Raw genomic sequence first — 115,343 nt, 5'->3', positions numbered from 1 at the left:
CAGCAGCGCATACTAAAACAGCTTATGGAAGCAGACGATTATTTAGCCTTACAACAGCTCATTGATGAATACGGCATATCTGACCGTACGGTGCGTCATGATTTGCTCCAACTGGAGGATTGGCTCCGGGATCATCATGTCGTGCTGGAGAGGCATCGCACGAAGGGCGTACGGCTGAATCACGAGCCGGAGCAGCTGCAAATGCTGAAGGACAAAATCCGCCAGAGGCCGGTCTTCATGGATGCGAAGCAGCGGATCACGCTGTTGTTAAAGCTATTGCTGCAAGAAAATCAAATTACGATGAACACGATCATGGAAGATTACAGCATAAGCAAGAGCACGCTGCTCGTTGATCTGCAAGAGATTAAAGAATGGCTTATGCAGCGCAAAATCGAATTTGTCAAACAAAAGGGCAGCTTGTCCGTAGCAGGAAGCGAACAGTCGAAGCGCAGCGCTTACCTAGAGCTGCTTCGAGCGGAAATTACGGAGGACAAGCTGCTGCGTTACATGTTTGATCGCAAAGAGATGCAGGAGCAGCCAGTATCCGCTTTGAATATATGGTTTAAGGTTGATGATGTGAAAGTTATTTTCGACGCGATACAGAAGCTGGAGCAAGCGATGAACATCCAATTTGCTGATGCGGGCTATATAACGGTTACGCTTCATATTTTGATGGCCATGGAGCGCATCAAGCATCATCATTCCATTGACATTGATCAGAAATTGCTGCAGGAGCTTGAAGGGACAGATGTGTTCCGGCTAGTCGAGAAGCATGTCATTCCGCTCATCGAGCAGCAATTTCAAGTCGAGCTGCCTCATTCTGAGATTGGGTACATTACCCAGCATATGCTGGGTGCCCAGAAGCAGCAGCTGTCTACGAAGGACACGGTTTTCGTCAAGCTGGCGAAAGAAATTATCGAGAGGACGGAGAAGGAGTCCGGCTACAGGCTGCAATTAGCTGAGCAGGTCATTCAAGGGCTATCCATTCATCTGAAGCCGGCGGTTTACAGGGCGAAGTTTAATTTGCAGTCGAAAAATCCGCTTCTCGGGCAGCTGCAGCAGCAATACGGTTCTTTGATGAAAATATTGGAGCGCGTAGTGAATGAAGTCATGAGCAGCATATCCATTGCGTTTGACCAAAATGAAATCGGGTATATTATGCTGCACGTGGCGAGCGGCATCGCCCCGCATTTGACCCATTCCAACAAAAGGGTCATTATCGTTTGCGGCTCGGGCATCGGTACATCTGCTATAATAAAGCGGAGACTCTCATATATTTTTCCGCAGTTAGAGGTTGTGAGGACCTGCTCTTACAAGGATTCCGTATTGCTGACTCCCTCCGAAACGGATGCCGTTTTATCGACCATAGATATTGGACATGCGATAGCAGTCCCGTGGCTGAAGGTGTCTCCGTTGCTCGCTGCGAAGGATCAACAAACGATCGCGAATTTTTTTGGGATTACGTACCGTGCGGAAACCGTAACCGCTATGGCCATACAATCCGTTAATGATATTATGAGTATTGTAGAGCGGAATGCGGTTGTCACTAACCGCAACAAGCTGTTGGAGGAGCTGCTATTGCTGCTTCAAGGAGGGGGCATACGCGAGGATTCAGCCAACGTGGCACCCTTATTGACCGAGCTGCTGCCCAAAGCGTCCATCCATTTGCAGCTGGATACGACAAGCTGGGAAACAGCTGTCCGTTTTGGCAGCCGGTTGTTGATGGCTAGAGGGGCATCTGGTCTTCCATACGAGCAGAAGCTGATCGATATGATCCATTTGAATAAACATTCTTTTTTGATTCAACAAGGCATCTATTTTCCGCATGCCTATATGCCGGAGGATGTGTCGCAGACCGCTTTCAGTCTAGTTACGTTTAAAGAGCCTATTTTGTTTGGCCCTTCAGAGCATCCGGTATGGCTAATGATTACGCTAGCTGCGGTTGATAAAGAAAAGCATATCACGGCATTAAGCACCCTTCTGGATTTGCTCAACGATACAAGCTTTATCAGTTACTTAAAGACGGCCGGCGATTCTAGCGATTTATGGGAACGGTTACAAAACGAGGAGGCTCAATGAGACAAATTGTAGTCGCTTGTAATAGCGGGCTTGGGACAAGCTTAATGATACGATTAAATATTGAAGCTATCGTTGCCGTATTGAACGTTAACGTCTCTGTCGTGCATACCGATTTGTCATCCTTAATGACGCATCGACCGCAGCTCATCGTCTGCTCGTCGTTCATTGTTGATTCAATCGAGGATGCCGGGGATATTGAAATTATTGGGCTCGATGATATTATGAATCGTCAGTATGTGAAGCAAGAATTAATGAAGAGCACCGTTTTTCAGCATTGGCTATCTGAAACAGAATAAGGTGAGTGAACATGAACGTCTCACAATGGTTTAATAATGGCTTGTTCGGAGAGCCTGCACTCATGCTTGGATTAATTGCGTTTACCGGGCTTTTCCTGCAAAAGCAGCCGGTTCAAAAGCTGCTCAGCGGAACGATAAAAACGATGATCGGTTTTAAGCTCATGCAGATCGGAGCGAGTGAGACGGGCTCATCCTTGTCCAATCTATCCGCTGTGATCCAAAACAGCTTTCAAATTATCGGCATCATTCCGCACAATGAAACGATAACCGCAATGACGCAAATCAACTATGGCAAAGAGATGGCCGTTATTTTGCTTATCGGCATGATTGTCCATTTGGTAATTGCCAGATTTACGCCGATCAAATATATTTTTCTGTCCGGCCATCATATGTTATTTATGGCTGCGCTGCTTGCAGGCTTATTGGTGTCGAGCGCCATGGATACCTGGCAGACGATGCTTATCGGAGGAATTGTTTTAGCGGGAAGCATGTCTACCGCTCCTTTGCTGTCGCAGCGTTATGTCAGAAGGGTAATAGGCGGGGACCAGTTTGCGATCGGACATTTCAACAGCTTCGGTTATTTAATTGCCGGTTTTGTCGGTTCGCTGCTAAAACCGAAGAAGCAGCAGGAGAAGCCGCTCAAGAAAACGAAGCTGACCGTGCTGTTTCAGGATCATATGGTAGTCATCTTCGGCTTTACTTTCATCCTGTTTGCGATAGCCAGCGTATTCTCTCCGCAGGGCAGCATTGAGAGCATGTTCGCCGGACGGCATTTCATCATCGTATCGATCATACAAGCAACATGGTTTGCGGGCGGCTGCTACATCGTGCTGGCTGGTGTTCGCATGATGCTTGCCGAGATCGTGCCTGCGTTCAAAGGGATTGCTGACCGGATCGTGCCGGGGGCGATTCCTGCACTCGATTGCCCGGTGTTATACAGCTATGCGCCTGTAGCGGCTGTTACTGGCTTCCTCCTTAGCTTTGCTGGCGGGCTCGGCGCCATGACGATGATGATGCAGCTGCAATATACCGTAATAATTCCGGGCATTATACCGAATTTTTTTTCAGGCGGGGCTGCCGGGGTTATCGCTTATCAAATGGGCGGCAAAAGAGGGCTCGTGGTCGCGTCGCTCATACATGGGTTTATTTTAACTTTGCTGCCTGTATTTCTAGTTCCGTTGCTGTCCAATCTCGGTTATTTGAGAACGACGTTTGCCGACAGTGATTTCTCTATCGTGGGCGTTATCGTCAACATCCTGCTAAAATGGTTTTTATAAGGTTAGATACCTGGCGCAAGGGCTCCGAGAGGAGTCCTTTTTTTTATTGTTTTTTTGCCGAACGAAACGGCAAAACGTTGATCTAACGCTATTGTAAGCGGAACCAATATAATCAGACTTGTACAAACAAACAGGGAGGTCGTAACAAATGAAAAAAAGTTGGATCGGCAAATTAGCAATGGTTGCGCTGGCAGCGACAATGTTCGTGGGCTGCAGCTCGAATGGGGATGCAGGCAAGGCAGCCAATAACGGCGGGGAGCCGGCAACGGCTAAGCCGCAAGGAAAGCTGACGGTTTACATCGGATTCCAAGAGGATCATGCCGTTAAAGCGATTGAGCAATTTACGAAGGATACGGGCATTCAAGCAGAGATGATCAGGATGTCGGCTGGCGAGATTCTGGCAAAGGTACGCGCCGAGAAGGATAACCCGCAAGCAAGCGTATGGTACGGCGGCCCTGCGGATACTTTTGTACAAGCTGTAACGGAGGATTTGCTAGAGCCTTACGTTTCACCGGTATCGGAGAAAATCGATGCGAAATATAAAGATGCCAACGGTTATTGGACAGGCGTATATGTGGGGGCGGTAGGCTTCGCGTCCAACAAGGAGTTTTTGGAGAAGAAAGGGCTGAAAGCACCGACAAAATGGTCCGATCTGCTGGAGCCAAAGCTCAAAGGGGAAATCGTAATGGCGTCTCCTGCGTCATCGGGAACAGCTTATACGGCGATTTACAGCATTTTAAAAGTGTTTGGCGATGAAGAGAAGGGCTTCGATTATTTAAAACAGCTTCATCCGCAGGTACAGCAGTATACGACAAGCGGAGCAGCTCCGGGCCGCATGGTCGGAATGGGCGAAGCGGGAGTCGGCATCTTGTTCGCGCATGACATTATTAAGTACCAAGAAGAAGGCTTCGACAATCTCGTATTGTCCTTCCCGGAAGACGGAACAGGCTATGAGACGGGCTCGATCGGCATTATCAAAAACTCGAAAAACCAAGATCTTGCCAAAGCCTTCGTAGACTGGGCGCTTTCGCCTGCTGCGCAAGAGATCGGCAAAACAGTGGGCAGCTTCCAAAACATTACGAACAAAGATGCGGTTGGACCTGAGCAAGCCGTCGACATGAGCAAAATCAATTTGATCGATTATGACATTGCAGAGGCTGGCTCGCAGCGTCAACGCATTATTGATAAATGGAATTCGGATGTCAGCAAATAAGAAGCGGCAATCCATCATCCTGAGAGGAGAGAGCTTGTATGAGCGCAATGTTTAAAAGATTTAAGCGCGAGCCGCTCCTGCCGATTTTAATCGTGTTGGTTTCGCTCAGTTTAATCGTTTTTATCGTATTTCCTTTATTTCAAATACTGAAATCAAGCTTTGCAGGGAACGATGGGCGATTCGGGATGGAGGGCTATGAAAGGGTGTTGTCAGGCGGGGGGCTATTCCGCTCCCTGACCAACTCTTTGTTGTTGGCCGCGATTTCGGCTACTCTGTCTACCGCAATTGCATACATGTTTGCTTATACATTTGCATATGTGAACGTTCCTTTTAAACGGTTATTTAATGCGATTGCGATACTGCCGGTCATCTCACCGCCATTTGTAATCGCGCTTTCCGCCATGCTTTTGCTGGGCAAGCAAGGATTAATAACGAAACATTTGTTAGGGCTTGAAAATGCAAATATTTATGGTCTGCATGGTCTGGTGCTTGTTCAAACGTTATCCTTTTTCCCTATCGCCTTTCTTACGTTATCTGGCTTGCTACGTTCGATCAGCCCTTCGCTTGAAGAAGCGAGTCAAAATATGGGTGCCGGCAAATGGAAAACATTCGTTTCCGTTACGCTGCCGCTCTCCATTCCGGGTATCGCAAACGCGTTTTTGCTCGTATTCGTGCAATCGCTTGCCGATTTCGGAAACCCGATGACGATCGGAGGCAATTATTCGACGGTTGCCCGTGAAATCTATTTGCAGGCAGTCGGCAGCTATAATATGCAGGCTGGCGCAGCATTAGCGATGCTTCTGCTGACGATCACGATTATTATTTATATTTTGCAAAACTTCTGGGTCGGCAAAAAAAGCTATGTGACTGTGACCGGCAAACCAACCGGTGCGCGGCGCATGATCGATTCCGGGCCCATCAAAAATGTACTGTTTATAATCTGCATGATTATTACGGTTGTCGTCATTGCTTTCTATGCCCTTGTGCCGGTCGGATCCTTTATTAAGCTCTGGGGGATCAACAACAGCTTTACGCTTGACCATTACAAATATGTGCTGACACTCGGCGAGAAAGCGATTAAGGACACGCTTAAATTAGCTTTGATCGCGACGCCAATCGCTGGTTTGCTAGGCATGATATTCGCCTATTTAATCGTGCGCAAACGGTTCGCCGGCAAGAAGGCGCTCGAGGCGATAAGCATGTTATCGATCGCAGTTCCGGGTACCGTTATCGGTATTGGCTATATTTTAGCCTTTAACAAGGCACCGCTGGCACTAACGGGAACAGGCATCATCATCGTCGCCGCTTTCGTAGTCCGTGCCATGCCGGTAGGCATTCGATCAGGCGTTGCAGCCTTGCAACAAATTGATCCGAGCATCGAGGAAGCGGCAACCAATTTGGGGGCAGGCCAGACGAAGGTATTTACGAGCATCGTATTGCCGTTAATCAAATCCGCTTTTTTCAGCGGCCTCGTGAACAGCTTCGTCAAAAGCATGACGGCAATGAGCGCGGTCATCTTTCTAATATCGGCAAAATACAACCTGATTACGGCGTCCATCATGGCTCAGGTGGAAGCAGGGCGTATCGGCGCTGCCAGCGCCTACTGTACGATTCTAATCATCATTATGGTAGCGGCGCTGCTTCTGTTGAACTTATTGGTAAATTGGCTCAGCGGCTCGAATAGGAGGAAACAATATGGCAAAAACAGTTAGCCTAAAGGATATTTGCAAAGCATACGGTACGGATCAAGGAAAATCGAAATATGCGGTTGAAAATGTCAATCTTGAAATCGAGGCCGGACAATTCGTTACGCTGCTTGGCCCATCTGGCTGCGGCAAAACGACGACGCTTCGCATGGTCGCAGGCTTTGAGGAAATTTCCGAGGGAGCTATTTATTTTGGCGACGAGAAAGTAAACGATATTCCTCCTAATCAGCGTGACTGCACGATGGTATTCCAATCCTATGCCTTATTCCCTCACATGAACATCTTTGATAATATTGCTTATGGCCTGCGCATCAAAAAGCTGTCCAAGGACATGATTTTATCGAAGGTGAACAGCGTACTGGATATTATGAATCTGGGCGATTATAAAGAGCGCATGCCTTCTCAGTTGTCCGGCGGCCAGCAGCAGCGCGTTGCACTCGCTCGTGCGCTTGTCATGGAGCCGGGGGTGCTCTTGTTCGATGAGCCATTGTCTAATCTGGATGCAAAGCTTAGACTAGTCATGCGAGATGAGATACGGAGAATTCAGCAGCAAATCGGCATCACCGCCATTTATGTCACCCATGACCAGAGCGAAGCGATGAGCATGAGCGATTTAATCATCGTGATGAATAAAGGCAAAATCGAGCAGTACGGCAGTCCAATGGACATTTATCAAAGGCCAAAAACGAAGTTTGTAGCCGATTTTATCGGTACGGCAAACTTTATTGAAGGAACCGTAAAAGCAGCGGAAGCGGATCATATCGTAGTTAGCACAGCTTCAGGCCAGTTAAAGGTGTACCGTACCGGCTTTAAGGAAAATGATAAAGTTACGGTCGTTATTCGTCCCGAGGCCGTATCGTTAACAAGAGGGAAAACGCATGTAGGCACCGTCCAAAAAAGCATATTTATGGGACGTTCCCAGGAATATGAGGTTGAATACGACGGGCAGCTCATTCAAATTTCCGAACATAATCCGGTTCAAGAGGATGTGTTCCGGGAAGGCGAATCGGTGTCGCTTCAATTTGCGGAGCATTCCTTGCATGTCATTTAAATAATGGAGTCAAAAAGAAAGAGGGTGCTGGCAAAATGGTACGAATGATAAGAATCGCTCTTCTGCTTGCCGTCCTCTCCCTCTTTCTTGCTTCTTGCAGCATCAAATCGTCAGGTACGCTCGTTATTTATGCAGGATTGTACGAGGATCATGCGATAAGAGCGATTGAAACCTTCCAGAAGGAAACGGGGATAAAGGTTTCCTACATCAGGCTGTCCGCGGGAGAGGTGCTTGAGCGCATACGCAAGGAGAAGGATCATCCGGCAGCCAGCGTATGGTTCGGCGGGACAGCGGATACGTTCGTGCAAGCGAAGCAGGAAGGGCTGCTAATGCCCTATGAATCGATTAATGCGCGAATGATTGATCCCGAATACAAGGACCCGGAAGGCTACTGGACAGGCATTTATATTGGCTCGATCGCCTTTATTTCAAACAAATCATGGCTGCAGCAGACCGGGCTTAGCGCTCCCCAGTCATGGGAAGATCTGCTGAAGCCCGAATACCGCAGCATGATTGCCATGGGGTCGCCGAATTCATCGGGAACGGGCTATACGGTGCTGGCAACGATCATACAGCTGTTCGGCGAGGAGAAAGGTTTCGAGTACTTTAAGAAGCTGAACGCGTTAAGCCCCATTTACACGAATTCCGGAAGCATATCCGGGCGTGCCGCCGGGATGGGAGATGCGGGAACGGCGATCGCTTTTTCGCATGATGCCATTAAGTTTTACAAGGAAGGCTTTCAAAGCATCGTTATTTCGTTTCCGAAGGAAGGAACAGGGTACGAAATCGGCGGGGTTGGAATCATTAAGAATGGCCCGAACATGGAGGAAGCGCGTAAATTCGTAGATTGGTCGCTGACGAAGCAAGCGCAGGAGATTGGCAAGCAAGTCGGCAATTACCAATTGCTCACGAATAAGGACGCTAAACCTCCCGAGGAAGCGATTTCTCTTCAGTCGATAAACGTCATCTCCTATGACATGAACTGGGCGGGAAGCAACCGGGAACGGCTAATTACGAAGTGGAAGAAAGAAGTCTTGCAGAAGAAATGACGATGGACAAGGAGCGCTCAGCCAGCTGGGTGCTCTTTGTCGTATACGATGCTAAGCCAACAAAAAAAGCACCCGGAAACACGCTCCAGCTGCTAGAATTCGTATCGCTATTTTTATAAAGAACTCATTCAACATCATAACAAACGGCAAAGAAACAGTCTATACTTTTTTTGGTTTTTTTTCTATGATTGGGTAGCCGGCAAAACAATAGAATTGGAGTGCTTACCCATGAAATACAATTGTCATTTGGATTTGTTTGATTTGCAGCAATACGTAAAGCATGCGCTTGGGGCCGGTTATGTTGTGAGTCGCGTGGAAAACAGGTTTGGCGGTGCCCAAAAGGTTGTTTATAAGGTGGCATGCACCAACCATTTTGTTTGCATGCTGTATGTTTGGGATCTGTCCAAAAACTATTTTCAACAAGAAATAGAAGCGGAACTGATCAATAAGCAGTCGTATGGCTGCGATTTATTTGAAAGCAACCAAGCGTTCCTCTCTCGGAACGGGATTCGAACGCCTCAAGTCCTTTATTTGAATAAGGAAAGAGATCGTTATCCATTTGATTTTGCGCTAGTTGAGTATATAGATGGGCTGGATGCCGCACATTACTTGGATGCGGAGACGGCTGTGCAAGAGAAGGTTTTCGGGCGATTAGGGACAATGCTGACAAAGATGCACAGCTTGGAGAGGGATGCGTTCGGAAAAATAAACGACAGCAGCAGAGCCGGGAAATGCCACACGCTGGAGCTGGAAAATGCGAAGGAGCAGCTGGCGTACGCGGTTAACCATATTAGCGCTTTGCAGGTTAATCATGGCAAGCTTATCGATAAACTAAATGAGCTTGAAGCTGCTATCGAGCCTAGAGCGCGGTATAGCTTTATTCATGGAGAGCTGGGTCCTGACCATGTAATTGTGAATGATGAGCTGGAGCCTTATTTAGTTGATCTCGAAGGAAGCATGTACTACGACGTGGAGTATGAGCATAGCTTTCTGGAGTTTCGGTTTGGCGACGCCTATTCCTATTTGGATAACGCCCGCCTTGATCGCAGCCGAATGCTGTTTTACAAGTTTTATCACCATATCTCATGTGCCTCTGGCGGATTGAAGCTGCTTCATCGCGGCTTTCCCAATCGGGGGCTGGCTGAAATGATCGTCGAGCATAATTACAGGAGTGCATTAAAATTTATCGAAATAAGCGAGGGCGACCTGTAAAAAAAAGTCCAAGCCTCTTGAACTAGAGGCTTGGACTTTTTTAGCTTACAGTTGAAGCAATGCTGCGAACTTCTCGCTGCCCAGCAGGTTGCCGACATAAAATTCGCCGAAATCCGCGTAACGCGCGCTCACCTCATCAAAGCGCATTTCATAAATCAGCTTTTTAAATTGAAGCGCATCGTCTGCGAACAGCGTAACGCCCCATTCCCAATTGTCGAAGCCGACAGAGCCGGTAATGATTTGTTTCACTTTGCCCGCGTATTGACGTCCGATCATGCCGTGGCTGCGCATAAGCGTTTTGCGCTCGTCCATGCTGAGCATGTACCAGTTATCTTGGCCGTCGCGGCGTTTATTCATCGGGTAGAAGCAAATGTGATTTGCTTTCGGAAGCGTAGGCTTCAATCTAGCGATGATATCCGGGTTTTGCATCGGATCCGAGCCAGGCTGTGCCATGTAGTTGCTAAGCTCTACTATGCTTACATAGGAATGCACCGGGTAGGTGAAGCTTGCGAACGTCGTTTTGTTGAACGCCGTCTCGATTGCGTTTAGGTCCTCGAGCGTCTCGCGCAAATGCATAAATACGAAGTCAGCCTTTTGGCCAACGATTGAATATACAGCGGTGCTGCCTTGTTTATTTTCCTCTACAGAAGCCCATTGCTTCAAAAAGGATTGCAGCTCGTCGAGCGCGCGGCTGCGCTCGCTCTCGTCCGCTAGGCGCCAAGCGGTCCAATCGATGCTGCGGAAATCATGCAGCGCGTACCAGCCTTCTAATGTTTGTGCTGCTTCACTCATTGAATAATGCCCCTTTCAAGCTCCATAATGATGCTGCAATCATTGTATCGTAATGAGGGCAGGCTGAGCAAATGGCGGTCTTGTGACATTTGTCCGCAGCTAATTGACTTCCACCTAGCCATTAATTAAACTAATAAACGAGAGTCTGAGGGGGGAAGTTTGGATGCTTCAATTGTTTATAGCGACAGTGTTGTTTTTAGTTATGATGTTCGGCATTGGCTTTATTCTGAATATGTTGTTAAAAACAACGTGGTTTCCGATATATTTATTTATTCTCGTTTTGATCCCGCTTGGCATTTGGGCGCCATGGGACAAGTCAGCGACAGCGACGATAGAGAACTTTGCCCATTACACGATTTTTGACTACATACCGGTTATAGGAGCGCTGATTGGCGCTTACGTAAGCGGATGGGCGATTCAAGCGCTGCGCAAGGGCGGCTACAAAATGTTTTAATCCAAAAATCCCTCATTCGGGGGATTTTTCTATTTTTCGACACGTCCGAAGCAGTCTGTTTTATGCTAAAATGATAGGATGAAAGCAAGGGATGGAGCTGATGCTATGCGCATCAATAATATATTGCAGTACACGGAGCATCATCGGTATTACATATTTCGTGATTTTTCGTTGAGCAGCTTGGACTATAAAATGCTTTCGCTTATCTATCAGCCGATGATCGGCGCGTTTGCGATTGCCTTTTACCAGCAGCTTTATCACGGAATCGCGGAAGGTACATCCGGATATTCTTCTATAGAACCACAGCGAAAGCTATTTCTTGGGCTTGGGCTGGAAATGAACGAGCGCAGCCGCAAGCATCTGATCGAGCAGGCATCGAAGCTTGAAGCAGTTGGCCTGCTGCAGACCTCGCGGCTAGGCTTACCCGAAAATGCGGATGTTATTTATGAATACGAGCTGGCGCAGCCGCTGTCGCCGGCAGAGTTTTTTCGCAATATGCATCTAACGATGCTGCTCCGCGACAAAATCGGCAAATATGCCGTTATCTCGCTCCGCGAGTCGTTTGGCGCAAGCGAGCCGGATGAGCTGGCAGGCGCGCAATTAACGAAAGAAAACATATCGGTGCCGTTTTACGAGCTGTTTAAGCTTAATATGCAGTCGGTAGACAACGAGCTTGAGCAAGCGCTGACGGAGGTTGCGCCGTCGCGCCAAGCCGCTGCGAGAGCGCCGCAGGCGACAGCCGGCATTCCCTACGGGGAAATTATTTTGCGATTCCCTCGCAATTCGGCGAACCGCCGTTTTGTGGAACGTCTGCGCAGCGATGAGGAACAGCTGTCGCAGGTGAACTATGTCGCGTACAAATATAGCTTAGAGGTAGTAGATATATGCCGCTTGCTTGATGAGGACGGTATTTTTGGAGAGAGCGGCGAGCTGCAGGTCGATGAGCTTCAGCTGCGCGCCAATCAGCTTTACCGTCAGGACAAGAAGCGTGAGGGCGAGCGCCAGCGCACGCTGTCACGCACCCAAGTGATCGCAGCCGAGGAACCCGCTGATTCGGATGAATTAACGGAGGAATACGAAGTGCAGGAGCAGCATTATTTACAGGTTCCGAACCAGCTGCTTGGCCGCTGCGATGTGCAGCAATACAATATGCTTATGAGAAATGAACCGCATACGCGGTTTTTGCAGCGCTTTTTTCCAGGGGCGGTGCCGGATTGGATCGAGCGGGTATTTGAGCGAATCGACCTTAATTATAAGCTGGCAGGACCGGTTATTAATGTACTCATCCATTATGTTATAGGCGCGAATGACGCCCAGCGCGTCACGAAGACGTTTTTGGACGCAGTCGCTTCGAATATGCTCGTTAAACAAATCGATACGTTCGAGAAGGCTGTATTATATGTACGTGAGCAAGCGCAGGTGGAGCAGGACAAGGAGCGGCGCAAGGAAGCGGCAGCAAGCTTTGCCGGAGGCGGCTACAGCGGCTCCAAGAGCGGCGCGCGCAGCGCAGGCAACAGTCGCGGAACTTCGCGCAAGCCATCGATTCCTATCGTGCAGGAAGGGCAGTCCGCATCGACGGTGTCGGCAGACGAGCTTGAAGAACTGCGCAAGCTGGCGCGGAAGCTGGACGGCAAATCATAGAAACGGGGTGAGCAGATGATGGAGTCAATGGGCGAACTGCTCAAGGCATGGCCGACAGGCCAAGCCCTTACGGAGCAGGCGGAGCATAAGCTGACGGAGCTGCTCGCAGAACCGTTAGTTGAGAAGCTGCGGGCCAAATATCCGGATCTCGATGATCGGACAATTCGGCTTAACTTAAACCGGGTATATCAATATGTAACCGAATATCGCAATTGCAGCAATTGTCCGGGCTTGGATAAATGCCCGAATGATTTTGAAGGCCATTATACGCTGCTTAGCTCGGATACGATTAACGGGCTTACACAGCTGTATGACCGCAAGGTTGCGTGCAAGAAGTTTATCGCGAGGCAGACGGAAGACCAGATCCGCAGCCGTGTCCGCAGCTTCTATATCGATGAGAAGGCGCTGCAGCGCGGATATTCATCCGATGAAATTTTGACCAACGATATGGAGCGGGCGAAGGCAGTGGGCCAGGTGCTCCGTTACATCGACCGTACGAAGGAGCATGGCTTGCAGGAGGAAGGCTTATATTTGGCAGGGCGCTTTGGGACAGGCAAGACGTTTCTGATGTGTTATTTGCTGCATGAGTTGGCGAAGGCGGGATATTCCGGCGTAATCGTCTATATGCCCGATTTCGTCGAGGATTTAAAGTCGCTGATGCATGAGCCGGGCAAGCTGAAGGAAACGGTCGAGATGATGAAGGAAACCGATCTGCTGATCTTTGACGACATGGGTGCGGAAAATTTAAACCCATGGGTTCGCGATCATGTGCTTGGCGCGATTCTGAATTACCGGATGCAGCGGAAACCGACATTCTATACGTCCAATTACGAGCTAGAGGCGCTGGAGCGGCATTTCAGCTTCACGAGCAAGGACGGCGACGAGCTGCACAAGGGGCAGCGGATTATGGACCGTATCCGGCCCTATGTCGAGGTCGTAATGGTAACTGGCGAGAACAAGCGCGGACGGAAATAGATGAACATAGCTTTGGCTGGCTGGCCCTTCATGCAAAGGGACTGCCGGTCAAAGCTTTTTTTAGGTTATAGAACGAGCAAAAAACGGCCGTCTTTATCCCGTGATGGTTGAAAGCGTATACAGATTAGGTGCGGACTTGATTGATTCAGCAGCGGTTCGGGTTTTGTTGCGTTTAACTGCGGTACTTATAAAGCATTTTTATAGGACTTATCAGTTTTTTGAAATTAAGTATTGACAGTAAGAGGGGCTCGCTGGTAAGATTCTTCCATAACCAACTAAACGGGTAGGAATAATGGTTTCCGACCGGACGAACCGGAGTAAACACCTATCACGGAGAAACACCAATGTCCTATTCGAATGACTTATACGTGTTTCTGCAGGCTTGTTAATTTAAAAAAGGGGTGTATGGAATGATGAAGAAATTAACTCATGTTCGTTCGGTTGTAATGCTATTGGCTTTGGCGCTGGTACTTGCTGCTTGCGGCTCTGGAGGCAACAATGCGACAAACAAGGCGTCGAATAAGCCTTCCAATGAGGCTGCGGCAACTAACACGGCTACGGAAGAACCGGCAAAGGAAGAGCCGAAACCGCCTGTTGAGCTTTTAAACGTATCGTATGACCCAACTCGTGAGCTTTACGTTCAATATAACGAGGCATTTTCGAAGCACTGGAAAGCAGAAACAGGCCAAGACGTTACGATTAAACAATCGCATGGCGGTTCAGGCAAACAAGGCCGCGCGGTTATCGACGGTTTGAAAGCAGACGTCGTAACGCTAGCGCTTGGTTATGACATCGACGCAATCGTAGAGCCTGGCTTAATCAAACCGGATTGGCAATCTAAATTCGAGCACAACAGCGCTCCATATACATCCACAATCGTATTCCTTGTTCGCAAAGGAAATCCGAAAGGCATTAAAGATTGGAACGATCTAACTAAAGATAAAGTTGAAGTCATTACGCCAAACCCGAAAACATCAGGCGGCGCCCGTTGGAATTACCTTGCTGCATGGGGCTACGCTCTCAAGCAAAACGGCAATGACGAAGCAAAAGCACAGGAGTTCGTTGCTGAGTTGTTCAAGCACGTGCCTGTACTGGATTCCGGCGCACGCGGATCAACGACAACTTTTGTAGAACGCGGAATTGGCGATGTGCTGCTGGCTTGGGAGAATGAAGCATTCCTATCGATCAATGAGCTTGGTCCAGACAAATTCGAAATCGTATATCCATCGCTGAGCATTTTGGCTGAGCCGCCAGTAGCTGTAGTCGACAAAGTGGTTGACGACCGCGGTACTCGTGAAGTAGCCGAAGCGTACCTGAAATATCTATACTCGGATGAAGGTCAAGAAATTGCCGCTAAAAACTACTACCGTCCGATTTCCGAATCTGTAGCTGCAAAGTACAAAGATCAGTTCAAAGATCTTGAGTTGCTTTCAATCGACAAAGACTTTGGCGGCTGGAAAGAAGCACAAACGAAACACTTTGCGGATGGCGGAATTTTTGACAAAATCTACACGCCAGGCTCATAATGCTCGAATTGAACAAGACTGGAGCTGACTTCACATGAAAGGTTCCAAGCCCCGTAACGTTCTGCCGGGTTTTGGCTTATCGCTTGGTTTCACCTTGTTTTACCTAAGCATCATCGTCTTGATTCCGCTGGCTGCCGTTTTCTTCAAAACGGCAGAGCTCAGCTGGTCCGAATTTTGGAGCACGGTCACGAATGCGCGTGTCGTAGCTTCTTATCGGGTCAGCTTTCTCACCGCTTTTTTCGCTGGACTCGTTAATGCGGTGTTCGGCCTGTTAATCGCTTGGGTACTCGTTCGATACCGGTTTCCAGGCAAAAAGCTGATTGATAGCTTGGTTGACTTACCCTTTGCCCTCCCAACGGCAGTAGCGGGCATTGCGTTAACGGCAATCTATGCGCCGAATGGCTGGATCGGCTCTCTCTTAGAGCCGCTAGGCGTGAAAGTCGCTTATACGCCAATCGGCATTACGATCGCACTTATATTCATTGGGCTTCCGTTTGTTGTCCGTACGGTGCAGCCCGTGCTGCAGGATATGGAGAAAGAGACGGAGGAAGCGGCCGTTATGCTTGGCGCTTACCGGTTGCGGACGTTTTGGAAGGTCATTTTACCAGAGCTATTGCCTGCATTGTTAACAGGGTTCGCGCTCGCATTTGCAAGGGGCATCGGCGAATATGGCTCGGTCGTCTTCATCTCCGGCAATATGCCGCTGAAGACAGAGATCACCCCGCTGCTGATCATGACGAAGCTGGAGCAGTATGATTACGCTGGCGCGACCGCGATTGCTCTCGTTATGCTTGTTGTGTCCTTCCTTATGCTGCTGGTCATTAACCTGCTGCAGTGGCGCATGAATCGCCGCACAGTGTCGGACTAAGAAGGGGGCATATACAAATGGCTGGAGCAATTACCGTTCATACGAATGAAGAGGCTGCAAAGCGCCCGAAGCATATTACTGAGTCCGGCCCCGTCAAATGGCTGCTAATCGGAATCGCCATGCTGTTTCTCGGATTGGTTGTTTTGCTGCCGCTGGTTTCGGTGTTTGTCGAAGCGTTCAAGAAAGGCGTGGGCGTATACTTCGATGCCATAACGGAGCCGGATGCTTTGTCCGCGCTTAAGCTTACGCTGATCGTTGCGTTAATTGCCGTACCCGTCAATACGGTGTTCGGCATAGCGGCGGCGTGGGCGATAAGCAAGTTCCGTTTTCGCGGCAAAAATATTCTTATTACGTTAATCGATTTGCCGTTTGCCGTATCGCCTGTTATTTCCGGTTTAATCTACGTGCTGCTGTTTGGCGCGCAGGGATTTTTTGGACCGTGGCTTGATGAGCGGGGCATCCAAATTATATTTGCGGTACCCGGCATCGTGCTTGCGACCGTGTTCGTGACGGTTCCATTTGTCGCCCGCGAGCTTATCCCGCTTATGCAGGCGCAGGGCGTTCAAGAGGAGGAAGCGGCCGCCAGCCTTGGGGCTAAAGGGTGGCAGATTTTTTGGAAGGTGACCTTGCCTAACATCAAGTGGGGCCTTTTATACGGAATTATCCTATGTAATGCTCGCGCGATGGGCGAGTTTGGCGCGGTGTCCGTCGTATCCGGCCACATCCGCGGCGAAACGAATACGCTGCCGCTGCATATTGAAATTTTGTACAATGAATATCAATTCTCGGCTTCGTTTGCGGTAGCATCCTTGCTTGTTATGCTCGCTGTCATTACCTTGATCGTAAAAAGCATCGTGGAATGGAAATCCGGTCAGCAAAAGCCTGCAGAAAAAACCGAGTAAATCAGTTTAAATGGAGGGGTTTTGAATGGCAAAACCGTTAGAAGTGGATCAACAATGGTTGGAGCGAATCGCGGATCAGGTCAGTGGCCTGAATTATGGACATGTGACGATTACGGTTCATGACGGAAGAATCGTGCAAATTGACCGGACGGAAAGAACACGCTATGACGGCTCCTCGCAAAAGCAGCAAGCACCATCGGAACAGCAATCGAAGCAGCGCGACAACCAGAACACAGGCGAAGTGCTTCGGATCGTCTAATAGCGGCTGGCATCAAATAAGATAACAATCAAATACCCCAATGCCGATCGGTGGCATTGGGGTATTTGATTTCGTACGAAATGCCGCAGCATCGCCTTGGCCAAAAGGGCAACAAAAAAGGAGCAGCACGCTGCTCCTTTCTGTTATGAAATGACGAATTTCACGATTACTGCTACAGCGAAAATGACGGTCATAAGACCGAGCATGCCGCCAAAGCCGAATACGACATCCATCAAGTCATGGCGAGGCTCTTCGTTAAAATGCTCGCGCGGGTCTCTTACGTTTTCCATCGTTGACGTCCTCCTTGAAAAAGACCGATTGCTTCAATCACAACCATATGCGGTCGTCTTTATGTAGTATCGGTTTATTCAACTTATATTAGTATACTCAAACTGCCAAACAGTTGTAAAGCTAATCCCGGTGACAATTGTAAAACAAAATCGACGCTACTTATGCTAAAATGTGTACAGAATCATTAGGCAGTCGGAGGCGAGAGCATGGATCATCAGCAAACGGATCGGAAGCAGGCAGAACAGCAGCTTGCGGAGTCTAAAGAGACGATACGGAACAAACTAGCTTTGCTCCCCGATCAATCAGGCTGTTACCTTATGAAGAACAGCGAAGGCGTCATTATTTATGTAGGCAAAGCGAAGGTGCTCAAAAACCGGGTACGTTCCTATTTTAACGGCAGCCACAATGGAAAGACACAGCGATTGGTATCGGAAATTCGCGATTTCGAATTTATCGTAACCTCAAGCAATATGGAAGCACTTATTTTAGAATGCAACCTAATTAAACAATACCATCCGCGTTATAACGTTCTGCTTAAGGATGACAAAACCTTTCCTTATATTAAAATAACGAATGAGAAACATCCGAAGCTAGAGGTGACCAGACGGATCGTAAAGGACAAAGGCAAATATTTTGGCCCTTACCCTAACGCCTACGCGGCTCAGCAGACGAAGAAGCTGCTGGATAGGCTTTATCCGCTTAGAAAGTGCAAGACGCTGCCGGATAAGGTGTGCTTGTACTATCATCTCGGTCAATGCATTGCGCCGTGTGAATTTGACGTGCAGCAGTCCGAGTATGACCGAATGATCCAAGAAATATCGCGGTTTCTAAACGGCGGGCAGGATGTCGTGAAGATCGAGCTGCAGCGCAAAATGGAGGAAGCGGCGGAGAAGCTCGAATTCGAGCGGGCGAAGGAGTTCCGCGATCAGCTGGTTGCCATTGATGCGGTCATGGAGAAGCAGAAGATTACGATGCAGGATGCGCTTGACCGCGATATTTTCGGCTTTGCCGTTGATAAGGGCTGGATGTGCGTACAGATCTTGTACATGCGCCAAGGCAAGCTTATCGAGCGGCATGGGACGACTTTCCCTTATTACGGGGAAGCTTATGATGACTTCATGACGTTCGTGACGCAGTATTATAGCGATAATCCGGCGCTGCCGAAGCAAATCTTGCTGCCGCTGCCGCCGGAACAGTCGCTTGCAGAAGGCGGAGCGGCAGAAGGAATTGCCGATGCGGATGACGCAGCTTCTACGCATGCGGACGACGTTATCGCGTCGCTCCACAACTGGCTCAAGGTAAAGGTGCTGATGCCGCAGCGCGGGCGCAAGAGCGAGGTTGTAACGATGGCTACGGACAACGCCAAGGTGATGCTCGACGAGAAGTTCCGTTTGATCGAGCGGGATGAGGAGCGCAGCGTCAAAGCATCGGAATCATTGGCTGGCTGGCTTGGTCTTGAGGAAGTGCGGCGGATTGAAGCTTTCGATAACTCGAACATCCAAGGAACGAATCCTGTCTCCGCGATGGTCGTCTTCACCGATGGCAAGCCAGACCGCAAGGAATACCGCAAATACAAGGTGAAAACGGTAAAAGGTCCCGATGACTATGAAACGATGCGGGAGGTCATCCGGCGCCGTTATGAGCGTGTACTCAAGGAGGAGCTGGCGGCTCCGGATTTAATCGTAGTCGATGGCGGCAAGGGACAAATATCGGCGGCGCTTGATGTGCTGGAGAATGAGCTTGGTTTATTCATTCCCGTATGCGGCCTAGTGAAGGATGCGAAGCACAAAACGGCGCAGCTCATGACGGGCGATCCCGCCGAGATCGTGCCTCTGCCGCGCGACAGCCAAGAATTTTATTTGCTGCAGCGCATTCAAGACGAGGTGCATCGATTCGCGATTACGTTCCACCGCGAGCAGCGCGGCAAGTCCATGGTCGAATCGAAGCTTGACTCGATCCCGGGCATCGGAGAGAAACGGCGCAAGCTTCTGCTGAAACATTTTGGCTCGATCAAAAAAATAAAAGAGGCCTCAGTCGAAGACTTTAGGCCCCTATCTATTGGTGATAAATTAGCTTCGCAAATTATAGCTGCTCTAGGGGAGGAGTCGTCGTAACAGACGGCTTCTTCTCTTTTTTGTGGCTCAAATATTTGAGAGCGAAGGCAATCAGCACCGGCAGCACCGAGAAGAAGATCGCCGATATAATATTTGGCGCCGTCCCGATCGTGAGCAGTGACAATCCGACCGCTACGCTGTTGAAGATCGCATGGGTGAACATGGACGTAATCAAGCCGTATCGGACGAAAATAAAGCTGAATACGAGCCCGATAATCATCAGCTCGATCAATCTTGTCGAGGACGGGTAGAACGGATACATCACGTGTCCGAGCGCCCAGAAGAAGGTTGGGAGCAGCGCTGCGGCAAACGTATTTTTGAACCATCTGCGGAATAGTCCGATACCGAAGAAACGGAAGACAGCTTCCTCCGAAATCGCGGCTGCCCAAGCAAGCACCGGCATGAGCCATAAAATGCTCATATTGTAAGGGGACTGGGTAGCATCCGACGTATCCCATGTGCCAATGGTGAGCCTTAAAGCGATGAAGATGACGGATTGCAGCGCGAACAAAATAATCGCGAATAAATAGGCGAGCCCTACGCTGCGCCATACATGGTCGCCATAGCCTTTTTGCCCGAAGCGAGGCCATAATGCGCGGCCCTGGGCCTTCCATAAGCCATCGCCTGCGATTAGCGAAATATAAATCGCGCCTGCCATCGGAATGGTCAGCAGCACCGTTACGATAGCCGTAATCGTGGTTTGCGCTCCGGCCATATCCGCCTCGCCCATCGAAGCCCGAATGCCGTCAAGCACATTCAGATTCATGATGATATAGGTGATAAAGTAAATGATGGTCAATATGATTCCATATTTGAAGGAAGTGAATTTCCGGTACAGAACGGCATAGATGATCGCCAAGATGAACAAGACGAAACTCATGAAGAAGTAACCGAAGCCGGTAAGGAAACCAGCTATTTTGTCTTGATTTTTCACATAGCTGACATAATCATCCGGGGCGGTAAAGGCGGGCTTATATTTGGTTATGACCGTGCGCCCATCAACGGTTCGCGCGTCGATATGGATCGTTAATTTTGCGTCCTTAATGGCATAATCCGTTTTTGGCTGGCCCTGCCAATCTCCGTTGGCCAATATTTGATTGCCTTGAAATTCAACCCCGCTGAAGCTTTGATTCGTTAGGAAAGCGATAGCTTCCTTCGTTTTATCTGCGTCTGACAGCTCCTCGCCATCGATTAGAAAACGCCATGCCACAATTTTTTCGCTTTGCATATGTACGTAAACGAAGCCGCTGCCGCCGCCAATAAATTTCAAATCAACTTGGAACGTATCTGTCGGGAAACTAGAGTCGTATTTGTCAGCATACGTTTTGGTCAGTTTATTTTTGGATAAATAACCGTTCATGATTTTATCGGTTTGGTGGACGGCTTTAGCCGATTTCACCATCAGTCCTGTCTGTTTCTCCGCGAAAGCGGCCGCGCGGCTCTCAGCGGTCGACTTCTCAATTACCTTTGTGTTTAATTCGCCGGATGCGATGGATGCGAACATGGGAGCGATGTCTACGGCTGCATAAATAATAAAGCAAGCAATCGCTGCCCATAAAAAACGTTTCCATTCGTTAGGCTTGATAGAATCAATCATGGATTCACCCCTACTGTCTTTATAATGAGTAGCTTATGACAATACATTAACATATTAATCCCTGAATTATCCAATGGAGATGACCGCTTGCACACAAGAAACAGCGAAATAACGATGTCCAGCAAGCTTGGAGCTTGCTGCTTCATTCCATTGCCCTAATTTGAGCAAATATCGTCCCTTTTGTCATATCTATCACCTTTATATCGGGACTGATTTGGGATTATAATCGTTAACGTCATACTAAATTGAATAGCACAGCCGAATTTCCTAAGGAAAACGGGGGAACCATAAAGTTGTCAAATGAGTGGAACAAGCTGCAAGCAAAAGCGGTTCAAATTTGGCGGCATGGGGTGAATTTTAGCGGAGGAGCATGATCTCTTGCCGCCGAATAGGGCTGCCTGTCCAGGCCCGAATCCGACAGCTAACCTCGTAGGCGTATTGGAACAGGACTCATCGCACAGAGCACTTGAGTTTCCAGTGCTTTTTTTTATGCTTAAAAACAAGCAATTATGATAAAACAAAAGAAGAAGGTAGCGGATGAAGATAGATTGGAATGTGCTCAAGTGGTCGCCGCCGCGCATATTGGTTAGCGGATTTGCGCTTATTATTTTACTAGGTGCCGTATTATTATCCATGCCATTTGCATCGGCAAGCGGCGAGAGGCTGCCGTTCATCGATGCGCTGTTCACGGCGACGTCAGCGACATGCGTAACGGGGCTGGTTGTCGTAGATACGGGTACATATTTCTCCGTCCCCGGACAGGTCATTCTCATGTGTCTATTTCAGCTCGGCGGACTTGGCTTTATGACGATGGCCACGCTGGTTGCGCTTGTGCTGCGCAAAAAAATTTCATTGCGAGAGCGGCTGTTGCTGCAGGAAGCGATGAATCAATCGAGCATGGAAGGCATCGTTCGGCTTATTAGACGGGTCATTGTATATTCGCTTGCGATAGAATTTGTGGGGTTCACGTTATTCTCATCCCGGTTTGCGTTCGATATGCCCATTGGCAAAGCGTTGTTTTTTGGCGCATTCCATGCGGTTTCTATGTTCAACAATGCGGGATTCGATATTTTTGGCGGCTATAGAAGCTTAACGATGTATGTATCGGATCCCATTGTTAATATAGCGGCAATGATGCTTATTATAACCGGCGGATTGGGTTTTGTTGTCATGTCGGATCTGATGGAGTACCGCAAAAACCGCAGGCTGTCGCTGCACAGCAAGGTTGTATTGTCGATGACGGGAGCCTTGATTGCAGTAGGCACTATCGTGATTTTTATATTTGAATTTTCCAATACGAAGACGCTTGGCTCGTTGGATTGGGGAGGCAAAATTTTATCCTCCTTCTTCCAGTCGGTCACGCCGCGGACGGCAGGAGCCAATACGCTTGATTATACGGCTTTGCGGCAAGCGACGATGTTTTTTACGATTATCCTGATGTTTATCGGCGCATCGCCGGGCTCGACAGGCGGCGGCATCAAGACCACAACCTTTACGACGCTGGTCGGAGCGGTTATTGCGATGATTCGCGGTCGCGAGGATATTGTCATGTTCCGGCACCGGCTTGGCAAAGACAGAATTTTCAAGGCGCTGACGATTACATTAATCTCATTAGGTTTAGTTATTATTGTGACGATGACCTTGTCTATGACAGAGGATCAGGCGTTCATTAAATTATTATTTGAAGCAACCTCTGCGTTCGGTACGGTAGGATTGTCGATCGGCGTCACCCCGGAACTCAGCACAGTAGGGAAAATAGTCATTGCATTAACGATGTTTGCCGGACGGCTTGGGCCATTGACGTTAGCTTACGCGCTGGGGCCTCGCACAGAAAAAGAATTGTACCGGCATCCTGAAGGCAAAATTACGATTGGATAGGGGAAGCTGCAAGTGGGTATGAAGAAGAAACAATTTGTCATAATAGGTTTAGGAAGGTTTGGCTCAAGCTTAGGCAGAGAACTCATCGAGCTAGGCAATGAGGTGCTTGGCATCGATAAGGACGAGGAGGCCGTTCAGGAAATGAGCGGCGTTCTGACCTATGCGGTATCTGCGGATTGTACGGACGAGGAAACGCTTCGTTCACTTGGCGTGCGCAACTTTGACTGCGGCGTCGTCGCCATTGGCGATGACATTCAAGCAAGCATTTTAACGACCATCCTGCTTAAGGATTTAGGGGTCAAGAAGGTTGTTGCGAAAGCGATGAGCGAGCTGCATGGCCGCGTGCTTGAGAAGATCGGCGTAGACCGTGTCGTGTATCCGGAGCGGGATATGGGTATCCGTGTTGCGCATCAGCTTGTTTCTCCCAATCTGCTTGACTATATAGAGCTATCCAAAGAATATACGATTGCCGAGCTTGCCGTCCCGCAGTGCTTAAATGGCAAATCGCTGCATGACCTGAACCCGCGCGCCAGGTTTGGCTGCAGCATCGTCGCAATCAACAAGCCATCGGGCATCATTATTGCGCCAACGGCAACCGATGTGCTTGCTGAACGAGACGTTATGGTTATCATCGGGACGAATGAGCAAATTGAAGATTTTGAGGCAACCGTTATTCGTTAGGCTGCTTATAGGAATGGAAGTGATATGCAGATGGAAACCGCTGTAACGCCAATCATTCATCACTTGCTTATTTTGCTTATCCTTATTGTAACGGCTGGCATGCTTGCAGGGCGTGCGGCAGCTAAACTTCGTATACCTGATGTAGCTGCGTTTATATTAGTGGGGCTGCTGCTCGGCCAAGGCCTTCATTGGATCAATGAATCGAGCAGTTCGTTAATTAACCAGCTTATTTTAATAGTAGGATCAACGGTCATTTTATTTGATGGAGGACGCAATATTAGTCTTAGCGGGCTGAGCAAAGTCAAATGGACGGTTGCCTTGCTAAGCGTTCCTGGCGTTCTCATAACGGTAATCGTGGCGGGTACAGCTATCCATTTCGTTTTTGGCTTGGAATGGCTTTATGCGCTGCTTGCCGCGTCGGTAATCGCCTCTACGGACCCGGCTTCTATTATTCCGGTATTTCGGCAGGTTGCGATTAGAGTAAAGGTGCGGGAGACGGTAGAGAGCGAATCCGCATTCAACGACGCGACAGGCTCTATTATTACATTTGCTTTGATTGCGGCGATTACGGGCAAGTCGGCATTAGAAGCGGGGCCGTTGCTGGGTCAGTTCGCTTATACCGCGCTTGGCGGCATTGCTTTGGGCGGAATAATCGGCTTAGCTTCTGTGTATGTCGTCGCCCATTTAAAGCTAGGCATTTTGAGGGACTATACAACGATTGCGATGCTGGTTACCGCGTTATCAGCCTATTTAATTGGCGATCTCTTGCATGTGAGCGGCTTTATGGCGACATTCGCAGCAGGTTTAATATGGGGAAATCCACATCTTATGAGACTTAGGCTGGAAGAGAAGCAGAACGAGATTGTACATTTCTCAGATAATATAACCGTCATGCTTCGGATGCTGATTTTTGTTTTGCTCGGCAGCCAGGCGGATTTGGCGTTATTGCTGCAATACGGGTGGCAAAGCTTCGCTATCGTTATGGTGCTGATGTTTATTGCGCGTCCGATAACGGTGCTCGCCTGCAGCCTGCCTGATCGCAAGGCGGATTGGAAAAAGAAGGAGCTCTTATTCATGATGTGGGTAAGGGAGACAGGGGTTATTCCAGCCGTTTTATCGGGAATGATCACAAGCGCCGGCATCATGCATGCCGAAAAAATTGCTTCTATTACATTAATGACCATTCTCATAACGGTACTGCTCCAAGCGAGCACGACCGCTTTTGTTGCAAAACGGTTAGGGATGGATTCGGAAGCGTAATATTGGAAATGCTGAAAGACAGCAGCTTTTTTAGAAGCCGCTGTCTTTTTTGCTTGGAAATCGCGCAGCCAGCTCATTGATCCAAAGACGAACCGCAGGGCTAAGCGCTGCTGAATCCGCATGAATTAACGAAGTTGTGCGCTTCGTATCCTCTAACTCGCGAATTGGGATGATGATAAGCTCATTGTCCTCTAGCAGCTGCTTGCGCATATAGGATTGAGGAAGCAGCGTAGCGGCGCGGCAGGTATGGAGCAGACGCAATATCGCTTCAAAAGAATCAATTTCCATTCGCACATCCGGCTGCAGATGATATTTGTCGAATAGCTCGTCCGTAAGAATCCGGTACCAAGTCCCTTTGGAGAACAAGATCATCGGCATGCCGGTCAAATCCTGAATGCCAAGCGCGCCTTTATCCGTAATGACTTGATTGCGCGGAAGCACCAGCGACAGATGATCCTCAAACAAAGGGATGCATCTTAATGTCGAATCCTCGATGCTGGATGCCACGATGCCGATATCGGCTTTATGGTCACGAACGAGCGATACGATCTCATGCGTCTTGCCCGTAATGGCTTTAATGTCGATTTCCGGATGGGTCGACGTTAGCCGCTGAATCAAATCAGGCAATGTCGTTTGCAGCGTCGTAAGGCTTGCGCCAATCGTCAGCGTCGTATGTCCCGTAGAGGTGAACTCGGAGACGGTTTGCAAATATTTGCGGTGAAGCTGGCGCAGCTCCAGTGCATATTCGTACGTCATCTGCCCGATTCGCGTGAGCTCAAGCCGTTTGCCGATCCGGCGAAATAAGGGCGAACCTATTTCTTGCTCAAGCTTAGCGATTTTGCGAGAGATAGCGGGCTGGGATAGGTTGAGCAAAGCAGAAGCTTTATTCATGCTGGATTGCTCGACGATTACGGTGAAAACATGCATCTCTTCATTCATGAATAGAGCCCCTTATGTCATTTTGTTATAAGAAATTATAAAAAATAAGCAATTCCATTATAAGCTGAAAAGGAGTAGGATGGGAAGTGTGGCTAATATGTGTCGACTTTTGTTGACGGAGGAACATGCTGGGGTTACAATGTAGAATGATTTGCCAAGCGTAAATAGCTGATGACTGCCTTTGGCGGCTCAGCGTCTTAGTTTGCGCTGAAATATAAGCAATGTATAAGTGTGAAACGGATACATTCTTATATTTTAACAAAAAGCATGCTAGCACTCACAGTATTGAAAGGAGAAGGAATGACATGAAAGGAAACTCGTATTTCTCGCGCAAGCTTCACTCGCTTCTCGGGATCATTCCGCTCGGCGGTTTTATCGTCGTGCATGGTCTGACCAACTATCAGGCGTTTGAACGCGGACCAGAGGGCTTCGGCAAAGGCGTGCATTTGATCAACAGCTTGCCAGTGCTGCCGCTGCTCGAGATTTTCGGTATTTACCTCCCGCTTTTGTTTCACGGTATTTACGGCTTGTACGTGGCATACCAATCGAACACGAACACGGGACGCTTTAAATACGGACGGAACTGGGCGTTTACCGCACAGCGCGTTACAGGGGTAATTACCTTCGTATTCGTATTCTGGCACGTATTCCAAACTCGGATTCAAGTTTATCTCGGCAACATCACGCATGAAGAGCTGGGCTCTACGATGAATCAAATCGCGAGCAGTCCTGCTTATTTCGTACTTTACGTAATCGGCGTACTTGCAGCGGTATTCCACTTCAGCAACGGTCTATGGGCGTTTCTGATCAGCTGGGGCATTACGATCGGCCCGAAAGCGCAACGCATCTCTTCGTACATTTGCATGGGCATTTTTGTAATCGTTTCGGCGTTGTTTATTCTCTCGCTTATCGCGTTTAGCGGCGATGAATTTAAGGAAGCTGCGAGTGCCGCATTGGCACTTACAAATATCGGTTAGTTTGTAGACAAGGAGCGAAGCGTTATGGCTAAAAATAAAATTATCATCGTTGGCGGCGGCCTGGCTGGCTTGATGGCTACCATTAAAGCCGCAGAGGCTGGCGTACACGTTGATCTGTTTTCACTTGTACCGGTCAAACGTTCCCACTCAGTATGCGCGCAGGGCGGCATTAACGGCGCGGTAAATACAAAAGGGGAAGGCGATTCTCCGTGGGAGCATTTTGACGACACCGTATACGGTGGAGATTTCCTAGCAAACCAGCCGCCAGTTAAAGCAATGTGCGACGCCGCACCTGGCATTATCCACCTCATGGACCGGATGGGCGTTATGTTCAGCCGGACGTCTGAGGGCTTGCTCGACTTCCGTCGCTTCGGCGGCACGAAGCATTCCCGCACAGCCTTCGCGGGCGCTACGACAGGACAACAGCTTCTATACGCACTGGACGAGCAAGTTCGCCGGTGGGAAGCAGCAGGTCTAGTCAACAAATTCGAGCACTGGGAATTCCTTGGCGCCGTTGTTGACGATGACGGCATTTGCCGCGGCGTATCGGCGCAAGACTTGCGCACGATGGAAGTGCACACGGTTCGTGCGGATGCGGTTATTCTTGCATCAGGCGGTCCCGGCATTATTTTCGGTAAAACAACGAACTCTGTTATCAACACCGGTACGGCTGCAAGCGCAGTGTATCAGCAGGGCGTTAACTATGCCAATGGCGAATTCATTCAAATTCACCCTACGGCGATTCCGGGCGACGACAAGCTTCGCTTGATGTCCGAATCAGCCCGCGGCGAAGGCGGACGGATCTGGACTTACAAAGACGGCAAGCCTTGGTACTTCCTTGAGGAAAAATATCCGGCTTACGGAAATCTTGTGCCTCGTGATATTGCGACGCGTGAAATTTTCAGCGTTTGCGTCGATCAGAAGCTTGGCATCAATCAAGAGAACATGGTTTACCTTGATCTATCTCATAAAGATCCGAAGGAGCTTGACGTTAAGCTTGGCGGTATCATCGAAATTTATGAGAAGTTCATGGGCGATGACCCGCGCAAAATTCCGATGAAAATCTTCCCTGCGGTTCACTATTCAATGGGCGGCATGTGGGTCGATTACAATCAAATGACGAACATTCCTGGTCTGTTCGCAGCCGGCGAGTGCGAGTATCAATACCATGGCGCGAACCGTCTGGGCGCGAACTCCTTGCTATCCGCTATTTATGGCGGTATGGTTGCTGGACCAAAAGCGGTCGAGTATATCAAAGGCTTGAAGAAATCGGCTGAAGATGTTGCTTCCTCCGTATTTGATCGCGAGAACAAGCGTCAAACGGATAAATACAACAGCATCGTTAACATGAACGGCAATGAGAATGCGTATGTCATTCACAAAGAGCTTGGCGAATGGATGACGAACAACATGACCGTTGTACGCTTTAACGACAAGCTTGAGCAAACGATCCACAAGATCAAAGAGCTTAAGCAGCGTTACGCTAATATCAACATCAACGATACAGCGCAATGGAACAATGCAGGCGTTGCCTTTACTCGTCAGCTTTGGAACATGCTTGAGCTTTCCGAGGCAATGACGCTGGGCGGATTGCTTCGCAACGAGAGCCGCGGCGCCCACTATAAGCCGGACTTCCCGGATCGTGACGACGACCATTTCATGAAATCGACGATTGCGAAGTGGACGAAGGAAGGTCCGCAAATTTCTTACGAGGACATCGACGTAAGCTTGATCAAGCCTCGTAAACGTGATTATTCGAGCGACAAGAAGAAAGGAGAATAATGATGGCTGGAACGACTGTAGCAACAAAAACGGTTAAGTTTATCATCACACGTCAAGATACTCCTGACTCAAAACCTTATACGGAAGAGTTTGAAATTCCTTATCGTGCTAATATGAACGTTATTAGCGGATTGATGGAAATCCAACGTAATCCGAAGAAAGCAGATGGCGCAAGCACAGCACCTGTATGCTGGGATTCCAACTGTTTGGAAGAAGTGTGCGGCGCTTGTTCAATGGTTATCAACGGCAAGCCGCGTCAAGCATGCAGCGCGCTTATCGATAAGCTGGAGCAGCCGGTTCGCCTTGAGCCGATGAGAACTTTCCCGGTTGTCCGTGACCTTGTCATTAACCGTGAGCGCATGTTCGGTGCGTTGAAGAGAGTAAAAGCATGGATTCCGATCGACGGAACCTATGATCTTGGTCCTGGTCCGCGCATGGCGGAAACGAAGCGCCAATGGGCGTATGAGCTTTCCAAATGTATGACTTGCGGCGTATGTCTTGAGGCTTGCCCGAACGTTAACGACCGGAACAGCTTTATCGGCCCTGCAGCGATCTCTCAGGTTCGTTTGTTTAATGCGCATCCAACGGGTGAGATGAACAAAGAAGAGCGTCTGGACGAGCTGATGACCGATGGCGGCATCGAAGGCTGCGGCAACTCGCAAAACTGTGTTCGCGCATGTCCGAAAGGCATTCCGCTCACGACTTCAATTGCGGCAATCAACAAGGATACAACCAAACATCTGTTCAAAAAATGGCTTGGCATGTAGAGCCGTTTGAATATCGGAAGCCCTCGATTGCATCGGGGGTTTCTTTTTTTATATGATATTGATTATTATTATCAATGATAGTGGATTGGGATTCCGTTGTCAATTACGCAGAAGAGGATTTTTGATGAAGCTGCTGAAACGAAGGGCAGGGTGATGGAAGCTGCAAGCTGCTGAAAAATAAAAAAACCGCCTCAGCGGTTTCTCGTCTTACATCCATTGTTCGCCCCATTTTTGAATGGACTCAATGACTGGTTCTAGCTCCCGTCCTTTACCGGTCAGCTCGTACTCAATGCGTACAGGCATTTCAGGATAAACTTGACGTTTAATAATCGTTATTGTTTCAAGCTCTTTCATCCGGTCCGTTAGCATTTTGTCGCTCATTTCGGGAATTTGTTCTTTAATCTCTTTGAACCGTTTAGGTCCTCCGAGCAATACCCGAATAATTCTGCCCGTCCATTTCTTACCTAAAATGTCGGCTGCGGCTTCATACTTTGGGCACATTGTCGAATAATCCAACCGTATCACCCCGCTTTTTGTAATACTATTGTAGCATATGAACAAACTAAAAGTAAGTTCATTTGAGTGGGAATACGTGTATTTTTGAGAAATATATATTTACTATACAAAAGTTAGAATTTGTGTCCATAGGCTTTTTTGCCATTATACTCGAATAATGACTAGCCCTAGAATCATGCAGCCAAAGGCTGCCCACTGCACGATCGAAAGCTTTTCTTTGTAAAATACGATCGCTCCAGCAGCTACGACAAGGCTGTTCGTTGCAAAAATCGGCGCGGCCAGATTCGCCTGGCCTGTAGCGAGAGCCATCGCATACAGCTGCAATCCGCCATATGAGAATAGCCCGGCAACGATCCCATAATAGAGCCCGGTTCGCTTAGCTGCTCGTGCGGCGCCGGCTTTTGCGGGAATAAGGAACCAACAAAGCGAGAGGAAATAGGCGATAAACAAAATCGGCGCGCTTGGCAGCCCAAGCTCGTCCGTTACTTTCAAGCCGCCATTTCGCAGAGCGAACATTACGATTGCTGTCCCGACGAGTATGAACCATCTTTTTTCGGTAATGGTGAGCGGTTCCTTCCGTTTGTGGGCGATAAACAATACAGCGAGCAGAAGCAGCGTAATGCCCATCGCCTGAAAGGCGCTCAGAGGCTCTTTATACCACCATGTGCCCAAAGCGATGACTAAGATGATATTCATATTTGTAAGCGGGGAGGTCAAGCTTGCAGGGCCGTAATGCAAGGCATTCATAAACAGGGCGTTGCCCCATGCCGAGCCAGCTCCGATAATGAGGCCGGCAATCCATACCTTTGGATCGACAAGAAAAGGAAAGGTCCCCTCTACCGCCGAATGTACGCCAAAGCCAATCGTTCCTGATGCATATAGCCCAAGCAGCAGCGTTCTGGTCGAACCTCCGCGCATTTGCGATACTTTCATCCACCAGCCTGCTAGTCCAAACAAGATTGCGCTGCTGATGGCTGTTATGAGCCACATTGGTGTTCAACCCCTCAAATTTGTTACACAAATGAAATAGTTCTGTTATCGTCCCATTACATTAATGGGCTATTATAATAACCAAGACCCCCTTTTTAATATATCCCTTCGGACCTGCAGCGTGCAGGTCCACTTTTTTTGTCTACATTCGCAATTTTACAGCGGTACGATAACCTGCTGGCGCTTGCGATAAAATACCCACTGCTTGAAGCCGATTTCCTTCAGCCTTTTTTGTACAAGCTCCCAATCGTCGCCGACTCTGCTTGGCACATGAGCATCCGAACCAAACGTTACGTTCACCCCAAAGTGAAGCGCACGCTCCAAAATCGCATCCGACGGATACCAGCCGCCCACATCCTTGGTGCTTCCGGACGTATTGATTTCAATGGAAACGCCGCATTCAGAAATCGTCTGAAGCGCTTCGTCAATTTCTGCATTGGCCGGAATATCTGAAAACGCAGGATAATAACCCTTCATGGCATCGATGTGTCCCAAAATATCAAACATTCCGCTGCGCGCGGACTGCTGAATCAAATCATAATAATCTTTTTTTGCTGCAACCTGCTGCTCTTCGTTCAAGCCCTTCCAACGGTTTCGGTTGAAAATGCTGACGCCGCTTACTTGGTGAACGGAGCCGATTAAATAATCGAACGGAACGCCCTCGTACGCTTTCCGGTAGCTATCCGCGTATTCAGGGAAAAAGTCCGATTCCATGCCAAGCAGTACTTCTATTTTCCCCGTATATTTGTCCTTCAAACGCAGCACTTCCTCGACATAGCTTGAGAAGTCGCTTCTAGCCATTGCGATGCCGGGCAAAGGCTGATCCTCTGCATGGAAAAAATACGGCGAGTGGTCGGAGATGCCGATTGCTTGAAGTCCAGCATCTATGCCTGCAAGTATGTAATCTTCAATTGTGCCATTAGCGTGGCCGCATCTCACATGATGGGTGTGCAAGTCAAATTTCATTATAATCTCTCCTTGTTTCTCTGAAGTTGTATGTTTTTATTCACTGCTAATGAATTGATGCTCGGGCATGCCCTTTAAGTCGCTTAAAAATTGCTGCAGCGCCGTATTAATGTAACGCCCCGATTTGTAGACGACACCGACGGGATGACTCGTTTCAAGCTCGTTCACCTTGATCATCTTGAGCGTTCCGAGCCGCACCTCATTGGCAATCGAAAGCTTGGATACGACGGCAGCGCCCAAATTGATCTCCACCATTCGCTTTACTTCCTCGCTGCTTGAGACCTCCATGACGATATTCGGCTGAATGTTGTATTTACGGAATATTTGATCGACGAATCGCCGGCCAAGCGTATCCGGTGCAAGCATGATCATCGGTATGTCCTTCAGCGTATCAACCGTAGTATGCGTCAGCTTGCTCATAGGATGCGTAGGGGACACGATGAACTCAAACGTATCGTAATACAGAACGGAGGAGGTAACGTTCGCGTTTTTTTCGGTCAGGTATGTAATCCCGATATCAACCGAGCCATTTTCGACGCTTGTCATAACTTGAGAAGAAGGCATGGAATGTATAGTGGTTTTGATTAAAGGAAATTGGTTTTGAAAATAAGACAAGACTCGCGGTAAAATTTGGATCGCGATCGAAGAGGTTGTTCCAAGCAGGATATGTCCTTGAGGCGTTAGATTCAAATCGGACAGCTTTTGTTTTAATTCTTCCACAATCGTAAGGATCTGTTCCGCATGCTGCAAAAAAACTTGTCCGTGATCGGTTAGAGTGACTGGTTGATTACGATCGATAAGGACCGTCTTGAACTCATCCTCCAAACTTTTGACTTGCGCCGATACGGCAGGCTGGGTTAAATTCAGCAATTCACCCGCTTTTCGAAAGCTCATCGTCTTGGATATCGTAAGGAGTGTTTCAAGCTGGCTCATGTTCACGTCAATCCCCCCTTTCAAAGATACATAAATGCTTAAAGGCGTATCTTACTATTATAATGGATAGATGAAATTACAGCAAAAAAGGCTGCGTTCGCCTCAGGCATCGTTTGCCAAAAGCGAGTGCAGCCCTTGCTCTTAAATCGAACAGGCGTCATAACCATTCTTTCTTGCGGAAAATGTAAAACATGCTTATGCCGAGCAGCAGCATAATGCCGAGTAAAATATACGAGCCCATTTGAAGATGGAGGCCAGGAATAAAATCAAAGTTCATCCCATAGATGCCGGTTATAAAAGTGAGAGGCATGAATATCGTCGTAATCGCCGTGAACACGCGCATAATTTCATTGGCGCGGTTCGAGACGCTGGACTGGTAAGCCTCGCGCAAGTTGCCCATGAGATCGCGGTACGTATCGAAGGACTCGGCGATTTTTAGCGCATTTTCATAAATATCGCTAAAATACTTTTGCAGTTGGTCGTCAATAAGCTTGAGATCCTTCTTATTAAGCGTTGCGATTACGTCGCGCTGAGGTCCAAGCACCTTCTTGAGCCATAATATTTCGCCGCGCAAACCGATAATCTCGTTCAAATGCGATTTTTTGGTGTGCATCAAAATATCCTCTTCCAGCGTTTCGATACGGGTATCGATACGATCGCCGACGAGGAAATAGTTGTCGACAACCATGTCGACGAGGTGGTACAAGAAATAATCGGGACGGCTGACCTCTTGCTCCCAAAGGACGGGCTTTAAGGAGCGAAGCTCATTAATTTTTTGTTTGGTTACCGTTATAATAAAGTGGCGGCCGAGAAAAATGTTCAGCGCCCTAAGGAAAATTTCTTCATCATCAAATCGAATGCTGTTAATGACGATAAAATAATGGCTTTCGTAAATTTCAATCTTTGGACGCTGCTCCTCTTCGCTGAGGCAATCCTCTACGGCCAAATCATGCATGCTGAACAGCGGCTGCAATATAGCGAGGTCTTCCACATCGGCATCGATCCAGTAAAATCCTTCTTTTGAAGGGATAAGTGTTTCATTAATATCGTCAATAGTCGTGAAAATGCCATTGCTAACGAGACGTATTTTCATCCGGAGTCACTCCTTTTTTCTTAGAGGAAACTGCCGGCTGAAATGGACCTGGCCGGCAGTAACCGTATTCGATCATTTTCAGGCTTTGGTCTGTCGCCCTCCATGTCCGTATGCACCCCTTTATTAATGGAATAAATGAAATAATTCTTGTCTAGTATACTCCCGCATAAGCTTTACATTCAAGCATTAAAACAACGAAATTTCAGCTAATTTTTCAGCTTACGGCAAGGTCCTTCTTGACGCGATTGACAATATGCATTAAAGTGAAATTGAAATGTAACCGCGAATAATTGAATAGACTACTTTCTTATCAAGAGCAGGCGGAGGGACTAGCCCGATGAAGCCCGGCAACCGGCGTTTAAATACGCACGGTGCTAATTCTTGCGGAATTTTTTTTCTGAGAGATGAGAGAGGCGGATGGCTTATTTACTGAGCATACGACCTTTTCTCACAGCAGAAAGGGTCTTTTTCATGTTCAAGCGGTCATACTGCCTAAAGAGGAGTGAACAACATGCCTATTAAAGTACCAGACAACTTACCGGCCAAAGAAATTTTAAACAACGAGAACATTTTCGTGATGGATGAGAGCGTCGCTTTCCAACAAGACATAAGACCGCTTCGCATCGCCATCCTGAACTTAATGCCGACTAAGGAAACGACAGAGACGCAGCTGCTTAGGCTTATTGGGAATACGCCGCTGCAGGTCGAGGTCGTTTTGCTTCACCCTAGGACGCATACTTCAAAAAACACGTCAGCCGAGCATTTGGAATCGTTCTATAAAACGTTCGATGAGATTTCGCATGAATATTATGATGGACTCATCATTACGGGCGCGCCAGTTGAGCAAATGCCTTTTGAGGAAGTCAATTACTGGGAAGAGCTAAAAGAAATTATGGACTGGAGCGCGACTCGCGTCACATCTACCTTCCATATCTGTTGGGCCGCGCAGGCAGGGCTGTACCACCATTTCAACGTGCCGAAATACAACTTGGACAGCAAGATGTTCGGCGTTTACCCGCACACGGTAGAGAAACGTAATGTGAATCTGCTCCGCGGCTTTGATGAAATGTTTTTTGTCCCGCAATCGCGTCATACGGAAGTGCGCCGCGAGGATATCGAGCAGCATGAGACACTCGATATTTTATCTGAATCACCGGATTCTGGCGTATATCTCGTTGCATCCAAGGATGGCAGACAAATTTTTGTAACAGGCCATTCCGAATACGATCCAACTTCCCTCAAGTTTGAATATGACCGCGATAAAGCCAAAGGGCTTACGATAGATGTGCCTAGAAACTATTTCCCGGGCGATAATCCGGCCAACTTGCCGCTGTCCACTTGGCGCGCGCATGCGAATCTGTTATTTTCGAATTGGCTTAACTATTATGTTTACCAGCAAACGCCGTTTGATTTGGGAGCAGGCATTTAACAATAGACGAGGGAGTGCTATTTACAATGAAAATTGAAAGCCATTTAGCTCAGATCGGATCCATTAAAGAGCCTGTAACCGGAGCGATAAGCTTTCCCGTGTATCAGGCGACCGCATTCCGTCACCCGAAGCTTGGCCAAAGCACGGGCTTTGATTACGCGCGCACCAAAAGCCCTACAAGGGCTGTGCTAGAGGAAGCTGCAGCGCAATTGGAAGCGGGAGATGCGGCTTTTGCCTGTAGCTCCGGCATGGCAGCGCTGCAAACGATTTTTGCCTTGTTCAGCCAAGGCGATCACTTGATCGTGTCGCTTGATTTGTATGGAGGCACTTACCGCTTGCTGGAGCGGATTATGTCCAGATTCGGAGTAACGGCTTCGTATGTGGATACGAATGATATCGATGCGATGTCTACGCTTTGGACGCCAAATACGAAAGCGGTCCTTATCGAGACGCCTACTAATCCGCTTATGATGATTACCGATATCGAGCGCGTAGCTGCATGGGCGAAGTCCAAGGGCTTGCTCACCATCGTCGATAACACGCTGCTAACGCCATTCTTCCAACGTCCGATCGAGCTGGGCGCTGATATTATCATCCATAGCGCGACCAAATATTTAGGCGGCCATAACGATGTGCTTGCCGGCCTTATCGTAACGAAAGGCAAGGAGCTCTCCGCCGAAATGGCGTTCCTGCACAATTCCATCGGTGCGGTGCTTGGACCGCAGGACTCTTGGCTTCTAATGAGAGGCATGAAGACGCTGGCGCTTCGGATGGAGCGCCATCAACATAACGCGACAACAATCGCGAATTATTTGCTTGAGCACCCGGCAGTTGAGGATGTCTATTATCCGGCGCTGCCGCATCATCCTGGCCATGAAATCCAGAACAAACAATCATCTGGCAATACCGGTATTTTCTCCTTCCGCTTGAAGGATGCCCGTTACGTAGAGCCGATTTTGCGCCATATTAAGCTCATTGCATTCGCCGAAAGCCTTGGCGGAGTTGAGTCCTTGATGACCTATCCTGCGGTTCAGACGCATGCGGACATCCCGCTCGAAATTCGTCAAGCGATCGGCGTCGACGACCGTCTTCTTCGTTTCTCGGTCGGCATCGAGCATGCCGACGATTTGATCGGTGATTTGGAACAAGCGCTGGCCGCTGCAAAACGCGAAATCGAGGAGGTTCAATAACCGATGGGCAACGACAACAACAAAGTGAAACCTCAGGATCGCCGTTTTGCAACGAAGCTGCTTCATTTTGGAGCGGAAATTGATGAGCATACGGGAGCGTCGAGCGTTCCGATCTATCAGGCATCAACGTTCCATCATCATGATATCTTTAATCCGCCGGACTACGACTACAGCCGTTCCGGCAATCCTACGCGCCAAGCGTTAGAGGATTATATCGCGCTGCTAGAGGGCGGCTCGCGCGGCTTCGCATTCGCATCAGGCATGGCTGCGATCTCGACCACTTTCCTGCTGCTTTCCGCAGGCGACCATGTCATCGTGACCGAGGATGTATACGGCGGAACGTACCGATTGCTTACGACGATTTTGGATCGATTGGGCATCGAGTCTACTTTCGTGGATATGACCGATTTCGAAGCGGTAAAGGCTGCGCTTAAGCCTAATACAAAAGCGGTATTTATGGAGACGCCATCGAATCCAACGCTCAAAATTACGAACATAGCCGAGACATCGGCATGGGCGAAGGAGCATGGCTTGCTCACGATGCTTGATAATACGTTTATGACCCCTTATCATCAGCGCCCGATCGAGCTCGGCGTAGATATCGTGCTGCACAGCGCAACTAAGTTTCTGAGCGGCCACAGCGACGTGCTTGCTGGGCTTGCGGTTACCGCGGACGAAGGTCTCGGCAAACGGTTGAAGCAGCTGCAAAACGGCATGGGAACCGTACTTAGCCCACAGGAGTCATGGCTGTTGATGCGTGGCATGAAGACGCTGAAGGCTCGGATGGAGCACAGCGAGCGGAGTACGCGCAGACTGGCTGAATGGCTGTCTGAGCATAAGGAAGTAACGGCTGTTTATTATCCGGGCCTAGATCATCATCCGGGCAGAGAAATCCATGAGAAGCAGTCGCTTGGCTACGGAGCTGTCGTATCCTTTGATGTCGGCAGCGGCGAACGCGCCAAATCGCTGCTAAGCAAGGTACAGATTCCTTTGGTTGCGGTAAGCCTGGGTGCAGTAGAGAGCATTCTTTCTTACCCGGCGATGATGTCTCATGCGGCAATGCCAAGAGAAGTGCGGCATGCACGCGGCATTACGGATGGTTTGGTTCGTTATTCGGTTGGTTTAGAGGATATCGAGGATCTTATCGAGGATTTGGACCAAGCACTTCGCGCCTAAATAGGACGAAATGGAAGAAAAGCACGGTTGTTCTAACGGACACGCCGTGTTTTTCCGCATTTTAGACTGTGAGGGCATCATATGGCAAGTGACTTGGCATATAGATTTATGTTAGGATTAAGTGATCGGTTGTCTACCTAGAACGGAACTAAGGAGGTCTTGCGGAATGGGAACGTTAGACCATATATTGGATAAAGCATTGCGCGGCGAGCGAATTGAGCTCGAAGAGGGCATGGAGCTGCTTGCTTCAGATCAGATTGAGAAAATGGGACATGTTGCGAATCAGATCATGCTTAAGCATCATCCAGATCCTATAACAACATTTGTTGTAGGTCGAAATGTTAACTATACGAACGTATGCGATGTTTATTGCCGCTTTTGCGCTTTTTATCGCGCTCCAGGCTCTAAGGAAGGTTATGTGCTTCCGGATGAGACGATTTTGAACAAAATTCAAGAGACTGTTAATGTTGGCGGTACCGAAATATTGATGCAGGGCGGCACGAATCCGGATTTGCCGTTTACGTATTATTTGGATCTGCTCCGCAAAATCAAACAGCAATTTCCGGGCATTACGATGCACTCCTTCTCGCCTGCTGAAATTCAGAAGATGAAGGTTGTATCGGATGGTCTTTCCTTGGATGAGGTCATCAGACAGCTTCATGAAGCGGGACTCGATTCCTTGCCTGGCGGCGGCGCCGAGATCTTGGATGACCGCACTCGCCGCAAAATCAGCCGCATGAAAGGCTCTTGGACGGATTGGATGGACGTTATGAAGTCCGCACACCGCCATGGGATGAACACGACTGCGACGATGGTTTATGGACTTGGCGAGACAGTAGAAGAGCGGGCGCTGCATATGCTTCGTATCCGCGACGCTCAAGATGAATGTATTGCGAACAAATATGATTCAACAGGTTTTCTCGCGTTCATATCATGGCCATTCCAGCCGGATAATACGAACCTTAAGCTGGAGAAGGCAAAGCCTGAGGAATATCTTCGCATCGTAGCGGCTAGCCGCATTATGCTCGATAATATTCCTAACTTCCAATCGTCTTGGGTGACGATGGGGCCAGAGATGGGCAAACTTTCGCTTTCTTACGGCTGCAACGATTTCGGCAGCACCATGATTGAAGAAAATGTGGTTTCGGCTGCAGGAACGACTCATAAAGTAAATATCGAACTTATTCTTCAGCTCATTCGCGAATGCGGCAAAATCCCGGCTCAGCGGGATACTAAATATAATATTTTGAAAATGTACAACGAAACAGACAAAGCTGATCTGGATTTTGTCATGCAAAATTAATTTCAGTTTATCCAAATAGCTTCAATAAAAGACGTCTGCTAAACGTTCTTCTCCACGTGAGAGGAATGGTTTGGCAGACGTTTTTTGCTATGTCTTGCTTCTAGGCCAGGCTGCGGCTTGATTCCCTTACATTCCAATGTCTTCATCGTATATCCCCGAACGCCGCACCATATACTGATAAGGAACGAAAGGGGTGAGCCTATGGAGCTATTTACGATTTCTTTGCCTACAAGCCTCCAAAAGTCGGTGGATAAACTTACGAATTTGTTGAAGGAACAAGTGCTCGACGATTTACATATTGGCTCAAAAAAGGAGCGGCAAGCCATCGTTGAATTTTTGCCGATATCCGATCAGGATGTCAGCTGCCAAGCCATATTGCCGCATTTTCAGCTTAAAACGCATGGTCCTGCTGTCTATCATGCGGCAGCGAAGGCGATTGCCGAATTTGTGGTGAGCGAGCTTGAACCAACCATGCTGTCAACTATTATTCGCAGAAAGTATCGAAATAGCCATTCGACCGATGCTGCTGCTATTGAGCGATATTGTCATGATCTTCTGCACGGCAAAGAGTGGGATAGCCTTGGCACTAAATTTCTGGATGCTGACCGATTAAGGCGCAAGGGCAAAGTGACGACTGAGGTTGAGCAATTTTTGCAGGAGAATACGCAGCTTAACGTAACTGGCTTTACAACTTTCCGGTTAAAGCCTTATCGAAAGGAACTAGCCGAGGTTGTTGAATATGCGTTAGACGAATATGTACTCGACAAACAATATCAGGAGTTTATTTCCCTGTTAAAATATTTTGTTTTTCTTCAAGATACGAAGCTGCCGATGGTTCATTTGCTTCACAAGGGCGGGCATGACTTCATGCTCTATGATGAGAGCTTTCAGCTGCTTGACCCGAATCCGCCAACCGACCGTATCGTAGCCGAAATGCTCGAGACCGAGATGAATATCGAGGATATGGTCATCAGCTCCCTGATCGCTGTATCGCCAAACCACATTACGATTCATACGAGGCAGCCGGATATGCAGGTCATTCGAACGATCGAAACGATCTTTGATCAGCGGGTAACCGTGTGCGTGCAATGCGCATCCTGCAGCAGCAGCCTGGATGAGCTCATTCAGCCGTAGGAAAATATTTCAGCTGGTCCTATAGCCTTGACCAATCGCGCAAGTCAAGCTATAATGACAGTCATATACGTTCTAATCGGCAATGATAAAGACATGTATCTGCTCATGATGTTTGGCTCAGAGAGAGGAAACTTGGCTGCAATTTCCTTCCATAATGTCCGCAGATATACCCCTTTTTAGCTGTATGGCCTAACCTATGGCAGCTCTTCAGGAGCTTAGCTGTAGCAGTAAGCTGTACCGGAATTCTCCGTTACCAGATCATACAAGGACTGCATGCCATGAGCTGTTGATGCTGGCACAGTTGAAGTAGGGTGGAACCACGAGCACACAAGCACTCGTCCCTTTTTTAGGGATGCGTGCTTTTTTTGTGCTCTTTTTTGCTTGGAACGGGAACTAAACAATGAAGCGATTTGCTTACAGACAAACTGGAGGATGAACGAAAATGGCCATTCAAGTTACTTTGCCGGACGGCGCGGTAAGAGAGTATGCTGCAGGCACAACAATTGAAGAAGTAGCGGGCTCTATCAGCTCGGGACTAAGAAAAAATGCGATTGCCGGAAAAATCGACGGGAAGGTAGTCGATGTGTATACGCCAATCGAGGCGGATGCGGCAATTGAGATCGTAACCGTTGAATCGGCTGACGGCCTTGAAGTATATCGCCACAGTACGGCGCATTTGCTCGCACAGGCAATCAAGCGCATTTACGGAAATACGAATGTTAAGCTTGGCATCGGTCCCGTGATCGAGGACGGCTTCTACTATGACATAGATATGGAACAGTCTTTGACGCCTGAGGATCTTGTGAAGATCGAGAAGGAAATGGAGAAGATCGTTCAGCAAAACCTTGATATTCGCCGCCGCGTTGTCAGCAGAGACGAAGCACTTGCGATCTTTACCGAGCTGGATGACAATTTGAAGCTGGAGCTCATTCGTGACCTTCCTGCTGATTCCGTCATTACGATGTATGACCAAGGCGAGTTTTTCGACCTTTGCCGCGGACCGCATCTGCCTTCGACAGGCCGTATTAAAGCCTTCAAGCTGCTCAGCGTGGCTGGCGCATACTGGCGCGGCGATTCTAAAAACAAAATGCTGCAGCGGATTTACGGTACGGCGTTCCCGAAAAAAGCGCAGCTCGATGAGCATCTCCACTTCCTTGAGGAAGCGAAGAAGCGCGATCACCGTAAGCTCGGCCGCGAGCTGAAAATGTTCACGTTCTCGCGCGAGGTTGGCCAAGGCTTGCCGCTATGGCTGCCAAACGGTGCGAAGCTTCGCAGAACGATGGAGCGTTATATCGTTGATCTTGAAGAAAGACTAGGCTATGAGCATGTCTATACGCCGGTGCTTGCGAACGTAGAGCTTTACAAAACATCCGGTCACTGGGAGCACTACAGCGAGGATATGTTCCCGAAAATGATTATGGACAACGAGGAGCTTGTTCTGCGTCCGATGAACTGTCCGCATCATATGATGGTGTTCAAAAGCGACATGCGCAGCTACCGCGATCTCCCGGTTCGGATTGCCGAGCTTGGCACGATGCACCGTTATGAGATGTCTGGCGCGCTTACTGGCTTGCACCGCGTACGGGCAATGACGCTGAACGATGCTCACATCTTCTGTCGCCCGGATCAAATTAAAGAGGAATTCGCACGCGTAGTTAATTTGATTCGCAAAGTGTATGAAGATTTTGGCATCAAGGATTACCGTTTCCGGTTGTCCTACCGTGATCCTAAGGATACGGAGAAATATTTCCAAAATGATGAAATGTGGGAAATGTCACAGCGCATGCTTCGCGAGGTAGTGGAAGAGCTTGAGCTTCCGTTCTTCGAGGCAGAAGGCGAGGCGGCATTCTACGGTCCTAAGCTTGACGTACAAATCAAAACAGCGCTAGGCAAAGAAGAAACGCTGTCGACTGCACAGCTTGATTTCTTGCTTCCTGAGCGCTTTGAGCTTGAATATACAGGCGAGGATGGCAAAAAGCATCGTCCGGTCGTTATTCACCGCGGCATCATCAGTACGATGGAGCGAATGACTGCATTCTTGCTCGAGAACTTTGCAGGCGCACTTCCGCTTTGGTTGTCGCCTGTACAAGCAAAGGTTATTCCGGTATCGACTGCTTACGAGGGTTATGCTCGCAAAGTGGCTGAGCAGCTTCAAGCAAGCGGTATACGCGTTGAAAGCGACCTACGCAATGAGAAGCTGGGTTACAAAATCCGCGAGGCGCAGCTTGAAAAAGCGCCTTATATGCTGGTCGTTGGCGAGAATGAAATGCAAGCAGAAGCGGTTTCCGTACGGAAACGCGGCGAAGGCGATCTTGGCTCCATGCCGTTAGCAGAGCTGATTGCGCTGCTGCAGAAGCAAATCGCAGATAAAGAACAATAATAAATAACGCATAAAGCTTGTGCCATCGGGGCATTATTCTTCTGAGGAGGAAGTAACCCAGATGGTCACAAGCTTTTTTTATATCAAAAGAGGATTAACCTTACTGCTGTTTCTGTCAGTTATCGTTATCGGTTTAAATACAGCCAGATGCTCGGCGTCGGCTGAAGCAACGCCGCCAAAGCAAGCAGCCGCAGGTGATAAGCCGGCGAGCAAAAATAATGAGGGAGAAGCCGCAGGGCCCTCTAAAAAGCTAAAGCCGAATACGGTTGAAGTCGTTGCCACAGGCTATACAGCAGGCGTCGAATCGACGGGCAAACGGCCAGGGCACCCCCTATATGGCATAACGTATTCAGGCGTTAAGGTGCGCAGGGATCAGGTGTCGACGATTGCCGCGGATACGAAGCTTTTTCCAATCGGCACCTTGCTTTACATTCCGGGCTATGGCTACGGCGTAGTGGCGGATACCGGGTCGGCTATAAAGGGAAAACGCATCGATCTGTATTTCGAAACGATCAAACAGGTGTACGAGCAATGGGGCAAGCGAACGGTTCACGTAGAGGTGCTGCGGAGAGGCACAGGCAAGCTTTCACAGGCTTGGCTGAACAAAATCAATCTGGCAATCGAAGCCGGAAAACCGATCCCGCAGACGTATTTGGAATCGTGAAAAACTCGTATAATAAGCGGCAGGAATGCCATACTATCAAATGAAACGGGGAGGTGATTACAATGGCTAAAAACAAAAACAACAAAGCCCAAAACAATCAATACAATGCAGAATTCGCGGAAGAGTTTAACCAGAACAACGCTGCCGGCAAACAAGCGGCAAACACAGCTCAACAAAAAGCTGAGAAGTAATATTTTTTGCCATGCAATAACGAGCCATTACAGAGGAACCCTTGCGGTTCCTCTTTTCTTTTGCCTAAGGCTGATATATAATTTAGGGAAATTTTGTATCAGCTTGCGAGAGGAGCAAAAAACCTGACATGAGTGCCACTACAGGTTGGTTTTCACGTAGCCATAAACCGAAAACAACGGACTCATCTGGATCGGAAGAGCAGGCCCGGATGTCACGTCTTTTAAACGAATCTGTCGTTATATCGGACCAATTAAGCGCTGCTGTAGATGAGGTTGACCATTCGGCAAAACAATTGACCGAGGTCGCCGATCAATCGGCACTGCAAGAGCAGCAGCTTCGCACGAACAGCACCAATGCAATGAACCGGATCGAAGAAGCGTTCTCCGCGCTACAGGAGGTTGCCTCGGCGGCTGAAGAAATTAGCGGAGCCTCTGCGCATTTGAATACAAAGAGCAAGGAAACAAAGGAAGTTGTGCTTGATGTCTGCCGTTCGTTAACGAGCACCGATGAGGTCATGAATGAGCTAAGCAGCAATAACCGTTTGATGGAGCAGCATATTCGCCAATTGATTGAACAGACCTCATACATTAATGAAATTAATCAATTCATTCAAGAAATCGTATCGCAAACCTCGCTGCTGGCACTCAATGCCTCCATTGAAGCGGCGCATGCAGGGGAATACGGACGCGGGTTCTCCGTCGTTGCCCAGCAGATCAAGAAGCTTGCGGAGCAAAGCGGCGAAGCTGTAAAACGTTCTTCGTCGCTCGTCGAGCAGATTGAGCAGGGCGTGAAGCAGGTCGTGGAGGCTGTCGATAATGAGAAATTGTCGGTCGAGCGCGGCGTAGCGGAGATGGCGGTCAACAAGAGCCGCATGGATCTGATCTTCTCGCGCATTAATGAGGTGGACGAGCTTGCAGAGCAGACTAGCGCAGCTAGCAAGCAGCAGACCGGCCATATGTCGGAATCGACCGAGATGCTGAAGGATGTCGTAGATTCCGTTAATGAGACGCTGCAAAGCGTGGACAGCACGCTGCGAATGACGCAGCTTCAGCGCGGGCAAATCGGCAATATGAATCGGATCAGCCGTAATCTGCGCAAGTCGTCGCTCGATCTGTCGCATGCAATTGATCAGGTAGGCTTCAAGCGGGCGAAGCAAGCGATTCATGTGAACGTCGCCGCGATCCAAGAGTGGCTGAGGACGGCTGCCGCCGATCCTCAGTTGTTAACGTTGGAGGAAGCAAAGCATGAGCCTAAGCTGAGCTCGCTGCTGAAGGCAAAGCCTGATATTGAAGCCATTTGGTCCAACCGCCTTGATGGTTCGTTCGTATTCTCGCTGCCTGAAGCGGGACTTCTGAATGCAAAAGGGAGAGAATGGTGGAAGCGTGCGATTAGTGGGCAAATATTTCAATCGGAGGCCTACGTATCTGCGATAACGAAGCAGCACTGCATTACGGTGTCTGTTCCGATATACGGTGAGGACGGCAGCGTAGTTGGCGTAATTGGTGCAGATGTTTCCATCGCATAAAAAACAGTTTTCAAATGGCCCTGGTTTGTTGTATGATTATAGATGTAAGAAATAATAACATGACAAGACAGGTGAATTCTCATGACAGATCCGATCATTCATTCAGGCTTTGTAATTGCTGCCCATCATCGTAAAGCGGGCGAGGTTTTTCCTTTTATCGATGCCTACGTAGCTAAGAAAGAGCAGGAAATAGCCGAAATTGAACAGATGGTTGAGCGTTATGAGAAGAGAAGACTGATGGAAGACCGCGCCTACCAATCGATGTCTACCTTAAGAAGAATGCTGTCAGGCAAGAAGCCTGATCATCATTTAGCCGTTGAATATATTCATTTTGTAAGAAAACCGATGGAGAAGGTTCGCGCGCTCCGCTTGGAGATCGAAAGCGCACGCTCCATTAAGAATGTGTCGGCGCCGACTGACATCGTAACCGTCTCTTATGAGCTAGCCAATGAAATGAACGAATAATCGCGCATCGTCGCCATATATAAGAAAGAACCGTCTTGGCCCGCTTTGGGCATAGACGGTTCTTTTGGTTTATTTGCTGTTTCGCAATCGGTCATAATCGAGGAAATCATGCTCCTGGCTGTAAGCCGGAACACCATGAATGCCGACATCAAGGCCGACGAGCTCCTCGTCCTTGGAGACGCGTACAGGCATAATCTTGCGAATAAGCCAAAGTGCTGCCCATGTCAAGAGGAAGCCCCATACGGATACGATTACTAGCCCGAGCGCTTGCACGCCCAGCAAGTTAAAGCCTCCGCCGTAAAACAAGCCGTAATAGCCTTTGCCGACGCCCTCTGTCAATTCCGGAAGCGCGAACAAACCGACTGCAAGCGTACCGATGCTGCCGCTGATGCCGTGAACCGCGAATGCGCCGACTGGATCATCAACTTGTCTGCTCTCCAGCCATTCCGTGACGAGCACCATGGCGATTCCTGATACGGCGCCGATGCCGATAGCTGCGATATCCGACACGAAGGCGCAGCCTGCCGTTATGCCTACGAGACCGGCAAGCGAGCCGTTAATGACCATCGGAGGATCGGCTTTTTTATAGCGGAACATCGTGAACAGGATACAGGTTGCGCCGCCCGCGGCTGCCGATAGCATCGTCGTAATGGCGATATGCCCGATCGAGCCGTTAGTTGCGCTGAGCGTACTGCCGGCATTAAAGCCGAACCAGCCAAACCAAAGAATAAATGCGCCGACGGATGCGAGCGGCAGATTGGAAGGCGGTACGATGTTCACCTTGCCGTCCGCGCTGAACTTGCCGATACGCGGACCAATGAAGATTGCCGCCGCAAGCGCTGAGAAGCCGCCTAAAGCATGGATGACGGCCGAACCGGCAAAGTCGATCATGCCAAGCTTGCCGAGAAAACCGCTGCCGGACCAGACCCAATGTCCCGCGAGTGGATAGATGAAGCCGGTCATTGCGATGGTTAACAAAATATACGCTCTAAAGTTAATGCGTTCCGCAACCGCGCCGGACACGATCGAGATAACGGCGATAACGAACGCGCATTGGAATAGCCAATACGTTTCATGAGTAATATTTAATACGATGTGGGAAAGGTCCCCATTTATCAGAAAGCCAGTCGTTCCGATCAACCCGCCGGCATCCTTTCCGTACATGAGAGCGAATCCGAAAAAGTAAAAAACGAGTGCGCCGAAAGCGATGTCGACGAACACCTTCATAATAATGCTGACGGCATTCTTCTGCCTGACGAATCCTGCTTCGAGCAAAGCGAATCCGCCCTCCATGAGCAAGATCATGGCTGCTGTCAAAACGACCCAGATCGTATCTAGTCCCTTTGACAGTTCGATAACGTCCATTGCTTCATCTCCTGTTCCTCATATTCATACATGGATATCTCTATTCTCCTAATCCGTTCATCATTATAAATAGAAGAAGTAAGCAATGTCAACGCTGTGCGTGATGTTTCATGACGCATGTTAGGTTTAAAATGGATAGAATCAACAAAAGCTCGGTCTAGAGACTGATTGCAATTTCAATCGGCCGTCCCTTTTTCTATTTCGTGCTGTCCGTTATACTAGGGTTATCAAACGACGATGGAATCGTAAGGAGCTGGGGCCGCTTGAACGGAAATTTCGTAAACCGGTTATTCACCGGATTAATCATTATTGCAGTTGGCGTATTGTTTTTGCTCAGGCAAACGGGTCATGTGACCTTTGATTTTGGTGATCTGTTTTCTACCTATTGGCCTGTTATCCTCATTATTGTCGGCATCAGAGGTTTGCTATCCTGCCGGACGCATGGCTCTGGCTCAAGCTGGTGGGGAGCAGTCGTTCTGCTGATTGGATTTATATTTTTAGGACGTAATCTGGAGCTGTTTTCTTGGTCGATCGGCGATATCGTTCCTTATATTTGGCCAGTCGTCGTCATTTTAGTCGGAATCAATTTAATATGGAGACCTAAATCCAGACGTAATGAGCCGCCGAAGGATGACTGGAAATCGTACCGCCCTTATCAAGACCAATCATCGGTTCCGCCGGCACCGCCTTTGCACCCAGATCCACTGCAGGCGCCGCCTGAGCCTGATGGTTTGCACGCTCAGGTAGACAAACGCGCAAGCTCGGGCGACATTCCATTTGAAAGCTATCCTGCAAGCAAGAAGGAATACAGGGAGTGGAAGCATCATCACAAGTCTGAGATGAAAAGAAACGTCCATGAGTGGAAAAGAAATCATAAAGAGCATGTAGAGTGGTGGAGCCATGGCGATTCGAATGTGCAGACGCGTTCCGGGTTTATCGGCGATATTCACATCGGCCATGATTATTGGGACTTGAAGCCGCTTAACATTTCGCATTTCATTGGCGATACGGTGCTTGATTTAACGAAGGCTCAAGTTTCAAACGGTGAGACGAAAATTCATATCTCTTCCTTTATAGGAGATGTAAAGGTATATGTGCCGAACGATTACGAGGTAGGCGTGCAGGTCGTATCCAGCGCTTTCATCGGGGACGTGAAGATTCTTGGGCAGAAAGAGGGCGGCATGTTTACGAATATCAACATCCAATCGCCTTCCTATAAAGAGTCTGACAAAAAAATCAAGCTGATCGTCAGCACATTTATTGGTGATGTCCGCGTTACAAAGGTGGGGTAGCTTGTTATGATGGTTCGGTTTTTGAGGAGCGGAAAGTGGGAGCTCATCGGAATGTTCGTCATTGCAGCTGTCGTATCGCTATTGCTTGGAGCAGTGACGTGGATAGGCTTAGTAGATGAAACGGGAAAGACGGAAGCGCGCCTTGGGGCAGCAGCCGTCTTCCTGCTTGTGAGCACAGCCTTCGGTTATTGGGCCGCACAGCGCATCGGTCGGCGCATCGATACGCTCCATTTGTCGTTGAAGCAAGCCTCCAACGGCAACTTCGGCGTGCGGATTACGGAAGGCGGACATAATTCCTTTATCGAAGTATACCGCGAGTTCAATGAACTGGCCGAGCAAATGGAAGACAAAATGAAATGGCTGCAAATGCGCGGCGAGGAATATGTGATGACCGAATCGGCTTCTAACGAAGCAGCGGTTCTTGAAGAGCGCAAACGGCTTGCGCGTGATTTGCACGATACGGTAAGCCAGCAACTGTTCGCGATTCATATGTGCGCCTCGTCGCTGCCGAAGCTGCAGCAGGTCGACCGGGAACGTGCCGACTCCGTGATGGAGCAGCTTGTGAACATGTCCAACCTCGCCCAAAAGCAAATGCGAAACTTCATCGCGCAGCTGCGGCCGATGGAGCTTGAAGGACGGACTTTATATGAAGCGTTAGACAAATGGTTTCCTGATTATTGCCGGCAAAACAATTTGCAGGGCGAGCTGGAATGGCGATTGAAGGAGCATTTATCCGAGGCTAAGGAGCTTCAATTGTTTCTTATCGCGCAGGAAGCGATGGCTAACATCGTGAAGCATGCCGGAGCAACGGGCTGTACGCTTGCGCTGTCGGATAATGAACGGCAGGTCGTCATGATTTTGCAGGATGACGGGGCAGGGTTCAAGGCAGATGAAGTGAAGCGGGGTTCCTATGGGCTATCGACGATGCAGGAGCGGGCGCAAAAGCTTGGCGGAGCGGCGGAGATTTGGAGCAAGCCCGGAGGCGGTACGAGAGTTAAGGTCACGATACCTAAAATGTTGCGGGGAGAGCAGGAATCATGAGCGGAACTGAGCTAATAAAAATTATGATCGTTGATGACCATGATATGGTAAGAACGGGTCTTCGGACATACTTGATGCTGGAGCCGAAATTTCAGGTCATTGCCGAAGCGAGCAACGGACAGGCTGCTATTGATATGCTTGCAGCGAGTACGGAGGAGAAGCGGCCTCAAATTATTTTGATGGATCTAATGATGCCGGGCATGGACGGGATCGAAGCAACAAGAGCGATTGTGTCCAAATTTCCGGATATGAAAATCGTGATGCTGACAAGCTTCCTTGAGGATGATAAGGTATATGGCGCGATTGAAGCCGGCGCTGTAAGCTATGTACTCAAGACGGTATCCGCAGAGGAGCTTATTTACGCAATAAGCGGTGCATTCAAAGGAATGCCGGTCATGACTGCCGATGTATCCCAAGCATTAACGAGAGGCTTGCGCCAACGCACGGCTCAATCTGGCGATGAGGGCTTAACGGAGCGAGAGAAAGAAGTGCTTCTGCTCATTGCCGACGGCCAGTCTAACAAAGAGATTGCCGAAGAGCTGCATATTAGCGTGAAAACGGTCAAAACGCATGTCAGCAACTTGCTTATGAAATGCGAGCTTGATGACCGGACGCAGCTTGCTGTGCTCGCGCATCGCAAAGGCTGGGCTAATCGCACATAAAGGAAGAAATGGACGGGTATACTACCTACTAGCCAAAATAGAAAAAAGCTAGTGTAAAGGAGCAGCCGTCATGATCCCCATTTCATCCGTGCTGGAATCACGGGAGCAACATTTTCTTGAGACGAAGGAGCTGCTGGAATCGCAGCAGTTTACGCTTGGCGGCAATTGGGAATATGACAGCGGGTCCTTTGACCGTTCGCTGGATGAAGACCATAAAGTATGGCTTCGAATCCCTTTTGAGGTGCTGGTCGGAAATATCGATAGCATAGAAGTAGATAATGAGGCGAAAATAAAGCTAGGCACTCCTTATGTGCTTAAGCATCTGTACCGGGAGGGGAATGATCCCGAAGCATCCGTACGCGTAGTAGGTGCGCTGTTTGATCAGTTCCAATCGCCGTCTAATCCCGATGCTGATGTGGAGCCGCAGTGGATCGACCGAGCCAAGCAAGCGCTCCAAGAGGTTGAGCAGCTTTTTTAGGCTAAAGATTTAAATGAGTAATGATCAAAAAAACGTTCCCAAAATCAATTTGGAGCGTTTTTTTTATTTCTGTTTAAATTCCTTTTAAGTTTGTTTTAAGGTAGAATGTGCATGATAGAACTATATCAAATGAACATGTATCCAAACGTTGAAGCTTTGGGCATGATGGAATAAAGATTCAAGGAGGAGAACGTACATGGACGATCAAAACAACAAAAAGGGCTTTGACGATTTTTTTCGCAAAAATGACGATGAGCAAGGCACAGCAGGCCATAACGAAAGCGCAATAAACGCTGAGCCGGAAAGCTCGAGAGAGACGCAGGAGCAAGCCCCGAAGCCCTCTTACTACTATTCTTACGGTCCATTTAAAGCGAACTCGCAGGAGGATAGCAGCGAGCCGCGTTCTGGCTACGAGACTGACAAGCCTAAGCTGATCCAAGATCAGCCTTATGGAAATATAAGCAGCCCGGCTGCGGATTCAGCATATGCGCAGCCATCTGAGAATCAGCCGGAATCGCTAACGGAGATGGAGCAAGCTGCGCCGAGAGCGCCTCAGCAGTCGCAAATTCGTTCCTTTACGCCTTCGCCGCAGTCCTCCAAGGGACCATGGCAGGTACGGGAGCCGCGCCGCACTTCCTTTAAAGCGATATTTGCATCGTTTCTCGCCGGTGTTATTTTAGTTGGCGGATTGATGTATACGTCGGACGTAAACAATTGGTTTACGAAAGAGCAGGCTTTAGCGTCAAATATACAATCGAGCGGTTCTGGCTCCAAGGCTGCTGCGGGTACAACGAACAATGGCGGCGCATCGACAGTAGCTGCTAGACCGGACAACATTGCAAAATTGTTCGAAACGGCAAGCCCGGCTGTCGTGAAAATCGAGACATACGTAAACACGGCAAAACGCAGCAACAGCGGCAGCATGCTGGATGATTCGTTCTTCCGCCAATTTTTTGGAGATGACTATCCAGGCACAACGGCGCCTGATGCCGGCAAGCAAAATGATGAAGGCCAAATGCAGCAATCCGGCATTGGAACAGGATTCTTCTTCGATTCAACCGGCTATATTTTGACCAATCAGCATGTGGTTGGCGAGTCGGATCAAATCAAGGTCATCGTTCAAGGGTATGATAAGCCGTTTACGGCTGAGCTGCTCGGTTCCAGCTATGATTTGGATTTAGCGGTGCTTAAAGTGACTGGCGACAAAGAGTTTCCAACGCTACCGCTTGGCAACTCCGACAATATTAATATTGGCGACTGGGTCGTTGCAATCGGCAACCCATACGGCTTCGATCACACGGTAACCGTTGGCGTACTTAGCGCGAAAGAGCGTCCAATCGATATCCAAGATACACAGGGCGAGCGCAAATACGAGCATTTGCTGCAAACGGACGCTTCGATCAACCCTGGTAATTCCGGCGGTCCGCTGCTGAACGTAAACGGCGAGGTTGTAGGGATCAATACCGCAGTCAGCTCGCAAGCGCAGGGCATCGGCTTTGCGATTCCGACAAGCACGATCCAGGAAGTGCTCGATAATTTGAAAAATAACAAATCGATTCCTAAGCCGGCAGCGCCTTACATTGGTGCAGAGCTTCAAGACGTGACGGCTGATATTGCAAAACAGCTTGGCATGGACAAAGTGAAAGGCTCTATCGTTCGCAATGTATACTACAATTCTCCAGCTTACCTTGCGGAGCTTCAGCAGTTCGACGTAATCGTGGGCATTGACGGCAAGGAATATGCGAATACGCAGGCTCTTATAGCTGAGATTCAAAAACGAAAAGTCGGCGATAAAATCGAGCTGAACATCGTGCGCAAAGGCAGCGATATGAAGCTTCAGGTTGAGATTGGCGACAAAAATACGCTTGGCGCTCAATAAAGGTTAAGCAATGGATGGAAACAAAAGGCGCAGAGAGACAGCATGCTCTGCGTTTTTTGCTGCAAATAGAGGGGGACAAGCAGATGAGACAACATATAGTAGTAGTAGATGACGATGATAAAATTATTTCTTTGCTTCGCAGAAGTTTAGCCTTCGAAGGGTATGAGGTAACTACGGCGTCAAACGGGATGGAAGGGCTTAAGGTACTCCTTAAGACAGAGCCCGATTTGCTTATACTTGATGTCATGATGCCGCAGGTGGATGGCTGGGAGGTTTGCCGCCGCGTGCGCGAGAGCGGAAGCACGGTGCCGATTATGATGCTAACGGCGAAGGATGACGTGATCGATCGCGTGAAGGGTCTAGATCTTGGCGCTGACGACTATTTGGTCAAGCCCTTTGCGCTTGAGGAGCTGCTGGCGCGTGCGCGGGCGCTGCTGCGGCGCAAATCCGATAAGATCGAGAAATCTAGCAATCAGCTGCTCTATGAGGATTTAATTTTGGACATGGATGCTAGGGAAGCGGTCCGCTCCGGACGGCGGATTGAGCTCACGTCCAAGGAATACGATTTGCTTCTTTTGTTCATGCAGAATCCGCGCCGCGTCCTTACGCGTGATGCGATTATGGAGAAAATATGGGGTTATGACTTCAGCGGAGAATCGAATGTTCTGGAGGTGTACATCGCGATGCTGCGCCAGAAGGTAGAGGACGGAGGCAAGAACCGTCTTATTCAGACGGTTCGCGGCACCGGCTATGTGCTACGCGGAGAGGCAGGTTAAGCATATGTCTATCAGGCTTCGGCTGACGCTTTGGATTTCAGGCCTGCTCGCGGTAACGATGATCGTCATTGGCATCTGTATTTACTTCTTCGTAAACTGGAACACCTATGCGGAAATAAAGCAGCAGATCCGGGTTCAAGACAGCAAAATTGAAGTTTTAGGCTCGACGAATTTTTTGGATAAAAAGCTTGATTTGTTTGTGGGGCCGCAGTTCCAAATCGATCAGAAGGACATGTATATCCAATTAGTAAACTATAAGGAACGCGCGATTACGCAGTCTAATAACTTCCCATATGAATTTGTTATTCCCTATGCGGATGCAAAGAGCAAACCTAAGGAAGGTTTTGTGAAGGTAAAGGTTACGATTAACGATAAAAAATATGATATGCTCACGTTTCAGCGGCCTATTTATTTGAAGAAAGACAATAGTCTAGTAGGTTTGGTGCAAACGGGCGTGTTTTCCTATAATGAGGAAAGGTTTTTGAGCGGCCTTCGTACGATATTAATTTTCTCTTCATTAGTTGTTGTATTTATCGCCTTCACGGTCGGTTTATTTATAGCTCGCCAAGCGCTTCGTCCGATCGAACGTGTCATTCGCGCGACGGAGCAAATTGAGAACGGCTCCGATCTTAGCGTGCGAATTCCGGCACTCGGGCCAAATGATGAGATCGGAAGGCTGGTAAGCACGCTGAACGTGATGCTTGCCCGTCTGGAAATGGCCTATAATGAGCTTGACGAAGCCTATATGGCGCAGCGCAGATTCGTATCGGATGCTTCGCATGAGCTGCGAACGCCGCTTACGACGATTCGCGGAAATATTGAGCTCTTGGAGCGGATGTGGACGAAGGTGAAGGAGACGAACCGGGATGGCGATACGGGCGAGTGGCTGCCGCTAGATTCCGATCGTTATGAGCTTTCCAAGGAAGCGATGAGCGACATTTCGGCTGAGGCGATCCGCATGAGCACGCTCGTAAATGATCTGCTCGCGTTAGCTAGAGCCGATGCGGGCTATACGATGGAGAAAACGCCGCTTGACCTGCTGCCGCTTACGGAGGAGGTTGTGCGAAGAGCGCAGCTGCTTCCGCGTTCAGCTGAATGGCGAGTGGGAGATCTGTCCGCATTAGAAGGCGTGCGAGTCAATGCGAATCATAACTATTTGCAGCAGCTGCTGTTTATTTTTATCGAGAATGCATTCAAATATACGCCGGAGGGCTCCATCGAGCTTAGCGCGATACGGAATGATCAACAAATCGGTTTTGTGGTACAAGACACAGGCATCGGCATGAATCCGGAGGAAATCCCAAATATTTTCAATCGGTTCTATCGGGCGGATGAATCAAGGGGCGTTACGGTCGGAACGGGGCTTGGCTTATCGATCGCAAAATGGATTATTGACGAGCACCAAGGGTCTGTGGAAGTGACGACTAGGGAGGGAGATGGAACGAAGTTTACAATCTGGCTTCCTATAACCTTTTCTGACACGTCTCATTCGTCTATAATAGTAGCAACGGATGAAATATAGGAAATATGATAATGACGCATATCCGGTCAGAAAGCAGGTGCAAGGAATGGAAATCGTAAGAATATCACCGCGTGGCTATTGCTATGGCGTCGTCGATGCGATGGTGCTGGCTTTGCAGACGGCCAAAAATTTAGAGCTTCCGCGGCCTATTTATATATTAGGCATGATCGTTCATAATGCGCATGTAACCGAGGCTTTCGAGCAGGAAGGCGTCATTACGCTTGATGGCGCGAACCGCCTCGATATTTTGGATCAAATCGAACAAGGCACCGTCATTTTCACCGCGCATGGCGTGTCTCCAGAAGTTCGTCAGCGCGCCCGCGACAAAGGTCTGTCCGTCGTTGACGCGACATGCCCGGACGTAACGAGAACGCATGATTTAATTCGCGCGAAGTCGGCAGAGGGTTATCATATTATTTATATCGGCAAAAAAGGCCACCCTGAGCCGGAAGGCGCGATCGGCGTTGCGCCTGATCAGGTACACCTCATTGAGCGCGAAGAGGAGATCGATGCGCTGAACGTGCCGGAAGGACGCATCATCATTACGAACCAAACGACGATGTCGCAGTGGGATATACGCCATATTATTAGCCGTCTTAGCGAGCGCTATCCGACAGCTGAGGTCCATAATGAGATTTGTTTAGCTACACAGGTTCGCCAGGAAGCGGTTGCCGAGCAAGCGGGCGAAGCGCAGCTATGCATCGTTGTTGGCGATCCAAGAAGCAACAACTCGAACCGTCTCGCTCAGGTGTCGGAGGAAATTGCCGGCGTCAAAGCTTACCGGGTATCCGATGTGTCTGAGATCGAGCAGGAGTGGCTCAAAGGAGTTGACCGGGTAGCGGTTACATCCGGCGCATCCACTCCGACGCCGCTGACCAAAGAGGTTATCACCTATTTGGAGCAGTATGACCACAATAATCCGGATACTTGGGAAATCCGCCGTACGGTTAACATGAATAAGCTGCTCCCGAACGTGCGAGTGAAGTCGGCACCTACGCCTTCCGCTACGGCAACAGCAGAGAAATCCGAATAAATAATCGTTTCAACCGATGAGGAATGATGAGCTTTCCGTGAGATTTTTGGCATGGGAAGTTTGTTTTCCTCTTTTTTTGAGGGAGATGGGTTGACGGAAAGCAGCTTATCTTGTATATTTACTTTAGTGATTAAAAGCGTAGAAGCTACGAAGCATAAAAGCTATAAAGCGTATAAGCGTTGAAGTGCGAATACAAATCCAAGCAAATGCTTACGAAGTAAGTTAAACATCACAAAACTAAGCGTATGCTTTCGTATTAATGGTTTTACAAAACTTTTAAGGAGTGGTCCCTATGATCGTGATTACAAATGCAAACATTGCAGAAGACCGTATTTCAGAAATTGTTGCCCATATTGAAAGAGCAGGTGTGCAGGCGCATGTATCAAGAGGGACGGATCGGACGGTTATCGGAATTATCGGTAAAGCCGAGCCAACGCTAGCGGAGCATTTGCGTCAAATGAAAGGTGTAGAGAACGTGATTAAAATTTCAAAATCTTACAAGCTAGCGAGCCGTGACTTTCATCCGGACGACACGGTTATTGATATTAAAGGGGTAAAGATCGGCGGAAGCAACCTCGTTATTATGGGCGGTCCATGTGCGGTTGAGACTCCGGAGCAAATCGATGAGATCGCTCGCCTGGTTAAGGCTGCTGGAGGTCAGGTACTGCGAGGCGGCGCCTTCAAGCCGCGTACAGGGCCTTACAGCTTCCAAGGCGTAGGCGTAGAAGGACTTGTCATGATGGCGGAAGCAGGCAAGAAGCATGGGCTTCTAACGATCACGGAGGTTATGACGCCTGAGTATGTAGATGTCTGCGCAGAGTACGCCGACATCCTTCAAGTGGGAACGCGCAACATGCAAAACTTTGATTTGCTTCGCAAGCTTGGCACGATTCAAACGCCAGTGCTGCTTAAGCGTGGTTTCAGTTCAACCTATGATGAGTTCTTAAATGCCGCTGAATACATTTTGGCAGGCGGAAATCCAAACGTTATGCTCTGCGAGCGCGGAATCCGAACGTTCGAGACTTACACGCGCAATACATTAGATTTGTCGGCTATTCCAGTGCTTCAATCTCTCAGCCATTTGCCGGTTATATCAGATCCAAGCCATGGCACGGGCCGCCGCGAGCTGGTAGAGCCGATGTCCAAAGCTTCGGTAGCGGCAGGAGCAAACGGTCTTATCGTTGAAATGCATACCGATCCTGACAACTCGATGACTGGCGATGGCGTACAATCGTTATTCCCAGATCAATTCGCCAACCTGCTGAAGGATCTTGAGCAGCTGGCTCCGATTGTCGGCAAGCAATTCGATACCCCTAAAGCGCCAGCAGAAGCGTTCAAGGAATGGAAAATCTAATCTAGTTGATGAATAAGCTTTGCCGTCCGAGGATGGCATGGCTTTTTCATGTTTGCCGATCTAAGTAAGAGCTTACATTGACAAAAAGCCGTTAAGCCTATATCAATCAAGGGCTGCGCGGCTTTTTGATTGCCTATTAAGGAGGAATTGTGAACAACTGTTCAAACTTGTAAGTATAGCTGACATAGCTACAAAAAATACCTTACATAGCTATTGACGGAGATTGAAGGCTAGTTTTATAATAACGACATGGATTTGGAGCAATAATTGAACAATACCTGTTCAACACTACGCTAATGTTCGGAAATGGAGGAAATATTAATGTCAGTTCAAAATGTTTTGGACAATATTAAAGAAAACAGCATTCAGTTTGTAGATTTCCGCTTCGTGGATCTTCTAGGTCATGCACACCACATTACACTACCGGCAGCAGAGGTTGACGCTGATACTTTCGTAAATGGGGTAGCATTCGACGGTTCTTCCATTCACGGTTTCCGCGGTATTGAGAATTCCGATATGGTTATGATCCCAGATACAGAATCCGTATTTATCGATCCTTTCACTGATCACCCTACACTAAACATTATGTGTAATATTCATACGCCTGAAGGCGAACGTTATGACCGCGATCCGCGCAGCATCGCTCAAAAGGCTGAAGAGTATCTTCAAACAACTGGCGTTGGTACGACAGCATTTTTCGCGCCTGAGCCTGAATTTTTCATCTTCGACGAAGTTCGCTATGAAAGCTCAATGAATTCTTCCTCTTACATGGTTGAATCCGAGGAAGCTGGCTGGAACACGAACCGCAAAGAAGAAGGCGGCAACCTTGGTTCCAAAATTCCGGTTAAAGGCGGCTACGTTCCGGTAGCTCCAGTTGACTCCCAACAAGATATCCGCAGCGAAATGGTTCGCCTTTTGCAAGAATCGGGTCTTCGCGTAGAACGTCATCACCATGAAGTTGCAACAGCTGGCCAAGCCGAAATTAACTTCCGTTTCGATACGCTTACTAAAACAGCTGACAACCTAATGAAATTCAAATACATCATTCATAATACAGCTCGCCAATACGGCAAAACGGCTACTTTCATGCCGAAGCCGCTATTCGGTGACAACGGTAGCGGTATGCACGTTCATACTTCTATCTTCAACGGCGATGCTCCTTTGTTCTACGATAAAGGCGCATACGCAAACCTTAGCGAACTAGCTATGCACTATATCGGAGGCGTACTTTACCACGCGCCTGCATTGATCGCGATCACTAACCCGAGCACGAACTCGTTCAAACGCCTTGTGCCTGGTTACGAAGCGCCGGTTAACCTTGTATTCTCGAAAGGTAACCGTTCTGCAGCGATTCGTATTCCGATTGCAGCTGTAACGCCTAAAGGCTGTCGTATCGAATTCCGTACGCCGGATAACACGGCTAACCCTTACCTTGCATTTGCAGCTATGCTGCTTGCTGGTTTGGACGGCATCAAGCGCAAGCTTGATCCGGTAGCTCTTGGTTACGGTCCTTTCGACAAAAACATCTACGAATTGCCAGAAGAAGAGAAAAAAGAAATTCGCAGCGTTCCTGGAACGCTTGACGAAGCGCTTAACGCTCTTGAGGCTGATTCCGAGTTCTTGACAGAAGGCGGCGTATTTACGCAAGAATTCATCGAGAACTATGTAGCAATCAAACGCCAAGAAGCTAAAGCTGTGGCAATCCGCATTCATCCGCATGAGTTCAGCCTTTACTACGATTGCTAATCCGATCGTTTAAGAATTATAAGAAACGGGTCCTTCTAGGGCCCGTTTTTTTATGCATTGTAAAGAAATGATGAACGAAAACCGAATATTCTTTGTCAGTAATTCGACATACGTTCGACTTTTTATTATTTTAATATGCGGAATATACTTGATGCGGACCTTCAAAATTGCTATCATAGCCATATCATAAATAAAGAAACAGAGGTGGGTATCCGAAGATGACACGAGCATTTAATTTTAATGCAGGACCAGCCGCAATACCACTCGAGGTACTGAAGCAAGCACAGGAGCAATTTGTTGATTATCAAGGCGCTGGGATGTCCATTATGGAAATGTCTCACCGCAGCAAATTGTATGAAGCAGTGAACAACGACTCGCAAGCTTTGCTTCGTGAATTGTTTGGCGTTCCGGAAAATTATGAAGTGCTGCTGCTGCAAGGCGGCGCTAGCACGCAGTTCGCGATGCTTCCGCTTAACCTCCTGCAGCCTGGCAAGCCAGGCGCGTATGTGATGACTGGTGCTTGGGCAGACAAAGCGCTTAAAGAAGCGAAGCTTGTCGGAGAAACCGTTATTTCAGCTTCGACAGAAGCTGACAAATTTATGCGTATGCCAACCTTGTCGGAAATTGAAGTACCTAGCAATGCTTCCTACGTTCATCTTACTTCGAATGAAACGATCGGCGGAACGCAGTTCCAGGAGTTCCCGGACACAGGAGACGTGCCGCTTATCGCGGACATGTCCAGCGATATTTTGAGCAGACCAATCGATGTGAGCAAATTTGGCGTTATTTATGCCGGCGCACAGAAAAATCTAGGGCCATCTGGCGTAACCGTCGTTATCATTCGTAAAGATCTTGTTGAAAATGGCTCTAAAACGATTCCAACCATGTTCCGTTACAGCACGCATGCGAAGAGCGGCTCGCTCTACAATACGCCGCCGTCTTTCTCGGTCTACATGGTGAAGCTTGTTCTGGAGTGGATTAAAGGCCAAGGCGGAGTTGCTCAGCTTGAGCAGTACAACCGCGATAAAACGAAGCTGATCTATGAAACAATCGATCAAAGCAGCGGCTTCTACATCGGCTGTGCGCAGCCGCAAAGCCGTTCGCTTATGAATATTACGTTCCGCATTCAAAACGAAGAGCTGGAGAATCTGTTCGTTAAAGAATCGGAGAAGGAAGGTTTTGTAGGTCTGAAGGGACACCGCGATGTTGGCGGTCTTAGAGCTTCGACTTATAATGCCGTACCTTTGGAGAGCTGCCAAGCGCTCCAACAGTTCATGGTTGATTTCCAGAAGCGCAACGGTTAATTAACCGCTTCGTCTTTTATAATGGTATAGCTAGGGGACAAAAAAACCGCCCTCTCCTTCTGAAAAGAAGTGCAGGGCGGTTTTTCGGTTGCTGTCGTTTAGCTATCCTTTTGGTGATGTGATGCTGCTATTACGCCTGTGCGGCTGAATTTTCGGCAATATGAGGGCCATTCAGCTTATAGCCAACATTGCGTACGGTCATAATGTATTCAGGCGTACGGGCGTTTTTCTCGATCTTGTCGCGCAAATGGCTGATGTGCACGTCGACGATACGAGTATCGCCGAGGAAATGGTAGTCCCACACGCCGTGCAGCAGCTGCTGGCGGCTGAGTACTTTGCCTTTGTGGCGGCAGAGGAACAATAACAGCTCAAATTCCTTAGGCGTCAGCTCAACGGGCTTGCCGTCGATGAAAACTTCACGCTGCTCGACCCGGACGTTCAATCTCCCAATGTCGAAGGCTGTGTCATCTGCTATGCCTGGCAGCGATTGAACGCGGCGGAAAATGGCTTGAATACGGGAAACAAGCTCTTGCGGGCTAAACGGCTTCGTCATATAGTCATCGGCGCCGTTATCAAGTCCGGCTATTTTATCGGTAACATCCTGCAGGGCGGTGAGCATTACGATAGGTACTGCATTGCTTTGCTTGCGCAGCTCGCGGCAAACTTGAATTCCGTCCATTTTTGGCAGCATGAGGTCCAGTACGATCAAGTCGGGACGAAAAGGCTTTAGCATATCAAATACGGCTTCACCGTCACCAACGCAGCGTACATCATAGCCTGCCAGCTTTAAATTAAATTCAATCAACATCGAAATGGATGGCTCGTCATCCACGACCAAAATCTTTTTTCGCATGGTTCAGCTCTCCTTCATGTGTTACGCCTATTATGTTACCTATTATGAAGGTGGAAATTATGCTTGAGATTAACGGTACGTAAAGTGGGTGTAAAAATATAGTGCATTTTCGAGAATTGTTGGCAAATTGAGAGGAGAGAAAGTTAACATGGCATTCCATATTGTATTGGTAGAACCGGAAATTCCGGCGAACACAGGCAACATTTCACGTACTTGTGCCGCAACAGGCACTATTTTGCATTTAGTAAGGCCGCTTGGCTTTGATACGGATGACCGCACCTTGAAGAGGGCGGGGCTTGATTACTGGCATTCGGTTCATATTGAATATCATGATTCCTTCGATGAGGTGCTTGCAAGCTACCCGCAGGGCCGTTTTTTCTACGCAAGCACAAAAGCGAACAAGCTGTATTCGCAATTCGAGTTTCAGGACGGGGATTTCTTCGTGTTCGGCAAAGAGACAAAAGGGCTGCCGAGGGAGCTCATTGACGCCAATATGGACACCTGCATGAAGATGCCGATGACGGATACGGTGCGTTCACTAAATTTGTCCAATTCTGCTGCAATTATTATATATGAGGCGCTTAGGCAAAATCATTTTCCCGGACTCGAGTAAAATAATAGACAAAAATATCAATATATGGATTTCATTTGCTTTAAAAATGAGATTATTTGCAGGATGTTAAGGAATTATTGATTTAGGAAGGAAATGCTGATGGTCCATCGAAAAACTATAACGCAGAGGTTTCTCAGACATAGCTTGCGAAACCAGACACAGAAGAGGTGAAAGTGATGAAACCAGCAGGTGTAGTTAGAAAAGTGGACCAACTCGGACGTATTGTACTTCCTAAATCATTGCGCAAACGTTATTTGATGAACGAGGGCGATCCCGTTGAAATTTTTGTCCAAGGTGACCATATCATTTTGGAGCGGTACCGTCCTAAATGTGTGTTCTGCGGATCTATGGTTGAGGTTCGCGATTTCAAGGACCGCTACGTGTGTGGCGTATGTATGGAGGAAATGGCAGAGATACAACGCTAATCTGCGTGATATCCTGCTATTTTAACGAAATGAAGCTTCCCGTCAGGAGCGCAGGCGCTCAAAGGGAAGCTTCATTTTTTTGTTTAAAATATAAGGGAGTATAAGCAATGTGCTTATACTCCCTTATATTTTGCTGCGAAACGATCGTTCCCGGCCCATATAGGCTGGCTTCCGTTCGGTGACGCTAGGCATAAGCTGTTACAAGATCGCTTATAGGCCTTTTGTTTTGTCTTCGTTGTAGGAGCTGGTCAGCATCGCCGTAATGAACAATGCGAACACAGTCATGACAATAATAAAGTTCATCTGTGGGACACCTCCAAGTATGCTGTCCTTATTATAACCAACGTCAGCAAAAAAGAAAACTTTAAAAGTTGTGAACACATTGTTAACATAGAGAGTATGAGCATAGCGAGCATTAAGCTTGCGAGGAGGAGCATGATCTATGAATTATCGATTTTCATCCAGAGTATCGCAGTTAAAATCGTCAGCGGTAAGAGATATTTTGAAGCTGACACAAGGCAAGGATATGATCTCGTTTGCCGGAGGCCTCCCAGCGGAGGAGCTATTCCCGGTACAAGCGGTGCGTGAAGCGGCTGACCGTGTATTTGCGGCAGGGCCAAGCGCTTTGCAATACGGCTTAACGGAAGGGTATTTGCCGCTAAGAGAGCAGCTTTGCGAGCGTATGGCGGCGAAGCAGATGAACGTAAGCCCGGAGCAAATGATTTTGACAACAGGCTCGCAGCAAGCGATTGATCTGCTGGTCGGCGTATTGACTGAGCCTGGCGATGCCATATTGGTCGAGAAGCCTACTTACCTGGCGAGCCTGCAAGTGTTTGCGCTGCATGGCTTAAAGGTGATCGCGGCCGAGAGCGATGAGGATGGCATTATTCCAGAGGATGCCGAGCGGCTCATTCGCGAGCATCGTCCAAGGCTGCTATATGCGGTTCCGACGTTCGGAAACCCGACGGGACGCGTCTGGAGCTTAGAGAGAAGACGGAAGCTGCTCGCCCTGTGCAAGCAATATCAAATGCCTATTATTGAAGATGATCCATATGGGGATATTAAATTTGATGAAAGCGAGCAGTTCCCGACGCTGCTTTCACTTGAAGGGCAAGTAGAGCGTGGAACGGTATTTTACACGAGCACGTTCTCCAAAACGGTGGCGCCTGCCCTTCGAACAGGCTGGGCAATCGGGGATAGCAGCGTGATCGGCATGGTGGCTAAAGCGAAGCAAGCGGCTGACCTTCATTCAAGCACGATGGACCAGCAAATTTTGAGCCAGCTGCTTAGAGGGTTTAAGCTTGATGATCACATTAGAACGATTTCTAAATCCTATGGAGAGCGGATGCTGGAAATGCATGAGCTTCTCAAACGTCAAGGGTTGAAGGATGTTGCTTGGGTGAAGCCTAAAGGTGGCATGTTCCTGTGGCTTGAGCTGCCGGACGGCCTTGATGCGGAGGCGCTCCTGCGCTGCGCGGTCCAGAAGGGGGTTGCGTTCGTGCCCGGCAGCTCGTTCTATGCCGAGAATCCGCAGCGCAACACCGCCAGACTGAACTACACGTACAATACAGGCGCACGGACGGCGCAAGGGGTTGAGCGCTTTGTTGAGGCGCTTGGCGAGTTTACGGCGCGGAGTTAGCAGCTTCGATAGAGGCTGCCCATTCCGCGATCACATTGCCGTATTCGGATAATGCAGCCGCGCCTTCCGGGCGCAGGCTGTATTTGCCTCGGCCGATGCGATCAAACCAGCCGTAATAATTGCTGCGCAGCGTTTGGCCGCTGAGGCTGTAGCCCGTAATAGCCGCCACTTCCCGCGGCGCTAGCGGGCCTGAGATATGAAGCGCGTAAGCGCACCGCAGCGCCTTCTCGCGGTAAGCCGTCACGAGCTTGCGTCCCGTGCTGCCGCCGACGTTATAGTCGCCGCTGCGCTCCCTAAACTCCGTAAGCAGCTGTGCCTGCTTCTTGCGTCTTGCGCCGCGCTGCGGCGGATCGCCAGGCTGGCATAGCAGCTCGATGACGGGCGGCTTTGTTTTGTAAAAGGTGACGGTCATAAATCCTAAACCAAGCATACGGCAGAGCTCGGTCAAATCACCGAAGCGCTGATTGTGGGCACCGCTTTTTTTGCGGTTCCTCTCTACGGCAAGCACGACATGGCCATTCAAACGAAGACGTTCAACCCCTTGCAGCAGCAAGGCGAGGTTGAACGTTTTTTTCATTTCGACAATTATCGTATCTTCGCTCTCCGGATGAATGGCGACCAAATCGCAATGGAGCACCTCGCTTTTGACCGTGTAGCCAAGCCGCTCATAGTACTTTTTTATAGGATTGTAGAGCTCTTCTTCGCGTGATACTGCCACGTTTTGTTTCTCCTCTCCACGGGTTCCAAACGATGCATATGCCTCCATTATAACAAAGGATTCTGCGAGCTTGTCGGATTTTGATGGATGAAGGACAAAAATAGTGTGCAATTATCTCCCCGAATAAGCATAGGAATGTAATACCTCAATAAAAGTTGGCACCACTCGATAGAGCGTCTAGAGACAAATCCCGGGCGTAGAACGAATAGTGGAATGCGGAAGCGATGGGAGGAGGCACGGTATGGACATTTTCAAGCGAATATCGGAGTATCAGGCTGAGAGCGAGAAGCTTGCATGGACAGGAACATTCAAGGATTACATTGAACTGCTCGGGAAGGACCCGTCCCCGGCCATGACTGCACATGCACGCGTTTATGAAATGATTGAATCTCATGGGGTGGAAGACGTTGGGGGCAACAAGCAGTATAAGTTTTTTGATCAAGAAATCTTTGGGCTGGATCGTGCGGTGGAAAAGCTGGTTGAGGAGTATTTCCATTCATCGGCTCGCAGGCTTGAGGTGCGCAAACGGATATTGTTATTGATGGGACCCGTCAGCGGAGGCAAATCAACCATTGTTACAATGCTCAAAAAAGGGCTTGAGCGGTTCTCTAGAACCGAGCGCGGCGCCGTTTATGCGATTAAAGGCTGCCCGATGCATGAGGACCCGCTGCACTTGATCCCCCATGAGCTTCGACCTGATATCGAGAAAGAGCTCGGTGTTCGAATTGAAGGCAACCTATGCCCTTCGTGCCAAATGAGGCTGCAGACGGAATACGGCGGCGATATTGAAAATGTGCTCGTTGAGCGTGTGTTTATATCCGAGGATAACCGCGTCGGTATCGGCACATTCAGTCCATCCGATCCCAAATCGCAGGATATTGCCGATCTAACGGGAAGCATCGATTTCTCGACTATAACGGAGTACGGATCCGAATCCGATCCGCGTGCCTATCGGTTTGACGGTGAGCTTAACAAAGCCAATCGCGGACTGATGGAGTTCCAAGAGATGCTGAAATGCGACGAGAAGTTTCTATGGAATTTGCTCTCGCTGACGCAGGAGGGGAACTTCAAGGCTGGACGCTTCGCTTTGATAAGCGCCGATGAGCTCATTATTGCGCATACGAATGAATCCGAGTACAAATCGTTCATAAGCAATAAGAAAAACGAGGCGCTGCATTCCAGGATGATCGTCATGCCGGTTCCTTACAATTTAAGGGTATCGGATGAAGAGAAGATTTATAAGAAGCTCATCGCGCAAAGCGATATGCGCCATATCCATATTGCTCCTCACGCGCTGCGTGCGGCTGCTATCTTCTCCATCCTGACAAGGCTCAAGGAAACGAAGAAGCAGGGCATGGACTTGGTGAAGAAGATGAGGATGTACGACGGCGAGGAAGTAGAAGGCTTTAAAGAGGCCGATCTGAAGGAAATGCAAAATGAGTACCTGGAGGAGGGCATGACGGGCATCGATCCGCGTTATGTCATTAACCGCATCTCCAGCGCGCTCATCAAGCAGGATACACAATGCATCAATGCGCTTGACGTGCTGCGTGCGCTTAAGGAAGGGCTGGATCACCATCCTTCTATCACGAAGGAAGAACGCGAGCGATACTTAAATTTCATTTCGGTGGCGCGCAAGGAATATGACCTGCTGGCGAAGAAGGAAATCCAAAAGGCGTTTGTATACTCCTATGAGGAATCGGCCCGCACCTTGTTTGAAAACTATTTGGATAACATTGAGTCCTACTGCAACTGGGCGAAAATCAAGGACCCGCTGACAGGGGAAGAGATGGATCCAGACGAGCGGCTCATGCGTTCCATCGAAGAGCAAATCGGCGTTTCCGAAAATGCGAAAAAAGCGTTCCGAGAGGAGATTCTCATTCGCATATCGTCCTATTCGCGCAAAGGGAAAAAGTTCGATTTTACAAGTCATGAACGTCTGCGCGAGGCCGTGGAGAAAAAGCTGTTCGCGGATTTGAAGGATATCGTCAAAATTACGACCTCTACGAAAACGCCGGATGAGAGCCAGTTGAAGCGCATTAATGAAGTAACCAAGCGGCTTATGGATGAGCATGGGTATTGCCCGGTTTGCTCGAACGAACTGCTGCGTTACGTGGGCAGCTTGCTGAATCGATAATTCGGTTTGGCAGCGGAGAAGTCGATGGACAATTGTCTATCGGCTTTTCTGCAATGCTTCCATGTTTGAAAAGATTTTCAAATGTTAATACTGATTCTTGGAAGTTTTCCGATATAATAGGTGATAGTGGTTGGTTACTATACACCGAAGGAGTCGGACTAATTGATCAAAGTAACGGAAGAACGCAGGAAGCAGCTTGAGTACACAGGCATTTCAGAAAAGGATTTAAATCTTTTAGCGGGGTGCAAGCCTATTTTCGAGAAGATCGTCGATGAAGTAGTAGACCGTTTTTATGATAGCGTCGGCCAGCAGCCGGAATTGCTTGCGATTATTACAAAAGTAAGCACGATCGAGCGGCTGAAGGGAACGCAGCGCTGGTACTATATGTCGCTTACCGATGGGGTAATCGACCAATCGTATATTGAAAACCGGATAAAGATCGGAGCCGTCCACTCCCGAATCGGATTGACGACGGACTGGTATTTGGGTACATATATGACTTACCTCGATATATCGATGGATGTCCTTAAGCGGGTTATTCCTGAGCGCTGGAAGGAAGTTGTACATGCTCTGACGAAATTGTTTAATCTGGACTCGCAATTTGTGCTGGAGGCATACAATCAGCATGAACAGCACAAAATTCAGGAGCTTGCGGACAACCGTTCCTTGATGCTGACGACAGTGACTAGCGCGGTGCAGGAGCTTGCTTCGCTCATGTTGGAATTGGACGAGGGCGCGCAATCCATTGCGGCTACCGCAATTTCCACCTCGCAATCTCAGGATAAGACGCATACATTATTAGGAGAGCTTCGTGAGGAGCTTGAGGGCATTAACGAAATGGGTACTTTAATTCGCGGATTATCCGATCAGACTCACCTGCTTGGGCTTAATGCCGCGATCGAGGCGGCTCGAGCCGGAGAGCATGGCCGAGGCTTTGAGGTTGTCGCGAATGAGGTGCGCAAGCTTGCCGCCTCATCACGAAATGCGCTCGAGGGGATACAGTCGAAGCTTGAAGAAATTGACAAGAAGTTGTCTGCCGTTCGTCATGAATCTGAAGTCACGTCGGTCGAAGCGCGAAACCAAGCAGCCCGCTCGCAGGAGCTTGCTTCGTTCGTTCAAATGGTCGATAAAGTAACGAAGGATCTTCAGCAATTAAATCAAAGCAATTAATACAATCTTAGAATAAACGCAGCTTAGAAAAAGCAGGAATTCTCTCCATCCGAGGGTTCCTGCTTTCGCGTTATATAAGTTGACACAATTTTCAGATTTTAGTATGATAATCCTAACATTAAGAGGCGATAACGTTATGAATGTTAAGTTTTGTGACATAAATATAACGAAATTGTTCCGATGTTCACGCAGCTAGTACCAAATTGGTGCAGCGCCCATCATGGAGGAGGCGGTTGTCATGTCGACGGCCAAACAGTCGCAATCGCAATTTTACGATTCACAAAGCTTTTACGATGAAATGTTCGACAAGGACCTTTCCGTTCGCGCTCACTATGACAGCGTTCATCGTTTATTTGGAAGGATGAAGCCGGCTGAGCTGGCTGTACGTCAAAATGCGATCAATCAAAGGATGATGGAGGAAGGCATTACGTTTACGCTGTACAACGGCTCGCAAAATGAACCCCTTGAGCGAACGATCCCTTTCGATTACATTCCCCGCGTCATTCCGAAGCATGAATGGGAAGTTGTTGACCGCGGCGTCAAGCAGCGGATCCGTGCTTTGAACGCTTTTGTCCATGATGTGTATCACGGGCAGCGTATTGTGGCAGACGGTATCATCCCTCGGAAAATGATTGTTTCGAATACTTATTTTAGGCCGGAAATGGCTGGTCTACATGTTCCCGGCGGTGTATATATTACAGCATCAGGCATTGATTTGATTCGTGACGAGAAAGGCCGCTATTATGTGCTTGAAGATAATTTGCGGTCGCCGTCGGGCTTTTCTTACCTCTTCAAGGGCAGAACATTAATGAGCGAGCTGTTTCATGATTTGTATTTATCCAGCTCGGTACAAAGCATAGATCGCAGCTTAAATTGTTTCTTAAGTTCTCTCCGCGCCCTTTCTCCGAACGGCAAGCGTGACCCGCTTATCGTATTGCTTACGCCAGGCGCTTACAACTCCGCGTATTACGAACACACCTTTCTAGCGCAGCAAATGGGCATTCACCTCGTCGAAGGCAGGGATCTCGTATACAAGGACCACAAAATATATTTGCGTGATTTGCGGGGGCTTCGCCAGGTGGATGTCATTTATCGCCGCATTGACGATGACTTTCTAGACCCGCTGGCCTTCCAGCCGGATTCCTTTCTTGGCGTTCCGGGATTAATGAATGCGTATCGCGCAGGCAATGTTGCGATCGCGAATGCGCCCGGAACGGGGGTAGCGGACGATAAGGCGGTTTATGCATACGTACCGGACATGATCCGTTACTATTTGGGAGAAGAGCCTCAATTGCACAACGTTCCAACGTACATTCTATCGCGCAAGGAAGAGCGGGATTATGTGCTTGACCACTTGGATCAGCTCGTCGTGAAGGAGACGTCGCTCTCGGGCGGATACGGCATGCTGATTGGGCCTAGCGCCACGACAAAGGAGATTCAAGCGTTTGCTGAAGCCATCAAGCGCGAGCCAGGACGCTATATCGCCCAAACGACGATGAAGCTCTCGCGTGCGCCGGTAATGGTTGATGGCGGCATGACGCCTCGCCATATTGATTTGCGAGCTTTTGCATTAATGGGAGAGGAGACGCACGTCATTCCGGGTGGTTTAACGCGTGTTGCAATGACAGAAGGTTCGCTGGTAGTCAACTCTTCACAGGGCGGCGGAGTCAAGGATACGTGGGTCCTTAATCGATAATTATTGGAGGGATTGCGGGTGCTGAACCGGAATGCAGAGGCATTGTTTTGGATTGGCCGTTACATGGAGCGCGCTGAAAATCATGCTAGGCTGATTGATGTGCATTATCATCTTCAAGTAGAAGAGGATTTGAGCGCCGAGGAAGGCAAGCAAGAAGGCGAAGCGATTGAGCCTTACTCGAAATGGGCTAGAATCGTGGATGCCTTAGGCAGCCGCGATGCGTATGAGCAGCAGTATGGCAGCTATAATGAACGCGATGTGCTTTTCTACACGACGCTGGATCGCGATAATGCCAATTCACTCGTCTCTTGCGTCAGCCATGCTCGCAGTAATCTGCGAACGCTGCGGGAAAAGGTGCCAAGCGAAATGTGGGATGCGACTAATGCCTTCTATTTGTGGCTGCGGGAGAAGCAGCCTGATGACTTGCTGCGCGAGTCGCCGCATCTGTTCTTCGGTCGCATAAAGGAATGGACGGCACTTTTTTTAGGAGTCAGCCAATCCGTCATGCCGCGGGAAAATGAGTGGCATTTCATTGAATGCGGCAGGTATCTGGAACGCTCGGAAAATACGCTGCGCATCATAAAAGCGGTAGGCAACGCGGCAAGCGGCGATGGCTGGAATAGCTCAAGCGCTTATCCTTACTTGCAGGCTGTGCTGCGTTCTGTAAGCGGCTATCAGGCATTCCGCCGTTATTATGCGGACGGTATCTCCGTTGAATCCATCGTCGAATTCGTTGTGCTCAATAGCGCATTCCCGCGGTCTCTTCATTTTGCGCTTCATACACTCGATGACCATATGAGGCATATCGAGCTGCAGGATAAGCAGCTGCGGACAGCCCATGAGCGAGTGATTCGCCAAGTAGGAAAGGTAAAAGCGGATTTGGCATGCTTGGAGCGGGAGGATATGATCATTGATCGGAACGGAACGATCGTTGCTCATCTGCTTGATGCCTGTCAGCAGCTAGGGATGGCGTTCGCCAAAACCTTTTTTCGAATGGGGGAGGCAAGCGCATGAAGCTGAGTATTTCACATGTGACGAGGTACGAATACGCGGAGGCCGTAACGGACAGTGTCAATGAAATTCGTCTAACGCCGAGTACGAATGAGCGGCAATCCTGTTACCAGCAAGCGATATCCATCGAGCCTAACGCGTCACTATTTACCTACGAGGATTACTTCGGCAACCGGGTGCATGCCTTCTCGGTTAATGGGCCGCATAAACGGCTTACGATCCGAACTTCGATGACTGTCGTAACGAAGGAGGCGCCCTCCTCTGAGGAGCGAGCGCAATACTTAAGCAGGCGTCCGCCTGAGCAGGCATGGAACTGGCTGAGAACAGAGGATGCGGCTAATCGCTTCACGGAATTTCTGCTTACGTCAGAATATACAGCCATTACAAGCGAGGTCGAGCAGTTTGCCGGCGAAATTCCGGATGCCAATGAGAATGGTCAAGCTAGCGTGCTGGACTGGCTGAGCTCGTTATCCACCAAAATCCGGACGGAATTTATTTATGATCCGGAAGCAACTGACGTCAAAACGAGAACTTCTGATATGTTTTTGAGCAAGCGCGGCGTTTGTCAGGATTTTGCCCATCTGATGATCGCAAGCTGCAGGGCGTACGGCATTCCTGCGCGTTATGTGAGCGGCTATCACTTTGTTGGAGATTTGCAAGGCGGCAGCGCGGATTTCGAGCAAGCCTCGCATGCTTGGGTTGAAGCTTTCGTTCCGGGCCTTGGCTGGTGCAGCTTTGATCCAACGAATGTCGACCCTGTTGGCGAACGTTATGTGAAGCTGGGTCATGGCCGTGATTATAAGGATATCGTACCGGTTAAAGGCGTGTACAGAGGGACAGGCGAGCAAGTGCTGCATGTATCGGTTGACGTAAGAAATGTTGAGGATTAATCAATGAATAGACAGCGATATAAAAAACAATGAAACGCTTGTGCACCTCGCGGATCGTTGTTTTTTTGTTGTCTGGCATTAGGTTTTTATGGGATATAAGCTTACTTTTACCAGATTTGAATTCCGCGCCTTTACAAACCTTAAGCTAATGAGCCTGATGGTCATTTATCATTGATGTTGGCCAAGTCAGAAAGGAGCATACATGAAAATGAAAATGAAAATAGGGTTCATCATTTGGTTATCTTTTCTTTTATGCATTAGCTCCTCTTCCCTATCTGCATCATTGGCATCGTCTTCTTCGGGTAATTACAAAGATAAAGTGGCTGTTCTGATGTATCACCACGTTCATGATAAAGACACCAGCTCATCAACCATATCCACGATGCAATTTCGGGATCAGCTTATTTATTTGAAAAGCAAGGGCTACCACTTTATCCGGCTACATGAATTCCGACGGTTTATGGAAGGCGGCCAAGTGCCGGCAAATGCAGTGCTTGTCACTTTTGACGATGGCTACCAGAGCTTCTATACATTTGCGTACCCGATTTTGAAGGAATTGTCTGTTCCGGCGGTAAATTTTTCGATTACTAATTATTTTGAGCAAGATTCACCACAAATCCCGCATTTATCTTATTTTCAAATCAATAAAATGATGAACCATTCACCGACCATTGATATTCAATGCCATACCCATAATTTGCACCAAAAAATTGGGGAGAAAAGCGCAATGACATATATTGACAAGAACCTTGGCAGGCAGGCAAGCCAGATCCATCAAACAAGGATCGTCGAAGATACTTCCGCTTGCATGAACATATTGAAAAAGTCTGGCGTGGATGAGGCTGACAGCATTAGCTATCCGTTTGGCATCTATTCGAAATCACTGTTTCCTTTGTTGAATAAAGCAGGGATTAAATATGGGTTTACGACGAAGCCCGGCTTAGTAACTCGTAAGCAAAACAAGCTCGAGCTGCCGCGAATCAATGCTGGCAGTCCGGGAATTACACCGCAAGTGCTCCATTCGCTTCTGAAAAAGCGGGCGTAGCGCAGCCACCAAAGTGCATTGTTTTTTCCATGCATGATTGTGAGCTTATAGCACACCTTATAAGCATCAAACAGGAGGTGTCATGCAGTGAAAAAACAGTTCAAACCCGTTGTTACCTCAGTGATGGTTCTTGCATTGGGATTCTCGTTAGCGGCATGTAGTCAAAACAGTACGATGAAGGAAAAATCAATGCGTGTCAAAAATGATATGACCCGCGTTGAAGATAAGATCATTCCTTATGGTACTACTCATAACGGGACAACCCCTTATGGCACAAACCGCAATGGCATTGCGCCATATGGCGTTAACAATGATGGGATGACTCGATATGGCACGACCGATGATGGGATTACTCCCTATGCCACAAACCATAGCGGCCTGAATGGTACGGGAACGCGAATGAATAGCGTGGACCCTTTAAAAGCAGCCAGCCACTTGGCAAATCGCGCTGAGATGGTGACCGGCGTCAAAAAGGCTACAGTCGTAGTCCACAATCATGATGCAATCGTAGGGCTCGATATCGATAATCCCGGCAAAAAAGCAATTATAGAAAAACAAGTACACGCCGCATTAAAAGGACAATATCCGGCTTATAACATTCATGTCACCTCCGATCAGAACATGCATCAAAAAATTAAATCGATGAGCGGAAACTTAACAAGTGGGCATCCTATAAAAACGTTGGCGAATGACGTGGCTATTATGATTCGAGATATCGGCAATGCTATAACCGCACCGCTTCGTTAATCGTTTAGCCGGCAGCTTCTTTGCGGGAGCTGCCGGATTATTTTTATGTGTTACATATCGATTTGCTGCTAGGAGGAATACCGTTGTTAAACCGAAGGCACAGCCTGCTATTGCTGTTAATGACCGTTTTATTGCTTGGCTTCTCTGTCCCTGAAAAGCGGGATCGGTATTTTTATGAGAAAAGGGGAGAAATCGTATGGGAGGTGCCATCCGAAGACAAGAAGATTGCTTTGACCTTCGATGATGGGCCGTATCCGGCTACGACCGATATCATCCTCGATTTGCTGAAAAAATACGATGCGAAAGCTACTTTTTTTGTGCTCGGCAATAAGGTTGAACGTTTTCCGGAAACGATCAAACGTGAGATTGCAGAGGGCCATGAGGTCGCTAATCATACGTTTAACCACGTGTATTTCATGCGGTCAATTAGCGATGAGACGATTCGCGACGAAATTGTCAAAACCGAGAAGGCATTAGAAACGTTGACGGGCAAGAAGCCGTTATTATTCAGGCCGCCAGGCGGCTATTACAATGAGCATTCGATTCAGATTGCCAAGACGTTAGGCTATACGACAATCATGTGGTCATGGCATCAGGATACGAATGATTGGAAGAGCCCTGGCGTGAATCGTATCGTGAGCAAAGTGCTGAATAATGCCCGAAACGGAGATATTGTTCTCATGCATGACTTTACCCCCGGCTCGACGCAAACCGTCAGAGCTTTAGAGACCATATTGTATGAGCTGGATCAGAGGGGCTTTGAGTTTGTTACCGTAACCGAGCTAATGAAGGGCATGTCGAGCATACCGATCAATAAATAACTGCTGCATCAGACCCGTTTCTTATTGCTAAGAAGCGGGTTTTTGCTGATGGTTCGCGCTTACATTTTGACTATTGACAATTTTAGAGGCGAGATTTAAAATGAGGAAACGATGTGTAACCGATTACACATAAAAATTTCACATCCGATTCATATAAAGAGGTGCAGTGATGGCGAAGCCCAAAATTACGGTTATAGGAAGCATGAATATAGATATGGTTACCGAAACAGAGATCATGCCAAATCAAGGCGAGACGATTTTTGGCAGCGTTTTCTCCAGCTTTACAGGCGGGAAAGGCGCGAATCAAGCAGTAGCTTGCGCACGTCTTGGCGCAGAGGTGACGATGATTGGCTGTGTGGGCGAAGATCATTTCGGCAAGCAGCTTTTGGACGCACTGGAAGCAGAAGGAATCGATATTGTAAATGTGAAAACGGTTCCTCATAATTCGACCGGCATCGCGACGATCACCGTTTGCGACAACGACAACCGCATCATTGTCATTCCCGGCGCCAACCATAACCTGTATCCGGAAGATATTATGTCCTTGAAGGAAATTATTGCTGAATCGGACATGGTGCTTCTCCAACAGGAAATACCGTTCGTTACGGTACAGGTTGCCATTAAGTTGGCAAATGAGCTGAGCGTTCCGGTTATTTTAAATCCGGCACCGGCAATCAAGCTGCCAAGGGAACTTCTGGACCAAGTTTATATCATGACACCTAATGAATACGAGCTTGCCATTTTGCTGGGTCTTGACGAGAAGCAGGAACGCACCTATGAACAGCTGATTGAGCTGTATCCGCAGCGTATCGTTATGACGGGCGGCAGCAAAGGCGCATTTTACAAATCGTTGGACGGTGAAATGAAGCATGAGCCTGGCAAAAAGGTTGAGGCGGTCGATACAACCGGCGCGGGCGATACTTTTAACGGGGCGTTAGCCGTTAAGCTGAGCGAGGGTTCGACGCTTGCCGAGGCGGTAAAGTTCGCGGTTGCCGCCAGCGCATTGTCGGTTACCAAGCTTGGCGCTCAGAGCGGTATGCCTTCGCGAGCCGACGTTGTTCGGTTTATGGAGGCACAAGCTTAACATTTTACTTCGAGAGGACTTGCAGATGAGAAAAAACGGCATATTAAACAGTGATATAGCAGCAGTAATTGCACGAATGGGCCACACCGACTATATCGTCATCGGGGATTGCGGGCTGCCTATTCCTGACACAGTGAAGCGAATCGATTTGGCTGTTAAGCCAGGGCTTCCTTCTTACTTAGATACATTAGAAGCGGTGCTTGCCGATATGGAGATTGAGTCAGCCGTTATCGCAAGTGAAATGACGGAGCAGAACGTTCCGGTCTATGACAGAACAAAGGCTCTGCTGAACGGCATTCCGATCAAGCAGGTATCGCATGAAGCGTTTAAAGGATTGACCTTGCAAGCGAAAGCGGTAATTCGCACGGGCGAAGCGACGCCATACGCGAACATCATTTTGCAATCGGGCGTATTTTTCAAATAAGGCTGCTGTTCAGCAAAAGGGGTGGCACAGATGGAATATTTAATTGAAATGACTGGCATTCATAAATCGTTTTCCTCCGTTCAAGTATTGAAGGACGCCGCATTTCAGCTGAAGCCAGGCGAGATTCACGCTCTGATGGGCGAGAACGGCGCAGGCAAGTCAACGCTTATGAAAATTTTGACAGGCGTATACAAGGCTGACGCCGGCTCGGTTAAGGTCAAGGGGCAGGAAGTCATGTTCACGGATCCGATGCAGGCGGAGGAAATGGGCGTTGCGATCATACATCAGGAGCTGAACATTATTCCGAAGCTGTCCGTATCCGAGAATATGTTTCTAGGCAGGCAGCTTACCTATGGCAAGATGGGTATTGTTCGCGACAAGGAAATGAAACGAAGAACGAAGGAATATTTGCAGCGGCTAGGTGTAGAGCTTGATCCAGATGCGGCAGCGGAAACCTTGTCCATCGGACAGCAGCAAATGATTGAGATCGCAAAGGCACTCTCGAAAAAAGCTGAGGTTCTCATTATGGACGAGCCGACTGCGGCGCTGACGGATCGAGAAATTGAAGCGTTATTTAAAATAATGGATCAGCTGCGGCGCGAAGGCGTAGGCATCGTCTACATTTCGCACCGAATGGAGGAAATCTTCCATATGTGCGACCGTATTTCGGTGCTGCGCGACGGAGCGTTTCTCGGAACGGAGAAAATAGCCGAAACGACGGTTGAGCATATTGTCCGATTGATGGTTGGCCGCGAGATTGGCGAGCGGTATCCAGAGCGCAGCAGCAAAATAGGGGCGGAACGGCTCCGTGTCGAAAACTTGAGCGACGGCAGAAAGCTCAGCGGCATCAGCTTCTCGGCAGCGGCTGGTGAAATCGTCGGAATCGCCGGTCTGATGGGCGCAGGACGAACGGAAATCGTTCGGATGCTGTTTGGAGCCGACAAGAAAAAGCACGGCAAAATTTATATCGATGGCCGTGAGGTGACGATTAACAGCCCGGCGCGGGCTATCGAAGCGGGAATCGTCTTCGTAACGGAAGACCGCAAGCATCAGGGCTTGGTGCTTGGCATGTCCGTTCGCGAAAATTTATCGTTGACTAATTATAAGCATATTGCAAGCTCAGGCGTTATTTCCGCGAAGAAGGACAACGAGCTGTCAGATAAAATGATTAAGCGATTTAATATTAGAACGCGTGATGCCGAGCAGACGGTTAAATCGTTAAGCGGCGGCAATCAGCAAAAGGTTGCCATCGGCAAATGGCTGGGCGAGCTGCCCAAGGTGTTTATTTTGGACGAGCCGACTAGAGGGGTAGACGTCGGAGCGAAGAAGGAAATTTACAACATGATGAACGAGCTCAGCGAGCAAGGCGTTACGATTATTATGGTATCATCCGATCTGCCAGAGGTGTTAGGAGTTAGCGACCGCGTTATTGTCGTTCATGAGGGACGCATTTCTACTATTTTGGATAAGGCACAAATGAATCAGGAAGCAATTATGTTTGCGGCGACAGGGGGAAGCAGCAATGGCCTTTAACAATAAACAACTTTCATCAACCTTGCAAAAGCTGGGTCCGCTCATCGGACTTCTCATTATTATCGTTATTTTAATAATCGCAAGTCCAAATTTCTTGACGGTCAACAATATTCTGAACGTATTCCGCCAAGTTTCCATTAACGCTTTGATCGCATTCGGGATGACCTTCGTTATATTGACCGGGGGCATCGATTTATCAGTAGGAGCGACGCTTGCGTTGTCAGGTGCATTAACCGCAGGCCTTCTGAACGGCGGGATGGACCCGCTCACCGCGATCATTATTGGCTTGTTTGCCGGCGGCGCAATGGGAGCGATCAATGGACTTCTTGTTACGAAAGCGAAAATCGCTCCGTTTATCGCAACGCTGGCGACGATGACGATATACCGCGGTTTCGCGCTTGTCTATACCGATGGCAGGCCGATTACTGGATTTGAAAGCGAATTATTCACATTAGTTGGCGGCGGCTACTTTTTTGGAGTTCCTGTCCCGGTTATCATCACGCTAATTATTTTCTTCGTCTTATTTTTTATTTTGCGCAAAACGACGTTTGGTCGAAATATATACGCGATCGGCGGAAATGAAGAGGCATCGCTGCTCTCCGGTATTAAGACAGGCCGCTTTAAGGTTTATGTCTATACGTTGACTGGTATGCTGTCAGCGCTTGCAGGCATTATCCTCACGTCCCGTCTTAATTCCGCGCAGGCAAATGCCGGCACCGGTTATGAGCTTGATGCCATTGCGGCTGTCGTACTAGGCGGCACAAGCTTATCCGGCGGTAAGGGCTGGATCGTAGGAACGCTCGTAGGGGCGCTTATCATTGGCGTACTGAATAACGGTTTGAATCTGCTTGGCGTTTCCTCGTTCTATCAGCAGGTTGTTAAAGGGATGGTTATTCTATTGGCTGTATTGCTGGACCGCAAAAAAGCCAATAGCTAAATCATAAAAATTAAACAAAGAAAAGGTGGTTGCAACATGAAAAAGACAACGAAGCTAGCAAGTATAGGTATTATTACAGCACTGCTCCTCGCAGGCTGCTCCACAACGGCTCCCGGCTCAGGAAACAAAGAAGCTGAATCAGGCGGCGCCAAAACGGAAGGCATCAAGATCGGACTTGCCGTATCCACGCAAAGCAATCCTTTTTTCGTTACATTAAAAGAAGGCGCTCAAACCGCAGCTACAGCGGGAGAAGCGGAGCTCATCACCGTTGACGCGCAGGACGATGCTGCTAAGCAAGCTTCCTCCATCGAGGATTTGATTCAACAAAAGGTTGATGTCATCATTATTAATCCTACAGATTCCGCAGCCATCGTTCCTGCTGTAGAATCCGCTAACGCAGCAGGCATTCCGGTTATTACGGTTGATCGGACAGCTGACGGAGGAAAAGTAGTGTCGCATATCGCTTCCGATAACAAAGCGGGCGGCGCGCTTGCAGCGAAGTTTATTGCAGAGCAGCTTGGCGGGACTGGCAAGGTTGTTGAGCTTGAAGGCATTCCGGGCTCTTCCGCAGCGCGCGAGCGCGGAGCGGGCTTTAATGAAGAAATCGCCAAATCAAGCGGCATTCAAATCGCGGCTAAGCAGCCTGCTGATTTTGACCGTGCTAAAGGGTTGACGGTTATGGAAAACATTTTGCAAGGAAACAAGGATATCAAAGCGGTCTTCGCTCATAATGACGAGATGGCGCTTGGCGCAATTAAAGCGATTGAAGCAGCGGGGGCAACCGGCATTCTAGTCGTTGGTTTCGATGCGACCGAGGATGCGGTGAAGGAAGTATTCACTGGCAAATTGAGTGCAACGGTAGCGCAGAAGCCCGATATGATGGGTATGCTGGCTGTACAAACGGCAATCAAGATTGCTAAAGGCGAAGAGGTTCAGGCATCGATTCCGGTTGAGCTTGATCTCATTACCAAAGATACCGCTAAGCAATAATAGCAGCCTTAGGCCAAACAAGTGTGTTTACGTTCTAACGAGCGTATACACACTTGTTTTTTAAATCGATAATTCCGTATACTTTATACCAAAGGCCAGGCTGCTACGTGAAAGGATTTTGTTACGATATGACAACAATAAGAGATGTTAGCAAGCTGGCTGGCGTATCTGTCGCTACGATATCCCGCCTGCTTAATCAGAGCGGCTATGTCAGCAAGGAAGCTGAAATCGCCGTTATGGCAGCGATCCAGAAGCTTAATTATAAGCCTAACAACATTGCAAGAAGCTTGGCAGGCAAAAAAACCGCAGCCGTCGCTTTAATGGTACCCGATATTTTAAATCCGTTTTTTCCCGAAATCGCCCGCGCAGCCGAGGATGCCGCAGCGGCGCATGGGTACACGCTTGTGCTGTGCAATACGGACAATAATCCGGACAAAGAGAAGAAATATATCGAAACGTTAATCAACAAGCAAATTGACGGTATTATCATTTCTTCCTATACCGTACTTCCAGAGCAAATTATCGCCTTGCAGGACCGTTCCATACCGATCGTTGCGATCGACAAATCTTTTTCGGACTATCCGATCCTATCGATTACGGCTGCGAACCGTCATGGCGGCGAAATGGCGGTAGAGCATCTCCTGTCCGCAGGCTGCCGCAAAATCGCCCATATATCCGGCCCTACACATGTGCATGCCTCAAGGGAGAGGACGCTTGCATACGAGCAGGCTTGCAGAGATTTGCCGTGGTTTATGCCAAGCTTGATTGGTTATGGCAACTTTAACGTTGCCGGCGGCTATCAAGCGATGAAGGACATTTTTAAGCAGCATCCTGATGTAGACGGCGTGTTTGCAGGCAATGATCTGATGGCAGCCGGCGCATTAAAGGCATTAATTGAACTGGGCGTTAAAGTACCGGAGCAAGTGAAGCTAATCGGCTTCGACGGCATTCGGATGGACATGGTATACCCTGAAATTACGACGATCTCTCAGCAAATCTATTCGACGGGCAAAACCGCTATGGATTATTTGATCCGTTTAATCAACAATGAGCCCATTGAGCGCAAAAACTATGAGCTTGAGGTAGAGCTTTTGCAAAAAGCAACGACCTAGGCGACTGCTTATAGCTCGGAACGCCGTTTTTTATTTCGTAATCTTGCGGTTATATTCGTCTTTGCCATACAAATGAAAACAAGTGAAGTATATTACTTAATAGGTGATTAAACTTATGGCAGTGATAACAAAGTATTTTGAGTACGGGCAAGCCGAAATCGACTATCTCAAAAGCGTGGATGAAACGCTTGGGGCTGCTATGACGCGAATGGGCAAGGTTGAGCGCGTCATCATTCCCGACCTGTTCACGGCGCTTGTTCATGCGATAGTAGGGCAGCTTATTTCCGTTAAGGCCGTGCACACGATTTGGGAACGAATGCAGCTTCAATTTGGCGAGATTACGCCAGGCCATATTGCCAAGCAGTCCGCTGATGATATTCAACGCTGCGGGATAACGATGAAAAAGGCGGTTTGTATCAAGCATATTGCCGATTTGATTGTTGAAGATGCTTTGAAGCTTGATGAGCTGTATGGCTTATCCGACGCGGAGGTCATTAAGAAGCTGTCAGCCTTGAATGGAATAGGCAAATGGACGGCAGAGATGATGCTGATAAACGCGATGGAGCGCCGTGATGTTGTCAGCTGGGGTGATATTGCCATTCGCCGCGGAATGATGAAGCTCTATCGGCTGGATTCCATTACCAAAGAAGAGTTTGATCGCTATCGCAAGCGTTATTCGCCTATGGGTTCCGTCGCTTCGATTTACTTGTGGCAAATTTCATTTGAGTAAAGAGGGATAAAAAATGGCAGGGAAAACGATTAAGGAGCAGCTATTGGAATTGTCCGAGCCTGCTTATCAAAAATTTTCTGCGGCGCTAATCCCAACGATTAATAATGTAATGGGGGTTCGGCTGCCTGAGCTGCGCAAGCTCGCAAAGCAATTAGTGAAGGATGATTGGCGCAGCTACCTGCAGCATGCGGAGAGCGAATATTTTGAAGAGGTCATGCTTCAGGGCATGGTCATCGGTTATTTGCAAACGGACGTGGAAGAAATACTGCGTTATGTCGCTGATTTTGTGCCCAAGATCGATAATTGGTCGGTATGCGATAGTTTTTGTATCGGGCTAAAATTTACGAAGGCGAATAAGGAGCGGGTATGGGATTTTTTACAGCCGTATCTAACGTCTAATCAGCCTTATGATATCCGGTTTGGTGTCGTGATGCTGCTTGATTTTTACATAGAGGATGAATATATCGATAGGGTGTTATCCTTACTCGACCGTGTAAAGCGTGATGACTATTATGTCAAAATGGCGGTCGCATGGGCGATATCCATTTGTTTTATTAAGCTGCCAGCGCCTACCCTGAGCTATTTGGAACGCAATTCCCTGGATGTGTTCACCTACAATAAAGCTCTGCAAAAAATAACAGAGTCCTACCGTGTGGATCAGGATACCAAAAAAATGATCCGCAGCATGAAGCGGAAATAAAAGCAGCCTGCGCATTTGTTTTATTACAAATGACAGGCTGCTTTGTTGTATTTTAAATAAATTCAGTCATTCCGTTTTGCTTGAGCAGCTCAACGATTTCTTTGACGGACTGCGCCTTATCCTTCGGGCAGATCAAAAGGGCATCCGGGGTGTCCGCAATGATAAAGCCGTCTACGCCTATCGTCGTAATTAACCTGCCGTTTCCGTAGATGATCGAATGGCGTGTATCGATTCCCATATGGTTCGCTTTTATAATATTGCCTGATTCATCAGGAGGGAAGATGGCGCCAAGCGCATCCCAGCTGCCGATGTCATTCCAGCCAAATTGACCGGATAAAACAATGACGTCATCGGAGCGCTCAAGAATGCCGTAATCAATCGAAATGCTTTGAAGCGTCGGATATATGCGGTTAATCATTTCCTCTTCCTGCTCCGTGCCTAGGTAGTCGCGAAGAGGAAGCATCGTTTTATACAGCCGAGGCAGGTAACGCTTGAAATTGTCGATGATAACGGATGTTTTCCAAATGAACATGCCGCTATTCCACAAATAATTGCCTGATGAAAGGTAGCTCTGCGCTTTCTGGAAGCTCGGCTTCTCTACAAATTCGGCTACTTCATAGATAGCGACAGGATTCGAAGATATAGGCTCCTTATCGTAGGCGATATAACCGTAGCCGGTAGATGGGAAGGTTGGCTTAATGCCGATCGTTACGATTTTGTCAGTTTCGATCGCGGCCGTACATGCCTCGTCCAGCGTAAGCCGGAATTGATCTTCATCCGTTATATAAGAATCGGAAGGCAAGACGACCATTAAAGAATCACCGTAGCTCTTTTCAATGGCTAGCGCTGCAAACAGTATGCTTGCGGCTGTATTCCGGGCAACGGGCTCGATCAAGATATTGCGGCTGAGCACACTGCTGTGCATGATGCTCTCAAGCAATACGGCTTGTGAGCGGTTCGTCACGATGATGGTGTTCTCCTGCGGAATAATGCCTTTGAAGCGTTCGATCGTATCGTTTAGCATGATATCATTTCCGCTTATATTGAGCAGCTGCTTCGGAATCTCTTGCCTAGACAATGGCCAGAAGCGGGTTCCGCCCCCGCCTGCCAGTATGGTAGCAAATTTATTCATGATGCATCACCGAATGGGCGATGGAGAAGGAAATGATGCTCTCCGAGCCTTGGTTCAGGTTTAATCCCGTACGATGGATGCCGTCATAACAAGCCCCGGTTTGAGGATCAATGAGTGAGGTTTTTAATGAGTTATGCCCCAAATACCACTCATAGCATAATGCGGCATGCTTCAAATAAGCGGGATCTTGGAGAATGATCGCTGCCTCCTTGCATGCAAGGAGCATTTCGCATGCTTCAATCGGCTGCTCATCGTAGGGAGCGGACTCCCCGCCGCGCAGCAGCCAGCCGTGGCTGCCAATCGGTTTGTAATACCCTTCTTTGGAGAAAGTTCTGGAGGCTAGAAAATCCAAGCTTTCCTTGGCTGCTTCCTTCATGTTGCCATTGCTTGAAATACGGGATGCTTTTAATAGCGCCCAAGGCAGCATCGAATTTCCATAGGTCAGGCTGTCTTCAAACCAGTTCCAACCGTTTCCTTTGTTGCGGTTATATTGATCATGCAGCCTTGCTGCCATATTTTCGATAAGTTCGAGTATGAATGCTCTTGGCAGAAAAGCTGCCTCTTCCTCGGTAGTTGGGGTATGGGGATAGGGGAAGGAGTAAGTCAATGCATTAGGGGTTTCAATCAGGCAGCTTAGCCCGATAATGGCATAGGCACTAGCGCGGGGAGAACCGAGCGCTTCGATATGCGGCAATGCCTGATTAATCAAATAACGACAGGTGTTTAATAGATTATCTGGCAAGGAGGCGGAGTGGGCTAACGTAAATCCAAGAGCCCAAAGCGTTCGTCCCTGGCAATCCTCCGAACCGCTTTCCTCTACGAATGAACGGCTATAGTCCATAAAATTTCTAAAGTTTCCGTCGGCATTTTGCGCATGATGGATGAAGGAGACATAAGTATGGATGAGGTCAAGAACAGCTGCCTCTCTTTTGCTGTTGTACAATAAGACGGCTGCAATTAAGGCCCGTGCGTTGTCATCGGTCGTATAACCCTTTGAACGATCGGGCACCCCAAATTTGGTATGCTGGAAAATCCCCGTATCATCTGTTATTCTGCGCATGTATTCAGATTTGAACTGCAGTATCGTTTGTACTTCCATTAAATCACACTCCTATTGTCTAACTTTGAAATCGATATTTGTTCTTGAAAGAGTTCGGCATAGGTTTTGGCGATTTCCTTCCAGAGCATCGTCTTTCCAAGCTCGGCAGTGCGATTCTCCATCTCTTTAACCAGCTCGGGATTATCTAGCAATTGAAGGATACAAGCTTCCAAAGAGGCGGCATCGCGGAAATTTGCAAGCAGTCCTCGGCCGTCAGCCAGCATTTCCGTGGCATATCGATAGGGGGTGGAAACGATGACTCTGCCATATCCGACCCCGTAAGCCAAAGTGCCGCTTACCGCCTGATCTTTGCCCAAATAAGGAGTCATATAAATATCTGACATAACGAGCGATTCTATGACTTCCTCCTGCGTCAACAGCTTGTCGACGAAGAGAACGTTATGCTGGAGACCAAGCTTGTTCACTAGCTCCATCAGCTTTTGCCTGTAAACCTCGCCCGTTTCTTGTTTGACTACCGGATGCGTTTTGCCAAATACGATATAAAGGGAATCCGGATGCTGCTTGACTACACCGCGCATGGCTTCAATGCTATATTCAATTCCTTTGCCAGGGCTTAGAAAGCCGAAGGTGGATAAAATCTTTCGGTCCGCGAAGCCGTATTGCTCTTTCAGCTTGGCGCGCGATTCGGTTTTTACATAGGGTACGCCATGGTGGATGAAAGAGACTTTAGAGGCATCAATGCCATAGATCTTGCTCAAATCGTTGACGGTTGACTGCGCCATCGTTACGACTTTGACGCTGAGCTCTGCAACCCGGTTCATGATATGGCGCTGCTTGGCAGAAGGGTTTGTTAGCACGGTATGAAAGATGACGATATACGGAATGCTAAGTTTCTCTACAAAAGGAATCAATAGCTCCCCGCTTTCTCCGCCATAAATGCCGAATTCATGCTGGATCACGAGAAGGTCAACGTCCGAGAAGTTAAGATAGTCTGCTGCTTCCGAATAATCAGATTGGTTGTGCTGGTTAATTTCCTTGATCACTTGCTCGTCGTATTGGTAAGTTTCGTTGTTGTTGACAGCTATTATATGAGGTTTATCGAAGCCGGGAATATGCTCGAACTGGTCTAATAAATCTTGTGAAAATGTAGCGATGCCGCATTCTCTCGGCAAGCTTGTTCCTAGAAAAACGATGTTTCGTTTGCTGCTTTTATTTTTTATCATACAGAGCCTCCATACTGAACTGCGATTTTTTGAATAAAAAAAAGAAATAAAGAGGTCTTTATTTCCAGCGGGAAGGTTTTTTATTATTTTCAGAAAATTGAAAATTATTTCCTGTTCAAACTATAACATGACCATTTTTTCTTGTCAATTTATTGACTCTCCACTATTCTCCATATATATTTATGTAGGAGGTGTATGTGTGCCAGTCATACGCAGTAATTTAAAAGAAGTTATGGAAAATCATGATCCAAAATTATCGATACGCAAGCTTGCCAAAGATGTAAATTACCATTTTGATTCCATACGCAGAATGTATAAGGATGAGATGGTGCAGTATCCAAGGGATTTGCTGCTAAAGCTTTGTCTATACTTTAATGTCCAGCCGGGACAGCTCATTAGAATCGACCAGGATGAAGATCGACATGGAGCGCAAGATGAATCGATTGATCATCAGGAGGACGGCAATGACAAAGGAAATGACGAAAACGTGTAAACAGCTCCTGGATACATTTTATGCCAGTCCCCGCACGACGAACGTAGAGAAGCTTGTTTTCTCTGGGGTTGGCAGCCGAGATGTGTATAATATAACGGCCCCTTTTCCATATGACGGGGAGGAAGTGATCTTAGGAAGAGTTGAGGAACGGAACAGCGAGTTCTCTCAAGTCTTCTTTTTTACATGCCAAAATGAGGTTTGGAGTCCGCGCATACATACGCATACGTACAATTTGCAGGACCCATGCGTGTCGATTATCAAAGGTGAATTGATCATTGGCGGGGTTGAAGTGATCACGGCAGCCGATAATCCGCTAAACATCGTATCATGGGTCACTCAATTTTACCGCGGGTTTCAAATAGATTCATTGTGCCACTTCTCCTCCGGCCCGGGTACGATGAAGGATATTCGTCTGATCGAGCTGACAGATGGCAGAGTAGGCATATTTACAAGGCCGCAAGGGACAAGAGGTGGAAGAGGGCAAATCGGATTTACGGTCATTGATTCGCTTGATGAGCTTGATGAGCAAACATTCATGGATGCCGAGGTGCTGCGTGACCAATTTGTTCCCGAGGAATGGGGAGGCGCTAACGAAGCGCATTTATTGAAAAATGGGCATGTTGGCGTTCTGGGGCATATCGCTTGCTTTGATGAGTTAGGCAGCAAGCATTATTATTCGATGGTTTTCTCGATCAATCCAGATACCTGCGAGAAAACACCGATTAAAATCATTGCGGTAAGAGGCGATTTTCCAAGAGGACCCGGCAAACGGCCGGACCTTGAGGATGTTATTTTTAGCGGCGGGATTATCAGATGCAGCAATGGCAGAGCGATACTTTCTGTAGGCGTAAGTGATGCGGAGGCTTACCAGATTGAGATTCCTGATCCGTTTATCGAGTATGAATGGTGAGCAGGGGCTGGTTTGACTAGATTCTATGGTCATGTTATACTTATGACTGACAAGAATTTATGGTCAAAAGAGAGCGGGAACAAACAAATGAGTAAATTTATTCAATTAAGCAAACGCACTGGTGAAACAAAGTCTCACATGAATCAAGCAAGAAAACAGGGACGCATCCCAGCTGTATTGTATGGAATTGGTAAAGATACGATGTCGCTAGAAGTGAACGAAAAGGAAATGCTGGATATTTTGAAAAAAAATCCACGCGCTATTTTGCAGGGCAAGACAGCGGATGAGAAAGTCATTCCAATCGTCGTTCAACATATTCAAAAGGAAATCATGTCCGGCAAATTGCTGCATATTGACTTCCATCATGTGAATATGACAAAAATGATGGATAGCAAAGTAACGATCCATTTCTCTGGCGACGCTATCGGTTTGAAATCCGGCGGCACATTGCAAGTGGACATCTATGAAGTGGAAGTCCGCTGCATGCCAGACGTTCTCCCGACTTCAATGGAAGTGGACATTAGCGGCCTTGCAGCAGGCGATCAGTTTCTCGTTTCGGATTTGATCTTCATGGACGGAATCGAAGTGTTAACTGATCCGGCTACGGTCATGATCCAAATCAAAGCGGTACATGCGGAAGTCGAAGAAACAGCATAATCACTCACATTTAAATAGATGTAAATGGTATCCCCTTCGGGCAGCTTGCGTAAGATTCATCGGTTATGAATCTAATCGCAGCTGCTGGAAGGGGATATTTTCATAGCTACTTGGCGTCATGAAAAATAATGCCTAGACTGTACCTGGTTCCCGCTGTTATCGTGCCAACCCCGTGTCTTAGCGTCGTTTTATAGTAGCCGCGCGTTCCTGCTGTAGGACGATGATTGGTGGGGAAGATCAGTCCTTCGCCTTGCTCAAGCGTAATGACATGGCCCCGGCTTTGCGCCCGCGGCCGCTGCTCCACCAGCAGAAACTCACCGCCAGAGTAATCGACCTCTCTCTGATTAAGTGCGAATACGACTTGGAAGGGGAAATAGATTTTTCCATACAAATCCTGATGTAGGCAGTTGTAGCCTCCAGCTTCGTATTTTAATATAAGCGGTGTGGAGCGGGCTTGCTCTTCGCTGTGGCATTGATCCAGAAATTCGGATAGCGCAGCTGGGTATGAGGAGTCATGCCCCAATTGTTCAAGCCAGCGATTAGCTGTTTTTGCAAGCTCTGGATACAAACGCTCACGCAGCTGCTGCACCAAGGGCGGGAGAGGCGCTTCGTAATATTTGTATTCCCCTATACCAAAGCGGTATCTGGCCATGTTAATCGTGTTTCGAAAATGGTCCGGATTCTCATAGGTATCGATGATTTCCTTGCATTCCGCTTTGTTTAACAAAGAGGGGAGCTTCGAGAATCCGCTCTCGTCTATTTGCTGCTGAATCAAATGCCAATTCAGCTGAGCTATTTTCTCAAGCAGATGATCAGGCATGTTGAAAACCTCCTCCACGATAGATTGGCAAGTCGATGTTATTTACGAACAGTATACCCTCTAACGCAGCCAGCTGTACGGCATTTCGAATGTAAGCGCAAGATCACAAAATGATGGACGATTAATGGAACATTTCGGTATCGCCGTTGTCTAATTAAATGAGGTGGTCGGCTTGGAGTACTTGAAGAGTATCACGATAACAAGTGATAACATGGATTCGATATTTGCGGATTTGATGGCTGCTTATGGAGATGATGTATGGCATTATGTTTTCCTATTAGTCAAGAGCAAGGACGCTGCGGATGACATCACGCAGGATGTTTTTTTAAACGCGTATCGTTTGCTGCATCGTTTTGAAGGCAGAAGCTCACCCAAAACCTGGCTGCTGACGATAGCGAGGAACAAGTCGATCAATTGGCTCAAATCCTCCTTTATTAAGCGGGTCTTGTTAATGGGTTCCGTTTCACATACGTCTAGTCAAAGATCGGCTGAACTGGAAGCTTTGGATCAAATGGGCGTGAGCGCGATCTGGCAATCGGTATTAAAGCTGCCAGCCAAGCAGAGAGAAGTGTTGATTCTCGATGCCCACTACCAGCTTTCGTATTCGGAGATGGCTGGAATGCTGCAAATATCAGAAGGAACGGTCAAATCCCGCTTGCACAGAGCCCGCGCCCGAATGGAGCTTATGCTGAAGGAGGAGGGTGGGAAGCTATGAAAACGAATCATGATTCGAAGCCAAGCTGGTATGAGGCTTTGTTAAGACCTCCGGTTGAGGGCCAAAAATGGACTGCGGCGAAAAGCGAGAGGCTGCTGCAGGAAATAAGCATGCGGAGGCGGAAGAAAGAGCCTTTTGGCAAACGATCCCTTAAGCTTGGATGGTTTGTGCCTATTATTGCAATCCTTGCTGCTGCAATGGTGTTTATTTCGACTGATGGGTTTAATCGGACCTTCTTTGTCGGAGAGAACAATAGAAATGCAGGAACAGTTGATGGTGCGAAGTGGGAGATGCTCCCAGGCGGAGAGATGATTGCGGGGACACCGGCAGGTGCGATGTGGATGATCCATAAACAGCTTAAGGAGCTGATGGGCCACAAAGTACAAATAATCGCAACCCATCAGCAATTGGGAATGAGCATAGTGGAGCTTCCCGAAATGACGATTAACGATACTAATGCGCAGGAAATAGACAAACGGCTGCTTTCCTCCGTAGATGCCGTTACCAAAACACGTATCGCTTCCGATATGGCTATTCCTTTAGGCGGGAAATGGCGCTTTGAATTGTTCATTGACGGGTTAAGTAGCGGCAGCAAGGAATGGACCGTTCCAGACGGCGGCTGGGAGCTTAGTCCTTCATTTGTATCGGGATCTTATTCGATGACAGGAACCCAGGGGAAGTTAGGATTTATTGATCCGGGTTTCATTGCAGGCAAAGGAAATAAGTATATGTGGCATTTTTGGGGAACGAAAGAGGAGCTTACGGGCGGGTTGCAAATTTATGCTGTTCGGGAGTCGACAAATGAGCTGTTGACGGTATTTGAGAGCAGGGTTAGCCCAGGAGAACATAATGGAGCTGATGCTGTTCTGCCGTCTGGGATGACGCTGCCGCATGCAGGGAAATGGAAGCTAATCGTCATGATTAACAAGCAGTGGTTCGGAAATGTCGTTGTTCAGGTGGAGAAGGGGGAGTAGTTGGGAGAGGAAGGGCGGTGCGCCCTTCCTGCTGGATATTGAACTTTAAGGATTCCAAGTATGAAGCGGAGTATAACCATCGGCCACATGATCTTCATCAAACGTGACAGGAATGACATAATACCCGATAACCTTATAATTTGCATCGTATAAGTAAATATAGAAGAAAATATCGTCTACATTTTTTGGAGCCTGTGGATCAGTGGTTTGATGGTAGTAAAATTTAACAAGCGAGTATTCTTTGCCGTCATCCGCATTGATCGCTCTCGCTGACAATCCGATATTTCGGAAGTTGAATTCAAACGGAGCTGTATTTAACTTAAGGTTATCTTTCCCCGGAGCTTCAGGATAGCTGCTCGTCTTTAGTAGTATGGATTCGTATGAGTATCCAATATATTTGGCGTTAGGCTGTTCTTGCGTAATTTTTTGTGGGTCAAGATAAATGGTGTAAGCATTTCTAAAAGGCGTTTGGAAATATGGCTCTTCTTTAAAAGCGTCAATTAACTCTTGCTTGCTTAGTGTTACGGCCCTAACTCCAAAATTTTCGGTAATTCTCGTTACAGGAGTCATATCATAATGATAGGTTCCGCTGTACAAAAGCTCTTGATCACGAATGACTTTAACATCAAACGAACCGGTTGCTGAAGCAATAGAATCAGCTTTTAACATGCAATAATCAGAGGTACAGGTTTTAAATGGCGTTAATTCACCTGATTTGTAAAGTTCAATAGAATCAGTTGAGAGCAGCCTTTTTCCTTCAACCATACTGAGTTCAAATAAATACGTATATTCAAGAGATTGATTGCCTTGAGCATCGGTTTTATAAGTACTTTGCCGTTTAATCATCGAAGCCTCTTGAATGGTTCTTGGATAATGAATGTTAATCGTATATTCCTTTATATGCAATTTGTCGCCGCTAATTACGCTGAGCACTACGGTATTGTCGCTCAGTGGAGCAATGTTTACGTTAAAAGTGCTCGTATCTGTTTGCAGCTCTTTATTTTCAATCGTGTTTCCATGGCCGCTAATGACTCTGTAAAAAACTTTCTCATAAGTGGATTTAGTTACAGTGACAGGAACAGTCAGGGCTTGAATGTTGCGATCAACAATGACGCTGTAAGAGAATACGTCTGGCTTAAAGCCAATTTCCTTTTCGTAATAGTTCGTATCAAGCTGAGTAAGAGACAATCCTTTAAGCGATACATCCATTAAAGAAGCATCCTTACATTCTATCGGCGGGTTTGCACCTTCACATCCGTTGCTGCTGCCACCGCCATTAGATCCGCCATCGGACCCACCGTTATTACCGCCATTGGATCCGCCTCCAATTGCGCCACCGCTGCTAGGGGGAGTCGTGTTGGATGCTCCATCTCCACTGACCTCAGAAGGCTTGGTCTCGAAGCTGGACCCTTTTGCGCCGTTATTGACAATCGCCTTCTCTACTTTTCCTTGTCCTATCAACTTGGCAACCGCATCGAGTACGAGCTGCAAGACTTTAGCATCCTTGCCTAGGTTCACTTCCGCGTTTGATCCAGCAGAATCGATATTCAATTTGTTAATCGTTCCACTCGGTATGCTCACTTTGATGTTTGAAGCAAGAACATTAACATTTTCGAATACTCCAGTAAGCTGTACTTGCGAGTTGGCAGGCAGCACATTCGATAATTCGACATCTTTAAAACCGCTGTCCGTAACGAATGACTCTTCCAATTTGACAGGCGTTTGCACCAAAACATGTTGTACGGAAGTGGCTCCAGCAACGACAACGCGTACTGACCCATCTTTCTTGTCAACTGTAATCCGTACGAGTACCGAGTCCTCGAAATGAATGGAATTCGCTCCGCCGCCTTGAATGGACGTTGTCCCTTTGACGGATACTTTCTTAAAGATGGCATCGCCCTCACCAACCGTTGCGGCAATCGTTAGATTACCCTCAATAATGGTATTTTGAAGCGTAACGCCAGCAGAGGAGACGATAACGTTTCCTTTTAACGTTTGCGTACCGCTCTCAGGGCCATATACGCCTGCTTTATCATAATTAGTGTCAGGTATGTAGACTGCAAGGGCATTTACAAGCAAGGTTACAGCTTGCGCTCTCGTAAGTTTATCCTGCGGTCCGAAGTTGCCGTTTGTATAGCCGCTAATTACCTTTTTATTCACCAGTGCGGCTACCGAAGGTTTACTCCATGCCGCAATTTTAGACTCATCTTTAAATTGCTCAGTGCCTTCATCGCCGCCAAGCTCAAGCTTGAGCAGGCTTGCAACCATGCGAGAAGCTTCCTCGCGCGTAACCTGTCTGTTGGGACGAATGGTTCCATCCTCATAGCCTTTTACGTATTCAGCATTTACTGCGGCAGCTACTTGCGCATAAGCCCAGTTCGTGCTTGTCAGATCAGTAAAAGAAATTTTTGCTTGCTCAGTCAGCTTGAATGAGCGATTAATTAAGGCTATCAATTCAGCTCGGGTAATAGCTTGATTAGGCTGATAGGAGCCGTCGTCATATCCTTGAAGCAATCCTTGCTCAATCCATTTGCGCATATTGGTTTCCGCCCAATGATTCTTAAGATCATCAGAAGCAGGCTTCTCAGCTGCCCACACGTTACTAAATAGCGATAGGGACATCGCAAGCACAACTAAAAAACTTACAGATTTTTTCATTCTTTTAAACATTGACAAGTTAATTCTCCTCTGCATGATAAGTTTATTGATAAAAATGGATGAATAGTGAGTTATTCCATTATATCCAGCATCCTCCATAGTGTCGATAGAAAAGGAATGAGAAAAGAGACCTAGGCCCGAAATCGGCCTTAAGTCTCTTTTCATTCGAAAGAAGATAATCGTTTTTGGACAATTGCATACCGTCTATTTTTAAATCAAGCTAGATGGCGGCTTAGGTGAACCGTCAACTATTGCGCGTATTCGCTTCAAATCCTTGTTATCTACGGTACATACCTCGGCATGCAAATGCGCGGGCACATCAAAAAACGTCCGGTTCATCTTGAGCGGTTGAATGATATTTTCGATAACATAGCTTTCGTATGCCATGCCGGATACACGGGAGATCATCTCTCCGAGCAGGGCAAAGCCGACTGTGGAATAGTTGTAGGCTGCCCCCGGCTCGCAAACAAGAGGACCTTGCAGCACTTTGCTAATCCAATTATCCATGCAGCCTGCGCCCCACCACTCACGCGGATAAGGTTCATTATAGTAAACTGTCACTGGCATAATGCGGATGTATGCGTCAGCAAATGAAACAAGGTGATCTTTATGAACGGGATTATTGAACTCTTCCAATATAGGAGCTACGGGGAAATCGATGTACAGCTTGCCGTCCTCGATTAATTTCATGATGGATACGCTAGTGAACGTCTTCGTGATCGAAGATAGTTAGCGCAAGGAATCCGGCTGCTTGAATTTTTTGATGCGCAAATAAATTTTGGAAGTGACTATCCAGCTTGCTTAGCTGCCTAGAGTCAAGCTCTACATCCTCAGGCGACGCATCCAAGGCTCCCTCTGTAATATTCCAATGGCCCAGCAACTCCTTCATCGGCATCCAACACCTTCCTTAAATTAGCAGGAGCGGCAGCAGCTTGCTTCATTTATTTGTATAATAGAAGAAAGTAAACGAGTGTTAGAGGGGAGTATTCCATTGACGCTACAACAATTAAAGTACGTGATCGAGGTCGCTACTCGGGGCTCCATTAACGAAGCGGCGAAGCGGTTGTTTATTTCTCAGCCCAGTCTTTCAAATGCGATTAAGGACTTGGAAGAGGAAATGCAGGTTGCGATTTTTGATCGATCAAATAAAGGGATATCGCTCTCTAAGGAGGGTGTTGAGTTTTTAAGCTATGCCCGGCAAGTAGTCGAGCAGGCGGAGCTACTTGAGAGCCGATACTTGAATGCCAAACCTTCCCCGCAGCATTTTTCAGTGTCTACTCAGCATTATGCTTTCGCTGTAAATGCATTTGTGAGCTTGGTTCGGGAATACGGCCAGGATGAATATGAGTTAACTTTGCGCGAGACCAAAACCTATGAAATTATCGAGGATGTCAAAAATTTGCGCAGCGAGATTGGCATTTTGTATCTTAACGAGTTCAATGGAAATGTCATCAACAAGCTGCTCAAAACCGCGAATTTGCAATTCGTCAGCTTGTTCACAGCTAAGCCGCATATTTTCATCAGCATCAAAAATCCGCTCGCCAACCAGTCCATCGTGTCTATGGACCAGCTTCAAAATTACCCGTATTTGTCCTTTGACCAGGGCGAATATAATTCGTTTCATTTTTCAGAAGAGATCCTTAGTACGATGTCGCATAAAAAAAGCATTCGTGTAAACGATCGCGCGACGCTGTTCAATTTATTGATTGGCTTGAACGGATATACGATATCGACAGGGGTTCTGAGCGCCGATTTAAACGGCAATGAAATTATTCCCGTACCTTTGGATATTGAGGAAACGATTAATGTCGGTTGGATTTCCCATAAAAACGCCTCGTTATCCAAGCTTGGAGCGGCATATGTGGAGGCCCTTATACAAGCGACAGCACAATAATATTTTGGTATAGCCTTAGGCTATAACTAGATATAGTTTAATCCAGTTACACTATACCTGCGAATACGTGATATCTTTCTTGTAACAATTTGTTTAGGGAGTGTTGCAAGATGGTGAAGAGTAGTGTTTTGGGTTATCCGCGTATTGGTGCTGATCGTGAATGGAAGAAGGCGCTCGAAGCATTTTGGTCCGGCAAGCTCGAAGAATCGGACTTTCATAATAAACTGAAGGAAATCCGTTTGAACCATTTGCGTAAGCAGAAGGAAAAAGGCATCGACTTTATCGCTGTTAATGACTTTAGCTATTATGATCACATTCTTGACACTGCCGCTATGTTCGGCATCATTCCAAAACGGTTTGCCTATGAGGGCGGCGCTGTTCCCTTGTCCGTTTATTATGGCATTGCCCGTGGTACGAAGGATGCAACAGCAAGCGAAATGACGAAGTGGTTTAATACGAACTATCACTATATCGTGCCTGAGCTGGATGGCGCTGCACCGGCTCTCACCGAGAACAAGCCGCTGCAGGCTTACCGCGAAGCGAAAGAAGAGCTTGGTATCGAGGGCAAGCCGGTTATCGTAGGACCGCTCACTTTCCTGAAGCTGTCCAAAGGGTACAGCGCATCGGAGACGGATGCTTGGCTTGAGCGCTTGCTTCCGCTTTATGTACAGATTTTGCAAGAGCTGGCGAGTGAAGGGGTTCAATGGGTACAAATTGACGAGCCGATTCTGGTAACGAAATTAAACGCGGCTGATCTAGAGCGGTTGAAAACAATCTATGAGACGTTTGCATCAGCAGTACCTACCCTGAACATCATGCTGCAAACTTACTTTGAATCGGTAGAGAACTATAGTGACATCGTCGCGCTTCCGGTTAACGGTGTGGGACTGGACTTCGTTCATGGAATCACGGGCAACATTTCGTCTATTAAAGCGTTAGGCTTCCCGGCGGATAAGGTACTAGGCGCAGGCGTTATTGACGGCCGCGGCATCTGGAAAGCTTCACTTCGCGAGAAGCTGACCTTGCTGGAAGAGCTTGCGGCAATCGTGACGACTGATCGGCTAATCGTGCAGTCCTCATGCAGCTTGCTGCATGTCCCGGTTACGGTGCAAAACGAGGCGAAGCTGCTGCCTGAGCTGAAAAATGCGCTTGCATTTGCTGATGAGAAGCTGGATGAGCTTGTCCTTCTTGCAAAAGCAGTTTCTTCAAGCGGAGCAGAAATTACGGCTGAATTGGAAAAATGCGATGCAGCTCTACAGGCGCTTAAGCAGTCGGGTGAACGCAATCGTAACGACATTCAGCAGGCAGTTGCAGCTATCAGCGTTCAGAATCCGGAGCGCAGCTTGCCTTTCGCAAAGCGCCATGTTGCTCAGCAGCAGAAATGGCAATTGCCGATTTTTCCGACGACGACTATTGGCAGCTTCCCGCAATCAGCAGAGGTGCGCAAGGCGCGTCAGCAGTGGCGCAAAGGCGAGTGGAACAATGAGCAGTATGCTGGCTTCATTAGGGAGCAGATCGATATTTGGATCAAGCTGCAGGAAGAGATTGGGCTGGACGTTCTTGTGCACGGCGAATTTGAAAGAACGGATATGGTTGAATTTTTCGGCGAGAAGCTTGCAGGCTTCGCGTTCACACAGTTCGGCTGGGTACAATCTTACGGTTCCCGCTGCGTGAAGCCGCCTATTATTTTTGGAGATGTGGCGTTCGAGGAAGCGATGACCGTCGAGGAAACCAAGTACGCTCAGACCAAAACCGAGCGTCCGGTTAAAGGAATGCTGACAGGTCCGATTACGATCATGAACTGGTCGTTCGTCCGTGATGATATTACGCGTGAACAAATCGCTTACCAGCTGGCATATGCGCTTAGACAAGAAGTTGAAGCGCTTGAGCAAGCGGGCATCGGCATGATTCAAGTGGATGAGCCAGCCGTTCGCGAAGGGCTGCCGCTTAAGGAAGAAGACCAAGCGGAGTACCTGGCATGGGCGGTCAAAGCGTTCCGCATGACTACTTGCACGGTTCAAGACACGACGCAAATTCACACGCATATGTGTTATTGCGAGTTCCATGACATGATCGATTCGATTGAAGCGATGGATGCCGATGTCATTTCGATCGAAACATCCCGCAGCCATGGTGAGCTGATTCATAGCTTCGAGCTGAACACTTACAAGCTGGGCATTGGTTTAGGCGTTTACGATATCCACAGCCCGCGTATTCCGCGAGTGGAAGAGATGACTAGCATGATCGAACGCGCTTTGCGTGTGCTTGATCCTAAGCTTTTCTGGATCAATCCGGATTGCGGACTTAAAACGCGTGGATTCGAAGAAACGGTCGATTCCTTGCGCAACATGGTTGAAGCTACGCAGCTCGCTCGCGCGAAACATTCTGTACAGGTGTAATTGCTGGTCATAAATCGATAGCTGAATAACGAAGCTGAAAGAGCAGGCCGCGGCGCCTGCTCTTTTTATTTTACAAATGAATACAAACAAAACCGAGATTAAGTGCAAAGATTCATAGATTTTCAGGTGCGATATTTGCTATTATAGGATAATAATCCCAGTTTCTCTTTGATTCCTTTTAATAGACGGATATAGGAAGGTGAACATGATTCAGGATAACGGATACGTTGTAGGATGGGGAACATTGGCCTTCGCCGAGCGATGGCACAAAGCTAAATATCCTGGTCAATAATAACAATAGCTCAGGAACGGTCATTTTAAAAATCGACCACGGAACAAAATCGCGATCTAAACTACCGCTTCTTCGATCGTTTTCTTCGGGAGCGCCTTCGCATTAAATCTACGAAATTAATGTCGTTTGCTGTATTCAGGGACGATTGTTCATTATCGGCAGAAGCCGATTCTCTGGATTCACGGTCATTGCCTTCGGTGGCAACAGAGGTCGTATTCATATTTATCGTCCCGACATTCCCAAATATAATCGTACCATTGTTGTTTTCGATAATAATCCGTCCAATCTGGCATCCCATAGCAGCTCAGCATTCCTTTCTTTCGTTACGATTTGATGCGGCCCCCAAAGTGTCTGCTTCTTACTCTCACACTCTATTCTATGAACGATTGGGTTAATAGGTATTGGCTTTTTGCAGCGTTACAGCAGCCCTTTTTAAAGGATAGAATCGTTACTGACTGTTAGGGGAGGTGGCCGTGATGCAGGAACTTGTGGGCATCTGCACGGCATGTAAGAAACCTATTTATTGCAACGACGGATTTATTAACGGAAACGTGCTTGAGGATAAAACCTTGCTATGTTTCGAGTGTTTCGATAAGGAGCATGAACAATCGCCAGAAGGAAATAATTAGAATGACTTAGCCGATTCTATCGCATTTCATTCGGGTACATCTACAGAAATAGGGATGTGGCGGATAGGAGCGATTCGAATGGGATGGTTGTTTATAGTGATCTATGGCGCAGTTATTTTAATGGTAGTAGAAATAGCTGCATCGCTGCTCGTTGTGACAGGGCTTGATCAGAAGATCGCACGGTTTCAAGCGGTTTCTATGCTGACGGCTACCGGTTTTACAACAAAAGAGTCAGAGCTTGTCATCAGGCATCCAATCCGCAGGCGTATTGCCGTTTTTTTGATTGCTTTCGGCGTATTTTCGCTAGCGGTGATCATTTCGTCACTCAGCCAACTTTTATCGCAAAATTTCGGCATTCATCAGTTGGTTTGGGCAATTACGGCTTTAGGAGCAATTTTGATTATTGTGAAAAACAAACGGATCGCGGCTTTTTTAACGGAGAAAACGGAGCATCATCTGGAGAAGGAGTTCGCATTGCACGAGCTGCCGATCCAGGAAGTGCTGTATATAGACGAGAAAACTGATTTTTTCACAAAAATAAAAATAAGCGGCCGGTCCGATTGGCTGGGCAAAAAAGTAAACGAGATCAATCATTGCGCGGACGGTTTTACCGTTCTACTCACGGTGCGGGACGGCAAGAAGGCCCGTCTTTTTGACATGAAGATCGATGAAGGGGATCAGCTCTTTGTGTATGGGGATAGAAGCGCAATTGAAAAAGCTTTTAGAACGGAGCTCAAGCATGCGAAGACTGAACGGGTGAATGAGCACGATGTTACGGCTATATAACGGAAGTGATCTTTAAAGCAAAAGAGCAGATAAATCGCTTCTTTGGCAAAGTGATGTTAAAATACGGTATACTAATCGTTGCCGAGAAGTTAAAGGTTTGAAAACAACCGTCATAAGGGAGAACATCATGGAAAACACAAACACATTGAAGGTGCAGGAATTAATAAACTTGCTTTTGGCTATGAATCCCCGTGCTGAGGTATACTATGGAAGCAACAATGAATATCGGCCGCTTGTGGCGGATGATGTTCAAGAAATTTATGCTCCTGAGCAGATGGCGAAGACTGTCGCGATTATCGGCGAGCAGCAACCGAGTGAGCCGGACGAAAAGCAAGCGGGGACTTCGAAATGAAAAAAGCATCCATCACGTTAGCAAAAGGACAAGTTGTAGATATCGAGCTATTTGACCAAGATGCCCCGGGCACGGTGGCCAACTTCGAGAAGCTGGCTAATCAGGGCTTCTATAACGGACTGACCTTTCATCGCGTCGTTCGAGGATTTGTAGCGCAGGGAGGCTGCCCTGATGGCACGGGCCGCGGAGGTACGGAGAAGATTTTGTGCGAGACAGCCAACAATCCTCATCTTCACGAGCGCGGGGTGTTATCGATGGCGCATTTCGGAACCGATACGGGAAGCTGCCAATTTTTCATCTCCTACGATAAGCATGACTACCTTGACGGCCGTCACACGGTTTTCGGGAAAGTTACGTCCGGGATAGAGCATGTTGATGCTCTCAAACGAGGCGATATGATGCAGAACGTAAAAGTATGGGATGAATAACAAACAAATATTCATTTGCATCATTGCAATTCCGAGTAATCCGATATACAATGAATTTCATTAACATAAAAAACATCTTGAGAGAGACATGGAGGATGGAACAATGCGCAAGGTTTTGTCAGGATTCATTTCATTGGTTTTATTGACGGTAGTGATTAGTGCGTGCTCCGGGGGGAATAACGGATCTTCGCCGTCTAATAACGGACAAGCCAACACACCTGAAAATACGGCAAGCGAGCAGCCAAAAGACGGCGGCAGCTTGATTATAGGGGTAGCCTCGGATCCGGTTATTTTGAACCCGAACTACGCAGGCGACCGCGTTAGCTTAACAATCGACCAAGCGCTTTACGCGCCTTTGTATCAAGTTAATGACGGCAAGAAGACGTTTTATCTGGCGGATAGCCTGACGCTATCGGATGATAACCTTACTTACACGTTGAAGCTGAAGAGCGGCCTGACTTGGCATGACGGACAGCCGCTAACTGCCGATGATGTCGTGTTCACGATCGATAAGATTTTGGATGAGAAACAAAACAGCTTCCTAAGAGGCAACTTGATCATCGGGGGCAAGCCCGTGCAAGCGGTAAAAGTGGACGATACGACTGTTGAGTTCAAGCTTCCGCAAGTCAGCCCGGCTTTCGAAGCGACGCTGCTGCAAGTTTTCCCGATTCCTAAGCATATTTTCGAGAGCGAAGCTAATATTGAGAAAAGTCCTAAGAACAACACGCCTGTTGGTTCGGGAGCGTTCAAATTCAAAGAGTACAAGACTGGCGAGTATGTAACGCTTGAGCGCTTTGATAACTACTTCGGCGGCAAACCGCATCTGGATTCGATAACATACCGGATTGCGAAGGATACGAATGCAGCAAATCTTGCCCTTCAAAACGGCGAAATTAACGTTAAATATTTGGATCCACAAGATGTAGCGACGATTCAAGCGACAAATAACTTCGAAATTTCGCCTTATAGCGAAGGCCGCTTGGCATACTTGATGTTTAACCAAAACAGCGACACCGGTGTACTAGGCAAGAAGGAAGTGCGTCAAGCGCTCGCTTATGCTTTGAACCGTGATGAAATTATTAAAGTCGCATACAGCTCCGGCGAATATGCCGATCCGGCAAAATCGTTCGTCACGCCGGATGGCCTGTTTCACACAAATGACGTAACAACTTTTGACAACGATGCAGCGAAAGCGAAGGAGCTGCTCCAAGCTGCTGGAGTAAACGGCCTGAAGCTGCGCTTCATCGTACAGAGCGGCAACAAGGCGCAAGAAGCGGTTTCCTTGTACGTACAGCAGAAGCTTAAAGAAATCGGAGTTGAGGTTGAGCTGCAAAGCATGGACTCCTCAGCTTGGGTGAAAAAATTTATCGACCAGAAGGCAAAGGATTATGAAATTGCCATGACGGGTTACATTATGGGTTACGATCCTGACGCTTACTCGATCCTGTTCAAATCAACGGGCAGCTCCAACTATTCCCATTATGTGAACAAGGAAGTAGACACTCTCTTCGAGCAAGGGACGGGAGAGGCAGACGCAACGAAACGTGATGCGATTTACAAACAGCTTCAAGAGATCATTGCGAGCGACGCGGCTATCTATCCTATCGCTTACACGAAAACGATCGTAGCTGTCGATAAAAAATACGGCGGACTCGACCAAGCCGTACTGAAGCCGGTCGTTATTTTTGAAGACTTGTCTAAACTTTATTTGAAATAAGAGCGCGGCAAAAATAAGCTGGAACGTTCAGCTTATTTTTTTGCGAATAAAAGCAGGGAGAAAAACGTATGAGACAACTCATCGCAAAAAGATTGCTGCAAACGATACCGATGCTGTTCTTCGTTTCGATCGTCTGCTTTGGCATGATTAAGCTGGCGCCGGGAGATCCAGTCCTCTCCTTCGTAACGCCTAACATGCATCCGGAGGATATCGAGCGAATGCGGGCAAGCCTTGGCCTTGATAAGCCAGCGTACGTCCAGTATTTTCTCTGGATTAAAGAATGCCTGTCTGGAAATCTTGGATATTCATTAATTAATCATCAGCCTGTATTGGATCAGATTTTGGAGCGCCTGCCTGCTACGGCAGGCTTGATGGGCATATCGATCGCACTAGCCGTATTGCTGGCGATCCCTCTTGGCCTAATTGCGGGAGCGAACCGGAACCGCTTCGTTGATAAGCTGATCAATCTCGTTTCCTATATTGGTATCTCGATACCGCTGTTTTGGCTGGCTATTTTACTTATGTACTTTTTTGCAATAAAGCTGCACTGGCTCCCGAGTATGGGGATGCGTACGATTGGGACGGATTCCGCTTGGGATGTTATTAAACACGGCATACTGCCTTGCATCGTGCTTGCCTTCGGGTTTCTGGCCGTCTATGTGCGGTATATTCGCTCTAGTACGATTGGACAGCTTAAGGAAGATTACGTGCAAATCCAATATGCCTTTGGATCAAACAAGTCGACCATTCTGTTCCGGCATGTGCTAAAGCATGTGCTGCTTCCGGTCATCACTTTGCTGGGGATGTCCATGGGCGATCTGGTGGCAGGGGCTATCGTCACGGAGACGGTATTCTCGTGGCCGGGCATCGGGACTCTCGGCATGACAGCAGTCAAGGGGATGGACTATCCCGTTATTATGGGCATTACGCTATTCTCGTCTGTGATGCTGATCTTAGGCAATCTGGCTGCAGATATATTGTACGGCATCGCTGATCCGAGAATTCAAATAAAGAGGTGATCTCATGAATCGCAGTAAATGGCGAAGCGTTCGCAACGAGCTGTTCACGAACGGCCTCGGGATCGCATCCATCATCATATTAATTGTGTTTTCGTTAGCTGCAATTTTCGCTTTTCTTTCATCGAAGGATCCGAACGCTCTGAACGTCATGGAACGGTTGCAGCCCCCAGGGGCGCAGCATTGGTTCGGAACGGACGATTACGGGAGAGATTATTTCGCAAGGGCGCTGTACGGCGGACGAATCTCGCTCATGGTCGGGTTTGCCTCGATGATTATAGCAACAGGCATCGGCGTCGCAGTCGGGGTTATCAGCGGTTATTTCGGCGGCAGGATCGACAACCTTCTAATGAGGATGTTGGAAATCATCCTGTCGATTCCTTCATTTCTAATCTTGTTGCTGCTTAGCGTTTATTTGAAGCCTAGCGTTGGCAACATTATCGTCATTATCGCTTTGTTAATGTGGATGAACATTGCCCGGGTTGTCCGTGCGGAGACGATGTCCGTGAAGGAACGCGAATATGTGCTGTATGCAAAAGCATCCGGCCAAAGCGCCTTCGGCATCATTGGCAGGCATATCCTTCCTAACCTGGTCCCCGTCATTATCGTTGGCGCGACCAATAATGTCGCATCGGCGATTATGATGGAATCTTCCCTAAGCTTTCTTGGATTTGGGGTCCAGGCTCCGAGCGCGACATGGGGCAGCATGCTGAATAACGCGCAAGGCTATATTGCGCAAGCGCCATACCTTGCTTTATTTCCGGGTTTGCTCATCTTGTTGACCGTACTTAGCTTTAACATCCTGGGCGATATTTTGCGCGTCGGTTTCGAACCTAAATTAATCCGAAGATAAGCCGGCGGAGAGATAAAATGCACAAAGGAGTGTAGCGTACCATGACAGAATGGCTGCTATCCGTCGAGGATTTAAGAGTGTCTTTCTATTCAAGGGAAGGCGAGAATCAGGCCGTGCGCGGCGTAAGCTTCCATATTGAAGCCGGCGAAGCAATCGGCATTGTCGGCGAATCAGGAAGCGGCAAGAGCGTCACCGCCAAAGCGATTTTATCGCTGATTCAGCCTCCGGGCAAAGTAACCGGCGGGGATATCCGATTCCGCGGAGAGAGCTTGACCAAATTGCCGGAGAAAAAAATGAGAAAGCTTCGCGGCAATCGAATAGCGATGGTGTTTCAAGATCCGATGACCTCACTAAACCCGGTTAAGCGGATTGGGGAGCAGATGACAGAGGTCATCCGCAGGCATCTTGGCATGAGCAAAGACGAGGCGCTTAAGGAAGCGATCTCGATTCTAAATAAAGTCGGCATTACGGAGCCGGAACGGCGCATTCATCAATATCCTCATGAGTTCAGCGGCGGGATGCGCCAACGGGTCATGATTGCGATGGCGCTTTCCTGCAAGCCGGAGCTGCTTATTGCAGACGAGCCGACAACAGCGCTGGATGTAACCATCCAAGCGCAGATTCTTGATTTATTTAAGGAGCTGAAGGACAACTCCGATACGGCCGTGGCGCTCATCACCCATGACCTCGGCGTCGTGGCGCAGGTATGTACACGCGTAATCGTGATGTACGGCGGCATGATTATGGAAGAGGGCAAGGTGGAGGATATTTTCTACCGTTCCCGGCATCCTTATACGCAAGGTTTGCTTCGATCAGTGCCTAAGCGAGGCGGCGGAACTAGGGAGCGGCTAGTCCCAATTGAGGGGACGCCGCCGGACTTGCTCAATCCGCCTCCAGGTTGCCCGTTTATGGAGCGCTGTCCTCATGCCATGGACAAATGTAAAGAACTGCCCCCTATGTTCGATGTCGGGCCTAGCCACCGTTCCTTGTGTTGGCTGGCGGACCGTGATTTCAAGCAGGATCAGGCGGCGAACAAGTCAGAGGGGAGCGGTTCCGGTGAGTGAGCGCAGCATACTGGTTGATGTGCAAAATTTGAAAAAACATTTTGTCAAAGGCAAAGATGTATGGGGACGGCCCACAGAAGTGCTAAAAGCTGTCGATGGTGTCAGCTTTCAGATCCGCCAAGGCGAAACCTTCGGGCTTGTCGGGGAATCGGGAAGCGGCAAATCGACGGTTGGCCGTTGTCTTCTTCGGTTATATGATTACACGGATGGGGAAGTCCGTTTCGACGGGCAAAGCCTCACGAAGCTTGGCGAGCAGCAGCTGAAGCCGTTCCGCAGACGCATTCAATCTATTTTTCAGGACCCGTATTCCTCTTTAAATCCCGGCATGAACGTGCTTGAGCTAATCGGCGAGCCGATGGATATCCATGGGCTATACAAGGGTGAGGAGAGGAAGGAGGCCGTTGCTGTCCTGCTCGAGAAGGTCGGCCTGAAGCGTGAGCATCTATACCGCTATCCCCACGAGTTCAGCGGCGGTCAACGCCAGCGTATCTCGATTGCTAGAGCGTTGTCTGTTCGGCCGGATTTTGTCGTATGTGACGAGCCGATCTCCGCGCTGGATGTTTCCGTGCAGGCGCAGGTCGTTAATATGCTTGAAGATTTGCAAGCGGAGTTTGGTTTAACATATCTCTTTATCGCACATGATTTGTCTATGGTTCGGCATATTTCCGATCGGATCGGGGTTATGTACCAAGGACGCCTCGTGGAAGTCGCGGATAGCGACGAGCTCTATGAGAATCCGCTGCATCCTTACACGCAGGCGCTGCTGTCTTCCATTCCTGTGCCGGACCCGAACGCGGTTGTCGAGAGGATTACGTGGAAAGAGAGCGCGGCGGCATCGGAAGAAGTGCCCGAATTACGGGAAGTAAGCCCAGGGCATTTTGTAGCACTTCATAAGTAGTAGATCCAATTATTCTACCAGGAAGGAGCTGTTTTATAATGACAAATCCAACACAAGAAGAGGCTAAGCTATCCCAATGGGATGCTTTGCTGCTTGAATCGCTGCGGGCGCTCGGTTGGTCAAATGATGAGCTGATTCGCAGAGTCCGCTCTCGCGAGCTGCCGGAGGATGACAGTATATATCATTTTAATTATCAGGATCTATCCAGCTATGCGGATCAGGAACCGGAAGTATTCGAAGCGGCAGTGAAGCATGGTTACCGCATCAAATACAATACGGTTCGCGGTATCCGGAGCTGGATCTCGATCACATTCGGCAAAGAGCCGGTACTGGAGCTGGAAGAGGGCCGCGAGGCGGTTACAGCGTCGTTAACGCAGGCCGAGCGTGACCAATTGGCTTCCGTTTTATCTTTTGGTTGGTCGATACAAGGCGAGGCAAGTGGATCGGCGGATGAGGCAAGCTCTTACGTGATCGAACCGATTCAACGTTAAGCATAGAGGTATTGAATAGCATGAGGGCATCCATACAAGGATGCCCTTTATTTTTGCCGTGAACAGTGGAAACTACGTTTCATGTACCTCTGAATGATGCGCTCGAACCCGTTGATCCAAGCGGCGCTGGCTTCGTTCATCCTCCGTTCCGGCAGTTTTAAGGTGAAGCAGCATCTTGGACGCAACCCTAAAATCGGATTCATATTTTGCAAATGCCAGCCTAAAATTGTTGTGCCACACTTACAACGATTCTAGGCTGGCATTTGTTGTGTGCAGAACGAAAGAGAGAAGAGCATTGACTTAAAAGCTGTGGATGATGATATTATGTAGATTGCTATTGATGGAAGAAAATTGTAGCTTTTTCCCGCTTTAAACGGCCAATTTAAATTAAATAAGGAGTGATTGTGATGACTTTTTCGAATACGAGAGATATTCCTAAAGAGAAATTTAAAATGGCTAAGCAATATCCGATCTATGTAGCGGACACGGAAGGGGTTAACTCCTTTTATCAAAAGCTTCATTGGCATGATGTGCTGGAGATCAATCTTATTAAGTCAGGTAGAGGCTATTACATCATCAATGGGCAGCGATTCGAATTCCAGCAAGACGATATTTTATTAATCAACTCCAATGACCTTCACTGCGCTTACGAGACGAAGGATTTGGTCATCTTGGTCATTACGTTTGACGCGTCATGGTTTCTCGGCAATTTGCGTTACGATCCAGAGATTCTGTCGCCGTTTAAGGAGATGGGCACTTATTTCACCAATTTGCTCGACCGGAAACAGCCTATGATGGACGAGCTTCGCTCCATCCTATTTGCTTTGCAAGAGGAGCATATCACGGAGAGGCAGTCATACAGCTCCATGGTGTATTCCCATTTGCTTCGTTTTTTGGCTTCCGTGAACCGTCACTTCCGGATGGAAGGGCTGGTTAGAGCAAAAGAAAAGCTGAATACCGTCCAATTGGAAAAAGTACGCACGGTGATATATGCCATGGAAGAGCGGTATGCGCATGCTTGGACGCTTGAAGAGCTGTCAGGGCTCGTGTTTTTAAGTCCCTCCAGGTTTAACGATATTTTCCGTTTGGTGGTCGGAATGGCGCCACTGGCCTATTTAATTCACATTCGACTAGAGCATGCGGTGATGCTGCTAGAGACGACAACCATGAAGGTAACGGAGGTAGCCCATGAATGCGGCTTCCATACGTTATCCAATTTCAATCGATTATTTAAGAAGCACCTCGGTGTTTCACCTCGCGTCTTCAAAAGCTGGAATGTTAAATAACAGTTGGATAGTGTCACTTTTTAAGCGGTAAAGCGGAGATGTGCCCGGTTTTTAAGGGTACTATGTAAGAAGAAAGAGGATATTTAATCCGAGCTGCTTAGAGTGAACATTTTAGGAACGGGGGGTTAGCCATGCAGCAATCTAGTATCGAAATCAAACGGAAATCCTATGCGAAGACAAGCGGATTCGGACGATTCCTCCGGCAATGGGACATTCAGTTAATGGCGTTGCCGGCCATGCTCTTTATTTTTGTTTTTAGCTACATTCCGATGTACGGCGTATTGACCGCATTTCAGGACTACAGCATTTTCAAAGGGTTTTTAGGCAGCCCTTGGGTCGGCTTTAAGCATTTCGAAATGTTCTTTCATGCTCCTGTTTTCTGGGACGTCATGCGCAATACGATTGTCATCAGCCTGCTTAAGCTCATCATTGGCTTCCCGGCACCGATCATTTTGGCATTGATGCTGAACGAGGTTAGAAACCGGACCTACAAGCGAGTGATTCAAACGATTAGTTATTTGCCTCACTTTTTATCTTGGGTTATCGTGTCAGGCTTCGCTCTTTCTCTGCTCTCCACGGACAACGGAAGCCTAAACATTTTACTGCAAAAGTTGCATTTCATCGACGAACCGATTAATTTTCTGTCCATGCCGGAGTACTTCTGGGGAATTTTAGTGACAACGGGCGTTTGGAAAGAGATCGGCTTCGCTTCTATCGTCTATCTTGCAGCTATTGCTGGAGTTGATCCGCATTTATATGAAGCCGCTTCCATGGATGGCGCAAGCCGGTTTAGGCAAATATTTACGATTACGCTTCCTTCCATTATGCCGGTCATTACGGTGTTTTCCATTCTAGCGATAGGAAATTTGCTAAGCGCGGGGTTTGAGGATATTCTCTTGCTCGGCTCTAATCCGGTACTGAGAGATGTAAGCGATGTCATTGATACGTATGTGTACCGGATAGGTATCGAAAACTCGCGGTTCTCTTACGCAACGGCAGCAGGCACCTTCAAAGCGGTGATCAGTGTGGGACTGCTCGCGGGAGCAAACTATTTGGCTAGAAAATCGGGCAACAGCTTGTGGTAACGGGGAAGGAGAGGGATAGGCCATGAAACTTTCATACGGTGATAAAGCTTTATCCATTGTCATCTATATCGCGCTTGCTGTACTTGGATTCACCGCTTTTTATCCGTTCTGGAACGCGGGAGTCATCTCCTTAAATGCGGGAACGGATACGATGCAAGGCGGAATTACTTTCTGGCCACGCGTGTTCTCGCTGGAAAATTACGAGGTCGTATTTAAAGATAAGCGACTGATTGACGGATTCATTATATCGATTTTGCGTACGGTCGTAGGAACGATCGGCACGATATTGGCTACGTCGATTTTTGCCTACAGCATGACCAAGCGGGAATTAATGGGCCGCAAGTTTTATATGATCGCTTGCATTATTACGATGTATTTTAGCGGTGGGCTGATTCCAAGTTATTTATTGATTAGGGAACTTGGGCTTATGAATACGTTCTGGGTCATGGTTATTCCCGGTTTAATCAGCATTTGGAACATGATTATATTTCGGGCCTTTTTCTTAGGCATGCCAGCTGGGCTTGAGGAATCCGCGAAAATAGACGGCTGCACGAACTGGGGAGTCTTTTTCCGAATCATATTCCCGTTGTCCGGTCCGGTTCTCGCCACGTTATCGCTATTTACCGCCGTTTATCACTGGAACGACTGGTTTGCTCCTAGCATCTACATCTCCAACGCCGATTTGCTGCCGATTCAGACCAAGCTGCAGCAAATTTTGAACTCCAACATCATGAACGAGCAGATGTCCCAAATCGATTCGTCGGCAAGCAGCCATTTGAACAAAATGAAGTCGGTTACGACAAAATCGTTGGCGATGGCCACGATGATGGTCGCGACGGTGCCGATCCTTTGTGTCTATCCCTTTGTTCAGAAGTACTTCGTTAAAGGGGTATTGATCGGATCGCTCAAGGAATAGGGTTCAGAGCATTTGCTTTAACCATAGATGACCAAATAGAAGGGAGTCAGATCAATGAAATTTTACAAAAAAAGCTTTAATACCGTATTGGTAGCTGCGCTTATCGCCGTATCGGTGCTGTCGGGCTGTGCCAAAAACAATGATTCATCGGAAGCGGTAAACACGCCAGGCGGTGAAAAGTCAGGCGAGGGCAAGCAGGAGAGCGCCGGATTTGTTCTCGGCGAGCAGCCGCTGGAGTTCACTTTCTACGGGGACTATGACTGGTATACGATGCCGCCATGGGGCGACGATTTGGCAACAAAGTGGATTAAAGAAAATAAAAAAGTAAACGTCATTCCAATCAGCTCAGGCGGCAACGCGAAGCAAAAAAGAAATACGATGATTGTTTCGAACGAGCTGCCGGATGTCATTTGGATGGAACGTGGAGCGGAAGTGGAGAGGCTTCGTTCGGAAGGCATGCTTGTTCCGTTCGACGATTATTTGGATAAATATCCGAACCTCAAGAAATGGGCGGGAGAGAAGACGCTGGATATGCTTCGTTCCCCCGACGGCAAGCTGTATCAGTTCCCGAACTGGTATACGACGCAGCCAAACGGCAACTCCGGTTATTTGGTGAACAAGAAGATCTATGAGGAGCTGGGCTCTCCGAGCCTGGAGACAACAGATGATCTCTACGCTTATCTTCAGCAGGTAAAAGCAAAATATTCGGATGTTGTGCCTCTCGAGGTAGGCCAAGGCGCGGAGGGCATCCAAATCCTTACATCCGCTTTCGCGGAGAACCGCCCTTATTTGTACAGCAGTCAAAACATGATGGCGATCCCTTCAGGCAATGAGCTGACCTCCGTATTCGTAGATCCGGTCTACCGCGAGACGCTGCAGTATGCGAACAAGCTGTACCGGGAGCGGTTGATCTCTCAGGACGCGTTCACGCAGAAGCTGGAGCAGGTTGAGCAGAAAATCGTAACAGGCAAAATCGCGGTTTATGCCGCTTCTAGCCCAACGGAGTTTGGCGCAAAGGGCAACACGGCATTAAAAGCGAAAGATTCAACCGCCGGTTATATTATGGTCTGGCCTATTCATAAGCCGGGACTTGATAAAAACAAGATTTTCCCCGGCGATTACAAGCAGTTAGGCTGGAACGTCAGCGTTATTACCAAATCAGCCAAAGATCCCGAAGCGATTTTCGCCTTCTTGGACTGGTTTACAGGTCCTGAAGGACAAAGAACGATTATGTGGGGACCAGAAGGCCTTTACTGGGATGGAACCGATGCCAATGAAGCGCCGCTATTTACCGACAAGTTCACCAGCGACCAAAAAGGCCGCGATGATTTGATGAATGCAACCGTCAACTTCCAATGGAACGGAAATACCGTCTACGTAGATAATTCGAAGTCTAAATTCGAATCCACGCTGCCTGCTGACAAGCGCAGCTGGGAGACGTATTGGCAGTCGGAAATTACATGGAAGACGCAGCTTAATACGACGGAGTTCGTAAACCTGGCGCCTGCCAGAGATTCGGATGAAGGCATAATCGCCCAAGCTGTTTCCGAAATCTATGAGAAAGCGAACGCAAAAGCGGTGATTAGCGCGAAATCCGATGCGGAAGTGCTTGCGATTCTAGATCAGGCGGAGAAAGACGCACAGAAGGCAGGTTATGAACAACTGCTTAAATACAATACCGAAAGATGGCAAGAGAACCTAAGCAAGCTGAAATAATACAATCGTTTCGCAAGGAGGGTTAACCGTGAAGCATAAGCTCAGAGCAACGCTGCTGACATCGATTGCTGCTGTAATGTTTGCCGCATCGCCATTTACGGCCATGGCTGAGGAAGCCGCGCAGCCGGAGGCGCTTGGCACGACATTCGAAGACTCGCTCGACCAGAAGGATACGGATCGCTGGTATGCCTCGAACGGCTGGTCCAATGGCGGCACTTTTCTTAGCGGCTGGAGAGATGACCATGTCGTCTTTCAAGACGGCAAGCTGAAATTGCTGATTGACGACAAACCATGTGCGGAGGATAAGGCGCTTTGCTCCGATAAGCCTTATGCTTCGGGGGAATATTCAACGACGCAGCGTTACGGATACGGGAAGTTCGAGGTTCGGATGAAGGCGGTCAAAGGGGACGGAGTCGTAACCGGCTTTTTCACCTATGGAGCGGATTCGGATGGCAAGGCGGATGAGATTGACATCGAGATTCTTGGCAAAAACACGACCCAATTCGAAACCAACTATTTTACTAAGGGCGTTGGCATGCATTCGACGATCATTCCGCTTGGCTTCGATGCGGCCGATGATTTCCATGATTACGCATTTGAATGGGCTCCGGATTCGATCAAATGGTATGTGGACGGCAAGCTTGTTCATACGGAAGATGGCTCAAGGGGGGCGCTTCCCTCTGCTCCCGGTTATATTTTAGCGAATATGTGGCCGGCTACGAAGACCAATGGCTGGGCTAACGAGTATGTGTATCCGGGCACGACCCAGATTGCTGAGGTTGACCGGATCGCTTATACGCTGCCGAAGCGGCAACCAGGGACTAGCGTGGATCCAACCCTTCCTAAGGGGCAATCCGTTAGCCTCATGATCCGGGATGAGCGAGAGCCTGCAGTGTTCAAGCTAGGCCAGACGGAAATGGCGCCTCTTCGTTTTCTAATGGAAGGTGTGAATGCAACCGTGCAATGGGACGCGGCAAAGCATCAAATCGTGGTGCGGGACGCGGTTTCCAAATCGGAAATGATTTTTAAGGCGGGCTCGAATGTTGCTTACGTTAACGGCAAGAAGCTGGTCATTAAAAGCGCTGTTTGGTTGGAAAATGGTGTTGCCTACGTTCCGCTGCTCGTTCTGACGGAAACGATCGGAGCCAAGCTGACCCGGGATGAAGCGACTCATCAAGTAAAGATCAGCAGATGAAAATGAAGTTAAGATTTAACGGCAGTTGGCAGCTAAAATAACAAAAATAAAACATAACGAGTTGGAAGCCGGGAATATCAGAATTGTGCGAGCTGCTCGATTCGCCGCGAAGAGACATCCGGCTCTCCAAACTCGGAAATGGATATGGGAGCGAGTGGCTTGAACTATTATTTAGGAGTAGACGGCGGAGGGAGCAAAACGCTCGCAGTCGTTTCTGATGCTGCAGGCACTATTCTCGGTCGAGGCGTGAGCGGATGCGGCAACCACCAATTAGGAGTCGAGCTCGCCAGCCGCAATATTCGAGAAGCAGTCACGATGGCGTTGCTCGAAGCAAAAATCGAGCAATCCGAAATTGCGTTCGCGATGTTTGGTTTGGCAGGCGCGGACCGTGAAGCAGACTTTATCATCCTGCGTCCGATGATTGCGAAACTAGGCTTCGATAACCATGCAATCGTATGCGATACGGTCATTGGCCTGAGAGCGGGAACAAGGCAAAAGGACGGGGTCGTGATCATATGCGGCAGCGGAACGAATTGTTATGGCATGAATAAGCAAGGAGACGTTATGCAATGCGGCGGTTTTGGCTACGCCTTTGGCGACTTTGGCGGAGGCTCTGATCTGGCGGTGGAAGTGTTTCGATCCGTTATTCGCTCATGGGAGGGAAGAGAGGCGGAAACGCTGCTAACGCAGGCTGCTTTGCGAATGCTCCAATTTGCGTCCGTTGAACAAATGTACAGCCGTTATCTGGATGAAGGATTAAGAGTACCGTACCATTTGGCGAAAATCCTGTTTGAAGTGGCTGGAGAAGATGAGGTTGCACGCGGCATCTTGCGCCGGCAAGGAACTGAGCTTGGGCTAGCCGCGAGTGCGGTCATCCGTAAGCTAGGCATGCAAAATGATAGATTTGATTTGGTGATGGTTGGCAGCATTTTGACACGAGGGGATAGTCAATATGTAACGCCGTACATTGAGAAGGAAATAAGAGAGGCAGCTCCGGCATGCACGCTGAGAATGCTTGCGATGGAGCCGGTTGCGGGAGCCGTTCTGCTTGCCATGGAATATTCAAATTGCGATATCGCGGCTAATGTCTATGAACAATTGGAAGCAAAATTATCGGTGAAGGAGATTCGAACAGCATGAGTAATCGACTGAAAATTGCCGTCATAGGCGGAGGTTCATCCTATACGCCTGAACTTATAGAAGGATTTATCAACAATTACGCTACCTTCCCGGTAACGGAGATTGTGTTGGTTGATATCCCGGAAGGATCACGAAAGCTATCTATCGTCGGGCAGCTTGCCCAGCGGATGGTTGCAAAATCCGGCCTTCCGATTGAGGTCAAGCTGACGCTTGATCGGCGGTCGGCATTAGAAGGCGCCGATTACGTGTCGACCCAAATGCGGGTCGGTCTGCTGGAAGCTCGCCGCTGGGATGAGACGATCCCTTTGAAGTATGGCATGATCGGGCAGGAAACGACCGGCCCGGGCGGCATGATGAAGGGTCTTCGTACAATTCCTGTCCTTCTTGATATATGCCGAGATATGGAAGAGCTGTGCCCCGACGCTTGGCTGCTTAATTTCACCAATCCTGCCGGGATGGTGACGGAGGCCATTAATAAACATTCGAGCATCCGTTCGGTAGGTTTATGCAATTCGCCGATAGCAGCTTACAAATGGCTGTCTTCGTTGTATTCCGTCCCTGTTGATCGCATTCATTGTGATTTCGTCGGTCTTAATCATCTGCATTGGATCAATCATATTACAGTAAATGGCGAGCCTAAGCTATCCGAGCTGCTCGGCAACCGCGATGGCTATTCTGCTAAAAACGTCCCGCAATATGATTGGAATGCCACTCTGCTTCGCTCTCTCGGGGCTATTCCGTCTTATTATTTAAAATACTTCTATCTTCATCGCGAAATTCTCGCCGAGCAGCAGGCAGCCGCGCTTCGTGGCGAGACACGCGCCGAAACGGTGAAGCGGCTTGAGGATGAGTTGTTTGAAATTTATCTCAATCCGGAGCTCTCCGAGAAGCCGAAGCAGCTTGAGCAGCGCGGAGGCGCGTACTACTCGGAGGCGGCCGTGAAGCTAATGAATTCCCTTCATAATGATTCGGGGGATATTCAGACCTTGAATGTATCCAACCAAGGCATTCTTGATTTTCTGCCTGATGACGCCTGTATCGAAGTGAACTGCCGAGTAACGAAGCAAGGCCCCATTCCTCAGCCGGTATCCGCGGTACCTTCTTCTGTAAAGGGACTGATCCACGCGGTGAAAACATATGAACAGTTGACGATCGAAGCGGCAATTACCGGAGACAGGGGGGTGGCCTTACTGGCACTTGCGCATCATCCGCTTGTTTCTTCCGCAAATGATGCGGAGCGGATGCTTGAGGAGATGCTGGAGAAAAACAAAACGTATTTACCACTGTTTTTTTAGTAATTCCACTCTGAGAAAGAGGTGTGTATTCATGAACATGGTAATTAGCGGCAAGAAACGAATGATAGCATTTATGGCGGCTTGTACGCTGCTTCTCACTCTTATGCTGCCTAAACAAGCTTTTGCAGCAGACGCAGCGTTTGATGAACCGCTAAATGCGCTTAATTCCAATTTATTCTACACTTCGGACGGCTGGGGCAACGGCGTGGATTTTGGCGTAGGCTGGCGGGCGGCTAACCAAGAATTTAATAATGGCATTATGGCTTTGCGATTGGATAATACAGGCTGCCCTGCGAGCTGTTCAGGCAAAAACTATGCTTCGGGCGAATATTCGACGAATGTAAGATACGGTTACGGGCGGGTTGAGGCGCGGATTAAAGCGGCTAAGGGCACGGGACTTGTTACTGGCCTCTTCACTTATTCGGGCCAAGCGGCAGGCACGTCAAACGATGAAATCGACATTGAAATATTGGGCAAAGACACAACGAAGCTTGAAGCCAACTACTTTACGAATGGTGTCGGCCAGCATAGCACGATTATCGATCTTGGATTCGACTCTTCCTTGGCTTTTCACAATTATGCTTTCGAATGGTCCCCTACTTACATCAAATGGTACGTAGACGGTAATTTGGTGCATACGGAGAACGGATCGCGAGGCGCGCTCCCTACAAGCCCCGGTTATATTATGGCGAACCTGTGGTCAGGTGCGGGACCGGCTGAAATATGGACTGGACCATTCGTATACTCGGGCACGCCAAGCCGGGCTTACTACGATTGGATCAAATTCACGCCAGCAAGCGACCTTCCTACAGGAGAAGTGGAAGGAACGGGGCTTACGGCGAACTACTACAACAACATGGATTTTACTTCGCTAAAAGCTACAAGGACCGATGCGACTGTAAACTTCGACTGGGGCCTTGGCGCTCCGATGCCATCTATGGATGCAGATACCTTCTCGGTAAGATGGACGGGCAAAGTGAAGCCTCAATATTCGGGGACTTACACCTTTTATACGAGCTCCGATGATGGCGTCAAGGTATGGGTGAATAATCAGCTCATCATCAATAAATGGGTGGATCAAGCCACGACGGAATGGTCCGGAACGATTCAACTGACAGCGGGGCAGAAGTACGATATTAAGGTTGAATATTACGATAATACGGAAGATGCAGTAGCTAAGCTATCTTGGTCTAGTGCGTCTCAAGCGAAACAAATCATTCCGCAAAATAGGCTTTATTTGAATTAACGATTGGATGATCCTCCGTAACAACAAGTGTTGCGGAGGATCATTTTTCGAAAATAACCCCTTAAATTCACATTTCAACATTTTTTAATACGCTGGCCATCCTGGTTCTCCTTTTATGGAGCGCGGCTGTTCTTTATCCGCTTCTATGGACATTATTTGGCGCGCTTGAGGATAATCCGCAATTTCTAACGAACAAACCGTGGTCTCTGCCCGAAATGCCTCTGCACTGGAACCATTTTTCTTATGTGTGGAAAACCTACCATTTCGGCGATTATTTCTTGAATTCCGTGTACGTAACTTTAATTAGCTCCGTCATGTCCATTTTTTTATCCACAACAACCGCATATGTCATTGCCCGTTTTGACTTCCTTCCAAATACACGCTGCCAGTAGGGATTGCGATCATGCAAGGGGAGATGCAGTACAGGACCGAGTGGGGGCCTCTATTCGCCGGATTGTTAATTTCGATGGTGCCCGTTGTTCTCCTCTATCTGTTTTTTCAGCGATACATCGTGACAGGAATAACCGCGGGGGCGGTCAAATAATGGGGTCAAATGCACGGTTAGCTCATCGTTAAGCTGACCGTGCATTTTTTACTCTAATCCGCGTTGGTGCGTTTGCGAAGCTCGGACGGAGGGATACCGAAATACGCCGAAAATTGCTTCGAGAAATAATGGATGCCCGAATAACCGAGCTGTTCGGCGATGGAGGTTATAGAGCTGTCGCTTTCATGGA

Annotated in this window: 108 protein-coding genes, 1 pseudogene and 2 riboswitches (2 of these 111 running past the window's edge); of the genes and pseudogenes, 88 read left to right on the top strand and 21 right to left on the bottom strand. The window is 48.2% G+C overall.

Translation table 11 applies throughout. The features are described 5' to 3' along the window. The 8 genes from A7975_RS28215 to A7975_RS28180 all read left to right on the top strand — a co-directional run. On the top strand, positions 1-2,079 hold the 3' portion of the coding sequence (locus A7975_RS28215; protein ID WP_065387350.1) for a BglG family transcription antiterminator. Its footprint begins 15 nt before the window's first position; 2,079 of the gene's 2,094 nt are visible here — the last part of the coding sequence; its start codon lies off the left edge, out of view; it ends in the stop codon at positions 2,077-2,079. Further along, a complete protein-coding gene (locus A7975_RS28210; protein WP_065387349.1) occupies positions 2,076-2,375 on the top strand; it encodes a PTS sugar transporter subunit IIB in 300 nt (99 codons plus the stop codon). The genes A7975_RS28215 and A7975_RS28210 overlap by 4 nt, the downstream gene beginning before the upstream one ends. A gap of 11 nt (positions 2,376-2,386) precedes the next feature. Further along, positions 2,387-3,652, top strand: a complete 1,266-nt coding sequence (locus A7975_RS28205) for a PTS ascorbate transporter subunit IIC (RefSeq protein WP_065387348.1) — start codon at positions 2,387-2,389, stop codon at positions 3,650-3,652. 148 nt (positions 3,653-3,800) lie between these two features. Then, positions 3,801-4,865 (top strand): ABC transporter substrate-binding protein, encoded by a 1,065-nt coding sequence (locus A7975_RS28200; RefSeq protein ID WP_053372012.1) that lies wholly within the window; start codon positions 3,801-3,803, stop codon positions 4,863-4,865. 38 nt (positions 4,866-4,903) lie between these two features. Beyond that, complete coding sequence (locus A7975_RS28195; RefSeq protein ID WP_053372011.1) at positions 4,904-6,577, top strand: ABC transporter permease; 1,674 nt, start codon at positions 4,904-4,906, stop codon at positions 6,575-6,577. Continuing rightward, a complete protein-coding gene (locus A7975_RS28190) occupies positions 6,561-7,622 on the top strand; it encodes an ABC transporter ATP-binding protein (protein WP_065387347.1) in 1,062 nt (353 codons plus the stop codon). The genes A7975_RS28195 and A7975_RS28190 overlap by 17 nt, the downstream gene beginning before the upstream one ends. 35 nt (positions 7,623-7,657) lie before the next feature. After that, positions 7,658-8,671 (top strand): ABC transporter substrate-binding protein, encoded by a 1,014-nt coding sequence (locus A7975_RS28185; RefSeq protein ID WP_063845922.1) that lies wholly within the window; start codon positions 7,658-7,660, stop codon positions 8,669-8,671. 228 nt (positions 8,672-8,899) lie between these two features. Next, positions 8,900-9,883 (top strand): aminoglycoside phosphotransferase family protein, encoded by a 984-nt coding sequence (locus tag A7975_RS28180; RefSeq protein WP_082198505.1) that lies wholly within the window; start codon positions 8,900-8,902, stop codon positions 9,881-9,883. Between the two features lie 45 nt (positions 9,884-9,928). On the opposite strand, the gene hemQ is transcribed toward A7975_RS28180, so the two are convergent. Continuing rightward, entirely contained in the window at positions 9,929-10,675 is a 747-nt protein-coding gene (hemQ, locus tag A7975_RS28175) for a hydrogen peroxide-dependent heme synthase (RefSeq protein ID WP_053372009.1), read from the bottom strand. Between the two features lie 163 nt (positions 10,676-10,838). Here hemQ and A7975_RS28170 point away from each other — a divergent pair, with 163 nt between their 5' ends. The 7 genes from A7975_RS28170 (at position 10,839) to A7975_RS28140 (ending at position 17,300) form a co-directional block, all read left to right on the top strand. Then, positions 10,839-11,129, top strand: a complete 291-nt coding sequence (locus A7975_RS28170; RefSeq protein WP_053372008.1) for a YuiB family protein — start codon at positions 10,839-10,841, stop codon at positions 11,127-11,129. A 105-nt stretch (positions 11,130-11,234) separates the two neighbouring features. Then, complete coding sequence (locus A7975_RS28165) at positions 11,235-12,770, top strand: replication initiation and membrane attachment family protein (protein WP_053372007.1); 1,536 nt, start codon at positions 11,235-11,237, stop codon at positions 12,768-12,770. A gap of 18 nt (positions 12,771-12,788) precedes the next feature. Further along, positions 12,789-13,745, top strand: coding sequence for a primosomal protein DnaI (gene dnaI, locus A7975_RS28160; RefSeq protein ID WP_053377400.1), 957 nt, complete (start codon positions 12,789-12,791; stop codon positions 13,743-13,745). Between the two features lie 410 nt (positions 13,746-14,155). Then, entirely contained in the window at positions 14,156-15,271 is a 1,116-nt protein-coding gene (locus A7975_RS28155; protein WP_483295935.1) for a sulfate ABC transporter substrate-binding protein, read from the top strand. Between the two features lie 34 nt (positions 15,272-15,305). Further along, positions 15,306-16,139, top strand: a complete 834-nt coding sequence (gene cysT, locus A7975_RS28150; RefSeq protein WP_065387346.1) for a sulfate ABC transporter permease subunit CysT — start codon at positions 15,306-15,308, stop codon at positions 16,137-16,139. 17 nt (positions 16,140-16,156) lie between these two features. After that, the gene (gene cysW / locus A7975_RS28145; RefSeq protein WP_065387345.1) at positions 16,157-17,041 is read left to right on the top strand and encodes a sulfate ABC transporter permease subunit CysW; all 885 of its coding nucleotides are present in this window, start codon (positions 16,157-16,159) and stop codon (positions 17,039-17,041) included. A 25-nt stretch (positions 17,042-17,066) separates the two neighbouring features. Further along, positions 17,067-17,300, top strand: coding sequence for a YezD family protein (locus tag A7975_RS28140; protein ID WP_065387344.1), 234 nt, complete (start codon positions 17,067-17,069; stop codon positions 17,298-17,300). Positions 17,301-17,443: 143 nt separating this feature from the next. On the opposite strand, the gene A7975_RS33840 is transcribed toward A7975_RS28140, so the two are convergent. Next, entirely contained in the window at positions 17,444-17,590 is a 147-nt protein-coding gene (locus tag A7975_RS33840; RefSeq protein WP_141680441.1) for a YqzM family protein, read from the bottom strand. A gap of 207 nt (positions 17,591-17,797) precedes the next feature. On the opposite strand from A7975_RS33840, the gene uvrC reads away from it, so the two are divergent. After that, positions 17,798-19,705, top strand: a complete 1,908-nt coding sequence (uvrC, locus tag A7975_RS28135; RefSeq protein ID WP_065387343.1) for an excinuclease ABC subunit UvrC — start codon at positions 17,798-17,800, stop codon at positions 19,703-19,705. On the opposite strand, the gene A7975_RS28130 is transcribed toward uvrC, so the two are convergent. Then, the gene (locus tag A7975_RS28130) at positions 19,674-21,302 is read right to left on the bottom strand and encodes a CPBP family intramembrane glutamic endopeptidase (protein WP_065387342.1); all 1,629 of its coding nucleotides are present in this window, start codon (positions 21,300-21,302) and stop codon (positions 19,674-19,676) included. The genes uvrC and A7975_RS28130 overlap by 32 nt on opposite strands. A gap of 246 nt (positions 21,303-21,548) precedes the next feature. Further along, positions 21,549-21,753: riboswitch (cyclic di-AMP (ydaO/yuaA leader) on the top strand. A gap of 86 nt (positions 21,754-21,839) precedes the next feature. Here A7975_RS28130 and A7975_RS28125 point away from each other — a divergent pair. Genes A7975_RS28125 through A7975_RS28115 form a run of 3 tightly spaced genes read left to right on the top strand, consistent with a single transcriptional unit; the run spans position 21,840 to position 25,121 of the window. After that, positions 21,840-23,180, top strand: a complete 1,341-nt coding sequence (locus A7975_RS28125) for a TrkH family potassium uptake protein (RefSeq protein WP_065387341.1) — start codon at positions 21,840-21,842, stop codon at positions 23,178-23,180. Positions 23,181-23,198: 18 nt separating this feature from the next. Next, complete coding sequence (locus tag A7975_RS28120) at positions 23,199-23,861, top strand: potassium channel family protein (protein ID WP_053377398.1); 663 nt, start codon at positions 23,199-23,201, stop codon at positions 23,859-23,861. A gap of 30 nt (positions 23,862-23,891) precedes the next feature. Then, complete coding sequence (locus tag A7975_RS28115) at positions 23,892-25,121, top strand: cation:proton antiporter (RefSeq protein WP_065387340.1); 1,230 nt, start codon at positions 23,892-23,894, stop codon at positions 25,119-25,121. 30 nt (positions 25,122-25,151) lie between these two features. Here the strand turns inward: A7975_RS28115 and A7975_RS28110 are convergent, their stop codons facing one another. After that, positions 25,152-26,060 carry a LysR family transcriptional regulator gene (locus tag A7975_RS28110; protein ID WP_053372000.1) on the bottom strand — a complete coding sequence of 303 codons (909 nt, stop codon included), beginning with the start codon at positions 26,058-26,060 and terminating at the stop codon, positions 25,152-25,154. A gap of 305 nt (positions 26,061-26,365) precedes the next feature. Between A7975_RS28110 and A7975_RS28105 the strand changes: the two genes are divergently transcribed. From A7975_RS28105 to sdhB, 3 genes are read left to right on the top strand one after another with little or no spacing between them, the layout of a single operon-like run. Beyond that, entirely contained in the window at positions 26,366-27,037 is a 672-nt protein-coding gene (locus A7975_RS28105) for a succinate dehydrogenase cytochrome b558 subunit (RefSeq protein ID WP_053371999.1), read from the top strand. A 24-nt stretch (positions 27,038-27,061) separates the two neighbouring features. Next, positions 27,062-28,819: a succinate dehydrogenase flavoprotein subunit gene (gene sdhA / locus A7975_RS28100; protein ID WP_053371998.1), complete on the top strand. Its 1,758-nt coding sequence runs from the start codon at positions 27,062-27,064 to the stop codon at positions 28,817-28,819. Between the two features lie 2 nt (positions 28,820-28,821). Beyond that, complete coding sequence (sdhB, locus tag A7975_RS28095; protein WP_053371997.1) at positions 28,822-29,586, top strand: succinate dehydrogenase iron-sulfur subunit; 765 nt, start codon at positions 28,822-28,824, stop codon at positions 29,584-29,586. A gap of 207 nt (positions 29,587-29,793) precedes the next feature. Here the strand turns inward: sdhB and A7975_RS28090 are convergent, their stop codons facing one another. The 5 genes from A7975_RS28090 to corA form a co-directional block, all read right to left on the bottom strand. After that, a complete protein-coding gene (locus A7975_RS28090) occupies positions 29,794-30,102 on the bottom strand; it encodes a winged helix-turn-helix transcriptional regulator (protein WP_053371996.1) in 309 nt (102 codons plus the stop codon). 144 nt (positions 30,103-30,246) lie between these two features. Continuing rightward, the gene (locus A7975_RS28085; protein ID WP_065387339.1) at positions 30,247-31,092 is read right to left on the bottom strand and encodes a DMT family transporter; all 846 of its coding nucleotides are present in this window, start codon (positions 31,090-31,092) and stop codon (positions 30,247-30,249) included. A 156-nt stretch (positions 31,093-31,248) separates the two neighbouring features. Next, complete coding sequence (locus A7975_RS28080) at positions 31,249-32,058, bottom strand: histidinol-phosphatase (protein WP_065387338.1); 810 nt, start codon at positions 32,056-32,058, stop codon at positions 31,249-31,251. A 36-nt stretch (positions 32,059-32,094) separates the two neighbouring features. Then, positions 32,095-32,997, bottom strand: a complete 903-nt coding sequence (locus tag A7975_RS28075) for a LysR family transcriptional regulator (RefSeq protein WP_053371993.1) — start codon at positions 32,995-32,997, stop codon at positions 32,095-32,097. A 151-nt stretch (positions 32,998-33,148) separates the two neighbouring features. Continuing rightward, positions 33,149-34,084, bottom strand: coding sequence for a magnesium/cobalt transporter CorA (gene corA, locus A7975_RS28070; protein WP_053371992.1), 936 nt, complete (start codon positions 34,082-34,084; stop codon positions 33,149-33,151). A gap of 304 nt (positions 34,085-34,388) precedes the next feature. Further along, positions 34,389-34,495: riboswitch (SAM riboswitch) on the top strand. Positions 34,496-34,595: 100 nt separating this feature from the next. Between corA and metA the strand changes: the two genes are divergently transcribed. The 10 genes from metA (at position 34,596) to A7975_RS28025 (ending at position 45,542) form a co-directional block, all read left to right on the top strand. Continuing rightward, a complete protein-coding gene (gene metA, locus A7975_RS28065) occupies positions 34,596-35,513 on the top strand; it encodes a homoserine O-acetyltransferase MetA (protein WP_053371991.1) in 918 nt (305 codons plus the stop codon). A 26-nt stretch (positions 35,514-35,539) separates the two neighbouring features. Continuing rightward, the gene (locus A7975_RS28060) at positions 35,540-36,703 is read left to right on the top strand and encodes an aminotransferase class I/II-fold pyridoxal phosphate-dependent enzyme (protein WP_053371990.1); all 1,164 of its coding nucleotides are present in this window, start codon (positions 35,540-35,542) and stop codon (positions 36,701-36,703) included. 3 nt (positions 36,704-36,706) lie between these two features. Then, complete coding sequence (locus tag A7975_RS28055; protein WP_053371989.1) at positions 36,707-37,879, top strand: trans-sulfuration enzyme family protein; 1,173 nt, start codon at positions 36,707-36,709, stop codon at positions 37,877-37,879. A 166-nt stretch (positions 37,880-38,045) separates the two neighbouring features. Next, positions 38,046-39,182, top strand: a complete 1,137-nt coding sequence (mqnC, locus tag A7975_RS28050; RefSeq protein ID WP_065387337.1) for a cyclic dehypoxanthinyl futalosine synthase — start codon at positions 38,046-38,048, stop codon at positions 39,180-39,182. 201 nt (positions 39,183-39,383) lie between these two features. Further along, positions 39,384-40,316: a putative sporulation protein YtxC gene (locus tag A7975_RS28045; protein WP_053371987.1), complete on the top strand. Its 933-nt coding sequence runs from the start codon at positions 39,384-39,386 to the stop codon at positions 40,314-40,316. Positions 40,317-40,758: 442 nt separating this feature from the next. Beyond that, positions 40,759-42,696, top strand: coding sequence for a threonine--tRNA ligase (gene thrS, locus A7975_RS28040; RefSeq protein ID WP_053371986.1), 1,938 nt, complete (start codon positions 40,759-40,761; stop codon positions 42,694-42,696). A gap of 61 nt (positions 42,697-42,757) precedes the next feature. Continuing rightward, on the top strand, positions 42,758-43,360 hold the full coding sequence (locus A7975_RS28035; protein ID WP_065387336.1) for a 3D domain-containing protein: 603 nt from the start codon (positions 42,758-42,760) through the stop codon (positions 43,358-43,360). A 62-nt stretch (positions 43,361-43,422) separates the two neighbouring features. Further along, complete coding sequence (locus tag A7975_RS35165) at positions 43,423-43,551, top strand: hypothetical protein (RefSeq protein ID WP_255314595.1); 129 nt, start codon at positions 43,423-43,425, stop codon at positions 43,549-43,551. A 209-nt stretch (positions 43,552-43,760) separates the two neighbouring features. Further along, positions 43,761-45,077, top strand: coding sequence for a methyl-accepting chemotaxis protein (locus tag A7975_RS28030; protein WP_255314594.1), 1,317 nt, complete (start codon positions 43,761-43,763; stop codon positions 45,075-45,077). A gap of 81 nt (positions 45,078-45,158) precedes the next feature. Further along, a complete protein-coding gene (locus tag A7975_RS28025; protein WP_053371983.1) occupies positions 45,159-45,542 on the top strand; it encodes a hypothetical protein in 384 nt (127 codons plus the stop codon). Positions 45,543-45,611: 69 nt separating this feature from the next. Here the strand turns inward: A7975_RS28025 and A7975_RS28020 are convergent, their stop codons facing one another. Further along, entirely contained in the window at positions 45,612-46,907 is a 1,296-nt protein-coding gene (locus A7975_RS28020; protein ID WP_065387334.1) for an ammonium transporter, read from the bottom strand. A gap of 263 nt (positions 46,908-47,170) precedes the next feature. On the opposite strand from A7975_RS28020, the gene liaF reads away from it, so the two are divergent. From liaF to serC, 11 genes are all read left to right on the top strand, one after another. Then, positions 47,171-48,199: a cell wall-active antibiotics response protein LiaF gene (gene liaF / locus A7975_RS28015; protein WP_065387333.1), complete on the top strand. Its 1,029-nt coding sequence runs from the start codon at positions 47,171-47,173 to the stop codon at positions 48,197-48,199. A 6-nt stretch (positions 48,200-48,205) separates the two neighbouring features. Continuing rightward, positions 48,206-49,240, top strand: coding sequence for a sensor histidine kinase (locus A7975_RS28010; RefSeq protein WP_065387332.1), 1,035 nt, complete (start codon positions 48,206-48,208; stop codon positions 49,238-49,240). Beyond that, positions 49,237-49,902, top strand: coding sequence for a response regulator (locus A7975_RS28005; protein ID WP_065387331.1), 666 nt, complete (start codon positions 49,237-49,239; stop codon positions 49,900-49,902). Before A7975_RS28010 ends, A7975_RS28005 begins: the two co-directional genes overlap by 4 nt. 70 nt (positions 49,903-49,972) lie before the next feature. Further along, positions 49,973-50,380, top strand: a complete 408-nt coding sequence (locus A7975_RS28000) for a YugN family protein (protein WP_065387330.1) — start codon at positions 49,973-49,975, stop codon at positions 50,378-50,380. 196 nt (positions 50,381-50,576) lie between these two features. After that, positions 50,577-52,259 carry a S1C family serine protease gene (locus A7975_RS27995; RefSeq protein ID WP_065387329.1) on the top strand — a complete coding sequence of 561 codons (1,683 nt, stop codon included), beginning with the start codon at positions 50,577-50,579 and terminating at the stop codon, positions 52,257-52,259. Between the two features lie 83 nt (positions 52,260-52,342). After that, positions 52,343-53,035 carry a response regulator transcription factor gene (locus A7975_RS27990; protein WP_053377396.1) on the top strand — a complete coding sequence of 231 codons (693 nt, stop codon included), beginning with the start codon at positions 52,343-52,345 and terminating at the stop codon, positions 53,033-53,035. Between the two features lie 4 nt (positions 53,036-53,039). Then, the gene (locus A7975_RS27985; protein WP_053371976.1) at positions 53,040-54,557 is read left to right on the top strand and encodes a sensor histidine kinase; all 1,518 of its coding nucleotides are present in this window, start codon (positions 53,040-53,042) and stop codon (positions 54,555-54,557) included. 46 nt (positions 54,558-54,603) lie between these two features. Then, a complete protein-coding gene (locus A7975_RS27980; protein WP_053371975.1) occupies positions 54,604-55,590 on the top strand; it encodes a 4-hydroxy-3-methylbut-2-enyl diphosphate reductase in 987 nt (328 codons plus the stop codon). Between the two features lie 292 nt (positions 55,591-55,882). After that, entirely contained in the window at positions 55,883-56,944 is a 1,062-nt protein-coding gene (gene aroF / locus A7975_RS27975) for a 3-deoxy-7-phosphoheptulonate synthase (protein WP_053371974.1), read from the top strand. Between the two features lie 321 nt (positions 56,945-57,265). Next, on the top strand, positions 57,266-58,690 hold the full coding sequence (glnA, locus tag A7975_RS27970) for a type I glutamate--ammonia ligase (protein ID WP_053371973.1): 1,425 nt from the start codon (positions 57,266-57,268) through the stop codon (positions 58,688-58,690). Between the two features lie 218 nt (positions 58,691-58,908). Then, entirely contained in the window at positions 58,909-59,994 is a 1,086-nt protein-coding gene (serC, locus tag A7975_RS27965) for a 3-phosphoserine/phosphohydroxythreonine transaminase (RefSeq protein WP_053371972.1), read from the top strand. 130 nt (positions 59,995-60,124) lie between these two features. On the opposite strand, the gene A7975_RS27960 is transcribed toward serC, so the two are convergent. Next, positions 60,125-60,847, bottom strand: a complete 723-nt coding sequence (locus tag A7975_RS27960) for a response regulator transcription factor (RefSeq protein WP_053371971.1) — start codon at positions 60,845-60,847, stop codon at positions 60,125-60,127. A gap of 148 nt (positions 60,848-60,995) precedes the next feature. Between A7975_RS27960 and trmL the strand changes: the two genes are divergently transcribed. From trmL to A7975_RS27945, 3 genes are all read left to right on the top strand, one after another. After that, the gene (gene trmL, locus A7975_RS27955; protein ID WP_053371970.1) at positions 60,996-61,460 is read left to right on the top strand and encodes a tRNA (uridine(34)/cytosine(34)/5-carboxymethylaminomethyluridine(34)-2'-O)-methyltransferase TrmL; all 465 of its coding nucleotides are present in this window, start codon (positions 60,996-60,998) and stop codon (positions 61,458-61,460) included. 176 nt (positions 61,461-61,636) lie between these two features. After that, positions 61,637-61,885, top strand: a complete 249-nt coding sequence (locus A7975_RS27950) for an AbrB/MazE/SpoVT family DNA-binding domain-containing protein (protein WP_053371969.1) — start codon at positions 61,637-61,639, stop codon at positions 61,883-61,885. 442 nt (positions 61,886-62,327) lie between these two features. Further along, positions 62,328-63,524 (top strand): aminotransferase-like domain-containing protein, encoded by a 1,197-nt coding sequence (locus A7975_RS27945; protein WP_065387328.1) that lies wholly within the window; start codon positions 62,328-62,330, stop codon positions 63,522-63,524. On the opposite strand, the gene A7975_RS27940 is transcribed toward A7975_RS27945, so the two are convergent. Beyond that, positions 63,508-64,242 carry a DUF2161 family putative PD-(D/E)XK-type phosphodiesterase gene (locus A7975_RS27940; protein ID WP_053371967.1) on the bottom strand — a complete coding sequence of 245 codons (735 nt, stop codon included), beginning with the start codon at positions 64,240-64,242 and terminating at the stop codon, positions 63,508-63,510. The genes A7975_RS27945 and A7975_RS27940 overlap by 17 nt on opposite strands. A gap of 241 nt (positions 64,243-64,483) precedes the next feature. Here A7975_RS27940 and A7975_RS27935 point away from each other — a divergent pair, with 241 nt between their 5' ends. The 17 genes and pseudogenes from A7975_RS27935 to A7975_RS27860 all read left to right on the top strand — a co-directional run bounded on the left by A7975_RS27935 (position 64,484) and on the right by A7975_RS27860 (position 81,269). Beyond that, positions 64,484-66,379, top strand: coding sequence for a PrkA family serine protein kinase (locus tag A7975_RS27935; RefSeq protein ID WP_065387327.1), 1,896 nt, complete (start codon positions 64,484-64,486; stop codon positions 66,377-66,379). A 162-nt stretch (positions 66,380-66,541) separates the two neighbouring features. Next, a pseudogene (locus tag A7975_RS35710) lies at positions 66,542-66,997 on the top strand (protoglobin domain-containing protein); the annotation flags it as partial. 51 nt (positions 66,998-67,048) lie between these two features. Continuing rightward, entirely contained in the window at positions 67,049-67,549 is a 501-nt protein-coding gene (locus A7975_RS35705) for a methyl-accepting chemotaxis protein (protein WP_483295937.1), read from the top strand. 238 nt (positions 67,550-67,787) lie between these two features. Further along, entirely contained in the window at positions 67,788-69,245 is a 1,458-nt protein-coding gene (locus A7975_RS27925) for a circularly permuted type 2 ATP-grasp protein (RefSeq protein WP_053371964.1), read from the top strand. An 18-nt stretch (positions 69,246-69,263) separates the two neighbouring features. Further along, complete coding sequence (locus A7975_RS27920; RefSeq protein WP_065387325.1) at positions 69,264-70,259, top strand: alpha-E domain-containing protein; 996 nt, start codon at positions 69,264-69,266, stop codon at positions 70,257-70,259. Continuing rightward, positions 70,256-71,146, top strand: a complete 891-nt coding sequence (locus tag A7975_RS27915) for a transglutaminase family protein (protein WP_053371962.1) — start codon at positions 70,256-70,258, stop codon at positions 71,144-71,146. Before A7975_RS27920 ends, A7975_RS27915 begins: the two co-directional genes overlap by 4 nt. A gap of 208 nt (positions 71,147-71,354) precedes the next feature. After that, positions 71,355-72,191, top strand: a complete 837-nt coding sequence (locus tag A7975_RS27910; protein WP_176707832.1) for a polysaccharide deacetylase family protein — start codon at positions 71,355-71,357, stop codon at positions 72,189-72,191. 87 nt (positions 72,192-72,278) lie between these two features. After that, positions 72,279-72,938, top strand: a complete 660-nt coding sequence (locus A7975_RS27905) for a YhcN/YlaJ family sporulation lipoprotein (protein ID WP_065387323.1) — start codon at positions 72,279-72,281, stop codon at positions 72,936-72,938. Positions 72,939-73,021: 83 nt separating this feature from the next. Then, positions 73,022-73,759, top strand: a complete 738-nt coding sequence (locus tag A7975_RS27900; RefSeq protein ID WP_483295934.1) for a polysaccharide deacetylase family protein — start codon at positions 73,022-73,024, stop codon at positions 73,757-73,759. Positions 73,760-73,928: 169 nt separating this feature from the next. Further along, a complete protein-coding gene (gene rbsK, locus A7975_RS27895) occupies positions 73,929-74,843 on the top strand; it encodes a ribokinase (protein WP_065387322.1) in 915 nt (304 codons plus the stop codon). A gap of 25 nt (positions 74,844-74,868) precedes the next feature. Beyond that, positions 74,869-75,267: a D-ribose pyranase gene (rbsD, locus tag A7975_RS27890; RefSeq protein ID WP_065387321.1), complete on the top strand. Its 399-nt coding sequence runs from the start codon at positions 74,869-74,871 to the stop codon at positions 75,265-75,267. Between the two features lie 30 nt (positions 75,268-75,297). Further along, a complete protein-coding gene (locus A7975_RS27885) occupies positions 75,298-76,800 on the top strand; it encodes a sugar ABC transporter ATP-binding protein (protein ID WP_065387320.1) in 1,503 nt (500 codons plus the stop codon). Then, positions 76,790-77,737 carry an ABC transporter permease subunit gene (locus A7975_RS27880; RefSeq protein WP_053371956.1) on the top strand — a complete coding sequence of 316 codons (948 nt, stop codon included), beginning with the start codon at positions 76,790-76,792 and terminating at the stop codon, positions 77,735-77,737. Before A7975_RS27885 ends, A7975_RS27880 begins: the two co-directional genes overlap by 11 nt. 36 nt (positions 77,738-77,773) lie before the next feature. Next, entirely contained in the window at positions 77,774-78,727 is a 954-nt protein-coding gene (rbsB, locus tag A7975_RS27875) for a ribose ABC transporter substrate-binding protein RbsB (protein WP_053371955.1), read from the top strand. 128 nt (positions 78,728-78,855) lie between these two features. After that, positions 78,856-79,839, top strand: a complete 984-nt coding sequence (locus tag A7975_RS27870; protein ID WP_053371954.1) for a LacI family DNA-binding transcriptional regulator — start codon at positions 78,856-78,858, stop codon at positions 79,837-79,839. 115 nt (positions 79,840-79,954) lie between these two features. Further along, on the top strand, positions 79,955-80,569 hold the full coding sequence (locus A7975_RS27865) for a DNA-3-methyladenine glycosylase family protein (RefSeq protein WP_065387319.1): 615 nt from the start codon (positions 79,955-79,957) through the stop codon (positions 80,567-80,569). A gap of 13 nt (positions 80,570-80,582) precedes the next feature. Then, positions 80,583-81,269, top strand: a complete 687-nt coding sequence (locus A7975_RS27860) for a DNA alkylation repair protein (RefSeq protein ID WP_053371952.1) — start codon at positions 80,583-80,585, stop codon at positions 81,267-81,269. A gap of 52 nt (positions 81,270-81,321) precedes the next feature. On the opposite strand, the gene A7975_RS27855 is transcribed toward A7975_RS27860, so the two are convergent. From A7975_RS27855 to A7975_RS27845, 3 genes are read right to left on the bottom strand one after another with little or no spacing between them, the layout of a single operon-like run. Continuing rightward, a complete protein-coding gene (locus A7975_RS27855) occupies positions 81,322-82,401 on the bottom strand; it encodes a mannose-1-phosphate guanylyltransferase (RefSeq protein ID WP_053371951.1) in 1,080 nt (359 codons plus the stop codon). Further along, the gene (locus A7975_RS27850; RefSeq protein WP_065387318.1) at positions 82,394-83,500 is read right to left on the bottom strand and encodes a glycoside hydrolase family protein; all 1,107 of its coding nucleotides are present in this window, start codon (positions 83,498-83,500) and stop codon (positions 82,394-82,396) included. The genes A7975_RS27855 and A7975_RS27850 overlap by 8 nt, the downstream gene beginning before the upstream one ends. Beyond that, the gene (locus A7975_RS27845) at positions 83,500-84,684 is read right to left on the bottom strand and encodes a glycosyltransferase family 4 protein (RefSeq protein WP_065387317.1); all 1,185 of its coding nucleotides are present in this window, start codon (positions 84,682-84,684) and stop codon (positions 83,500-83,502) included. The genes A7975_RS27850 and A7975_RS27845 overlap by 1 nt, the downstream gene beginning before the upstream one ends. A 199-nt stretch (positions 84,685-84,883) precedes the next feature. On the opposite strand from A7975_RS27845, the gene A7975_RS27840 reads away from it, so the two are divergent. The 3 genes from A7975_RS27840 (at position 84,884) to A7975_RS27830 (ending at position 86,744) form a co-directional block, all read left to right on the top strand. Next, positions 84,884-85,177, top strand: a complete 294-nt coding sequence (locus tag A7975_RS27840) for a helix-turn-helix domain-containing protein (protein WP_053371948.1) — start codon at positions 84,884-84,886, stop codon at positions 85,175-85,177. Continuing rightward, positions 85,149-86,087 (top strand): DUF1861 family protein, encoded by a 939-nt coding sequence (locus tag A7975_RS27835; protein WP_065387316.1) that lies wholly within the window; start codon positions 85,149-85,151, stop codon positions 86,085-86,087. Before A7975_RS27840 ends, A7975_RS27835 begins: the two co-directional genes overlap by 29 nt. A gap of 87 nt (positions 86,088-86,174) precedes the next feature. Beyond that, positions 86,175-86,744 (top strand): 50S ribosomal protein L25, encoded by a 570-nt coding sequence (locus A7975_RS27830; RefSeq protein ID WP_176707831.1) that lies wholly within the window; start codon positions 86,175-86,177, stop codon positions 86,742-86,744. A 106-nt stretch (positions 86,745-86,850) separates the two neighbouring features. Here A7975_RS27830 and A7975_RS27825 read toward each other — a convergent pair whose 3' ends face one another. Further along, positions 86,851-87,564 carry a 2OG-Fe(II) oxygenase gene (locus A7975_RS27825; RefSeq protein ID WP_065387314.1) on the bottom strand — a complete coding sequence of 238 codons (714 nt, stop codon included), beginning with the start codon at positions 87,562-87,564 and terminating at the stop codon, positions 86,851-86,853. Positions 87,565-87,736: 172 nt separating this feature from the next. Here A7975_RS27825 and A7975_RS27820 point away from each other — a divergent pair, with 172 nt between their 5' ends. Both A7975_RS27820 and A7975_RS27815 read left to right on the top strand, forming a co-directional pair. Then, a complete protein-coding gene (locus tag A7975_RS27820; protein ID WP_255314592.1) occupies positions 87,737-88,279 on the top strand; it encodes an RNA polymerase sigma factor in 543 nt (180 codons plus the stop codon). Beyond that, positions 88,276-89,253 (top strand): DUF4871 domain-containing protein, encoded by a 978-nt coding sequence (locus A7975_RS27815; protein WP_065387313.1) that lies wholly within the window; start codon positions 88,276-88,278, stop codon positions 89,251-89,253. Before A7975_RS27820 ends, A7975_RS27815 begins: the two co-directional genes overlap by 4 nt. A gap of 45 nt (positions 89,254-89,298) precedes the next feature. Here A7975_RS27815 and A7975_RS27810 read toward each other — a convergent pair whose 3' ends face one another. The 3 genes from A7975_RS27810 to A7975_RS27800 all read right to left on the bottom strand — a co-directional run bounded on the left by A7975_RS27810 (position 89,299) and on the right by A7975_RS27800 (position 92,800). Beyond that, positions 89,299-91,923, bottom strand: coding sequence for an S-layer homology domain-containing protein (locus A7975_RS27810; RefSeq protein WP_176707830.1), 2,625 nt, complete (start codon positions 91,921-91,923; stop codon positions 89,299-89,301). 198 nt (positions 91,924-92,121) lie between these two features. Beyond that, the gene (locus A7975_RS27805; protein ID WP_065387311.1) at positions 92,122-92,601 is read right to left on the bottom strand and encodes a serine hydrolase domain-containing protein; all 480 of its coding nucleotides are present in this window, start codon (positions 92,599-92,601) and stop codon (positions 92,122-92,124) included. A gap of 10 nt (positions 92,602-92,611) precedes the next feature. Continuing rightward, positions 92,612-92,800: a hypothetical protein gene (locus A7975_RS27800; RefSeq protein WP_141680437.1), complete on the bottom strand. Its 189-nt coding sequence runs from the start codon at positions 92,798-92,800 to the stop codon at positions 92,612-92,614. A 102-nt stretch (positions 92,801-92,902) separates the two neighbouring features. Here A7975_RS27800 and A7975_RS27795 point away from each other — a divergent pair, with 102 nt between their 5' ends. Both A7975_RS27795 and metE read left to right on the top strand, forming a co-directional pair. Continuing rightward, a complete protein-coding gene (locus tag A7975_RS27795) occupies positions 92,903-93,805 on the top strand; it encodes a LysR family transcriptional regulator (RefSeq protein WP_053371938.1) in 903 nt (300 codons plus the stop codon). A gap of 110 nt (positions 93,806-93,915) precedes the next feature. Then, the gene (gene metE, locus A7975_RS27790) at positions 93,916-96,204 is read left to right on the top strand and encodes a 5-methyltetrahydropteroyltriglutamate--homocysteine S-methyltransferase (protein ID WP_065387309.1); all 2,289 of its coding nucleotides are present in this window, start codon (positions 93,916-93,918) and stop codon (positions 96,202-96,204) included. Positions 96,205-96,557: 353 nt separating this feature from the next. Here metE and A7975_RS27785 read toward each other — a convergent pair whose 3' ends face one another. Then, complete coding sequence (locus A7975_RS27785) at positions 96,558-96,794, bottom strand: hypothetical protein (protein WP_053371936.1); 237 nt, start codon at positions 96,792-96,794, stop codon at positions 96,558-96,560. A 178-nt stretch (positions 96,795-96,972) separates the two neighbouring features. Between A7975_RS27785 and A7975_RS34385 the strand changes: the two genes are divergently transcribed. From A7975_RS34385 to bglS, 18 genes are all read left to right on the top strand, one after another. Beyond that, positions 96,973-97,125, top strand: a complete 153-nt coding sequence (locus A7975_RS34385) for a hypothetical protein (RefSeq protein WP_176707829.1) — start codon at positions 96,973-96,975, stop codon at positions 97,123-97,125. Positions 97,126-97,203: 78 nt separating this feature from the next. Next, positions 97,204-97,911 carry a TrkA C-terminal domain-containing protein gene (locus A7975_RS27780; protein WP_065387308.1) on the top strand — a complete coding sequence of 236 codons (708 nt, stop codon included), beginning with the start codon at positions 97,204-97,206 and terminating at the stop codon, positions 97,909-97,911. A gap of 127 nt (positions 97,912-98,038) precedes the next feature. Continuing rightward, positions 98,039-98,263: a hypothetical protein gene (locus A7975_RS27775; protein ID WP_065387307.1), complete on the top strand. Its 225-nt coding sequence runs from the start codon at positions 98,039-98,041 to the stop codon at positions 98,261-98,263. Then, positions 98,260-98,691, top strand: coding sequence for a peptidylprolyl isomerase (locus A7975_RS27770; protein ID WP_065387306.1), 432 nt, complete (start codon positions 98,260-98,262; stop codon positions 98,689-98,691). Before A7975_RS27775 ends, A7975_RS27770 begins: the two co-directional genes overlap by 4 nt. 103 nt (positions 98,692-98,794) lie before the next feature. Continuing rightward, positions 98,795-100,408 (top strand): ABC transporter substrate-binding protein, encoded by a 1,614-nt coding sequence (locus tag A7975_RS27765; protein ID WP_053371932.1) that lies wholly within the window; start codon positions 98,795-98,797, stop codon positions 100,406-100,408. A 68-nt stretch (positions 100,409-100,476) separates the two neighbouring features. Continuing rightward, positions 100,477-101,427, top strand: a complete 951-nt coding sequence (locus A7975_RS27760; protein ID WP_065387305.1) for an ABC transporter permease — start codon at positions 100,477-100,479, stop codon at positions 101,425-101,427. 4 nt (positions 101,428-101,431) lie between these two features. Continuing rightward, positions 101,432-102,277 (top strand): ABC transporter permease, encoded by an 846-nt coding sequence (locus tag A7975_RS27755; protein WP_065387304.1) that lies wholly within the window; start codon positions 101,432-101,434, stop codon positions 102,275-102,277. A 41-nt stretch (positions 102,278-102,318) separates the two neighbouring features. Continuing rightward, positions 102,319-103,341, top strand: coding sequence for an ABC transporter ATP-binding protein (locus A7975_RS27750; protein WP_053371929.1), 1,023 nt, complete (start codon positions 102,319-102,321; stop codon positions 103,339-103,341). Beyond that, positions 103,334-104,239, top strand: a complete 906-nt coding sequence (locus tag A7975_RS27745; protein ID WP_053371928.1) for an ABC transporter ATP-binding protein — start codon at positions 103,334-103,336, stop codon at positions 104,237-104,239. Before A7975_RS27750 ends, A7975_RS27745 begins: the two co-directional genes overlap by 8 nt. 38 nt (positions 104,240-104,277) lie before the next feature. Continuing rightward, positions 104,278-104,730 carry a hypothetical protein gene (locus tag A7975_RS27740; RefSeq protein WP_053371927.1) on the top strand — a complete coding sequence of 151 codons (453 nt, stop codon included), beginning with the start codon at positions 104,278-104,280 and terminating at the stop codon, positions 104,728-104,730. Positions 104,731-105,137: 407 nt separating this feature from the next. Then, the gene (locus tag A7975_RS27735; RefSeq protein WP_065387303.1) at positions 105,138-106,016 is read left to right on the top strand and encodes an AraC family transcriptional regulator; all 879 of its coding nucleotides are present in this window, start codon (positions 105,138-105,140) and stop codon (positions 106,014-106,016) included. A 131-nt stretch (positions 106,017-106,147) separates the two neighbouring features. Then, a complete protein-coding gene (locus tag A7975_RS27730) occupies positions 106,148-107,101 on the top strand; it encodes an ABC transporter permease (protein WP_053371925.1) in 954 nt (317 codons plus the stop codon). Between the two features lie 22 nt (positions 107,102-107,123). Beyond that, positions 107,124-108,017: a carbohydrate ABC transporter permease gene (locus tag A7975_RS27725; protein ID WP_065387302.1), complete on the top strand. Its 894-nt coding sequence runs from the start codon at positions 107,124-107,126 to the stop codon at positions 108,015-108,017. A gap of 54 nt (positions 108,018-108,071) precedes the next feature. Then, complete coding sequence (locus A7975_RS27720; RefSeq protein ID WP_065387301.1) at positions 108,072-109,733, top strand: extracellular solute-binding protein; 1,662 nt, start codon at positions 108,072-108,074, stop codon at positions 109,731-109,733. 28 nt (positions 109,734-109,761) lie between these two features. Continuing rightward, positions 109,762-110,928 carry a family 16 glycosylhydrolase gene (locus A7975_RS27715; protein WP_065387300.1) on the top strand — a complete coding sequence of 389 codons (1,167 nt, stop codon included), beginning with the start codon at positions 109,762-109,764 and terminating at the stop codon, positions 110,926-110,928. A gap of 159 nt (positions 110,929-111,087) precedes the next feature. Continuing rightward, positions 111,088-112,068, top strand: a complete 981-nt coding sequence (locus tag A7975_RS27710) for an N-acetylglucosamine kinase (RefSeq protein ID WP_065387299.1) — start codon at positions 111,088-111,090, stop codon at positions 112,066-112,068. After that, a complete protein-coding gene (locus tag A7975_RS27705) occupies positions 112,065-113,363 on the top strand; it encodes a 6-phospho-beta-glucosidase (RefSeq protein ID WP_065387298.1) in 1,299 nt (432 codons plus the stop codon). Before A7975_RS27710 ends, A7975_RS27705 begins: the two co-directional genes overlap by 4 nt. A 31-nt stretch (positions 113,364-113,394) precedes the next feature. Continuing rightward, positions 113,395-114,609 (top strand): beta-glucanase, encoded by a 1,215-nt coding sequence (gene bglS / locus A7975_RS33375; RefSeq protein WP_082198500.1) that lies wholly within the window; start codon positions 113,395-113,397, stop codon positions 114,607-114,609. A 597-nt stretch (positions 114,610-115,206) separates the two neighbouring features. Here bglS and A7975_RS27695 read toward each other — a convergent pair. Then, positions 115,207-115,343 carry the 3' end of an AraC family transcriptional regulator gene (locus tag A7975_RS27695; protein ID WP_065387297.1) on the bottom strand. It continues 727 nt past the right edge of the window, so 137 of the gene's 864 nt are visible here — the last part of the coding sequence; its start codon lies off the right edge, out of view — the gene reads right to left on this strand; the stop codon is at positions 115,207-115,209.

The sequence above is a fragment of the Bacillus sp. FJAT-26390 genome (assembly GCF_001682865.1).
In the GTDB taxonomy this organism is placed as follows: Bacteria; Bacillota; Bacilli; order Paenibacillales; family Paenibacillaceae; genus Pristimantibacillus.
The sequence above is the reverse complement of the archived record's forward strand: the minus strand, read 5'-3'. Positions and strand labels throughout refer to the sequence as shown.

Coding starts and splice junctions, on each gene's coding strand:
- A7975_RS27925 (WP_053371964.1), top strand. CDS start 67,788: ATGTCGACGGCCAAACAGTCGCAATCGCAATTTTACGATTCACAAAGC.
- A7975_RS28120 (WP_053377398.1), top strand. CDS start 23,199: ATGAAGAAGAAACAATTTGTCATAATAGGTTTAGGAAGGTTTGGCTCA.
- A7975_RS27985 (WP_053371976.1), top strand. CDS start 53,040: ATGTCTATCAGGCTTCGGCTGACGCTTTGGATTTCAGGCCTGCTCGCG.
- A7975_RS28185 (WP_063845922.1), top strand. CDS start 7,658: ATGGTACGAATGATAAGAATCGCTCTTCTGCTTGCCGTCCTCTCCCTC.
- A7975_RS27765 (WP_053371932.1), top strand. CDS start 98,795: ATGCGCAAGGTTTTGTCAGGATTCATTTCATTGGTTTTATTGACGGTA.
- A7975_RS27870 (WP_053371954.1), top strand. CDS start 78,856: ATGACAACAATAAGAGATGTTAGCAAGCTGGCTGGCGTATCTGTCGCT.
- cysT (WP_065387346.1), top strand. CDS start 15,306: ATGAAAGGTTCCAAGCCCCGTAACGTTCTGCCGGGTTTTGGCTTATCG.
- A7975_RS27800 (WP_141680437.1), bottom strand. CDS start 92,800: ATGAAGGAGTTGCTGGGCCATTGGAATATTACAGAGGGAGCCTTGGAT.
- A7975_RS34385 (WP_176707829.1), top strand. CDS start 96,973: ATGCAGGAACTTGTGGGCATCTGCACGGCATGTAAGAAACCTATTTAT.
- A7975_RS27865 (WP_065387319.1), top strand. CDS start 79,955: ATGGCAGTGATAACAAAGTATTTTGAGTACGGGCAAGCCGAAATCGAC.
- corA (WP_053371992.1), bottom strand. CDS start 34,084: ATGAAAATACGTCTCGTTAGCAATGGCATTTTCACGACTATTGACGAT.
- A7975_RS28210 (WP_065387349.1), top strand. CDS start 2,076: ATGAGACAAATTGTAGTCGCTTGTAATAGCGGGCTTGGGACAAGCTTA.
- A7975_RS28025 (WP_053371983.1), top strand. CDS start 45,159: ATGACAGATCCGATCATTCATTCAGGCTTTGTAATTGCTGCCCATCAT.
- A7975_RS28155 (WP_483295935.1), top strand. CDS start 14,156: ATGATGAAGAAATTAACTCATGTTCGTTCGGTTGTAATGCTATTGGCT.
- A7975_RS27725 (WP_065387302.1), top strand. CDS start 107,124: ATGAAACTTTCATACGGTGATAAAGCTTTATCCATTGTCATCTATATC.
- A7975_RS27810 (WP_176707830.1), bottom strand. CDS start 91,923: ATGTTTAAAAGAATGAAAAAATCTGTAAGTTTTTTAGTTGTGCTTGCG.
- A7975_RS28020 (WP_065387334.1), bottom strand. CDS start 46,907: ATGGACGTTATCGAACTGTCAAAGGGACTAGATACGATCTGGGTCGTT.
- A7975_RS27775 (WP_065387307.1), top strand. CDS start 98,039: ATGGAAAACACAAACACATTGAAGGTGCAGGAATTAATAAACTTGCTT.
- serC (WP_053371972.1), top strand. CDS start 58,909: ATGACACGAGCATTTAATTTTAATGCAGGACCAGCCGCAATACCACTC.
- A7975_RS35165 (WP_255314595.1), top strand. CDS start 43,423: ATGGCTAAAAACAAAAACAACAAAGCCCAAAACAATCAATACAATGCA.
- A7975_RS27855 (WP_053371951.1), bottom strand. CDS start 82,401: ATGAATAAATTTGCTACCATACTGGCAGGCGGGGGCGGAACCCGCTTC.
- A7975_RS28060 (WP_053371990.1), top strand. CDS start 35,540: ATGAAAATTGAAAGCCATTTAGCTCAGATCGGATCCATTAAAGAGCCT.
- A7975_RS28205 (WP_065387348.1), top strand. CDS start 2,387: ATGAACGTCTCACAATGGTTTAATAATGGCTTGTTCGGAGAGCCTGCA.
- A7975_RS28000 (WP_065387330.1), top strand. CDS start 49,973: ATGATCCCCATTTCATCCGTGCTGGAATCACGGGAGCAACATTTTCTT.
- A7975_RS28110 (WP_053372000.1), bottom strand. CDS start 26,060: ATGAATGAAGAGATGCATGTTTTCACCGTAATCGTCGAGCAATCCAGC.
- A7975_RS35705 (WP_483295937.1), top strand. CDS start 67,049: ATGCTGACGACAGTGACTAGCGCGGTGCAGGAGCTTGCTTCGCTCATG.
- trmL (WP_053371970.1), top strand. CDS start 60,996: ATGGCATTCCATATTGTATTGGTAGAACCGGAAATTCCGGCGAACACA.
- hemQ (WP_053372009.1), bottom strand. CDS start 10,675: ATGAGTGAAGCAGCACAAACATTAGAAGGCTGGTACGCGCTGCATGAT.
- rbsB (WP_053371955.1), top strand. CDS start 77,774: ATGAAAAAGACAACGAAGCTAGCAAGTATAGGTATTATTACAGCACTG.
- A7975_RS28115 (WP_065387340.1), top strand. CDS start 23,892: ATGGAAACCGCTGTAACGCCAATCATTCATCACTTGCTTATTTTGCTT.
- bglS (WP_082198500.1), top strand. CDS start 113,395: ATGAACATGGTAATTAGCGGCAAGAAACGAATGATAGCATTTATGGCG.
- thrS (WP_053371986.1), top strand. CDS start 40,759: ATGGCCATTCAAGTTACTTTGCCGGACGGCGCGGTAAGAGAGTATGCT.
- A7975_RS28055 (WP_053371989.1), top strand. CDS start 36,707: ATGGGCAACGACAACAACAAAGTGAAACCTCAGGATCGCCGTTTTGCA.
- sdhA (WP_053371998.1), top strand. CDS start 27,062: ATGGCTAAAAATAAAATTATCATCGTTGGCGGCGGCCTGGCTGGCTTG.
- A7975_RS27995 (WP_065387329.1), top strand. CDS start 50,577: ATGGACGATCAAAACAACAAAAAGGGCTTTGACGATTTTTTTCGCAAA.
- A7975_RS27910 (WP_176707832.1), top strand. CDS start 71,355: ATGAAAATGAAAATAGGGTTCATCATTTGGTTATCTTTTCTTTTATGC.
- A7975_RS33840 (WP_141680441.1), bottom strand. CDS start 17,590: ATGGAAAACGTAAGAGACCCGCGCGAGCATTTTAACGAAGAGCCTCGC.
- A7975_RS27950 (WP_053371969.1), top strand. CDS start 61,637: ATGAAACCAGCAGGTGTAGTTAGAAAAGTGGACCAACTCGGACGTATT.
- A7975_RS27760 (WP_065387305.1), top strand. CDS start 100,477: ATGAGACAACTCATCGCAAAAAGATTGCTGCAAACGATACCGATGCTG.
- A7975_RS28080 (WP_065387338.1), bottom strand. CDS start 32,058: ATGAAATTTGACTTGCACACCCATCATGTGAGATGCGGCCACGCTAAT.
- A7975_RS27805 (WP_065387311.1), bottom strand. CDS start 92,601: ATGAAATTAATCGAGGACGGCAAGCTGTACATCGATTTCCCCGTAGCT.
- sdhB (WP_053371997.1), top strand. CDS start 28,822: ATGGCTGGAACGACTGTAGCAACAAAAACGGTTAAGTTTATCATCACA.
- A7975_RS27885 (WP_065387320.1), top strand. CDS start 75,298: ATGGAATATTTAATTGAAATGACTGGCATTCATAAATCGTTTTCCTCC.
- A7975_RS27755 (WP_065387304.1), top strand. CDS start 101,432: ATGAATCGCAGTAAATGGCGAAGCGTTCGCAACGAGCTGTTCACGAAC.
- A7975_RS27720 (WP_065387301.1), top strand. CDS start 108,072: ATGAAATTTTACAAAAAAAGCTTTAATACCGTATTGGTAGCTGCGCTT.
- A7975_RS28200 (WP_053372012.1), top strand. CDS start 3,801: ATGAAAAAAAGTTGGATCGGCAAATTAGCAATGGTTGCGCTGGCAGCG.
- A7975_RS28165 (WP_053372007.1), top strand. CDS start 11,235: ATGCGCATCAATAATATATTGCAGTACACGGAGCATCATCGGTATTAC.
- A7975_RS28130 (WP_065387342.1), bottom strand. CDS start 21,302: ATGATTGATTCTATCAAGCCTAACGAATGGAAACGTTTTTTATGGGCA.
- A7975_RS27750 (WP_053371929.1), top strand. CDS start 102,319: ATGACAGAATGGCTGCTATCCGTCGAGGATTTAAGAGTGTCTTTCTAT.
- A7975_RS27830 (WP_176707831.1), top strand. CDS start 86,175: ATGAGTAAATTTATTCAATTAAGCAAACGCACTGGTGAAACAAAGTCT.
- A7975_RS27740 (WP_053371927.1), top strand. CDS start 104,278: ATGACAAATCCAACACAAGAAGAGGCTAAGCTATCCCAATGGGATGCT.
- A7975_RS27780 (WP_065387308.1), top strand. CDS start 97,204: ATGGGATGGTTGTTTATAGTGATCTATGGCGCAGTTATTTTAATGGTA.
- A7975_RS28170 (WP_053372008.1), top strand. CDS start 10,839: ATGCTTCAATTGTTTATAGCGACAGTGTTGTTTTTAGTTATGATGTTC.
- A7975_RS28010 (WP_065387332.1), top strand. CDS start 48,206: ATGATGGTTCGGTTTTTGAGGAGCGGAAAGTGGGAGCTCATCGGAATG.
- A7975_RS28125 (WP_065387341.1), top strand. CDS start 21,840: ATGAAGATAGATTGGAATGTGCTCAAGTGGTCGCCGCCGCGCATATTG.
- A7975_RS28190 (WP_065387347.1), top strand. CDS start 6,561: ATGGCAAAAACAGTTAGCCTAAAGGATATTTGCAAAGCATACGGTACG.
- metE (WP_065387309.1), top strand. CDS start 93,916: ATGGTGAAGAGTAGTGTTTTGGGTTATCCGCGTATTGGTGCTGATCGT.
- A7975_RS27835 (WP_065387316.1), top strand. CDS start 85,149: ATGACAAAGGAAATGACGAAAACGTGTAAACAGCTCCTGGATACATTT.
- A7975_RS27850 (WP_065387318.1), bottom strand. CDS start 83,500: ATGGAAGTACAAACGATACTGCAGTTCAAATCTGAATACATGCGCAGA.
- A7975_RS28195 (WP_053372011.1), top strand. CDS start 4,904: ATGAGCGCAATGTTTAAAAGATTTAAGCGCGAGCCGCTCCTGCCGATT.
- A7975_RS27880 (WP_053371956.1), top strand. CDS start 76,790: ATGGCCTTTAACAATAAACAACTTTCATCAACCTTGCAAAAGCTGGGT.
- A7975_RS28030 (WP_255314594.1), top strand. CDS start 43,761: ATGTCACGTCTTTTAAACGAATCTGTCGTTATATCGGACCAATTAAGC.
- A7975_RS28085 (WP_065387339.1), bottom strand. CDS start 31,092: ATGTGGCTCATAACAGCCATCAGCAGCGCAATCTTGTTTGGACTAGCA.
- A7975_RS27705 (WP_065387298.1), top strand. CDS start 112,065: ATGAGTAATCGACTGAAAATTGCCGTCATAGGCGGAGGTTCATCCTAT.
- A7975_RS28105 (WP_053371999.1), top strand. CDS start 26,366: ATGAAAGGAAACTCGTATTTCTCGCGCAAGCTTCACTCGCTTCTCGGG.
- aroF (WP_053371974.1), top strand. CDS start 55,883: ATGATCGTGATTACAAATGCAAACATTGCAGAAGACCGTATTTCAGAA.
- metA (WP_053371991.1), top strand. CDS start 34,596: ATGCCTATTAAAGTACCAGACAACTTACCGGCCAAAGAAATTTTAAAC.
- glnA (WP_053371973.1), top strand. CDS start 57,266: ATGTCAGTTCAAAATGTTTTGGACAATATTAAAGAAAACAGCATTCAG.
- A7975_RS28005 (WP_065387331.1), top strand. CDS start 49,237: ATGAGCGGAACTGAGCTAATAAAAATTATGATCGTTGATGACCATGAT.
- A7975_RS27980 (WP_053371975.1), top strand. CDS start 54,604: ATGGAAATCGTAAGAATATCACCGCGTGGCTATTGCTATGGCGTCGTC.
- A7975_RS27935 (WP_065387327.1), top strand. CDS start 64,484: ATGGACATTTTCAAGCGAATATCGGAGTATCAGGCTGAGAGCGAGAAG.
- A7975_RS27945 (WP_065387328.1), top strand. CDS start 62,328: ATGAATTATCGATTTTCATCCAGAGTATCGCAGTTAAAATCGTCAGCG.
- A7975_RS27730 (WP_053371925.1), top strand. CDS start 106,148: ATGCAGCAATCTAGTATCGAAATCAAACGGAAATCCTATGCGAAGACA.
- A7975_RS27915 (WP_053371962.1), top strand. CDS start 70,256: ATGAAGCTGAGTATTTCACATGTGACGAGGTACGAATACGCGGAGGCC.
- A7975_RS27815 (WP_065387313.1), top strand. CDS start 88,276: ATGAAAACGAATCATGATTCGAAGCCAAGCTGGTATGAGGCTTTGTTA.
- A7975_RS27990 (WP_053377396.1), top strand. CDS start 52,343: ATGAGACAACATATAGTAGTAGTAGATGACGATGATAAAATTATTTCT.
- A7975_RS27735 (WP_065387303.1), top strand. CDS start 105,138: ATGACTTTTTCGAATACGAGAGATATTCCTAAAGAGAAATTTAAAATG.
- cysW (WP_065387345.1), top strand. CDS start 16,157: ATGGCTGGAGCAATTACCGTTCATACGAATGAAGAGGCTGCAAAGCGC.
- A7975_RS28180 (WP_082198505.1), top strand. CDS start 8,900: ATGAAATACAATTGTCATTTGGATTTGTTTGATTTGCAGCAATACGTA.
- uvrC (WP_065387343.1), top strand. CDS start 17,798: ATGGATCATCAGCAAACGGATCGGAAGCAGGCAGAACAGCAGCTTGCG.
- dnaI (WP_053377400.1), top strand. CDS start 12,789: ATGGAGTCAATGGGCGAACTGCTCAAGGCATGGCCGACAGGCCAAGCC.
- A7975_RS27825 (WP_065387314.1), bottom strand. CDS start 87,564: ATGCCTGATCATCTGCTTGAGAAAATAGCTCAGCTGAATTGGCATTTG.
- A7975_RS27860 (WP_053371952.1), top strand. CDS start 80,583: ATGGCAGGGAAAACGATTAAGGAGCAGCTATTGGAATTGTCCGAGCCT.
- A7975_RS28035 (WP_065387336.1), top strand. CDS start 42,758: ATGGTCACAAGCTTTTTTTATATCAAAAGAGGATTAACCTTACTGCTG.
- A7975_RS27770 (WP_065387306.1), top strand. CDS start 98,260: ATGAAAAAAGCATCCATCACGTTAGCAAAAGGACAAGTTGTAGATATC.
- A7975_RS27845 (WP_065387317.1), bottom strand. CDS start 84,684: ATGATAAAAAATAAAAGCAGCAAACGAAACATCGTTTTTCTAGGAACA.
- A7975_RS28140 (WP_065387344.1), top strand. CDS start 17,067: ATGGCAAAACCGTTAGAAGTGGATCAACAATGGTTGGAGCGAATCGCG.
- A7975_RS28045 (WP_053371987.1), top strand. CDS start 39,384: ATGGAGCTATTTACGATTTCTTTGCCTACAAGCCTCCAAAAGTCGGTG.
- mqnC (WP_065387337.1), top strand. CDS start 38,046: ATGGGAACGTTAGACCATATATTGGATAAAGCATTGCGCGGCGAGCGA.
- A7975_RS27785 (WP_053371936.1), bottom strand. CDS start 96,794: ATGGGATGCCAGATTGGACGGATTATTATCGAAAACAACAATGGTACG.
- rbsD (WP_065387321.1), top strand. CDS start 74,869: ATGAGAAAAAACGGCATATTAAACAGTGATATAGCAGCAGTAATTGCA.
- rbsK (WP_065387322.1), top strand. CDS start 73,929: ATGGCGAAGCCCAAAATTACGGTTATAGGAAGCATGAATATAGATATG.
- A7975_RS27960 (WP_053371971.1), bottom strand. CDS start 60,847: ATGCGAAAAAAGATTTTGGTCGTGGATGACGAGCCATCCATTTCGATG.